The following is a 114,371-nucleotide window of genomic DNA, read 5'->3' on the forward strand; positions in this document are numbered from 1 at the left end:
TCAGGCAGGCTTTTGGAGCGCTCGTCGCTGAAGAAGGTCAGCATGCGAAGCTGGTCGGCCTGAACTTGCGAGTAGGCTTCTGCATCGGAGACCACTGCACCATCCACATGGCCACCAATAACGGCAGTAATCGAGTCACCCGAACCAGAGTAAGGAATGAGCGTGGGGTCGGTGTCGGTAACATTGCCGGCCGAAAGTGCAATCAGCTCGCCAATGGAGGTGTAGCCCAGCGCAAGACGGTCGGGATCCTCCTGGGCGATAGAGACCCAATCCTCAAGGGTTTCGATGTCGCTGCTAGCGCTGACGGCAATGCCCACAGGCTCGGCGGAAAGCAGGCAGATCGGCATGAAGTCATCAATGCTGGCTGGAAAGCCATTGATGATGTGAGGGTTGCCGACCAGCGAACTGTTGATCATGGCAATGGTGTAACCATCAGGACGAGCCGATGAAGCGGCATGAAAACCCACCGCGCCGCTTCCGCCTGTGCGGTTGACCGGCAGAACATCTACGCCTGAGTACTCGGCCAGGGATTGAGAGAAAGCGCGACCCACCAAGTCATTGCCGCCCCCCTGACCAAACGGAATGACCAGTTCGATCGAGCGTTCCGGGTAATCGGCAAAAGCCGTCACAGGAACGAGTAGCGAAGTGGCGAGAAGTGCTCCAAGTGATTTACGTACCGTCATGTGACTCTCCGATTTTTTATTGTGCAGTGCATTGTGATTAAGGGCGTGATGCAGAAGGTCGCAAGCAATAAATATTTTCTATCGCGCTAGCGCTCCAATGCATACAAAATGATTGAATTGATCAAATCATGCATTTGCACTTTTGTCGTATATACTAAAGTAATCTTTATTAAATTATTATTATTTACAGCATGTTAGATTATAATTAATTGTTTCAGTCAATTGATATTAGGCGATCTGCTTGCGATATTTTCTCGAATCAATCATTTTTGTGATCGATTCAATCGAAAATGAATTCAAGGACATCAGGCTCATGACGCTATTCAAAGGGATTATTCCCGCCTTAATTACCCCCATGAACGACCGTCAGGCGGTAGATGAAGCCGCGCTGCGCACGTTGGTGGATACCTTAATCGAGAAGGGCGTTCATGGGCTGTTCGCGCTGGGCACCAACGGTGAGTTTTTCGCGCTCAACGAAGATGAAAAGTTGAAAGTCGCGCACATCGTCGTTGACCAGGCGCGGGGACGAGTGCCGGTCATCGTGGGTACCGGTGCCTTTACCACGCAGGGCGTGATCGATATGAATGCCAGGATGGAGCAGGTCGGCGTGGATGCCTGCTCGATTATCACCCCTTACTTCAACGCAGTGTCCCAGCACGAGCTTGTAGTTCACTACTCGGCAATTGCCGAGCAGACGAAGTTGCCCTTTATGCTATACAACATTCCGGCTAAAACCGGCGGCACGATCAGCGTTGATACCGTTGAGACGCTTTCGCACCTACCAATGGTGCAGGGCATCAAAGACAGCGGCGGCGATTTTGACCGGTTAACGCAACTAATCGGCCTGAAGCGCGACGACTTTGCCGTGTTTACCGGTACCGATTCGCTCATTCTATGGGGCCTTTTAGCCGGTGCCGATGGCGCGGTAGCGGCAACCACTAACGCCGTGCCCGATGTCGTGATGACCATCTATAACGCCTTCCAGGCGGGCGATATGGAAACAGCGCGTGAAGCCCAGGAAAAACTGCGCGTACTGCGTACCGCCTTTGGCATGGCCACCATGCCGGTTGTCTTGAAAGCGGCGGCCGAGTTGATGGGCATGCCCGCCGGTCCTACCCGCGCACCCGCACTCCCCCTAAGCGAGCAGCAGCGCCAGCAGCTTGATGAACTGATGCAGGTTTATCGCTGATGGCTGGGGAGCCGTCAATGCCTTTGGCAGGCACCACACAGCTTGTCATGCTAGCCGATGACCTTTCGGGTGCGGCGGACTGTGCAGTGAGCTACGCCAAGAGCGGATTGACCACCGCCATTGAGCTTACCCTGCAGAACAAGGCTGATGCGCAGGTAGTGGTCTTTGATACCGACTCCCGCCATCTGGCGGCCGACCAGGCCGCAACCCTGAATGTGCAAGCTTGGCGAGCGGTACGCAGCACGGATCTTAGGCTGTATAAAAAAATCGACTCGACGCTACGTGGCAACTGGGCAGAAGAAGTCGCGGCGCTCATTCCCGAGGCGGGAATGGCGGTAGTGGCACCGGCAATGCCTGCCATGAAGCGCTTTACTCGCAATGCCAGGCAGTACATCGATCAAGCCCCCGTTGAAGAAACCGAGGTATGGGGCAATGAAGGCCGTTCTGGCAAGGCGTCTTTAAGCGACATGTTGCACGAGGCAGGCGTTGACGCTGAGCACTTGCCGCTTGCCACGCTTCGCCAGTCATCCCCGGACGCGCTTGAGCAGTGGTTTTCAACGCATCAGCAGAATCACGTGGGGGCGGTGGTCATCGATGCCGAGAGTGATAGCGATCTTGACCGTATTGCTCAGGCAACGCAGCGCCTTGGCGGCATTTTCTGGGTGGGGGCGGCAGGGCTATCCAAGGCGCTTTGCCCCTATGTTCATGAACATCTAAAGACGCCTCATGAAAAGCGAGAGGCGGTTTTGCCGCTTTCCTTCACGGTAAAGGGCCCGGTTTTGATGGTGGTGGCCAGTATGTCACCTATTTCACATCGCCAGATTGATCAGTTGCTGAAGCAAAGTGGTGATGCGCTTGCGCATGTTCAGGTGGATATCACCACGCTAATGACCTCTTACACAGTACCTTCGACGCTGAAAAGGGCGCTGAATGCGCTTGAGGCGGGGCAAGACGTACTCGTGACCCTTGCTCAGCAAGCGCCGGACCCTTCCATTGACGGCTATAGGCTGTCGCAGCGTCTGGCCAGCCATCTGGGCGGCCATGTAGAACGGCTCGGTGCCCTAGTCGCCACAGGGGGGGAAACGGCCAAGGCGCTACTTAGTGCGGCTGGTATTGATCATCTGCGTCTGCTGGATGAGCTTGAGCCGGGAGTCGTGCTCTCAATAAATAATCAAGACATGCCGGTGGTCACCAAGGCAGGTGCCTTTGGTAATGAAGCCACGCTTTTTAAGGTCTGGCGTACCTTGGCCGATAAGCGCGAAGCCTGTTTATCTCACCGCTGAGCTTTTCCAACGACTTACTTCGGAGTAACAACACCAATGAGCTACCTTCCAGTCGTCGGTATTACCATGGGGGATGCCGCAGGTATCGGCCCTGAAGTCATCATGAAGGCGCTTGCCCATGACAGCGTACACGACACCTGTCGCCCGCTGGTGATTGGCGATGCAGGGCGCTTGAAAAAAGCCGGGCAGATTGTTGGCAGTCAGTTGACCCTGAACGTGATCGATGATGTCGACCAGGCGACGTTTATGCCGGGCACGGTGGACTGCATCGATCTTGGGTTGATTCCTGAAGACCTGCCGTATGGTCAGGTATCGCCGGTTGCGGGCGATGCGGCTTATCAGTTCATCGCACGTACCGTTGAGTTGACGCACAGTGGCGCGCTTGACGCCATCTGTACGGCGCCGCTTAACAAGGAGGCGTTGCACGCCGGTGGGCATATCTTTCCGGGGCATACGGAGATGCTGGCCCACCTGACCGGTATCGAAGAAGTCTCGATGATGCTGGTGGCGCCTAACCTTCGTGTGATTCATGTGACGACGCATATCGGGCTTCTGGATGCCATTAATCGCATCGAGCCGGGGCTGGTTAAACGTACCATCGAGCGGGCTCACGAAACGCTGGTGCGCTCAGGAATTGATCATCCGCGCATCGGTGTGTGCGGCATTAACCCCCACGCCGGTGAGAACGGCCTGTTCGGCTATGGTGAGGAAGAAGAGAAGATCGTTCCCGCGATCGAAGAACTCACCTCAAGGGGGTGGGACGTTCAAGGGCCGCTTCCCGCCGATACGCTGTTCTTCCGTGCTGGTCGGGGGGATTTCGACGTGGTGGTCGCCATGTACCACGACCAGGGGCACGGCCCGGTGAAAGTGATGGGGCTCGAAGCAGGCGTCAACGTGACCGTTGGGCTGCCAGTTATTCGTACCTCGGTGGACCACGGCACCGCGTTTGATATCGCCGGTAAAGGCATCGCTGATGAACGCAGCCTACTTGAGGCACTCAAGCAGGCCGTTGACCTTGCCAACCGCCGTGAAAAATCCGCTGCATCCCGTACCGCCAAGGAGAACATCTAATGAAACGTATCGGTTTTATCGGTTTGGGTCTGATGGGCGCCAATATTGCCCGTAACATCATGCAGGGCGGCTACCCGATGTCCGTCTTCGACCCGCGTCAGGAGAGCCTCGCGCCGCTTCTGGAACAGGGCGCACAGGCAATGGACTCACCCATGGCGCTGGCGCAGTGCTGTGATATCGTGTTTATCTGCGTACCCGGAGCGCCACAGGTCGAGGCGATTGTGGAGGGCGAACAAGGGCTGGCCCACGGCGCTCATGAAGGGCTAGCCATCATCGACTGCTCGACTTCCGACCCGACCCTGACGCGGCGCTTGAACGAAACGCTAGCCGCCAAGGGCACCGTCTTTATGGACGCCGCGCTGGGCGGTACCCCGACCCAGGCCGAATCCGGCGAGCTTCAGGCGATTGTGGGTGCCGATGAAGCCACCCTTGAAGCCGTACGGCCGGTGCTTGAGTGCTGGGCGGGCAAGATTTTGCACGTGGGGCCCGCCGGCGCTGGCCATACCATGAAATTGCTCAACCAGTTTTTGGCGATGGGCTACGGCGCGATCTACTCTGAAGCGCTGACCATTGGCGCCAAAGCGGGTGTGACACCGGAAGTATTCGACAGCGTCATTCGTGGCAGCCGTATGGACAGCGGGTTTTACCAGACGTTTTTCCAGTACGTGCTGGAACGCGATCGCAACGCCCACCGCTTTACGCTGGCCAACGCCGGCAAGGATATCCGCTACGTCGCTAACCTGGCGGATGATCTGAACGTGCAGGCGGGGGTCGCTCACGCTATTAAAGAACTCTACGCAAGCGCGCTTGACGAAGGCGCTGGTGAAAGCTTTGTCCCCGAGCTTTCTGATATCGTTGCTAAGCGTCATGGCGTCTCTTTTTCATCCTGATAACGGGTATTTGATACCGCTTTAAGGAGCCTCAATGAAAGTCGCCAAGCGACGCAGTGCCATGCTGGAGGCGGTTCACAATGGCATTACCGATGTGGAAACGCTTTGTGAGCGTTTTAAAATCTCTGAGGCGACCGTTCGGCGAGACTTGTCGTCGCTCGCCGACGAGGGGTACATCGTGCGCACCTATGGCGGTGCCGCCGCGGTAGTGGGCAAGCGTGAGCCGGAACTCTCGCTGGTTCAGCGCCAGCATGAACGGGGCGATATCAAGGTTCATCTGGCACGCGCTGCGCTTGAGCATATCGAGGATGGCGATACGCTGCTGCTCGACGGCGGGTCTACCACCACCGCACTTGCCAAGCTTCTAGGCCAGCGCCGCAGGCTTCATGTCTTTACCAACAACCTGGCTGCGCTACCCGCGCTGGCGGCTATCAGGGATTGTAAAGTGACGTTTCTAGGCGGGGATTTGCGCGCCGCCAGTATGACGACCTACGGCGTGACGGCCCAGGCAGCGCTTGAACGCTTGTCAGTGAATAAGCTATTCATGAGCGCTGACGGCGTGGTGGCGGACTTGGGGCTTTGCGAAGCAAGCGCGGAGCAGGCGTACCTGAAGGAGATGATGATCCGCCGCGCACTGCACGTGGTCGTGTTGGCTGACTCCAGTAAGCTTGGCAATGCACGTCAGCAGCACTGGACTCCCATGCTGAGCCACTGGACGCTGATTACCGATGATCAGGCCGGCGACGACCGGCTCGAAGCGTTCAAGCGTCGTCGCGCGGTCACCCTCGAAGTCGTTAGAACCTAGCCTACGGATAAACGCAGGAAGCATATTCATGCATATATTAGTGACAGGGTGCAGTTCAGGTATCGGTTTTGCGATATGTCAGCATCTGCTTGATCAAGGGCATAAGGTAACCGGCCTTTCGCGCCGCTCACCGCCGATTGAAAGTAAGGGTTTTCGCTGGGTAAGCGCCGATCTAAGCGCGCTGGCCTCTACTGGTCTTGAACTCGATTCAAGTGATTTTGATGCGTTCGTTCATGCGGCGGGCATCATGCACACGGGCAATATTCAGGCGTATGAACAGGAACTTGCCCAGCAAATGTGGCGGCTTCACGTCGATGCGCCGGCGCTGTTGGTCAAAAAGTTGCTGGCCGAGCAAGCCCCTTTGAAGCGGATTGTGCTGATCGGCAGCCGGACTCAACAAGGCGCGCTTGGCAAGAGTGCCTACGCCGCTTCAAAAGCAGCGCAACAGGGATTGATACGTTCCTGGGCCTTGGAACTTATGGCCAGCCACACCACGGTTAACCTGATCGCCCCTGGCGCTACGCGTACTCCCATGCTCGAAGACCCCAGTCGGCAGGGTGTTGCCCCCAAGCTGCCGCCCATGGGCCGTTTTATCGAGCCAGATGAAATCGCCGCTAGCGTCTCGTTTCTGCTGAGCGAGCAGGCGCGCTCCATTACCGGGCAAACGCTGACAGTTTGTGCTGGCGCCTCGCTTTAAAATCCTCAAAGCGGCGTCTTGCTCGCCTCGCCCGGTATCTCACGCACCAGGCGGGGCATCAAGAAACCGGGGAGATGCTCGCGAAGCTTGCTTACAAGCGCGCGCGCCTCGTCATCTGGCACATCGAAGTGCGCCGCGCCCTGGACCGGGTCGAGCACATGCAAGTAGTAGGGCAGTATGCCAGCTTCGAACAGGCGCTCGGAGAGGGCGGCAAGCGTATTTACTTCATCGTTGACCCCTCGCAGCAGTACGCTCTGGTTTAAAAGCGTGACACCTGCTGCTTTCAGGCGTGCACAGGCATCAACTACTGCCTGGTCAATCTCATTGGCGTGGTTGATATGCAGCACCATCACTTTTTGCAGGCGGGTGTTGCCAAGCCATTCAAGCAGCGCGCTATCCACCCTATCCGGAATCACCACGGGCAGGCGGGTGTGGATGCGCAGGCGTTTCAAGTGCGGTATGTGCTCCAGCTCGTTCACCAGCCAGGCAAGCTGGCGGTCGCTGGCCGCCAGCGGGTCGCCCCCTGAGAGAATCGCCTCATGAATGCTTACGTCACCGCGCAGGTAGTCAAGCGCCTCCTGCCACTGGGCGCGGGAGGGCGAGTTCTCGCTGTAGGGGAAGTGGCGGCGAAAGCAGTAGCGGCAGTTCACCGCGCAGGTGGGGCTGGCGATCAACAGCACCCGGCCTGCGTACTTGTGAATCAGGCCGCGAGCAGGGCGGTGGTCGGCCTCTTCCAAGGGGTCGGTCACGTAGCCTGCGGGTGCAAGCGTTTCATCGCCCAGCGGCAGCACCTGACGCAGCAGCGGGTCGTGGGGTGCGCTATAGGCAATTCTGTTCAAATAAGCGTCGGGCACGCGTACCTCAAACAATTTATGCCCGGTTTGCGCGCCTTTTAGCCATGTCTCATCAAGCCCCAAGCGCTGGCAAAGTACCTTGGGGTCGCGGATGGCATGGGAAAGCTGGTGTTGCCACGAAGGGGACTGCGTTTCACTTGCGCGCTCGTGATTATCCGAGGCAACGATCATAATGTTCTCCTGCAAAAAAGCCCTCCTTCGGGTTATCATGCGCCCACTTATTGAACGATGCGATGTGAACGGCGCGATATGAGTAGTGCTGCGCACGCAAAGCGCAGTATGCCTTCACGCATCGGTTACAGTAATCGATAACTGAAATAGATCATTGAGAGGCAACATGGCTAACTATTCTACCAATGAATTCAAAGGCGGTCTGAAAGTAATGCTCGACGGCGATCCTTGCTCGATCGTTGAGAACGAATTGGTCAAGCCGGGCAAGGGCCAAGCGTTCAACCGCGTCAAGTTGCGTAACCTGATGACCGGCCGCGTGGGCGAGCGTACCTTCAAATCCGGCGATTCGCTGGAAGGCGCCGACGTCATGGATCTGGAAATGGAGTACCTCTACACCGACGGTGATATGTGGCACTTCATGAAGACCGACGGCTCCTTCGAGCAGTATGCGGTAGAGAAAAAAGCCCTGGGCGATACGGAAAAATGGCTCAAGGAGCAGGTGCCCTATACCATTACACTGTGGAACGACAAGGCCATCTCCGTCACGCCGCCGAACTTTATCGAACTTGAAGTGGTTGAAACAGACCCGGGTCTAAAAGGCGATACCGCCCAGGGCGGTTCCAAGCCGGCAACGCTTTCTTCCGGTGCCGTGGTACGTGTGCCGCTGTTCATCAACCAAGGCGAAGTGTTGAAGATCGATACCCGTTCAGGCGAGTACGTTTCCCGCGCCTAAGCCACACCGTTAAATAAGTGCGTAGCCTTACGGTATTGGTTACGCACTTATCGGTACGTGTACTACCTTATTGCCACGCATTTGCGTGGCTTTTATTTTGTCTAAGGAGCGGTGATGGCCATTGATTGGCGGCCCAGTGCGGAAATCGCAACGCTGCGTGAGCGTGCTCGCTTGCTTGCCTGCGTGCGGGCGTTTTTTGCCGCGCGCGATGTTCTGGAGGTGGAAACGCCGGTACTGGGACAGGGTGGCAGTACCGATGTGCATCTGGTGTCGCTTGCCACACAGGCCCGTACCGACAAAGGGCAGCGGCGGCTATGGCTGCAAACCTCGCCTGAATTTCATATGAAGCGCCTGCTGGCAGCTGGCAGTGGGCCCATCTTTCAGCTTGCCCGCAGCTTTCGCGATGGTGAGATAGGCTCGCGGCATAATATTGAGTTCACCATGCTTGAGTGGTATCGCCCGGGTTTTACGCTTGCCGAGCTGATTGAAGAGGCGACTACGCTGGTGGCCGCCCTCATGCCGTCTTTTGCAAAGCCGGTAGTGAATTACCGCTATCGTGAGCTGTTTCATACCCGCCTGGCGATAGACCCCTTTACCATATCGCTTGAAAAGCTGCGCGGGTTGGCGGCGGAACGCGGTCAGATGCTCGCCGGCGCGCTTGCCAAGGAGAGCCGCGAAACCTGCCTGGATCTATTGATGAGCATGGTGATTGAACCCACGCTTGGCCGCGGCGAGCTGAGCGTGGTGATGGATTACCCGGCAAGCCAGGCGGCATTGGCGCGTCGGCATCAGGACGCCGATGGCGAATGGGTGGCGTCACGCTTCGAACTTTATCTGGAGGGTATTGAGCTGGCCAACGGCTACCACGAGCTGACCGATGCCAGCGAGCAGCGCGCACGCTTCAAGGAAGATAACACCGAGCGCCGCCGTCTAGGCCTGCCCGAAGTGGATATAGACGAGCGCTTGCTGGCCGCCCTTGAACATGGCATGCCGGAAGGCGCGGGCGTGGCGTTGGGCATCGACCGCCTTATTCAGCTGGCGTTAGGCAAGCCACGCCTTAAAGACGTGCTCGCCTTTGCCACACCTAATTGCTAGGGCTGAACGACGTCAAGGTTGAGTGAAAAATCGCCTAGGGTTTGGCCCATGCTGACCATTGTTTCCGGAGGGTAGTCTTCAAACGTGACCGGGTTGGCGAAGCACATTACCACGGTAGAACCGAGCTTGAACAAGCCCATTTCCTCACCGCGCTCAAGGGTGATCGGCTCATCGAAGCGCGTACGTTGAGGAACGCCTGCAAGCGGCGTGACCTGGCCCGACCAGACCGTTTCGATAGCGGCAACTACCATGGCACCTACCAACACCATGGCAAACGATCCATGGGGGCTATCGAAAATGCACACCAGACGCTCGTTGCGGGCGAATAGGTTGGGGACGTAGCTGGCCGTGGCCTTGTTCACCGAGAAGATTCGTCCGGGTACATAGATCATTTCGCGTAGCGTGCCGGTCATGGGCATATGCACGCGGTGGTAGTCTCGTGGCGAAAGGTAGACAGTCGCGAAGCTGCCGTTCATGAATTCGTCTGCCAGGGCAGCGTCCCCACCCAGCAGCGCCTGCGCCGAATAAAGATGTCCCTTGGCCTGTACCAGCTGGCCTTTTTCCAGGCGGCCATGACGTGACAGCGAACCGTCTGTCGGGCTGAGGATGCCTTCGCCCAAAGGGCGCGCATCGGCTTTTAACACTCGGGTGAAAAACGCATTGAAATTGGCATAGGCCGTTGGGTCGGACTCCAGGGCCTGGCTCATGTCAACGTTGAAGCGCTTGATGAACGTCTTGATAAGCGCATTTTTCAGCCACGGCACCTCGCTGCGCGCAAAATAGCCGGTCAGACGCGAGATAGCATGATGGGGTAGCGGGTACTGAATTAATGAAAAAACTTTTTGAGGTAGCGTCACGTTAATTACTTTTCACAGTAGTAAACCCTGGAAAGGGATGGTTACTTTTCAATCGGCGTATCGTCGCGGTTGCCCCATTCGCCCCACGAGCCCGCATAACCGCGGATATTGAACCCGAGCGCTTTACCCACCAGCCAGGTAAAGCTGCTGCGGTGATGGCTCTGGCAATGGGTGGCCACTTCCATGTCCGGCGTCAGGCCCATGGCCTCAAGTTCGGTGATCAACTCGGCGTAGTCTCGAATACGCAGTGCACGGTTGCGGTCCATGGCGTTCAGCCAATCCATGTTCACCGCACCCGGAATATGACCAAGATGTTTGTTGTTGCCTTTCTCGCCATTGTACTCACCCGGTGAGCGGGCATCCCAGACCGCAAACTGCCTGTCATCCAGCTTCTGCTTGATTTCATCGCAGGTGATCAGCGCCTGGGGATTGAGAATCTCGGCGTGGTACTCGCTTGGCGTGGGTAGGGTCTGCTCGGTGCTCTCATCTAGGCCGTCATCGCGCCAGGCATGAATGCCGCCGTTCAGGTAGGAGTAGCGGGTGTGACCGATCAGTTCCAGCGTCCATAAAAGCCGTGCCGCCCAGCCGCCGCCTTCATCATCATAGGCTACCACATGGGTGTCGCGGGTCAGGCCGAGTGCGCTGAACAGCCGAGATAGAAACTCGACATCGGGAACATCGTTGGGCACCGGGCCTTCGCCGCGCATAAGGTAGCGAAAATCCAGATAGACCGCACCCGGCACGTGGCCCTGACGGTAGCTGTCCGGGTTCACCGGCACATCAATAATCAGAAGCTGAGGGTCGTCCAAGTGGCGCTTGAGCTGCTCGGGTTCAACGATCAAGGGCAGCAGGTTCGATTCCGATGATGGGTGCGCGGTATTCATGGGCAGCTCCTTTAAAAGTCAGGCATCTAGACTATCGAGAATCCGTCGATAGCTGGCAAAACGTTCTGGGTGAATCTTGCCTGTCTCTACCGCTTCAAGTAAAGCACAGCCCGGCTCTTCCCTGTGGCGGCAGTCACGAAAGCGGCAGTGGCCAAGAAAGGGACGAAACTCGATAAAACCGTCGGTCACGTCCTGCTCGGACAAGTGGATCAGGCCAAACTCGCGGATGCCGGGGGAGTCAATCAGTTCGCCGTCGGTGACTTCATCACGGTTCATGGTGTAGAGGCGGGCGGTGGTCGTGGTATGCGTGCCCTTGCGCGAGTCCTCGGAAAGCGCACCGATGCGTAGTGACTCATCGGGCAGCAGCAGGTCGATCAGGGAGGATTTACCCACGCCGCTTTGCCCCACGAATACCGACGTGCGGCCTTCAAGTTGCTGGCGCAGGGGTTCGAGACCCTCTTCATTGGCCGTGGTGGTACGCACCACCGGGTAGCCCAGCGCACGGTAACGCTCCAACAGCTTGCCAAGCTCCCCGCCATCTTCCGGCAGCAGGTCGATTTTGTTAAGCACCAATACCGGTGCAATACCGGTGGCTTCGGCTGCGACCAAATAGCGGTCAATCAGGTTGGGGTGTGGCGCTGGCTCAACGGCAAAGACAATCAAAATCTGGTCGATATTGGCAGCGACCGGTTTAAGTTGACCGCGCGCATCGGGGCGCTTGAGGACGCTGTCACGCTCTTCGCGAGCTACTACAACACCCGAGCCCTCCTGGCCGGCCCGCCAGATGACCCGGTCGCCGGTGACCATCCCCTCCAGATTGGCACGCAGGTGACAACGCACCGGGGTGCCCTCGGCATTGCGCACTTCAAGCGTGCGCCCGAAATGGGCCATCACCCGGCCTGGTTGTTCGGCACCGTATTCGCCGGCGGCAAGTTTTTCAGCGTCACGCACGTCACGCTTTTCAGCGCGGCTTGCACGCTCTGCCTGGACCTTGTCGACTCGCCATTGCTGTTGGCGACTTAATTTACGTTTGCTCATGGCCACCCAATGCTCGGTACAATGGGGGTAGTGTACCTGTTAACTGACGCCGGGTAACTCGACCCGTTGGCTATCCTGGAGAAAAACATGAGCAATAGTAGCGAACCACGCAGCGATCTGCTGGTATGGATTGACCTGGAAATGACCGGTCTGGATCCTGAAAAAGAGCGCATTATCGAAGTGGCAACGCTCGTTACCGATGCGGATTTAAACGTGGTGGCCGAAGGCCCGGTGATCGCCGTCAAGCAGCCCGATAGCCTGTTGGCGCAAATGGATGAATGGAATCAGAAAACGCATGGCGAGTCTGGGCTGATCGCGCGGGTGAAGGCAAGCCAGGCGGATACCTCGAAAGCCGAGCAGCAGACGCTGGATTTCCTGAGCCAGTACGTCGTGGCAGGCTCGTCGCCCATGTGCGGTAACAGTATTCATCAGGACCGCCGTTTTCTGGAGCGTGAAATGCCCGCGCTGTGGAGCTTCTTTCACTACCGCAATCTGGATGTCTCAAGCGTCAAGGAGCTTGCCAAGCGCTGGAATCCGGGTGCCTTGGCTGGGTTCAGCAAGCGCAACGTGCATCTGGCGATGGAGGATATCAAAGAGTCGATTGCCGAACTGGCTCACTACCGCAGCACGTTCCTGCGCGTGGCGGGTGAGCAGGACGAAGAAGAGTAGGGTACCGCTGAGTCTCAGGAGACGGCAGTGGCAATGCGCGCGCCGCGCTTGAGCCGCTGCTCCTCCAGCGCCCAGGCCACGTGCTCGCGCACAAGCTGGCTTGGGTAGGCGCGGCGTGCCCAAAGCGCGGCTTCCACCGCCTCGCTCCAAGGGGCGTTGCCGAGGCCAACAGCAAGGTTTCGAAGCCAGCGCTCGTAGCCAATGCGCCGAATCGGGCTGCCAGCCGTCTTGTCCAGAAATTCCTCTTCGCTCCAGGCAAACAGGCTGATCAGCGAGGCGCGATCCAGGTCGTGACGGGGGGCGAAATCCTGCTCGCGGCTGATGCGGGTAAAGCGCGTGAACGGGCACACCAGCTGGCAGTCATCGCAGCCGTAAACCCGATTGCCCATGGCACGGCGAAATTCCACCGGAATGGCGCCGTGCAGTTCAATGGTCAGATAAGAAATGCATCGGCGCGAGTCAACCACCTTGTCATCCACGATGGCGCCTGTCGGGCACGCCGTGCGGCAGGCGCTACAACTGCCGCAGTGCTCCTGCTCAAAGGGTGGGTCGATGGGCAGGGGCAGGTCGGTATAAAGCTCGCCCAGAAAGAACAGCGACCCCGCTTTGGGGTTGAGTAGCATGGCATTTTTGCCAAACCAGCCTAGACCCGATTTTTGTGCCAGGGCACGCTCCATTACCGGGGCCGAATCCACGAAGGCGCGGTAGCCAAAGATACCTACTTCTTGCTCTATCTTCTTGGCAAGCTGGGCAAGCCGCTTGCGCATCAGTTTGTGATAGTCGCGGCCTAGCGCATAGCGTGAAACATAAGCGTGGTTCGGCTGACCCAGTATCTTGGTAGTTTCCACCTCTGGCGGGAGGTAATCCATGCGCACGCTAATTACCCGCTGCGTGCCGGGTTCAAGCTCGGCCGGGCGGGTGCGCTTGGTACCATGTTTGGCCATAAAGCCCATTTCACCGTGGTACTCTTTGGAAAGCCAAGTGTCGAGATGCTGTTCGTGGGTATCCAGCTGCGTATCGGTAATGCCCACCTGCTGAAAGCCAAGCTCCCGGCCCCAGGTCTTTACCAGGTCGGCCAGGCAGGCGAGCTCTTCATAGGTCATGGCTTGGCTTGAGGGTGCAGAAGTCGTGGAGCTGGGCATCATCAGTCTACGGTAAAGCGGTTGGCACGCTATGCTAACGCATTGTCCGCCACCACAACATGCGAAAGGAGAAATCGTGTTCACTTTAAGTGCTTCCACACTACGCCCGCTATTCAAAGCCGAGCAGGTTCGTGAACTTGACCGCCGCACCATTGCTGGGGGAATTGAAGGGTTTGCCCTCATGCAGCGGGCCGCTTCCAGCGCCTGGCACAGCTTTCGGGCACGCTGGCCTCAGGCGCGAAGCGTAACGGTGGTGTGTGGTGGCGGTAACAACGGTGGGGATGGGCACGTGCTGGCCGCACTGGCTATCCAGTCTGGGCTCAAGGTGCAGCGTATTTCGCTTAAACCTCTCGCGACTCTCAAGGGCGACGCTGCCCGAGCGGCCGAACTTGCCACTTCCGCCGGAGTAGGTTGCGAAGAGTGGCACGCTGAGTGTGTGTTTACCGGCGACGTGATTGTTGATGCCATGTTGGGAACGGGGCTGCGCGATGAAGTCACCGGACCAGCACGGCAGGCAGTTAGCGCAATCAACGCCGCCAAGCGCCCCGTGCTGGCGATCGATATTCCCTCGGGCCTGTCGGCCGATACCGGCGCGGTGCTGGGTGAGGCGGTGCAGGCTGATGGGACGGTAACGTTTATTGGCGACAAGATTGGCCTGCATACGGGCGATGCGCCTGACTATACCGGAGAGATCGATTTCCGACCGCTGGGTGTCAAGGCGCAGGCTTTTTTTGATATCCCGCCCTTCGCCTGGCGCCTTGATGAAACTTGGCTAACTGAAGCTTTTCCGCCACGTTCGCGCACCAGTCATAAGGGTGATATGGGCCACGTGCTGGTATTGGGCGGGGCACCGGGCTTCGGCGGCGCAGCACTTCTGGCTTCTCAGGCCGCCGCACGGTTGGGCGCGGGGAAAGTGAGTCTGGCGACGGCCCCTGCGCATATCACGGCAAGCTTGGTGCGTTGCCCCGAAGTCATGGCGCATGGCGTGCGTGGCGGGGCGGATCTTGATGAGTTGCCTCAAAAAGTGGATGTGCTAGTAGTTGGCCCTGGAACGGGGCAGGCGGCCTGGGGGCAGGCAGTACTTCAGCATGCTCTGGCATCCACCGCGCCACTTGTTGTGGATGCCGATGCGCTTAACTTGCTTGCCAGTCATTGGCCAAATGAGCGGCGCGATAACTGGATATTGACCCCACACCCCGGCGAGGCTGCCCGCTTGTTAGGCTGCTCAACCGCTGAGGTGCAAAAAGATCGTCCAGCGGCTGCCCGTTCCTTGCAGCAGGCTCGGGGAGGCGTGGTAATTTTAAAGGGCTCAGGCAGTTTAATTGCCGGGCCCGGCGGGCTTGCAGTATGTCCCTATGGCAACCCCGGCATGGCCAGCGGCGGCATGGGCGACGCACTCAGCGGTATGCTGGGCGCACTTGTCGCCGAGCGCGGCGAGGTCGAGCAGAGCGCCTGGCTGGGTACGTTGGTACACGCGCTTGCCGCTGATCGGGCTTCAAAGGGTGCAGGAGAACGTGGCTTGCTGGCAAGTGATCTGGCATCCTATGCGCGAGAATTGATCAACCCGTAAAGGCAGCCCGCATGCAGGTGCAATTGGATAATGAAGAGGCGCAGGTCGCCTTTGGTGAAGCGCTGGGACGCGCATTGCAGGGGCGTGGGCGCATTTATCTGGAAGGTGATTTAGGCGCCGGCAAGACGACCTTGACGCGCGGTATCTTGAGGGCCTATGGGCACAAGGGCGCAGTGAAAAGCCCGACTTATACGCTGGTAGAGCCCTATGAGCTGGGTGATCAGCGCATCTATCATCTGGATTTATACCGCCTGGCTGACCCTGAAGAGCTTGAGTTCATCGGTGGGCGCGACGTGCTGTCAGACGATGCCGTGTGCATTATTGAGTGGCCAAGCCGAGGTGAAGGGTGGCTGCCTACCCCCGATCTACGCCTCTCGCTTGCGGTCGCCGAGGTAGGTCGTCAGTTGACGCTAAGCCCGCACAGCGAGCGTGGCGAATGCATCCTTTATGGGCTGTCATCCGCAATGCCTTTTACGCAGTCACAAGACGGTGCCCTTCATGGCAACAAGTAGCAAAATGACCAACTTGATGCGTTTGTTGGCGCCAGGGCTGATCGTACTGATGGCAGGCGTATCGCCTTCTCACGCCGCGAACGTTGAAAGCATGCGCCTGTGGGCGGCACCCGATCACGCACGCTTGGTATTTGATCTTTCCGGGGCTACCCATGCCAACGTTTTTTCGCTTGCGAACCCAGACCGGCTGGTCATCGACCTGGACGAAAGCCATCTGGATACCGATGCCTCAACATTGCCGTTGGAAGGTAGTGCCATTGAGGCTGTGCGTACCGGCGTACGCGACGGTGGCGGGCTACGCGTGGTGCTTGAGCTAAACCGTGTGGTTGAACCACGCCATTTCGTGCTGCCACCCAACGATCAGTATGGTCATCGCCTGGTGGTCGACCTGGAGTATCCAGGCGAAAGCGCGGTTGAAAACCCCATCGACCCCATTGAGGCGATGATTCGCGACCAGGAAATGATGGCTCAGCGCAGTAATACCCAGGCTCAGGTTCAGGCCCAGGTGCCGGGCAGTGAGGCTTCGCCTGCGGTGCCTGCTCCAGCGTCTGTTGAGGTTCAGCCCGCCCAGCCTCATCCGCAGCGCGATATTATTATTGCCATTGATCCAGGGCACGGCGGCGAGGACCCGGGTGCGATTGGTCCCGGTGGTACGCGAGAGAAAGATGTGGTGCTGGATATTGCCCGCAAGTTGGCCGCGGATGTCAACGGCACTCCGGGCTTCAAGGCCGTGCTGATTCGAGATGGTGATTACTATATCGGGCTGCGGCAGCGCACCCAGCTAGCCCGCGAGCAAAAAGCCGACTTTTTTGTCTCCGTGCATGCCGATGCCTTCACCAGTCCACGCCCTGAGGGAAGCTCGGTGTACGCACTTTCCCAGCGAGGGGCAACGTCTGAAACCGCTCAATGGCTGGCCGATAGCGAAAACCGAGCCGACCTGATTGGCGGTGTTGACGGTAACCTGTCGCTGCGCGACAAGGATCAGGTGCTGCGTGGTGTGCTGCTTGATCTGACCATGACCGCCACGCTGAACGACTCGCTGTCGATTGGCGGGCAGGTGCTTGAGCAGTTAGGGCGGATAAACCGGCTGCATAAGTCGCGTGTGGAGCAGGCGGGTTTCATGGTGCTCAAGTCGCCGGATATTCCCTCACTGCTGGTCGAGGTCGGGTTTATTTCCAACCCAGGCGAAGAGCGTCGACTGCGTGATCCTGTCCATCAGCAAGGGCTTGCCAATGCCATCTTTAGCGGGCTGCGTGCGCACTTTGAGCGTAACCCGCCGCCGGCCAGTCTGCTTGCGTGGCAGCGTGACCATCAGCGCCGGCCCACCGGTAACGAATATCGCATTCAGTCAGGTGACACGCTCTCCTCGATTGCGGTACGCCACGGGGTACCGGTGGGTCAGTTACGTCAGGTGAATGATTTGAACGGTGACGTTATTCGCGTTGGTCAGGTCTTACGTATTCCCAATTCTTGAGGTGTCAGGTGTCCGAGTCGAGTTCTTTGCCACCGCGTATTCATGTTCTTGACCCTCGGCTGGCGAACCAGATAGCCGCGGGGGAGGTGGTCGAACGTCCGTCGTCGGTCACCAAGGAGCTAATTGAGAACGCCATCGATGCAGGCAGTCAGCGTATTGAAGTGGAAATCGAGCAAGGCGGCGCCCGGTTGATCAAAATCCGTGATGACGGTATCGGCATTGGTGAACAGGATTTGCCGCTGGCACTGGCGCGTCATGCCACCAGCAAGATCGGCAGCCTGGAAGACTTGGAAGGCGTCAGCTCGCTAGGGTTTCGCGGTGAAGCACTGGCCTCCATCAGTTCGGTGTCGCGGCTTGAATTGGTTTCCAACGCGGAAGAAGACCCGCGTGGCGGTTGGCGTGTGGTGGCTGAAGGGCGAGGTATGGAGGCAAGAGTAACGCCTGCCCCGCACCCGCGCGGTACCAGTGTCTCGGTTCGCGATCTGTTTTTTAATACACCTGCAAGGCGCAAGTTTCTGCGCACCGAAAAAACTGAGTTTGCCCATGTGGAGGAGGCGTTCCGGCGTCAGGCGCTGTCACGCTATGACATCACCTGGGTGCTTCGCCACAATCAGAAGGTGGTACATCAACTGCCTTCGGGACTCACGGCCACTGCTCAGGAGCGGCGTATTGCCTCGCTACTAGGTAAAAACTTTATCGAGCATGCGCGCTATATCGAACGTGAAGCGGGTGGGCTGCGCCTGAGTGGCTGGGTGGGTTTGCCCACCCATTCACGCTCACAGGCGGATCAGCAGTACTTTTTTGTCAATGGCCGCGTGGTACGCGACCGGCTTGTGGCTCATGCGGTTCGCCAGGCTTACCGGGACGTGCTGTACAACGGCCGACACCCGGTGTTTGTACTTTATCTGACGCTTGACCCCGACGTGGTTGATGTCAACGTGCATCCCACCAAGCACGAAGTGCGCTTTCGTGATGGCCGCATGGTTCACGATTTCCTCTACTCAAGCCTGCATCACTGTCTGGCATCATCCAGTCCTTCTGAGGACAGTGAAGAAGCCGCTGGCGCCACAGAGCAGCCGGTGGCTGACCCGGCTTTAACCGAGATGAAGAGTGGCGCGCCGCTGCAGGCCAGCCAACCTGAGCCAGCACAATGGCAGCAGCAGGGAATGGCGCTTGCCCCGCCGCAAACGCCTGCTCGCCATCTAGGGGCTGAGAAAGTGCGCCGTTTTATGCAGGGCTACCAGGCGCTGCATCCCGATCACGAAGAGACGCTATTGACTCCCCAGGCGCCGGGTGCATGGGCAAATGAGGCCAAGCCTGCCAATGAAGTGCGTGAAGTGCCGCTTGCCATGCCTGAAGGCGACCCTACCAGCGCACCACCCCTAGGATTTGCGCTGGGTCAACTGCACGGGATCTACATTCTGGCGCAAAATGCCCAGGGGCTGGTGCTTGTCGATATGCACGCTGCTCACGAGCGGATCGTGTATGAACGCATGAAAAACCAGCTGGCGGATGCCGAAGCTATTGATACGCAGCCGCTGCTGGTGCCTGTCTCATTGGCGGCCAGTCGGGCAGAGGTCGCCACGGCGGAGAGTGAGCAGGAGGCCATTTCCAAGCTAGGCATTGAGTTGGATGTGGCCGGCCCGGAAACCTTGCTGGTGCGCCAGTTGCCAGCGCTGCTTGCCCACGCCGACCCCGAAGCGCTGGTGCGTGAGATGCTTGAAGAGCTAGCCCGCTTTGGGCGCACTCATCAAGTAGAGACGCGTATTCATGAGCTACTTTCGACCATGGCCTGTCATGGCAGCGTGCGCGCCAATCGTCGTCTGACCATTGCCGAGATGAATGCACTTTTGCGTGACATGGAGCGTACAGAGCGTAGCGACCAGTGCAATCACGGGCGGCCGACCTGGACTCAAATGAGCCTGAAAGCTCTGGATAAATTGTTCTTGCGCGGTCAGTAGTTTTTACCCCTTTTGTTATAACGTTTGGCGGAGTTTGCCCATCTATGGCTGATACGCGCCCCTGGGCGATTTTTTTAATGGGGCCTACCGCGGCCGGAAAGACCGATACGGCGATAGCGCTTCACGAGCAGCTGGGCCATGAACTGATCAGTGTGGATTCGGCCATGGTCTACCGAGAGATGAATATCGGTAGCGCCAAACCCAGCGCCGAAGAGCTTGCCCGTGCCCCTCACCGGTTAATTGATCTGCGTGACCCTTCAGAGCCCTATTCTGCGGCCGACTTTCGTACAGACGCGCTGGCCGAGATGCGGCAAATTAGCGCAGCCGGCAAAGTGCCCCTGTTAGTGGGCGGAACCATGCTGTATTACAAATGCCTGGTGGAAGGGGTGGCGAACATGCCCGCCGCTGACCCGGCGATTCGCGAGCAGCTGGCTTTAAAACGCGAGACGGAGGGCCTTGAAGCCCTGCACAGAACGTTAGCGAAGGTTGATCCTGTCTCGGCGAGGCGCATTCATCCCAACGACCCGCAACGTTTGATGCGCGCGCTTGAGGTCTATTACGCCAGCGGAAAGTCAATGAGTGCGCTATGGGACGAGCAGCAGCCGGAAACCTTTCCCTGGCGGGTGTTGTCGATAGCTTTGTCGCCCGCCGATCGAAGCGTTTTACACGCCCGAATCGAAAAACGTTTCACCGCCATGCTGTCAGAAGGCTTGATAGATGAAGTGGCCGCCCTCAGAAAGCGTAATGATCTTCATCTGGATCTTCCATCAATGAAAAGTGTCGGCTATCGGCAAGTATGGGAATATCTTGATGGCAAGTACGATTACCCTACTCTAAAAGAGCGTGGTGTAATTGCTACTCGCCAGCTCGCCAAGCGTCAGCTAACGTGGTTAAGAAGTTGGTCTAATCTTAACTGGATCGATTCACAGCAGGCGGGTGTGGTGGATAAGACGCTGAAATTCGTGCGTGAAAGCGGTGCTTAGCGTAAGATAGTGATTTCGTAAGTATGTGTTTTCGAGTGGCCGAAAGGCTCTTTTGACAACACAGGCCTTTCGGGCAAACAGATTGCGGCGTAGCACCAGTAGGGCACGCCATAAATAACCAACCCCAACGACAGTTTTAGGGAGAGCAACATGTCCAAAGGGCAGTCCCTTCAAGACCCGTACTTGAATATTTTGCGCAAAGAGCGCATTCCGGTCTCAATCTTTTTGGTCAACGGCATCAAGCTGCAAGGCCAGATTGAATCCTTTGACCAGTTTGTCATCCTGCTGCGTAACACCGTTAGTCAGATGGTTTATAAACATGCTATTTCCACGGTGGTGCCGTCACGCAACGTGCGTTTACCGGCACAAGATCCAGCCGCACCTGATGCGGATATGTAACACCGCTGGATGAGCAATAGAATCCTCGAGGTATTGATTGTTTTTTGAGCGCCCAGATGCCGGTGAAACGGCAGTACTTGTTCACGTAGATTTCCACGACGAACAGGCACGTGAAGACCCGGGTGAGTTTTTAGAGCTCGTGCGCTCTGCTGGTGCAGATCCCGCGACGCTACTCACTGCCAGTCGACAGCGCCCTGATTCCCGAACCTTTATTGGTTCAGGGAAACTGGAAGAGCTGCGAGCCATGCTCGCAGCTCATCAGGCCGAGCTGGTGATCTTCAATCATAGTTTAAGTCCTTCCCAGCAGCGCAACCTTGAGAAAGAGCTCAAGTGTCGTGTTCTCGACCGTACCGGTTTGATTCTCGATATTTTTGCGCAACGGGCACGAACCCATGAAGGTAAGCTGCAGGTTGAGCTTGCCCAGTTAGAATATATGTCCACGCGCCTTGTGCGCGGGTGGACGCACCTTGAACGCCAGAAAGGCGGGATTGGCCTGCGCGGTCCCGGTGAAACCCAGCTGGAAACCGATCGCCGCCTGTTGAGAGGGCGTATCAAGTCCATCAATAAGCGCCTGGATAAAGTGCGCAGCCAGCGCGAGCAGAACCGCCGCGCCCGTGCCCGTGCCGAGATCCATAGTGTATCGCTGGTGGGTTATACCAACGCCGGTAAATCAACGCTGTTTAATGCGTTAACCAATGCCGAGGTATATGCGGCTGACCAGCTGTTTGCCACGCTGGATCCCACCCTGAGACGACTTGAGATAGAAGACGTAGGCCCGGTAGTGATGGCAGATACGGTGGGCTTTATTCGTCATTTGCCCCACAAACTTGTTGAGGCGTTTCAGGCCACCCTGCAAGAGGCCGCCGAAGCCACGTTGCTTGTGCATGTCATTGATGCTGCTGACCCGGATCGCGAGTTGAATGTTGATCAGGTTGAGTATGTGCTAAAAGAGATTGGTGCGGACAATGTGCCGGTACTCAAGGTCATGAACAAGATTGACAAGCTTGATAGCGCGCCGCGTATTGAGCGTGATGGTCATGGCGTGCCAGAAGTTGTTTGGCTGTCAGCCCAACAGGGTCAAGGGTTGGATCTGCTTCACGAAGCTCTAACCGAGCGGCTGGCCGGCGATGTTATTGGTTTTTCGCTGACACTCACGCCTGAACAGGGCAAGCTGCGGGCAGGGTTACACGCGCTTAACGCCGTGCGTGAAGAAGCTTTTGATGAACAGGGGCATTCGGTGCTGGATGTGCGGCTTCCAAGGCGCGACTTTAACCAGCTTATGGCCCAGCTTGGCGAGCGCGCCAATACCTATTTGCCTGAAGCGCTACGTGAATCGGAAGAGTGGTAAATTGATTAGCTGCCCAGTCGTGTAGTATCCGATTTTGTAAAAATGGTCATAACACGTTGATATAGCAATAATTTCAAAAAAGCGCATGGGTCTTGCCCCGGCAAGCCCAGCGCAGGTGAGCACTTTAGTGGAGAAGACGTATGGCCTGGAATGAGCCTGGTGGTGGCAACCAGCACGACCCATGGAGTGGTGGTGGCCGACGGGGTGGCAACGACGGTGGAAACCGTGGTGGCAATGATGGTGGCAACCGTGGAGGGAACAACGGTGGTAATAACCAAGGGCCTCCTGATCTTGATGAGGCGCTAAAAAAGTTTCAAGACAAGCTCAACGGCATGCTGGGCGGTGGCAGTAAAAAAGGTAATGGCGGTAAGAAGGGAGGCGGTAGCGGTAAGCCTCGCAACTCATTCGCTCTACCAGGCCTTTTGGTGGTTATTGCACTCGCCATTTGGGCCGCGTCAGGCTTCTATCTTGTCGATCAGTCAGAACGTGGCGTCGTGCTGCGATTTGGCGAGTATCAAGGCATCGTTAATCCAGGCCTGCAATGGAATCCACCGCTGATTGATGATGTGCGTATGGTCAATGTGACCCGCGTGCGCTCAGTATCTCAGACCCAGTCGATGCTGACTCGCGACGAAAATATTGTTGAAGTGGAAATTTCTGCACAGTATCAGGTCGCTAATCCGCGTGATTTCGTGCTCAACGTACGCGATCCGGCGCTTTCAATCGAAAACGCGCTCGACTCCGCTCTGCGCCACGTTGTAGGCGGTACGGATATGATCGATATCCTGACTTCTGGTCGTGAAATCCTGGGTAGCTCGGTCGCCAGCCGTTTACAGACGTATCTCGACGCCTATGGTGCAGGTATCAATCTGCAGACCATTAACATTGAGTCTACCTCAGCGCCGGCACCGGTAATCGATGCGTTTGACGACGTTATTCGTGCCCGTGAAGACCGTCAGCGCACGATCAACGAAGGTATGGCTTACGCCAATGCGATCATTCCCGCTGCGCAAGGTCAGGCTCAGCGTGTGGTCGAGCAGGGGCAGGGTTACCGTGAATCCGTCGTGGCTGAGGCGCAAGGTCAGGCGAACCGCTTTAATGCCTTGTTGACTGAATACCGCAACGCGCCGGAAGTTATGCGGGAGCGCATGTATCTGGATACCGTCGAAGAAGTGTTTGGCAATACGCCTAAGGTGCTTCTGGATGTAAGCGAAAGTGCACCTCTGATGTATCTGCCGCTTGATCAGATGCGCGGCAGCAACGAGCGCAGCAGCTCTGCAGGCGGCAACAGCAACAACAGCAGTAGTGCCGTTGGGGAAGAGCTTGACCCACGCGTTATTGAGAACCTACGCAGTGGGCAAGGCATCAGCAATTCATCCTCAGGCAATAGTTCCATCCGCAGGGAGGGCCGGTAAATGATTAACAATCGATCCCTGCTTATCGTAGGTACGCTTGCTGCCGTTGCGTGGCTTGCCAGCAACACGCTATACGTTGTCGATGAAACCGAGCGTGCGGTCAAACTGCGCTTTGGTGAGGTGGTTGAAGAGAATATTCGGCCGGGCCTGCATGCCAAGGTGCCAATCGCACAAACGGTGCGTAAGTTTGATACGCGTCTTTTGACGTTGGACACTGACACCAGCCGCTATCTGACACTTGAGCAGAAAGCCGTGATCGTTGACTCCTACGTAAAATGGCAGGTGGTTAACCCCACGCGCTACTACGAAGCAACGGCGGGCGATGAAATGATGGCGATTCGCCTCATTCAGCCGCGTGTCGACGAGAGTCTGCGTAACGAGTTTGGCCGCTTGAACCTTCAGGAAATCATCGCCGAGCGCCGTGATGACCTGATGATTGGTCCAACGGAAGAGCTTGATAGCTTGATGCGCAATGAACTGGGTGTCGCCATACGCGATATTCGCATTAAGCGTATTGACCTGCCTGAAGACGTGTCGGCAGCGGTATTTGAGCGGATGCGTTCAGAGCGTGAGCGTGAAGCCCGCGAATGGCGCGCGCAGGGTCAGGAAGAGGCCGAGCGTATTCGCGCCAATGCGGACCGTCGCCGTCAGGTGCTTATCGCGCAGGCCAATGAGCGCGCAGAAACGTTGCGGGGTGAAGGTGACGCTGAAGCAGCCGGAATCTTCTCTGAAGCGTATGGTCAGGATCAGGAGTTTTTCGCCTTCTGGCGTAGCCTGAATGCTTACCGCAACAGTTTCTCCGGTGACGGCAATCTGCTCGTGCTGGAACCTGATAGCGATTTCTTCCGCTATCTACGCAGCGCCTCTCCCAGTAATGGAGAAGGTGGCGGCCAGAGCGGCACAGGCAACTCTGAAGAGTAAGGCCACGTAGGGATGAACTTGTCAGCATTGCGTAACGCTTGGCGGGGTTCATCCCTTCGATAAACGTGGTAGACTTAATTGAACCGGGCGTTCGCCCGGTTTTTTTGTGGCCCTTATTTAAGGTTAATGCGCGATTGGCGTATAAACCGAGTTTGGGCCTTCATCGTCTTGCAGGATTGTTCACATGACCATCGCTGACCGCTGGCTGCTGCCCGACGGCATGGATGAGGTGCTACCGCCTCAGGCAAGCCGCATGGAAGAGCTGCGCCGTGCGCTGCTCGATCTTTATCATTGCTGGGGCTATGACCAAGTAATGCCGCCGCCGGTAGAGTTTTTAGACTCTTTGCTTACCGGTACGGGTACCGACCTTGATCTGCAAACCTTTAAGCTTACTGATCAGTTAACGGGCCGTATGATGGGTGCCTCGGCGGATGTAACGCCGCAGGTGGCACGTATGGATGCCCATTCGCTCAAGCGTCAAGGGCCGGTACGGTTGTGCTATTGCACCAACGTACTGCGCGCTAAAGCCGATCAGCATCAGGGCGGTCGTAGTCCAGTTCAGGTGGGCGTTGAGCTGTTTGGTCATGCGGGATTAGAGGCCGATAGTGAAATCATTCACTTGGCGCTGGCCAGTTTAAAGGCAGCGGGTGCTCACGAAATACATCTGGCCCTTGGCCATATTGGTATTTATCGTAGTTTGGTGGAAGCCGCTGCGCTGAATGACCAACAAGAGAGCGCGCTATTTGAAGCACTGGCATTAAAGTCGCCTGGCCAATTGGCACAACAAGTAGAGGCGAGCGTGAGCGACCCGGTCTTGGCCGATATGTTCATGACGCTGGGCGAGCTTCACGGTGATGCGGGAATACTGGGTCAAGCGCGCGAACGCTTTGCCGGGGCGCCCGTGTCAGTCATCGCCGCCCTTGATCAATTAGACGCTCTTTATCAGGGCATATTAGCCCGCTTTGATGTATCGCTTTATTTTGACCTGGCGGAGCTGCGCGGGTATCAATACCACACGGGTATGATGTTTGCCGCCTATGTACCTGGTTACGGTCATGCCCTAGCCAAAGGCGGCCGCTATGATGATACGGGCCGCGCCTTTGGTCGTGCGCGCCCGGCCACTGGCTTTTCGATGGATCTCAAGCAGCTGGCATCATTAGCGCTGGCATCGAAAGCCCGCGGCGCCATCTGGGCGCCCGCGCAAGAAGATGAATCTCTCAACGCTGCCATTGTTGCACTGCGAGAGCAGGGAGAACGCGTGATTCAAGCGCTGCCTGGGCAGCGTACTGGGCCGGCGGAGCACGACTGTGACCGCCGTCTTGAGTTTATCGATGGCTGTTGGCAGACAACGGCCCTGACACAAGAGACGAGTGCATAATGGGTAAGAATGTCGTAGTCCTAGGTACCCAATGGGGTGATGAAGGCAAAGGCAAAATCGTCGACCTGCTCACCGAGTCAGCGGCGGCGGTAGTGCGTTTCCAGGGGGGGCACAATGCGGGCCACACCCTGGTGATTGACGGTGAAAAGACCGTTCTTCATCTCATTCCCTCGGGCGTGCTGCGTCCAGGCAAAACCTGCGTTATCGGCAACGGGGTAGTACTTTCGCCCGAGGCGCTGATCAAAGAGATTCGCGAGCTTGAAGACAAAGGCGTGCCGGTGCGTGAGCGCCTGCGCCTGTCGCCAGCCTGTCCGCTGATTCTGCCGTACCACGTCCGCCTTGATCAGGCGCGTGAAAAGGCCCGTGGTATTGCCAAGATTGGTACTACCGGTCGTGGTATCGGGCCAGCCTACGAAGACAAAGTAGCCCGTCGTGGCCTGCGCTTGGGCGATATGCTCCATCGTGAGCGCTTTGCCTCCAAGCTGGGCGAAGTATTGGACTACCATAACTTCGTGCTGGTCAACTACCACGGCGAGCCAGCGGTCGACTTCCAGGAAGTACTGGATAGCGCGATGCAGATGGCCGACGAGCTACGCCCCATGGTGTGCGATACGGTCAGCATGGTGCATGATCTACGCAAGGCCGGTGAGAATATCTTGTTTGAGGGCGCCCAAGGCTCGCTGCTGGATATCGACCACGGTACCTATCCTTATGTCACCAGCTCCAATACCACGGCAGGCGGTACGGCCACCGGGTCGGGCGTAGGTCCGCTTTATCTGGACTACGTGCTGGGTATTACCAAGGCGTATACCACCCGCGTGGGTTCCGGCCCGTTCCCTACCGAGCTATTTGATGACCATGGCCGCCACCTGGCAGAGCGGGGCCATGAGTTTGGTGCGACTACCGGCCGTCCGCGCCGCTGTGGTTGGTTTGACGCCGTCGCGCTGCGCCATGCCGTGCAGATCAACTCGGTATCGGGTATCTGCCTGACCAAGCTTGATGTACTTGATGGCCTGGAGAATATTCGGGTCTGCGTAGGCTATCGCAGTAAAGATGGCGACGTGCTGGATAATCCGGTTGATTCTGAAGGCTATGAAGCCGTAGAGCCGCTTTATCACGACCTGCCGGGCTGGAAAGAATCGACGCTGGGTGCCAAGAAGGTAGAAGACCTGCCGACAAACGCGCGTTCTTACATCAGCTTCCTGGAAGAGCAGGTAGGCACCAGTATTGATATTATTTCGACAGGTCCTGACCGCGTTGAAACCATCGTACTTCGTAACCCGTTTGACGGCGAATAATCCATTCGTGATGTAAGGCTGGGGCATAACCGTCCCGGTAATATAAAAGGGGCGCCCAGGCGCCCCTTTTACGTACTTAGTCTTTAACAGATTAGTCTTTAACAAATTAGCGTTTAAGAGATTAGCGTTTAAAAATCGATACCCCGTCGTGCTTGTAAGCCGTTATTGAACGCATGACGCACTTCCTGCATTTCCGTTACGGTATCGGCCATGGCGACAAGTTCGCGGTGTGCATTGCGCCCAGTAATGATGACCGTCTGCTCGCGCGGTCGGTTCTCGAGGGCTGCCTTGACGGTGGCAATATCCAGGTAGCCAAATTTTAGCATGTAGGTGAGTTCATCCAGCACGACTAGGTAGGTGTCAGGGTCGGCCAGCATGCGTTCGGCGTCTTTCCATACGGCCTGACAGGCCCGTGTATCAGCATCACGATTTTGTGTTTCCCAAGTAAACCCGGTTGCCATGATGACCACTTCAAGATGCGGGTCGTCTTCCAGACGGTTTCGCTCACCGCACTCCCAAAGGCCTTTGATAAACTGCACCACGCCCACTTTATAGCCGTAGCCCAGTGATCGAGTAACGGTGCCCCATGCGGCTGTCGTTTTGCCCTTGCCATTGCCAGTGTTGATCAGCAGCAGGCCGCGCTGCTCGGTCGCGCTGGCTACCTTTTCATCTACGTGGGCTTTCAGTTTTTCCATTGATGCCTTATGGCGCGTGTTGCGATCAGTCATGGTCACTCCTTTACCACATCGTTCGATTGAAACTCGCATAGCGTACGGTATGTCGTGTTCAATGCGTACAACGATGAATAAAATTTGCATGGTTTACGGCTTGTCGCTAATACGTAAGGAAATTTTTATTGCTAATCGGCAACAGAATTGGCCGGTAGGGGTGTTGCTGCTCTAAAATGATGAGTCATGTCTTGCTAGGATAAATGTCATGCCCTCATTTGATATCGTGTCGGAATTCGATCAGCACGAAGCCACGAACGCTGTCGACCAGGCCAACCGTGAAGTGCAGTCGCGCTTTGATTTTAAAGGCGTTGATGCAAGCTTTGCCCTCGAAGGTGAAAAAGTGCAGCTGGAAGCTGAAGTTGATTTCCAGCTTAAGCAGATGCTGGATGTACTGCGCAGTCGACTCATCGCCCGAGGCATTGATGCGCGTTGCATGGATATCAAAGATCCTGAGCTTTCGGGCGTAAAAGCACGCCAGGATGTCATTTTAAAGCAGGGTCTTGATCAGGCAGAAGCCAAGGATGTGGTTAAGCGCATCAAAGCCAGTAAGCTTAAGGTGCAGGCCCAGATTCAAGGTGAAAAAGTTCGGGTTACCGGTAAAAAACGCGACGATTTACAAAGCGTAATGGCGTTGCTGCGCGGCGAAGAAGGGCCTGAATTACCGCTGCAGTTCGATAACTTCCGAGACTGAACCTCAGCGCAATAAGGGCAGTGCACGCTACTGCCCTGATATCGCCGATTATCAAGCAATCGTTTACCAATGGAGCTACGCACTATGTCTGATCCGCAGCCGGTTTATTTAAGCGACTACCAGCCGCCCGCCTATCGTGTTACCCATACCGAGCTGACGTTTGATCTTGACCCTGCCGCCACCCGTGTAAAAGCGCGATTATTGATTGAGCGCAATGACCAGATAAGCGATGAAGCACCGTTGGTACTTGATGGCGAGCAGCTGAAACTGATCTCTCTGGCCATTGATGGAAACGCCCTGACGGAAGCTGACTATCAGCTCGACGATAACGGTTTGAGAATCCACACCGTACCGGCCAGCTTCAGCCTGGAAAGCGAGGTGGAGATTGCTCCCAGTACCAATACGGCGTTGGAAGGCCTCTACCAGTCAAGCGGTATGTACTGTACCCAGTGCGAGGCCGAGGGGTTTCGGCGTATTACCTTCTATCCGGATCGCCCGGATGTCATGGCTACCTTTACTGTCACGGTCATTGGCGATTTACAGAAAGAACCCATCCTGTTGGCCAACGGCAACCCGGTTGCTAGCGGGCAGTTGGAGGGGGGCCGACACTTCGTCAAGTGGGAAGACCCGCATCCCAAGCCCTGTTATCTGTTCGCCCTGGTAGCGGGCAATCTCCATAAAGTGGAAGATCACTTCACGACCATGAGTGGGCGCGATGTCACGCTCCAGATTTGGGTTGAAGAGGAAAACCTGGATAAAACAGAGCATGCCATGGCGTCGCTCAAGCGCTCCATGGTGTGGGATGAGCAAACGTACGGACGTGAGTACGATCTGGACCTCTTCATGATTGTGGCCGTTAACGACTTCAACATGGGTGCCATGGAGAACAAGGGGCTGAATATTTTCAACTCCGCTGCTGTGTTGACTCACCCGCAGACTGCCACCGACGCCGCTTTCCAGAATGTCGAAGGCATTGTGGCTCATGAATATTTTCACAACTGGTCGGGCAACCGTGTTACCTGCCGTGACTGGTTTCAGCTATCCCTGAAAGAAGGCTTTACGGTTTTTCGTGATCAGTGCTTTTCAGCAGATACCAACTCGGCACCCGTCAAGCGGATCCAGGATGTCTCCTTTTTCCGTACGGCACAGTTTGCCGAAGATGCAGGCCCCACGGCGCACCCCATCCGCCCGGACCATTTCATAGAGATTACCAACTTCTATACCTTGACGATCTATGAAAAGGGGGCCGAAGTGGTGCGTATGCTGTGCAATCTGGTCGGGTGGGAAAATTTCCGGCGCGGCTCAGATGCCTACTTCGAGCGCTTTGATGGCCAAGCGGTCACGATCGAAGACTTTGTAGAGTGCATGGCTCAAGCATCAGGGGAAGACCTTAGTCAGTTTATGCGCTGGTACTCTCAAGCCGGTACGCCCGAAATTGATGCCTATGGCGAGTATGACTATGTTCATAGCGAGTATCGTCTCACACTACGTCAGCGCACCCCGGCAACACCTGGGCAGCCGGAAAAGCTGCCACTGCATATTCCTATACGCATGGGTCTGGTAGGCACCAAATCGGGCCAAGATTTAACGCTGACCCTGGCCGGTGAAAAGTTGGGCAAAGACGCCGTTATTCACCTGCGCGATGACGAGCATACCTTTGTATTCACTAATGTGGCCGAAGCCCCCGTACCTTCGCTACTGCGCGATTTCTCTGCGCCGGTAAAGTTGAACTTTCCCTATTCCCGCGAGGAATTGGCGTTTTTGCTGACTCACGATAGCGACGGGTTCAACCGTTGGGATGCGGGGCAGCGGTTGGCAATGTTGGCATTGGATGACCTGATCGCAGCGCATCGTAATGGCGTTGAAAAAGTCATGGATAGCCGCGTTACGGAAGCATTTAGGGCCCTTTTGACGGGGTCGACCGCCAATAAAGCCGTCTTGTCAGAAATGCTGACTCTGCCTTCTGAAGCTTACATTGCCGAGCAGCAGCCCATTGTCGATGTGGACGCCATTCACGCGGCGCGTGAATTTGTGCGTCAATCGCTGGCCCTGGTGCTTCGCGCCGAATTCATGGCTATCTTTGAAGCAAACCGTACCGATGAGCCTTATGCGCCAACGCCCGAGCAAATAGCCCAGCGCAGCCTTAAAAATATAGCGCTAAGCTATTTGATGTCGATAGAGGATGAAAAAGCCGTCGCGCTTTGCGAAGAGCAGGTAGCCGCCGATCACAACATGACCGATGTGCGTCATGCGCTGACGCTGCTGGTGCATAGCGATCGTGACGATCTGTCTGCCCCTGCATTGAAAGCGTTTGGCGAGAAGTGGGCGCATGACCCGCTGGTAATGGATCAGTGGTTTACCATCCAGGTAACACGTCCCCAGCCTGACGTGCTCGAACGGGTACAGTTTTTGATGCAACAGCCGGCGTTTTCAATCAAGAACCCCAATAAAGTGCGTGCTTTGATAGGGGCTTTTGCGCAGAATCGAGTCAACTTCCATCGCCTGGACGGAAAGGGCTATGCGCTACTGGCCGATGTGGTCATCGAGCTAAACCGCCTGAACCCGGAAATTGCCGCACGCTTGGTCACCCCGCTAACCCGCTGGCAACGGTTTGATGAAAACCGGCAGTCGTTGATGCGTGCTCAGTTGGAGCGCATTAAGAAAGAGCCGCTATCTTCTAATGTATATGAGGTAGTCGAAAAAGCGCTGGCGTAAGCAACACCAGCCATTCAACCATGAAAGGGATACCTTGGTGACAGACGCACAGCAGCGGTTTTTACTTATTATAAATGGTAAATCTGCCGGGAACCCGGCATTGCGCGAAGCCGTTGAAGAGCAGCGAAAGGCAGGGATGCTGATTACCGTGCGCTCAACATGGGAGGGGGGCGATGCCGCTCTCTTTGCCGAAGAGGCGGCTGATGCGGGTATTACGCATGTGGTTGCCTGCGGTGGGGACGGTACGGTCAATGAAGTGGTAAACGGGCTAATGCGCGTTGCCCATGACAGGCGCCCTGCGCTGGGCATCGTTCCACTGGGTAGCGCCAATGACTTTGCGACCTCGGCCGGACTACCACTAGAGCCAGGCCCTGCGCTGGCTGCGACAATGACATTAACGTCTTACCCGATTGATGTGGTGCGCGTCACGGCCGAGGAAAGCGATAAAAGCTCGACTCAGTACTACGTCAACATGACTACCGGCGGGTTTGGTGCTGAAATTACATCATCAACCCCCAAAACACTTAAACGCATGCTAGGAGGAGGCGCCTACTCTGTCATGGGTGCGCTGAAAGCTTGGGGGCATCGCAGTTATCGCGGCACATTGCACTGGGGAGATCAGGAACAAAACGTATCTCTGCTCCTGCTGGCGCTAGGTAATGGGCGGCAGTCCGGCGGCGGCCAAGTGCTTGCGCCCCGTGCCAAACTTGATGATGGCCGTTTGGATGTACTGCTGGTCAAGGATTTCAGTTCCGTGAAAGAGTTGCCCACGCTGATGAACGAGCTGCAAAGCTTTCCGTCTGATGGAGAGTACGTACGCTATTTTACGACAAGTCAGTTCACCGTCACGACCCAACGCGATGATCCTGCCTGGCCATTAACACTGGATGGCGAAGCGTGTCAGTATGATCGTTTTTGTGCTGAAGTAGTGCCATTGGCACTGCGCGTATTATTACCAGAAGGCTGTACGCTGCTATCGACCAATGATCGGCATTAGTTATGCGAAGTCTTTGAAGAGAGTTGCTTAAGGAGAAGGAACTAATGGTTAATCGTTTATGGATGCCTGCTATTGCCACACTGGCACTGTTACTTAGTGCCTGTGGCGACTCTCAGGAAGAGGCTAACCTGACGCCTGATGAGCCCTCGTCGATAGCCGAGGATGAGGTAGTGCAAGAGCAAGAGGCGCCAGAAGCTGCTGAAAATGCAGCCCAAATGCCAAGCCCTGATGAAATTGAAGACGACGTTGAGGCGCGTCAGGCTGCTGAAGAGCTTGAGCGTGCTGAAGCCCTACGTGGCAACACGGAAAACGAAGTAGCCGCTCCCGAAACGTCAGTAGGTGAAGAAGTTGAAGCTGATGAATCAACCCTGGCGGCCGACCCGGATGACATATTGGAAGAAGGCAGCGCCATGCCGGGTGAAGCGACACGCTCAGATGTAGACCAGATGATTGAGGAGACTGAGCAGCGCTTTCAGGAAGCGCAGCGGCGCCTAGAAGAGCAGTTCCAGGAGGTCGAGCAGCAAGACGCTGGCCAGGAGCCTTTTGACGAGGAAACGTTCTCCACAGATTGGGAAGCGCAGAGCAGTCTGCCTGAGAGTTCACGCCTTGACGATAACCTGGAAGCAACCGATGTTGATGCGCTGATCGAGGATACTGAGCGCCGTTTTGAAGAAGCGCAACAGCGCCTGGAAGAGCAGTTTGAAGAAATCGAGCGAGAGCATAATAGTAGCCGCAGCCGTGGGGCTATTCTAAGTGAAGACGCAGACGAAAATATAGAAACCGGTGAACCAACTGAAGCTGATGAAACGGTGACTAATCAATAAAAAAACGAATAAGCGCGCAATAAAAAGGCCCGCCAAAGCGGGCCTTGCTACATTCGACAAGGCTTAGGCAGGGCGAATGTTGGAAGCCTGAAGGCCCTTTTTACCCTGAGTCACTTCAAAGCTGACTTTTTGACCATCTTGCAGGGTCTTGAAGCCTTCAGCTTGAATTTCGGAGAAGTGGGCAAACAGATCGTCTCCGCCATCATCAGGAGAGATGAAGCCGAAGCCTTTCGTGTCGTTGAACCACTTAACAGTACCAGTTGCCATTATGCGTTTCCTTAACATGCTTATAATGTTCAAGCGAACAACCATTATGCTTGCCCGCTAAAACACTTTAGATGTAAAAAAATGGATCGTCCAGTGATGATCTAAAGTTTATTCCTCCCTTTTTGAGTGCCCTTTTATGACGCTAATGAGCTTGCTGGATTCGCAGTTTGTGGCCTTTTTGATTGCGATTACGCTGTTATCAATCACGCCTGGCGTGGATACGCTACTGGTCATTCGCAATACCGCTCGGGGAGGCGTTCGCGATGGTGTCATCACCAGTATTGCCATCTGCTGTGGCCTGTTTGTGCACGCCACTATCTCGGCGCTGGGAATTTCACTGATCCTGCTTCAGTCTGTCTGGGCCTTTCATCTTCTGAAACTTGCGGGGGCGGGGTATCTGGTATGGCTGGGTATCACGAGCTTGCTTGCCGCGCGGCGTGGCCAGCCGCTGCCCGTTAAAAGCATGACGGGTGCTGCGAGCGCTGTTCCACTCTGGCAACCGGTTAAAGAGGGATTACTTTCCAATGTGCTCAATCCCAAGACCATTGTGTTCTATATGGCGTTTTTACCCCAGTTCATCGCCCCCGGCGACCCGGCACTTCTGAAGTCGCTCTGGCTTGCGGGCGTGCATTTCGTGATCGCCAACATCTGGCAAATTGGCGTGGTGCTGATGATTGGTAGTGCTGGCAAGTGGCTGGCCAGCCCACGCTTTGCACAAGTATTGAATGCGGCTACGGGTACGGTGCTGGTGGCGTTGGGTATTCGCCTGGCCATGGAACAGCGCCCGGTATAACCGGGCGCAAGCAAGGGGCAGAGATACGTGTGTTAACGACGGGCTAAAAGGGCACGGTCATAGCGTACCTGCTGCTCGTTTTCGCTGAGTAACGAGACACCCTCGCTATTGCCGCCGTTGGCAAGGCTTTCGAAGATAACCCGGTAGCTAAGCACCGCTTGAACATAGTCCCGCGTTTCCCGAAAGGGAATGCTTTCCACAAACAGGTCGAATGACTCCATCCCGTTGCCTAACCACTGATCAACGCGCCCCGGCCCTGCGTTATACGCAGCCGCTGCAGCCAAGCGATTGCCCTGGTAGCGGTTCAACTTGTCGCGCAGATAGGTGCTGCCAAGGCGGATATTGAGCTCAGGATCCAGAATGCCGTATGGGCCGGGGTCAGCGATACCCAACTGGCGGCTGACCAGACTTGCGGTCCCAGGCATTAGCTGCATCAAGCCACGCGCTCCTGCGGGTGAAAGAGCTACCGGGTTGTAGGCGCTTTCACGGCGCGTAATTGCCATCAAGAGATAAGGATCTACACCGGTTTGACGGCCCCAGTGCATGAAACTGTCCCGGTACGCCTGCGGGAACCGCCAGTCAAGGGCGTCCCACATACTGCCTGCAATGGTGGTCTGTACCAGGCGTGCATGCCACTGTTGGTGATCGGCATAATCGGCAAGCGCGCGGGCCTGCTGAGGTGAGCCATTCTGTACGGCATACAGCCATTCGCTATTGGCAAGGCCATCTTCACCAATGCGTAGCAAGGCTTCTGTACGCTGAACGGCGGGAAGTTGAGCCGTGCGTGTACGGGAGGCTTCGTCGAAATGGTTGCGCTCAAGATTAAGCTGGTAGGGTTGGCCTATTTTTTCAGCGGCCGCAAAACCAAAGAAACTGCGGTCGGTTGCGGCCTGGCGATAGCGGGCCGCGGCGGCTTCCTGGTTGCCCAGCTGTTCATTGGCGCGGGCCAGCCAGTACTGCCAGCGGCTGTTGCCCTGCTGGTCGGCCGGCATTTCTGCGATCCAGTGCATTACATCCTGCCAGCGGCGCTCGGCCAGCGCACGGCGCACACGAAGTTCCAGTACGCGCTCGCTTTCAAGAGAGGGAAGAACATTATCCACCCAGTTGATTGCACCCGGTACGTCACGTACCAGCGCATAGAACGCCAGTTCCTCTTCAATAACCTGCCGGTCGCTGGGCATCAGGTTCAGACTAGATGCCATGGATTGCCAGGCGGCAAGCGCCGCTGGCGTATCTTCGTGAGTAAAGCGCTGCATGGCGGCCTGGTAGAAACTTGCCGTTGCCGCGCACTCAGGGCCAAGACAGGCGGGTGCGGAGAGAATTTCCCGCGTCTGGTTACCCACCCGGTCCGCGGTCTCGATGGCCGTTTGCCACTGCCCGCTTAGCTGCCCGCTCAGATAGTCTGACAAACGGGTTTCGCCGGCCTGCCAGGCAAGCATCTTGCGCTCCCAGATGGCCGTTGCATCAATGGTGCCATTGGCGCGCAGACGGTTAAAGAGCGGGTCGCAGGCGTCGGGTTGTGAGCTGCCCTGAAGCCATAGCTCAAGCCCGGCTTCCGCAGCCGTCTGGGGCTGTGAATCCATCAGGGCGGCGTAGTAGTAGCACTGCCGAGTGGTCCCTTCTGGTTCACCATCGGCCACTGCGAGTAAATCGCTATAGCGCCCGGCATTGCCATACTTGGCAATGGCTTGGCCGCGTAGCCATTCCGACAGGGGCGAGTCGCTATGCTGGTCAATAAAGTTTTGTACCTGACCAGGCGATAGGTGAGGCAATTGATTGCGCAGCCGATGGTATTCGACGTAACCACTCAGGATATGGCCTTCGATGGCACGCTCGTCCACGCGGTGCCACTGCTGTTGACGGGCCGCTTCCAGCGCATCGCGCATGGCGCTATCGGAAGCGGCCCACGATGCGGTGGGCAAGCCCACCAGAAGCGCTGCACATAGGGCACGAAAAGGGGATCGAAATGACGATGCCTGCATAACACTCTCTCTTGATTGCTAGCGGGTTGACAGCCGCTATAGTGAACTAAGTAGTCAAATAATGTTCAGACAATCGTGACACTTGGAGGATTCAATTACGATTGGAGGATTCAATTACGATGGCTCGATTATCCGCTTGGTGGTTATTTCGTCGACTTAAATCCCGCGTGTGGGCGATTAAACGCATTGGGCGGGCGCTGACGCAGTTTGTACCTATGACGCGCGATGTCATCAGCGGCCGTTTTCGCCCCGTGCCATGGTCCGCTTTTGGTATGATGGCACTGGCGCTCGCTTATTTTGTCATGCCGTTTGACTTAATCCCGGATTTTCTCCTGCTTATTGGCCTTGTTGATGACGTCATTATTGTTGGTTGGCTTTTAAATCGTATTGACCAGCGCTTGGCGGATTACCGTGCCTGGAAGCAAGGCGATATCGATATTGCCTCTTCTGCGCATTCAGCTTCTTGAAATCTCTTCGCTTATCCCCATATTCAGTTCACACAATTTTTCGCTCCTGCTCATAAGGCAGGAGCATTAAGCACAACGTGATTGATGAGGGCTAGGCGTATGACGACTGCGACCCACGAAGAAACTTTAGGCTTTCAAACAGAAGTTAAGCAGCTTCTTAATCTGATGATCCACTCCCTGTATTCGAACCGGGAGATTTTCTTGCGCGAGCTGATTTCCAACGCTGCTGACGCCTGTGACAAATTGCGTTATGCAGCGCTGGATAACGATGCCCTGTACGAAGGTGACAGCGAACTGCGCGTTGAAATTGAACACGACAAAGAAGCCAATACCATTACCTTGCGCGACAACGGTATTGGTATGAACCGTGAAGACGTCATCGCTAACCTGGGTACTATTGCGCGCTCGGGAACAGCGGAATTTCTCAAGCAGATGTCCGGCGAGCAGCAGAAGGATGCCAAGCTCATCGGTCAGTTCGGTGTGGGCTTTTACTCGGGTTTTATTGTCGCTGACGAAGTTGCCGTGCGTACCCGTAAAGCGGGCACGCAAGCATCTGAAGGCGTAGAGTGGCGCTCCAAGGGGGAGGGCGAATTTACCGTTGCCGATATTGAGCGTGAGATTCATGGCACCGAAATTACTCTTTACCTAAAAGAAGATGCCAAGGAATTTGCCGACGATTACCGTCTGCAAAGCCTGGTGCGCAAGTATTCTGATCATATCGAAGTACCCGTGCGCATGCCCAAGACGGAAACTGCCAAGGATGATGAAGGTAACGACATCGAAGGCAGTGAAGTAACCACCTGGGAAACCGTTAACGAAGCCACTACGCTCTGGGCACGTCCTAAAAGCGAGGTTTCTGACGACGAGTACAAGGCTTTCTACAAGCACGTTGCCCACGACTTCAGCGACCCGCTGGCCTGGAGCCATAACAAGGTAGAAGGCAAGCTTGAATACACCAGCCTGCTGTATGTACCGGGTCGTGCGCCGTTTGACATGTATGAGCGCGACGGCGCCCGCGGCGTTAAACTCTACGTGCAGCGCGTGTTCATCATGGACGATGCTGAGCAATTCCTGCCGCTTTACCTGCGCTTTATCAAGGGCGTGCTGGATACCCGTGATCTGTCGCTCAACGTTTCCCGCGAGCTTTTACAGCAGGACCCGCAGGTCGATAAGATCAAGGGGGCGCTGACCAAACGTGCGTTGGACATGCTGAAGAAGCTTTCCAAAGACAGCGAACAGTACCAGACATTCTGGAACACCTTTGGCAGCGTGTTGAAAGAAGGGCCAGGTGAAGACTTCGCAAACCGCGAAAAAGTGGCCGGGCTGCTGCGCTTTGCGTCTACCCATACCGACACGGCCACGCAAGACCAGTCGCTTGCTGATTATGTCGAGCGCATGAAGGAAGGTCAGAAGAAGATCTACTACGTGGTCGCCGACAGCTTCAACGCGGCCAAGAATAGCCCGCACCTGGAGATCTTCCGCAAGAAAGGCATCGAAGTGTTGCTGCTGTCTGACCGTATTGATGAGTGGCTGATGAGCCACCTCACCGAGTTTGACGGCAAGTCGTTTGCGGATGTGGCAAAAGGCGAGCTGGACCTTGGTGACGTGGAAGATGAGGCCGAGAAAAAGGCCCAGGAAGAAACCGCCAAGGCCAAGGAAGATCTGGTCAAGCGCGTGAAAGAGGCGCTCAATGACGGCGTACAGGAAGTCAAGGTTACCCATCGCTTGACCGATTCCCCGGCCTGTGTCGTGTTACCTGAACACGAAATGGGTTACCAGATGCGCCGCATCATGGAAGCCGCCGGGCAGAAGATGCCTGAGGTGAAGCCGATTCTTGAGCTTAACCCGGAGCACCCCCTGGTTGCGCGTTTGGAAGGCGCCGAAGGCGAGCTGTTTACCCATCTTGCGCATATTCTGCTTGACCAGGCGATTATCGCTGAAGGGGGCCATCTGGATGATCCGGCCGCCTATGTGAAGCGCTTAAATAGTGTGCTGACGGCGTAAGCGCAGTCGCTTGACTTATAACGGCCCGTTTGGATTCCCAGACGGGCCGTTTGTTTTGATAAAGTAGCCAGACTTTCTTGCAAGACTCTTAGGACATCCCTATGGCTGAGCAGCAAATCAAGGTCGCGGTGCTGGGCGGCGGCAGTTTTGGCACTGCCCTGGCAAGCATCGCGGCGGATAACGGTGCCCACGTGCGTCAATGGATGCGTGATGAAACGCTGGTCGCTCAAATCAATCAAGAGCATCGCAATGGTCGCTATCTGCCTCACTATGCGATGAATCCCGTCGTCCATGCTTCAACGGATCTGCAGTCGGTATTGGACGATGCTGAGCTAGTGCTGATCGCAATACCTTCCAAGGCCTTTCGCAGTGTAGTGCAGGCGGCCAAGCCCTGGCTAAAGCCCAGCCAGATTCTGGTAAGCACCACCAAGGGAATTGAGCAGGACAGCTTTTTTTTGATGAGCCAGGTGCTGGAGCAGGAAACCGGATTTATCCATATTGGAGTAATTGCAGGTCCTAACTTGGCCTCTGAAATAGCGGATAAACAGCTGACAGCAACCGTCATTGCCAGCGCCGATGCGCTCACTCGTACGCGTGTCCAGCAGGCGTTAGGTTGTCGCTATTTTCGTGTTTACGCCAGTAACGACCGCCATGGGGTGGAGCTTGGCGGCGCGCTAAAAAATATTTACGCCATCGCGGCCGGCATGGCTGCTGCCTTGGGCATGGGCGAAAATACCCGCAGCATGCTGATGACCCGAGCGCTGGCGGAAATGAGCCGCTTTGCGGTGGCCCAAGGCGCTAACCCCATGACATTTTTGGGGTTGGCAGGCGTGGGCGATTTGATCGTGACCTGCTCATCCAGTCTTTCACGCAATTACCGCGTAGGGCACGCCATGGGTGAAGGGCGCAGCCTGGAGGAGGCCGTTTCCGCGTTGGGTCAAGTGGCGGAAGGGGTTAATACGGTCAAGCTGGTGTGTGCCAAGGCTCAGGAAATGGGGGTTTATATGCCCCTGGCCGAAGGGCTTTATCGCGTGCTGTTTGATGGCGTACCGGCGCAGGACATGGCGCGTACGCTGATGATGGGTGAGCAAAGCAGCGATGTGGAATTTATTCTGCCCCGTGAAGCAGTGCAACAAGCACACCTGGAAAATAGAGGTTGGCATGAATAACCTTTTGATCATGCGCCACGGTGAAGCTGCTCCTGGGTTCCCGGACAGCCAGCGCCTGTTGACCCCACGCGGTGAGCGCGAGGCGGCTACCATGGCGCGCTGGCTGGCTGCGCGCATGGGAAAAGATGATGCCCGCCCCATCCTTTGTGCAAGCCCCTATGCCCGCGCTCAACAAACCGCTGAGCTGATCGGCAAGGCGTTAGGTTGCCCGCTGGAAACGCTTGAGTTTATTACTCCTGAGGACGACCCGGCCGCGGTAGCCGAGTGGCTGTTAACTCAGCCGGAAGGCGCGCCCATCATGCTGGTTAGTCATATGCCGTTAGTGGGTAACCTGACAGGGTTGCTGGTGGAGGGCAGGTCGGAACAGGGGATAGGATTTGCCACCGCCGCCATTGCCGAGCTGGAAGCGGAGGTATGGGCGGCAGGCTGCGCGCGGTTGAAGCGCTTTACCCAGCCCAGTCAACTGACCTAGCTTTACCCAGACGATCAATGAAAACGGCGGCTAAAGAGCCGCCGTTTTTTTATACAAGCTAGTAACCTGCGTTTAGAGCAGCGCATCCAACTTGGCTTTCAGTACGCCGTTAACCTGTTGCGGGTTAGCGGTTCCCCGTGAGGCTTTCATGACCTGGCCCACAAAGTAGCCAATCATTTTGCCGCGCTTGTCCGGCTCTGCATCGCGGTACTGAGCCACCTGAGCCGGGCTTTCGGCAATGACCTGATCAATCATTGCTTCGATAGCGCCGGTATCAGTTACCTGCTTGAGGCCTTTGGTTTCAATGATCTCGTCGGCATTTTCGCCCTGGCCGTTCCACAGCGCCTGGAAAACCTGCTTTGCCGCCTTGCCGTTGATGGTGTCATCCATCACACGGCTTAACAGCTCACCCAGCTGGCGCGCCGAGATGGGGCTGTTGGTGATGCTCAAATTCTCGCGGTTAAGTGCGCCAGAAAGCTCACCCTGTACCCAGTTGGCAGCCTGTTTGGCATCACCACACACGTGATGCACTTCCTCGAAGAACTCGGCCATCTCGCGACTTGCTGACAGCACGCTGGCATCATAAGCGGAAAGACCCAGCTCACTCTGGAAGCGCTCACGCTTGTCAGCAGGGAGCTCAGGCAGCTGACTGCGCAGGTGGTCAAGATACGCCTCATCAAGCACCACAGGCAGCAGATCCGGGCAGGGGAAGTAGCGGTAGTCGTTGGCTTCTTCCTTGGTGCGCATGCTGCGGGTTTCATCGCGCTCCGGGTCAAACAGGCGCGTCTCCTGAACCACGGTGCCGCCGTCTTCAATCAGTTCGATCTGACGCTCGACTTCAAAGGCAATGGCGCGCTCGACAAAGCGGAACGAGTTGACGTTCTTGATCTCAGCCCGTGTGCCAAACGCTTCCTGCCCTTTGGGGCGCACTGAGACGTTGACATCGCAGCGCATGGAGCCTTCTGCCATGTTGCCATCGGAAATACCCAGATAGGTCACGATGGCGTGGATCGCCTTGAGGTAAGCCACCGCTTCCTTGGCGCTGCGCATATCCGGCTCGGAGACGATTTCCAGAAGCGGCGTACCCGCACGGTTCAAATCGATGCCGGTCATGCCCAAAAAATCTTCGTGCAATGACTTGCCAGCGTCCTCTTCCAGGTGGGCGTGGTGTATGCGGATACGCTTGGTAGTATCGTCATCCAGCGTAATTTCCACCTCGCCTGGGCCCACGATGGGGTGATACATCTGGCTGGTTTGATAGCCTTTGGGCAGGTCGGCATAGAAGTAGTTCTTACGGTCAAATACCGATACTTCAGCAATATCGGAATGGACCGCCAAGCCAAACTGCACGGCCATGGCCACAGCCTGCTCGTTAAGTACAGGCAGTGTTCCAGGAAGGCCTAAATCAACGGCGCACGCCTGAGTATTAGGTTCGGCACCAAATGCGGTAGATGCGCCGGAAAATATCTTGGAGCGGGTCGCGAGCTGAACGTGGACTTCAAGCCCAATTACGGTTTCCCATTGCATTAGGCGTTCTCCTCGGCGATAGCGGGAAGTTGAAGGTGCCAGTCCGTTGCTTGCTGGTACTGATGTGCCACATTGAGAAGCTGCGCTTCGGCAAAGTGAGTACCCAGAATCTGCAGCCCGATCGGGCGGCCGCCTGCAAAGCCAGCCGGTACGCTGATGCCGGGGATACCCGCCAAGTTGACGGCGATGGTATAGATATCCTGCAGGTACATGGATACGGGGTCTTTTTTGGCACCCAGATCAAAGGCGGGCGTAGGCGCTGCCGGGCCCATCAGTACATCAACCTCTTCAAAAGCGTCGAGGAAGTCCTGACGGATCAGGCGGCGTACTTTTTGGGCCTTGGTGTAGTAGGCGTCAAAAAAGCCTTCTGATAGCGTGTGCGTGCCAATCAGAATACGCCGTTTGACCTCTTCACCGAAACCTTCTGCGCGGCTGCGCTTGTAAAGATCCATCAGATCGATCGGTTCCTTACAGCGATGACCAAAGCGCACGCCGTCAAACCGCGATAGATTGGAGGAAGCCTCGGCCGGCGCAATGACGTAGTAGGCCGGAATCGCATAGTGGGTGTGCGGCAGGCTCACTTCACGCACGGTTGCGCCCAGGGACTCATACATTTTCACCGCATCGCGCACGGCTTTTTCCACTTCGGGCGCTAACCCGTCGCCAAAATACTCTTTTGGCAGACCGATTTTCAAACCCGAGAGAGGCGCATTCAGGGTTTCGGTGTAATCCGGTACGCCACGGGCAACGCTTGTAGAGTCGCGCACATCGTGTCCGGCAATCACATTCATGAGATGCGCGCAGTCTTCGGCACTACGCGCCATGGGGCCTGCTTGGTCAAGGCTTGAAGCGTAGGCAATCATGCCATAACGCGAAACGCGTCCGTATGTGGGCTTCAAGCCGGTAATACCACAAAACGCGGCCGGCTGGCGGATTGAGCCGCCCGTGTCGGTACCCATGGCAGCAGGGACCAGGCCAGCGGCCACTGCCGCAGCGCTGCCGCCGGAGCTGCCACCCGGTACCGCTTTCAGATCCCAAGGGTTTTTAACCGGACCAAAATGGCTGTTTTCATTGGAGGAGCCCATGGCGAACTCATCCATATTGGTTTTACCCAGGCTGATGGTGCCTGCCGCACTCAGCTTTTCCACTACCGTGGCATTGTAAGGAGCGATGAAGTTGTCCAGCATTTTGGAACCGCAGCTGGTTTTTACATCACGCGTACAGAAAATATCTTTCAGGGCGAGTGGGATACCGGTAAGTATGCCCGTATCTCCTCCGCCCGCGCGCGCTTTATCGGCGGCTTCTGCCTGATCAAGTGCCTGTTCACCGGTCACGGTAATGAAACTATTGAGCTTGCCGTCGGTTTTCTCGATTTTTTGCAAATAGTGCGCAGTCAGCTCACGGCTGGAAAACTCGCCACTTTTTAGCGAGGCTGCGAGTTGCGTTAAAGTTTTATCATGCATAACCCAAATGCTCCGATTGGGAACGAAAGAAAAATATAAAAACAGCGGCTTGAAAACCCTGGATTTTTTTATTCAACCCGTTATTCAACAACACGGGGAACCAGGTACAAGCCGTTTTCCACAGCCGGAGCACAACGTTGAAATGTATCACGCTGGTTGGTTTCTGTTACTTCGTCTGCACGCAGGCGTTGGGTCGCATCCAGGGGGTGAGCGAGTGGTGAAACGCCTTCTGTATCAATGCTTTGAAGCTGGTCGACCATGTCCAGAATGCGGCTTAGATCGTCTACAAAGCCAGTGGCTTGGTCATCGCTGACGGCGAGTCGGGCCAGGTGTGCTGCCCGGCGCACATGAGATTCTTCAAGCGCCATGATCGAAATTTCCTCGCTAAAACGTGATGGAACATATTCCGCATTGTGCGGTATACAGTCAGTCATCGAAAAAAACGTCTTATGTATCAGACGTGGAAAATAGCCGCAAAAGGTACCACATTTTGGCCTCCACGGGCAGTATTCAGAGCGACTCGTGCTTGCTGCCAGGGGGTTGCGGTGATACCGTTTGCATCCGCACAGGGTTCCCGGTCTGCACTAGGTAACAACATCCATGTTCAAACGTTTGAGGGGGCTGTTTTCCAGCGATCTGTCGATCGATCTGGGTACGGCCAACACACTGATTTATGTACGCGGTCGTGGCATCGTGCTCGATGAACCGTCCGTAGTCGCCATCCGTCAATCTGGCAATATGCGTAGCGTGGCATCGGTAGGTGCTGACGCCAAGCGCATGCTGGGGCGCACGCCTGGCAATATTACTGCCATCCGGCCGATGAAGGACGGCGTGATCGCCGACTTTACCGTCACCGAGCAGATGCTTCAGCACTTTATCCGCAAGGTGCATCAGAGTACGTTCTTGACGCCGAGTCCGCGCGTTCTGGTATGTGTACCCTGTATGTCCACCCAGGTAGAGCGTCGCGCCATTCGTGAATCTGCCGAAGGCGCTGGCGCTCGTGAAGTATTTCTGATTGAAGAGCCCATGGCAGCAGCCATTGGCGCAGGACTGCCGGTTGAGGAAGCACAGGGTTCAATGGTGGTCGATATCGGTGGTGGTACCACTGAAATTGCCATTATTTCGCTCAACGGTGTGGTTTATTCAGAATCGATCCGCGTAGGCGGTGACCGTTTTGATGAGGCGATCACCGCGTACGTGCGACGTCACTACGGCAGCTTGATTGGCGAGGCGACAGCCGAGCGAATCAAGGAAGAGATCGGCTGCGCCTACCCAGGCGGCGAGCTGCGCGAGATCGACGTGCGCGGACGTAATCTGGCCGAGGGGATTCCGCGTAGCTTTACGTTGAATTCACACGAGATTTTGGAAGCGCTGCAGGAAACGCTGGGATCTATTGTTGCTGCCGTTAAAAGCGCACTTGAACAGTCCCCCCCAGAGCTTGCTTCCGATATCGCTGAGCGCGGTTTGGTGCTGACAGGTGGCGGCGCGCTGTTACGCGACCTGGACAAGCTGATTGCCGAAGAAACGGGCTTGCCGGTTATTGTGGCTGAAGACCCTCTTACCTGCGTGGCACGAGGCGGTGGCAAAGCGCTTGAAATGATCGATCAGCACACTTTTGAGCTGCTCTCAAGCGACTAATTTGTAGCGGTTTATCGCGGGGGATTGCCTATTAAACCGCTATTTTCACACGGGTCACTGCCGGGCTACCGGCTGTTTTTCTGCGTGCTGGCGGCAAGCGCCTTGATGTTTGTCGATCACCGGTTTACACGCATGGAAGACGTGCGCGCCCAAATGACGATGGTTGTTGCGCCTATTCAGTGGGTCGTTAGCGTGCCTAGCGATCTGTTAAATTGGGGCGCGCTCGCGCTGTCTGACCAGCAGGCGCTGGTTGACGAAAACCGTCGGCTGCGTGAGCAGATCCTGACGCTGTCCCATCGTGGGCAGCGGATGGCCAACTTGACGGCTGAAAACAGCGAGTTGCGCGAGCTGTTAAAAGCCGGCGAGCGTCGCGATATTCCCTACATTACCGCTGAACTGCTGTCTCTGGATAACGATCCCTTCAGTCATCAAATGGTGGTTGACCGTGGGCATCGTAACGGGGCGTACGTGGGGCAGCCGGTCATTGATGCATCGGGCCTTGTGGGGCAGGTAACCGCCGTTTCAGCCTACTCAAGCCGAGTACTGCTGCTGGCCGATGCCAGCCATGCACTGCCTGTTCAGGTCAATCGCAATGGTCTGCGCTTTATTGTTCAGGGAGCGGGGCGTTATGGCAGTGTTAACGTCCTGCACGTGCCTGACACGGCAGATATCAGGGAAGGCGATCTGCTAACCACATCTGGTCTTGCCGGGCGGTTCCCGCCGGGTTATCCCGTGGCTAGAGTTACCGAGGTCTATCATGACCCCGGCCAGCCGTTTGCGCGGGTAACGGCCGAACCTACTGCTCAGCTCCAGCGTGCCCGTCATTTCCTGCTGCTATTTCCGCCGCCGCGTGAAGAAGTCGAAGACTCCATCTGGGATGAGTCCATGGCCATTTCAGCAAAAGCGATACACGCCGCCCAGCGGCTCGCCCCGGTCGAGCCACCTGACGCCGAGGAGGATCGCTGATGGCCCGTGTTCCCGTAATACCGCTGGTAGTGGTGTGGTTTAGCCTGGTTTTGGCGCTCTGTCTACAGGTAATGCCTCTTGCTGAGGGGTGGCAGGTATTTCGTCCGGAATGGATCGGCCTGATGCTGATTTACTGGTGCATGCGTGCGCCTGATCGCGTGGGCGTCTTTCACGGGTTCGTGCTCGGGGTGCTGTTGGACTTGATTGAGGGCACATCGCTTGGTCAGCATGCGCTGATTTTGTCGCTGTTGGCTTTCCTGTGCGCTCTGGTCTATCCGCGCTTTCGCGCCTACTCGCTGGTTCAGCAATCGGTGCTCGTACTAGTGCTGCTTGGCCTGGTGCAGCTGGTCGAGCAGTGGCTGCGCACGTTAACCGGTGAGTTTTCGATACATCTCTCCTTTTTGATACCGTCGTTAATCAGTGCTTTTTTATGGCCGTGGCTGGCGACAATGTTTAAAGCGCTGGAAAGACGCTTGCTTGGGTCTTGATGATGGAAAGCGGCTCCTCTTGCGTGCTTTGCCTGGCATCAGCATCGCCCCGGCGGCGAGATTTACTGGCCTCTATCGGTGTTAGAGTCAGTATCCTGCCAAGTCATGTCGATGAAACGCCGTCGCCGGGCGAGTCGGCCAGCGCTTATGTAAAGCGTCTGGCGGTTGCCAAGGCAACCGCCGCCATGTCCAAAACGTCGTTACCCACACTAGGGTCTGATACCGCGGTCGTGGTAGATGGCGCTATATTAGGTAAGCCCGCTGATGCGCAAGAAGCGGCAACCATGTTGAGACGTCTTTCCGGCAGGTCGCATCAGGTAATGACCGCAGTTGCCGTGACCGGGCCACAAGGCGTGCTATGCAGCATTGTGACAACTGATGTCATAATGCGTGAGATCACCGCACAGGAAATCGCCGATTATTGGCTGACTGGCGAGCCTGCGGATAAGGCGGGCGGGTACGCCATTCAGGGACTGGCCGCCATTTTTGTAGAAGAGATCAAGGGAAGCCACTCTGCTGTGGTTGGCCTGCCGCTTTATGAAACGGCGCAGTTATTGCAACAACAGGGGGTGCCTATCTGGATGGGGCATTATTACTCGCACACCTAGTCGACGTCTCACTGCCTGCATGAGCGGCGTGGAATACGTGAACCAAGAAGGAATTTTGCATGAGCGGTGAAGTCCTCATCAATTTGACGCCAATGGAAACCCGCGTTGCGCTCGTCGAAAATGGCGTTTTACAAGAGGCGCTTATTGAGCGTTCTAGGCGACGTGGAATTGTAGGCAATATCTACAAAGGCAGAGTGGTTCGCGTGTTGCCTGGTATGCAGGCTGCCTTTGTTGATATTGGCCTTGAACGCGCTGCGTTCATACACGCCCACGAGGTCATGCCTTCGGGTACGCCAAGTGATGAGCAGCAAGCCATTGGACAGTTGCTTCACGAGGGACAGTCGTTGGTTGTTCAGGTCACCAAAGACCCCATCGGCACTAAAGGGGCGCGTCTTACCACCCATCTTTCGATTCCTTCACGCTACCTGGTATATATGCCGGACTCGCCGCATCACGGTGTGTCCCAGCGTATTGAAGATGAGGGGGAGCGCGAGCGCCTGAAAGCACTGCTGGACAGTAGTATTGCCGGTCAGACTCTCGAGGTCAGCGGTGGGTTTATTGTACGTACGGCGGCAGAGGGCGTTGGCGATGAAGAGCTTGCTGGCGATATGCACTTTTTGCTGCGTATATGGCGTAAGGTGGCTGAGCGGAAGATAACCGCAGCGCCACCCAGCGTCATTTATGACGATCTGCCGCTTTTCATGCGTACCCTGCGAGATGTCATGCGCGATGATATCGAAAAAGTGCGCATTGATTCCCGCGAAAACTTCATCAAGCTGGTCGAGTTTGCCGAAGAGTTCATGCCCTACGCGGTAGATAGAATCGAGTATTACCCTGGCGAGCGGCCCATCTTTGATCTTTACAGTGTTGAAGATGAAATCCAGAAGGCACTTGGACGCAAAGTCCAGCTCAAATCGGGCGGGTATCTTGTGATTGATCCCACCGAAGCGATGACCACCATTGATGTTAATACCGGTGGCTATGTCGGACACCGCAATCTTGAAGAGACGATTTTCAAGACCAATCTGGAGGCGGCCACCGCCATTGCCCGTCAGCTACGGTTACGCAACCTTGGCGGCATTATCATTATCGATTTTATCGATATGATTGAAGTGGAGCATCAGCGCCAGGTGCTGCGTGTGCTTGAAAAAGCGTTGGAGCGCGACCACGCCAAAACCAAATGTACCGGCGTTACCGAGCTTGGCCTAGTGCAGCTTACCCGCAAGCGAACCCGTGAGAGCCTTGAGCAAACGCTTTGTGAAGCGTGCTCGACTTGCGGCGGGCGTGGAACGCTTAAAACGCCTGAAACCGTCTGCTATGAGATTTTTCGCGAGATTCTGCGTGAAGAACGCGCCTACAGCCCGGAAACCTATATGGTACTGGCTTCCCAACCGGTGGTTGACCGGCTTCTTGACGAAGAGTCAGCTGCGGTGGCTGACCTGGAAACGTTTATCAATAAAACCATTCGTTTTCAGGTAGAGCAGCACTACTCGCAAGAGCAGTACGATATTGTGTTGATGTAACCTTATGATCTTGCGCTCGCTGATACGTTGGGGCTTGCTGTTTCTGGCCTTTATTCTGGGTTTCATCGCAGTGGCTACTCTGCTTTTAAGGCTTGCGTGTAGCCAGGTAGATGCGTTCACGCCGCGAATTGAAACCTGGTTGGAAGGACATGTGGGCGTGCCGGTACAGATTGAAAATCTTTCGTTATCCATGGCACGCAGCGAGCTTATCCTTACGCTTGAGGGCTTTGCCGCTGAAACGCCGGACGATCAGCGACTATTTTCACTGGAGCGAGCCGAGCTTCGCCTGGATGTAGTGGCCTCCTTAAAGAACTTCCTGCCTATTTTCAGCGATATCAGATTGCACCAAACCGAATTTCACCTTTACCAGGGGCAGGAAGGTAACTGGCATTGGCCTGATCCTGCCCGTTTGCCGCTTTATATAGCCCCTGAACCTGATGTCGACCTGGCAAGCATTGACGCCTGGACAGAGTGGCTACTGCGCCAACGTATCTGGATCGATGATACCCGAGTTGTGCTGCACGGCCCGCAGGATAACGTAACCCTTTATGCCAAAACACTGTTGCTGACCGGGAATGAGCAGGGCACCTACTTACAGGGTGCGGTAAATGTGCTTGAGGCTCGCCCTGAGCAGGAAGAGACGGTGTTGCCAGCGGCCCAGCTGCTAGTAGAGATGCAGCCTGGACGCCGTGGTTTGGAAGATTTTTTGGCCACTTTGAAGCTCGAAGTGCAGTTTGATCAGTTGCTTAAACTGGCTGACATATTTCGTCCGGAACACGTTCCTTTTCTGGAGCAAGCCGGCGGCAATGCCCGGCTATGGGGACGCTGGTATGAGGGCAAGCTTCAGGAGTCGCGGCTGGCTATTGACGTTCCTCAATTAGTGCTGCGCCAAGATGTTCAGTATGCGGTGCTACGCAATATCAAAGCGCATGGAGAATGGGAGCGTGATGGTGAGGGTGGCGAAGCCTGGCTAAGTGGTGATGCGCAAAGCGTCGAATGGGCAGAGCCCGAAGGTACGGTGGAGGGCCCCGCTTTGCCGCATCATTGGTATCTTTCCCATCAGCCTGGGTGGTGGGAAGTGCGCACCAGTGCGTTTGAACTGGCCTCGCTCACGGCCTGGCGTGACTATGTCTTTCTTCCCGAATCGGTTACTCGCGTACTGCAGACGCTTGCCCCTCGTGGGCAGGTGCGGGGGTTACATCTTGGTCAGCGTGAAGGCCGCTGGGGAGTAGATGCTGCCTTAACCAATGTCGAGGTGTCGCCCTGGCAGCAAGCGCCGGGTGGCGGGCCACTGGATGCCTGGGTGCAGGCGAGGGATTTTCGCGGTCGGGTAACGTTCAACAGTGCAGGCGACAGCACACTCTATTTTCCTGATCTGTTCACAGCACCCATGCAGCTCCAGCACGCAGAAGGCGTAGTGGAGTGGGTCTACGATGGCCCCAGAACGATGATAAGCGGTCGCCAGCTCAATGTGGATTGGGATGGCGCTCAGGTAAGCGGCGGCTTTGGGTTGGTTGCAAGCAACCATACGGGGCATTTTGGACTGGATATCGACTTTGCCAACGTGGATGCGCTGGAGCGACCCTTGGCGCAGTGGCTGCCTCTGAAGGCGTTTGATGACGAGCTACGCACCTGGCTACTTGATGACATTGGCGGTCAAGTCCCCAACGGATCCTTAAAGCTCAGTATGCCACTTGGTGATGGTGTTACGGCAGACGATATATCGGCAACGCTTGCGCTGGCCATTACCCAGGGACATCTGCCCATTGCTCCAGGTTGGCCACGGCTTGAAGAGGTAGAGGGGCGCTTGAAGTGGCAAAATCAGGTGCTTGAGGCACAGATTGATCATGCGCAAAGCCATGGGGTGACGGCCTCCCAGGGTGAGTTGATCATGCAGGATGAAACACTGAATGTGGCAGGCGACCTGCATAGCGATGGGAATTCGTTAATTGCATTTCTGCAGGCGATGCCCGATATCGATATGAGTCTTCTTGATGATTTGCAGGCGGAAGGTCAGGTGGAGGGTGCTCTCAACCTGTCACTGCCCCTGAAGGCGCCTGAGGCGCTGCAGCTGGAAATCAACGCGGCCCCTGATTTCACACGCATAGTTTACACGCCGCTGGACATTGCCTTGCAAGCCGTGAAGGGACAACTGACCTGGCAGCAGTACGCTGACAGCATGGCGCTGATTGGCGAGGTCGACGGGCGGTTATTGGGTGGCGAGGTCAGCGCAAAAATGCATACCCAGCGTGAAGGAATTGCTCTAAAGGGTCAGACTCAGATTACTTCTTTGTTTTCACTGGCGGGCATACCGGCTGATCAAGGTAGCCAGGTGCTGGATGGGGAGCTGCAGTGGCAGGGGCGCGCTACGCTTGAGCCCACGCCTTCCTTATCTCTGGAGAGCCGCTGGTTGGGTGTGACGAGTCACCTTCCCGAACCATTTGCCAAGGCGGCTGGGCAGCCATGGCCCTGGACGCTCAACGCCAATTTTGAAAACGGTCGTGTGGAAAGTCGCCTGTCAGATATTGCTCACTTGCGCCTGCTCAATCGCCCCCAGGCGTTGGCTGTCAACCTGCGTTTGGCAGGGGCTGAGGTAAGCCCGCCTGAATGGCCTTCACAGCCAGGATTTAAGATTGAAGCAAGCGTGCCGCGTATTGATCCAATGGCGTGGCAACAGACCCTTGCTCCGCTATTTGCCGGTGAAACAGGCATACAAGAAGGCACAGTGAGTGATCATCCGCCGCTGGATATCACGCTGAATACCGATTGCCTTGTCTATCAGCAGACGTGTGTTGGTGCACTGGGGCTTAATGGCAGCGTTTATAAGGGAGCAGCTAGCGCTACCGTGCAGGGCGATCTAGTAACCGGGCGTTTCCAGTATCAGCCGGAATCCCGCTACCCGCTGGATATTGCCATTGAGCAGTTGGCGGTGGATCAATTATTGGCGCTATCCAGCGCTGGCAATGATCCAGACGCCGCCTCACCTGATTCATGGCTGCATGAAGTAGACACGAATCAGGCGCCGCCAGCGGCAATTCCCGACTGGCTTACCAGAGTGCCTGATGGGCGCCTGCGACTGGCGGAAATAGGCGTGGGCGCGCGCCGTTTTGGTCCACTATCCGCCTATTGGCGCACGGATGGGCAGCGTTTTTCGCTGACGCCGGTCGGACTTACCTTGGGTCAGCTCTCTGCGCGTGGTGAACTCTATTGGGAAGGCGATGCCTCACATAGTCGTACCCGCGCCAATATCTCGGTTCAAGGTGGCGATGTGGGTACTGCGCTTGAACGCCTGGACCAGCCGGTCGCATTACGCAGTCGGCAGACCGATGCGTCTGCCAAATTGAACTGGGCAGGTGCGCCTTGGCAGTTTGATTTGAGCCAGGCTGAGGGTGAGATTGACGTTGATGTCCGCGATGGGCGTTTTGTTACGCTGGAGTCGGCGCCGGTACGTCTGGTAGGGTTACTGAATTTCGACAATATTTTACGCCGCCTGCGCCTGGATTTTTCCGACATGACAGGCCAGGGAACTGCCTATGACAGGGTCTACGGTTCGGCGGATGTCGCTAATGGCCAGCTTACTCTGCGGGGCCCATTGCAAATTGAAGCGCCTGCCGCCAACGTGACCTTAACGGGCAGTGTCGACCTGCTTCGTCAAGAGTTGGATCAGCGCCTTGGTGTCGTGCTGCCTGTCACGCAAAACCTGCCCATTGCAGCCGTGGCGGTAGGCGCACCTATCGTAGGCGGCGCACTGTTTATCGCCGATCAGCTATTTGGTAATGCGCTGGATCGTGCAACGACTATCCATTATCGCGTGCGAGGTCCCTGGACGTCGCCGCAGGTTACCTTAGAAGGCCCCCAATGACCGCACATAAAAGCGATATAGAGTCCGCTGTTTCCATCCTGCTCACGCCGGGTGGCCTGGATCTTGATGGTCTGGATAAAGGCCTTGATTACGCCATGGGTGTCGGCGTGGATTACGCCGACCTCTATTTCCAGCGGACGTGGCAGGAAGGCTGGGTACTGGAAGATGGCGAAGTAAAAGAGGCCAGCTACAACATTGATGGTGGTGTCGGCGTACGCGCCCTTGCCGGTGAAAAAACCGGCTTTGCCTACTCCAACCAGATTAGTGCCGATGCATTGATGGATACTGGCCGAACGGCTTCGGGGATCGTGCGTAGCGGTAAACGTCTGCTGAGCCAAGCGGTTCAGCCCGTCGCAGCAGCGTCATTTTATGCCGGTATAGATCCTCTAGCAGGCCTGAGTGCTGAAGAGAAGGTCGCCATGTTGAAAGATGCCGACCGAGCGGCCCGCGCCGCCGACCCAAGCGTTACACAAGTCAGTGCATCGCTTTCTGGCACCTATGAAGTTGTCCTGGTGCGAGCAAGCGATGGTACGCTGGCGGCAGATATTCGTCCGCTAGTGCGCTTTAACGTCAGCGTTATCGCAGTCAAAAACGGCCGGCGTGAGCGCGGCGGTGCCGGTGGGGGTGGACGCTATTCCATGGCCAGGCTGCGCGATGAAGGGGTGGCCGAGCGTTACGCCAAAGAAGCTGTGCGTCAGGCACTGGTGAATCTTGAGGCCGTTGAGGCGCCTGCCGGGAAAATGCCGATCGTGCTTGCCTCGGGCTGGCCGGGCATTCTGCTTCACGAAGCGGTTGGTCACGGGCTTGAAGGTGACTTTAATCGTAAAGGCAGCTCGGCATTTGCCGGACGAATGGGGCAGCGAGTGGCGGCCAAAGGGGTTACCGTGGTGGATGATGCCACGATTGCCGATGGGCGCGGTTCGCTCAGCATCGATGATGAAGGTACGCCTGGCCAGAATACGGCGCTGATTGAAGACGGTATTCTCACCGGCTACATGCAGGATAAGTTGAATGCGCGGCTAATGAATATGGCACCAACCGGTAATGCGCGCCGTGAATCTTTTGCTCACCTGCCCATGCCACGCATGACCAATACGGTAATGCTGGCAGGCCAGGATGAGCCGGAAGATATTATTAAAAGCGTTAAACGTGGGATTTACGCGGTCAGCTTTGGTGGTGGCCAAGTGGATATCACCTCGGGCAAGTTCGTGTTCTCCGCCAGTGAAGCGTATCTGATTGAAGATGGGCGTATTACAGCGCCTGTAAAAGGCGCCACGCTGATCGGTAACGGCCCCGAGGCAATGGGGCGCGTTTCCATGATTGGCCATGATATGGCGCTGGATACCGGCGTGGGCGTATGCGGTAAAGAGGGTCAGGGCGTGCCGGTAGGCGTTGGCCAGCCCACGCTAAAATTAGATGAGCTGACCGTGGGCGGTACGCAGTCCTGAATATTTTCAGTTCTGAAATATTAAAGTGCCAGCGTTTCGCGTAAGTGCTTGAACAGCTTGCGCGAGCTGGTGGGCGGCTTGCCTTGGTCGCGTTCGCGCTGAGCATTGCGTATTAGCTGGCGCAGTGCTTGGCGGTCGGCATCGGGGTATTCCGCCATAAAAAGATCAACGGCAGGATCGCCGTCTTCCACGAGCCGGTCCCGCCATTTTTCAAGCCGGTGAAAGGCGTGATCGCGCTGCTCTTTTTCCTGCTCGATGGCGTCAAAAACGCCTTGTATGGCAACCAGGTCCTCCTTGCGGATCAGCTTGCCGACATACTGCATATGACGGCGACGGCCTTCATGGGAGCGGATGCGAGACGTTTCTTCAATGGCACGCAGCATATCGTCGGAGAGAGGAAAGCGGGCGCGCTCGGCAGGCCGCATGGCGATTAACGTTTCGCCAAGAGCCTGAAGGGCATGCATTTCGCGTTTGAGCTGCGATTTGCTGGGCCGCTCTTCGGGTTCCTGGGTATCAAAGGGCTCGGGGCGTTGTTTCGGCATAATAGGACTCACTGACTAAATTGGGCCCACTAACAAAGTAGGGCTCACTGACAAGATTCGTTGGCAGCATTATATCAGGCTGCGACCATAACATTGATTCGCTTAAGTGATTCAGGCGAAAAAGGAGGCCATATGGCACAGGCATTTGATGCATCCTCGCAGCAGGCTCTATTGACGAAGCGTGCAGAAGAGGCACTGGCCCTGGCCAAACGGCTGGGTGCAGATGCTGCCGAAGTGGGTGCGAGTGTCGACCAAGGCATAGGTATCAGCGTGCGCTTGGGAGAGGTGGAAACCGTTGAGCTTTCCCGCGACCAGGGAATAGCGGTTACTCTTTATGTGGGTAAACGCAAGGGTAGTGCGTCTTCCAGCGATGCAAGCTCCGCCTCTATCCAGGCGGCGGTCGAGAAGGCATTGGCGATTGCTCGCTACACCGGTGAAGACCCGGCGGCGGGCCTGGCAGATGCCGACCAGATGGCAACCGAGCTGCCTGATCTCAAGGTACATTACCCCTGGGCGCTAACCACTGACCAAGCTATTGAGCTAGCGCTTGCCTGTGAGCAGGCGGGCCGCGATGTTGAGGGTATTAGCCAGTCAGAAGGGGCATCGCTTTCAAGCGGTGAAGGTGTGCGGGTGTACGCCAATAGCCATGGTTTTCTGGGTACCCAGAAGGGCAGTAGCCATTCGCTCTCCTGCATGTTGATTGCTCAGGACGCAAACGGCATGCAGCGCGACTATGACTACACTTCCTCGCGCAACCCTGAAGCGCTACGTGATCCGGCGGACGTTGGTCGCGAAGCGGCTGAGCGCACATTGCGACGACTTGGCGCCCAGCGTCCACCTACGGGTACGTTTCCAATTCTGTTTGACCCTTCGCTATCCAGCGGATTGGTTGGCCATCTACTAAGCGCTTTAGCGGGCGGCGCCTTGTACCGACAATCCTCTTTTTTGTGTGACCGTTTGGGCACGCCGCTATTTCCTGAGTGGTTTAGCCTTGAAGAGCGGCCTATGGAAGTGGGGGCTACGGCAAGTACGCCATTTGATGGTGAGGGTGTTCAAACCCGTAATAACCGCTTTATTGATCAGGGAAGTATCGCAAGCTACATGCTCTCTTCCTACAGCGCCCGTCGCCTGGGGATGCAGACCACCGGTAATGCGGGCGGCGCGCGCAATGTGCGCCTTGACGCTCCATTGAAGACGCGCGAAGCGTTGCTCAAAGAGATGGGTCGAGGTATCTGGGTAACCGAGCTGATGGGCCAGGGGGTCAACGGCGTCACCGGTGATTACTCACGTGGCGCGGCCGGTTTCTGGGTGGAGAACGGCGAAATCCAGTACCCGATCGAGGAATTTACCATTGCCGGAAACCTGGAGCGCATGTTCTCAGGCCTGGTAGGTATTGGTAGCGATATCGATACGCGGGGCAGTATTCATACGGGCAGTTGGCTGATTGATGCGATGACGGTGGCCGGTAGCTGAACCAGCATGCACCGTTTAATAAGACAAAAGCCCGCAGTCATATCGCGGGCTTTTAGTAGGCGGACTTTGGCCCCGTAGGCTGAGCGCTCAGCGTTTCGGGCGGTAGTTCTCGTCCAGCCCCAGCCGTTCGAGAAGGCGGGTGAATAGAAAGGCCTCGTCGCCCTTGAGCGAGCGGCTCAGGCATTCTAGATACTCGCGGCGTGGGTAGCGCCACCAGCGCGGTGCCTTGTAAGCATCAAGGTCGATAGCAAACATGCGGCCCTCGCGAACTAGAAAGTTGCCGGTGTGCAGGCCGCGGCAGTGAATGCCATCGCGGTCGAAGGCGACCAGGGCGTCCAGATACTGCTCCTGAAGGTCTGGTGAGCCGAGGATTACCTGCCTGAGTGGCACGCCGTGTATATTCTCGGTAACCAGTCGATAGGGGCGGGCTTCAGTGATAGTCGGCGTCGCGATGCCGAGAGCTCCCAGGCGAGAAGCGACGAGCGCGAAGTTGAGCCCGGGATAGGGGCGGATGCGTAACAAGTAGCGGAGCCGGTCAAAGGCCTTTGGCTTAAAGGTCTTGATGAAGTGGTCGCGTTCGGAATCAAAGTAGACTCGGGAGTACTTGCCGGTCTGGATTAGCTGCATGGCTTTGCTCGGTAGATGGGGGATGACACCGCAGAAAGTCGATGGTCAGGCTTCTTCATCGAAGCGTGCCTTGAATAGAGCCTCCAGCGCATCCAGTGCTGCTTCGGCGTCATCGCCGACGGCTTCGACGGTCAGCGTTGTGCTGCATGGGGCGGCCAGCATGAGAAGTGACATAATGTTGGCGGCGTCGGCCTTCTGGGCCTGTTTGTAGATATATACCCGGGACTCGAACCGCTGCGCACAGGTGACCAGTTTGGTCGCGGCGCGGGCGTGCAGGCCGCGCTGATTGGTAAGGGTTAAAGTTCTTTCTGGCACCCTGATTCCTTTTATCCGAGTGGTGTCATGCAAAGTAAGCGATCAGGATACGCCGGGCTTCTGCTCGATGAGTGTCGCGATATCTACGGGCTCTGTTTGAGAGCCGCCCAGCGTGTACTGCAGCCCCAGTTCGCGGTGGCGCAAGTGCACGTCGCCTATTTGAGGTGCCAGCGCCTGCGCCAACTGCTCAGCCACGTACACAGAGCGATGCTGCCCACCCGTACAGCCAATTGCGACCGTCATATAGCTACGCTGACTGTTTCGATAAGCAGGCAACCAGCGTTCAAGCAGCATCTGAATATCGCGGGTCATATCTTCGACAATGGGATAGCCACGCAGAAAGTCGATGATCGTAGCGTCGCGCCCCGTATATTGACGTAATGTGGGGTCCCAGTAAGGGTTGGGCAGACAGCGCACATCAAATACTAGGTCGGCATCCATGGGTACGCCCCGCTTGTAGCCAAATGACTCGAAGGTAAGCGTGAGCTGATCTTTGCGCTGGTGGGCGACCTGATCGGTAATACGGCGGCGCAGGTCATGTACCGAGAGGCGGGAAGTGTCTATCAGCAGATCGGCTAGATCACGTATTTCGTTGAGGGTTTCTTCTTCTTTGCTGATCGCCTCTTCAAGCGTCATATGGCTATCACGCGTTAAAGGGTGGCGGCGTCGCGTGGCCGAGTAGCGCTCGAGCAGAATACGCGCATCGGTGGTCAGGTAGATAATCTGACAGTCGATTGGGCGCTGGCGCAGCTCTTCCAAGAGTGAAGGCAACCGTTCAAGCGCTGCAGGCAGGTTGCGCGCATCAATACTGACTGCCAGATGCGTACGACCACCTTCTTCACGAAGCTCATCTATCAACGAGCCCAGCAGCATGGCAGGAAGGTTGTCGATGGCGTAATAACCGATATCTTCCAACGCTTGGAGGGCAATAGACTTGCCAGACCCTGAGCGGCCGCTAATGATCACCAGTTGCATAGTGGTTCTCTTTGCATGAGGGTAAAGCGAGAAGATACGTAAGCTGCGAAGGATTAATGCGCAGCCTGTTCACGGATCTTGCTGGAAAGCAGATCAAGCAGTTCACGCTGGCTGCTAGTTTTTCGAAGCGCTTGGCGCGTGCTTGCATCATTCATGATGGTGGCAACCTGGCCAAGTAACGACAGGTGGGTATCATCGGCCTCTTCAGGCACGAGCAGTACAAAGACCAGATCCACCGGGTCGCCATCGATAGCGTCAAAATCGACGGGTTCTGACAGCTTGAGAAAGCCAGCAATAGGTGTTGCGCAATGCGGGCTTCGCGCATGGGGAATGGCAACGCCATTGCCAATCCCCGTGCTGCCAAGACGTTCTCTACCAATCAGACGGCTGAAAACTTCCTGGCTATCCAGGCTGGGTGTGTTTTGAGCGATAAAGGTGCTGAAGAACTCCAGCACCCGTTTTTTGCTGCCCCCGGGCACATCGTAAAGCACGCGCTCCGGGGGGAGAATGGTTTCCAGCGTCATCGAATTAACGCACGCCTGCGCCTTGGGCGCGGGCTTGTGCTTTTTCCTTATGCTTAACGAGTTGACGATCGATTTTGTCTGCTAATGCGTCAATGGCAGCATACATGTCGACATCTTCCGCATCAGCATGTAAGTCGGCACCTGCCGCATGAAGGGTGCACGCCGCTTGCTGGCGCTCCTTCTCAATGGATAAGGTTACTTGTACCGTAGTGATGTTGTCGTAATGACGTTCGACGCGTTCAAGCTTTTCATTAACATAGTCACGCAAGGCGTCAGTCAGTTCTACATGATGACCAGTGATGTTTACTTGCATTGACGTGCTCCTTATCCATCGGACTGTATTTCGATTGTAACCCTTTTTGCGCTATTGCAAAGCCCTTGAGACGAGTTTTGCCTTTTCAGCCTGAAAAGCGGTTGTAACAGACTACTTTAAACAACTATCTCAAGCGGCGTCGTTCACTCGAGGACGGAATGCCTAACGACTCGCGATATTTGGCAACGGTACGTCGAGCCACCGTAATGCCGCCTTCCTCCAGTAGGGTCACCAAGCGGCTGTCAGACAGTGGCTTGCCGGGCGGTTCGTCCTGAATCAGCTTTTTAAGTCGGGCGCGAATAGCCGTACTTGAATGGCTGTCGCCACCATCCTGACCACTGATCTGACTGGAGAAAAAGTATTTGAGTTCGAAAACGCCGCGAGGCGTGTGAATATATTTTTGTGTTGTCACCCGCGAAATGGTGGACTCATGCATTTCCACGGCTTCGGCAATATCAGCAAGAATCAGTGGTTTCATGGCCTCTTCACCTTGCTCTAGAAAACCGATCTGGCGCGTAACGATCTCGCGACCCACGCGTAGCAGTGTGTCGTTGCGGCTGGAGAGACTTTTGATCAACCAGCGCGCTTCTTGCAGGTGCTCTTTGAGAAACTGATTATCCTGGCTCTTGTCTGCCCGTTTAATCAGGCTGGCATAGTCGGGCTGAATGCGCAAACGGGGCAGGGCTTCGGGGTTAAGCTCAAGATGCCAGCCTTCGTTATCGTGACGCACCACCAGGTCCGGCGTGATGTAGCTATCATCGGTAACCCCGTAAGCACTGCCGGGGCGCGGGTCAAGACTACGGATCAGGCTGACCACATCCTCCAGCTGCTCGTCATCAAGCCCCAGGCGACGCTTTAACAACCGCAGGTCGTTTTTGCCCAGCGCTTCCAGAAACTGACGCACCAGACGGCGTGCAGGCACCAGCAGAGGCGTGTCGTCGGGTAAGGTAGCCAACTGAAGCATCAGGCATTCGCGCAGGTCACGGGCGAAAACGCCAGTAGGTTCAAATTGCTGCAGGCGCAGCAGAATGGTCTCCATCTCGCGCTGGTTGAGTCCTTCAAGGCCCTGAGCGCGCAGCCCGTCCCGGATGTCATTGAGCGGCTGCATTAAATAGCCGTTGGCATCTAGCGCATCAATCAAGCTTTCGGCGACCAGCTGTTCGCGAGCATTGAAATCGGTCATGGCCAGCTGCCAAAGCAGATGCCCGTGCAGGCTTTGTCCGGCAGCTTGACGTTCAAAGTCCGGGCCATCGCTGCTCCCGGCTGAGCTGGCCATGTCTTGATAAGTATCAGACCAGTCGCTATCCACCGAGAGCTCGTTTGGGATGCTTTCTGACCATTCTGCTTCCTGAGGCTCAACGGTGGCTTGCTCGCCGAATTCATCTTCCTGTTCCAGCATTGGGTTGGCATCCAACGCCTGCTGAATTTCCTGGCGCAGGTCCAATGTGGATAGCTGTAACAGGGCAATTGCCTGCTGCAGCTGAGGTGTCATGGTCAGCTGCGTACCGATACGCAATTGGAGAGAAGCTTTCATGACCATCTGAGAACCACTCGTTAATCGGAAAGCTCCACACTAGTGCGAGTCATGTCCATGTGCAAGTGCAATAAGCATGCCACTGGGAATAATTTTGCTGCAGGTCACTGTTTAAAGACGAAAATCAGCGCCCAAATAGACCTCTCTTACTTTTTTGTTGTTAAGGATGGTTTCGGGACTTCCGCCAGCAATTATATGACCATCGCCCACGATGTAGGCAATGTCGCAGATATCCAGCGTTTCCCGTACGTTATGGTCGGTAATCAGTACGCCAATATGACGTTTTTTAAGGGCACGGATAATGCTTTTAATTTCGCCTACCGAAATAGGGTCTACCCCTGCAAACGGCTCATCAAGCAGGATAAAGGCAGGCTCTGTTGCCAGCGAGCGGGCAATTTCTACTCGGCGTCGCTCGCCCCCAGAAAGGCTCATGCCCAGGTTGTCGCGGATATGGGTGATATGGAAATCTTCTAAAAGGCTTTCCAGGCGCTGCTCACGCCCAGCGCTATCCAGCTCCTTTCGTGTCTCCAGTATCGCCATGATGTTATCCGCAACCGACAGCTTGCGAAAAATGGACGCTTCCTGAGGTAGATAGCCAATGCCCGCCATGGCACGTTCATGCATGGGGGCGCGGGTGAGGTCTAGCTCATCGATACTTACCGTGCCGGCGTCTGATTTAACGAGGCCCACAATCATGTAAAATGAGGTGGTTTTACCTGCACCATTCGGGCCCAGCAGGCCAACCACGCTCCCTTGAGCAATTTCCAGGCTGATATCCTGAACCACCCGGCGACGCTTGTAACTTTTAGCCAGGTGATTAGCGTAAAGCGTTTTGATTGGCGCTGATTCCGCAGTAGCCATCGGCTGCTCCTATTGCGCTGGCTGAAGTGTCATACGAATGCGTTGCGGCTCACTGCCGCTAACGTCCGAACGCGCCTGCACGACCCCGCGGTCGATAAAGTACTCAAGGCGCCCGCCGTTGAACTGGTCCCTGCCTTGGGTAAGCTCAGCCTGGTCGATAAGCTCAACACGGCGTTCTGCTACGTGATAAATCACTCGGCGCCCCCAGCCTTCCATGGGCGTTTCCTCATTTTCCAGTTGATTGCGCAAGTAAGCGCGTTCTCCCGTCGCCGTTACCAGAGAGAGTTCGCCAGCTTCATTACGCTGAATTTCAACGCGCTCGCCGCGCAGTTGCATATTACCCTGGCGGATATCGACATTGCCGGAGTAAACCGCTGTGCCGGCGCGCTGATCAAGGTCCAGCCGGTCGGCCTCAACTTCAACCGGTGCCTGGCTGTTCTGGGCCGCTGCCGATAGCGGCACCGCGAGGGCGAAAAGCGCGGTACGAACAAGAGCTTTCATAGCGACTCCTAAGGGGTTTGTGTCGCGGGCGGATGGTGGCCGCGTACATTATCGGTTAACCGGACCTGGCTATCGTCAAGCCAGACATCCATACGTGTTGCACTCATTTGCTGAGGCGGCTGCTGGAGCAGGGCGGGCGCCTCGCTCCAGGCGTGGCGCGCCAAGCCATCATAGTGCAGCTCTTCAGTATCCAACTGCCAGCCTTCAGTCGGGGCAAGCAGTCTGGCCTCACCTAAAAGGGTGAGTGCCTGAGTATCTGTATTCAGCGTGCCCTGATTGGCGTTGGCAAGCCATTCGCGATTATCGCTGTCATACAGGGTGGCTTCAGGCTGGGTCGCTTCAGCCGCCGCGCGTTGGGGTATATATATCAACAAAGGCGAAGCCAATGACTGTTCAACCCGGCCGGATTCGCCAAATAGAGTGATTTTCGCATTCTCCAGCACGTGGCCGGGCTCTTCTGCCTGAGCGTCCGGGTCGATCGGTCGTTCATTAGGGCTGCGCGGGTCAAGCCACACTAGCAATACCCCTAAAGCAATGACCAGGCCTGCCAGCCAAACGCGCTTTCTGGCCCACTTAAACATTACGAACGACCGTGTAAATAAGTATCAAGTACCGAACCCCAGTGACCTTGAGCTTCCAGCAACGTATCGCAGATCTCGCGTACCGCGCCATGCCCACCCAGGCGGTCGGTAATCCAGTCCGCGTGAGTAAGCATGTAATCTGGTGCGTTCGGTACCGTAATACCCACACCTGCTCGTTTGATCGGGGCAAGGTCAGGCAAATCGTCGCCGCAGTAGGCCACCTGGCTCAAGTCCAGATTCAGATGTTGACAAAGCGTTTTTAAGGTGGCGAGCTTATCTTCGCAGCCTTGGTAGACATGAGGGATGCCGAGCGATGCTGCACGCTGACTTACCATCGGCGAATCGCGGCCGGTAATTAACGCTACATGAATACCCACCCGTTTGAGTAGTTTCAAGCCATGGCCGTCTTGGGTATGAAATGCCTTGATCTCGATGCCATCAGCCTGGAAGTAGAGGCGCCCATCGGTGAGAACGCCATCTACATCCAGGGCAAGCAGGCGAACGTGGCGAATCCGGTCAAGTAAGGCAGTAGGGAGGGCCATCAAAGACTCCTTGTCAGTCAACATGTCGGTCAATATTGGGTTAGCGTAGTTAAATAACGCCGCTGGCGAGTAGATCATGCATATGCAGCGCCCCAATAGGGCGCTGGTCTTCATCGACGACCGCCAGCGCGGTGATGCGACTATCTTCCATTATGCGCACGGCTTCAGCAGCCAGAATGTCAGGCCCGATGCGCTTGCCAGGACGCGTCATTACCTCATCTACCGTTACTTCGCGCAGGTCGTGGAACTGATCGAGTGTACGGCGTAAATCGCCATCGGTGTAAACCCCGGCCAGACGTCCTTCATTATCTATCACGCAGGTGAAACCGAGCCCTTGGCGAGTAATTTCAAGTAGCGCATCACGCAGCGGGCTGCCCAAGGCTACCTGGGGAAGGCGTGAACCGCCGTGCATTAAATCTCTGACACGTAGTAACAGGCGTTTGCCCAGGCTGCCCCCAGGGTGGGATAAGGCGAAATCATCGGCAGTAAAGCCGCGGGATTCAAGCAGGGCGACGGCAAGGGCATCCCCCAAAGCGAGTGCCGCTGTGGTAGAGCTAGTAGGCGCCAAGTCAAGCGGACAGGCTTCGCGTTCAACGCCGCTATCCAAATGTGCATCGGCATGTTTGGCAAGCGTTGAGCCAGGCTTGCCTGTCATGCTGATCAGGGGCGTGCCCAGGCGCTTTAACAAGGGTAGTAACGCTGTAACTTCAGAGGTTTCACCCGAATTGGAAAGCGCCAGTACCACGTCAGTACGGGTAATCATGCCAAGATCGCCGTGGCTCGCCTCACCCGGGTGAACAAAAAAGGCAGGGGTGCCGGTGCTGGCAAGCGTGGCCGCAAGCTTCCCTGCAATATGCCCTGACTTGCCCATCCCGGTTACCACCACGCGGCCTTGGCAGGCCAGCATTAGCTCGCAGGCACGGTCAAAGTTCTCATCAAGCTTGCCTTGAAGACCGCCAATGGCCGCTTGTTCAATTTGCAGCGTGCGTAAAGCGCTTTCACGCAGTCGGCTAAGAGTGGAAGAGGGCTGGTGCATGAAAATCTCATTTTGGTAATAACATGATGCGATTAACGGACAAGAATACCATTTTGTGCGCGCCTATAAGCATAGCGCTTTAAAGGGTTTTTATGCCGCATTGGAACGCCTCCTCGTCTGTAAGTGCCATTAGAGTTAAGATACGATGTTCGATAATTGTTCGAAAACACTGTTTTTAAACTGTAGAATAGGCTTGAAGAATCACAGGCCCGCTCGAATCAAGCGACGATGGGAGTCGACCAACCCATGACAGATGTCCCCTTTATTGAGATTGAAGATGTGCACTTCTCACGTGGGAGTCACGAGATCTTTCGCGGCATTAACATGATTATCCCGCAGGGCAAGGTGACGGCGATCATGGGGCCTAGCGGTACCGGTAAAACAACGCTTCTGAAGTTAATCGGCGGGCAGTTAACCCCTGATCAGGGGCGCATTCTGGTAGATGGGCAGAACGTTCATCGTCTGTCGCGAAAGGCGTTATTTACGTTACGCAAGCGTATGGGAATGCTGTTTCAAAGCGGAGCGCTGTTTTCTGACCTGAATGTATTTGAAAACGTGGCATTTCCGCTGCGGGTACATACCAATTTGCCCGACGCAATGATCCGTGATCTAGTGCTGCTCAAACTTGAGGCGGTCGGCCTACGCGGCGCGCGCCATCTATCGCCTGCTGAGCTCTCTGGGGGGATGGCAAGGCGTGTGGCGCTTGCCCGGGCTATTGCATTAGACCCGGAACTTATTCTTTACGATGAGCCCTTTGTCGGACAGGACCCCATTTCCATGGGCGTGTTGGTGCAACTGATCAAGCGGCTTAATGAAGCGCTGGCGCTAACCTCCGTGGTGGTTTCTCATGATATCAAGGAGACCTTGAGCATTGCCGACTATCTTTATCTACTTGCCGATGGTCAGGTGGTGGCCGAGGGGACGCCACACACCTTGAATGCCAACCAGGACCCGCGTGTGAGCCAGTTTGTGCATGGAGAGCCCGATGGCCCGGTGCCGTTCCACTATCCCGCTGAGACGCTTTATAGCGATATTCTTGGCCAAGCTACCGCGACAAGGGCAGGGTAATGCAGTCAAGATTTGAACAAGGCGTTGACCGTATCGTCCGATTAGGGCGTAAAGGGTGTGACGTGATGGAAGCGTTGGGCCGTGCCGGACTGTTTCTTGGCCAGTCAGCTGTGGGCATACCCTCCCGGGAGGGGTGGTATCTATGGCTTCGCCAGATGCATTTTGTCGGTGTCTTATCGCTTGCCATTGTGATTGTATCGGGCCTTTTTATTGGCATGGTGCTGGCGCTTCAGGGCTACACCATCTTGGTCGATTTTGGTGCCGAGCAGGCATTGGGACAAATGGTGGCGCTCTCGCTGTTGCGTGAGTTGGCGCCAGTGGTGGCTGCTTTGCTATTTGCCGGGCGGGCAGGGTCAGCGCTGACGGCTGAAATTGGCCTGATGAAAGCGACCGAGCAGCTGACCAGTATGGAAATGATCGGCGTTGATCCTCTGCGCCGGGTTATTGCGCCAAGGCTTTGGGCCGGGTTTGTGGCCCTGCCGATTTTAACCGTGGGCTTTGGCGTGGTCGGCATCTGGGGCGGTTACCTGGTCGGTGTGCAGTGGCTGGGCGTTTTTGAAGGGTCCTACTGGAGCAATATGCAGGCCAGTGTTTCCTTTGTCAGCGATGTGGGTAACGGCATGATCAAGAGTTTGGTCTTTGCGATCGTTGTGACCTGGATTGCGGTTTTCCAAGGCTATGATCTGGTGCCTACATCGGAAGGCATTTCGCGTGCTACCACGCGCACTGTGGTGTATTCGTCGCTTGCGGTACTGGGGCTTGATTTTGTACTGACTGCCGTGATGTTCGGCGGTCTTTGATGGGTGGAGTGATTTCATGAAGCGCAGTAAAACCATGGAGTTTGGTGTAGGTCTGTTCATGCTGGCGGGTATTGTAGGGCTGGTGTTTCTGGGCCTGCGTGTGAGCGGCCTAAGCCTTGCGGCTCCTTCTGAAACGTTTCACCTGGATGCCAATTTTGCCAATATTGGCGGTCTCAAGCCACGCGCCCGCGTGACCATGGCAGGTGTAACAGTTGGGCGTGTAGAGTCCATTGACCTCGACACCGAATGGTATGACGCCAAAGTCACTCTGCGTCTGGATAGTGACCTGGAAGGCCAGCTTTCCCGGGATACCACAGCGGCAATATTAACTGCCGGTTTGTTGGGAGAACAGTATATTGGGTTAAGTGTGGGTGGTGACCCGGATGTGCTGGAGGATGGCGATACCATCCGCGATACCCAGTCAGCGCTGGTGCTTGAAGAACTTATTCAGCAATTTGTATCCAATATGGCAAGTAACTAAACGTTCTTTACGAGGTGAATATGATGCGTAAGACTACCGTTCCTCTACTTCGCTGGCTGGTTGCTTTGGTGGTGCTGGCATTGGCTTTACCGCTGCAGGCACAAGCGCAATCTCAGACGCCTGAAGCGATGGTCCGAGAAAATGTTGATGCCCTGATGGGTGAAATCGAGGGCAAAAAGGATTACTACGCCAACAATATGGGTGAACTTGAAGCCCTGGTTGACGATAGCCTCGAGGATGTAGCGGACTTTCGCTATATCGGCGCAAGCGTGATGGGAAACTACTTTCGTAACGCCTCCCCAGAGCAGCGCAGCCGGTTTGCCGATGTCTTTCGTCAGACTCTGATTGATACCTATACACGTGGACTGGTGACGTTTGACTATAGGGATCTGCGTGTACTGGATACGCAGCGTAGCCAGCGTTATGAAGATCAAGCCAGTGTTGATATGGAAGTTGTCGCCACTAACGGTCAGGTTTACCCGGTGAGCTATAGCCTGCGCCTTTCCAACAATGAATGGCGGGTTGTCAACGTGATTGTTAACGGCATCAACCTGGGGCTTACCTTCCGCAATCAGTTTGACCAGGCCATGCGCGAAAACAACCGCGACTATGATGCTGTGATTCGTGGCTGGGCGCCTGAAATCGGTGTTGAAGAGCTAGAGCAGGGGGGCGATGCGTGACACGCCTATTGTCACAATCCCTGGTCGATCTTGAGGCCGAGCAGAGCACATTGCGTGTTGTCGGAGATGTTGGGATGGCAGTAGCGGCTGAACTGGCCGCTGCTGGCAAGAAATGGCTTGAAGCCACGGACGAAAAGAGTGTCACCTTTGATTTCAGCGGTGTTCAAAAGGCCAGCAGTGCCGTCATCAGCGTACTATTTGAATGGCTGCGTACCTGTCAGGCCCAGGGTATTGCTGTAAGCGCCGTCATGCTTTCCGCGCCGCTCGAACGCTTGGCGTCCCTTTCTGAACTTGATGCATTGATCCATTCGCCAGCCCTAACTCTTTAGGGTTGGCACCCTTGGCATCGCCAAGCGTGTCGCTTTTCTTTATTATGTTGCCTCATTGTTTTTATTTGCCCAACTATTCACCACTACTTCGAAGGAGTTTCCTGTCTCATGCAACCCAATGAGGTAAAAGCACTGCTTGAATCCCGTATCGATGGATGTGAGTTTCATATTCAGGGAGAAGGTTGTAACTTTCAGGTGATTGCGGTTGGTGAAGCCTTTGAAGGTCTCTCTCCGGTTAAGCGCCAGCAATTGGTCTACTCCGCGTTGAGTGATGAAATTGCCTCAGGCGCGCTACACGCTATCAGCATTAAAACCTTTACCCCGGTGCAGTGGTCCTCCGCGCCGGAAAACGCCCAGTAACGGCGGCCCAATGGATAAGTTAATCATTACCGGCAATGGGTCGGTCGACGGTGAAGTGTGGGTGAGCGGCGCCAAGAATGCGGCACTGCCTATTTTGTGTGCCAGCCTCTTGGCCGATGGTCCGGTCGTCATCGGTAATCTGCCACACCTGCAGGATATCACCACCACGCTTGAGCTATTGGGCCGCATGGGCGTGGAGCCGGTGATGGGCGAAAAGCTCAGCATTCAGCTGGATGGTTCGCAGGTAACCCGCTGTCACGCGCCTTATGAGCTGGTCAAGAAAATGCGCGCCTCTATTCTGGTTCTGGGGCCGCTGCTTGCTCACTTTGGTGAGGCCGATGTGTCGCTGCCGGGCGGGTGCGCCATCGGTTCTCGGCCGGTTGATCTGCATATTCGCGGCCTGGAAGCCATGGGCGCTGATATCCGGGTTGAGAGCGGCTATATTCGTGCCCGTGTGGATGGTCGCCTGAAGGGCGCGACGATCTTCTTCGATACAGTGACGGTAACGGGTACTGAGAACTTGTTGATGGCCGCAACCCTGGCTGACGGCAAAACCATTCTTGAGAACGCGGCGCGCGAACCTGAAATCGTTGATCTGGCCGAGTGCTTGATCAAGATGGGCGCCAATATTCGAGGCCATGGCACCGACACCATCGTGATTGAAGGCGTCGAGAAGCTTCACGGCTGCCATCACGATGTCATGCCGGATCGTATCGAGACCGGGACGTTTCTGGTGGCGGCGGCAATGACCGGTGGCCGGGTGAAGGTCAAGCGTACCCGAGCTGACATTCTGGAAGCAGTGCTTGCCAAGCTTGAAGAGGCAGGTGCCGAAATTACCAGCGGTGATGACTGGATTGCCTTGGATATGCACGGTAAAAGACCCAAGGCCGTCAATATTCGCACCGCGCCCTATCCGGCTTTCCCAACCGATATGCAGGCCCAGTTTGTAGCTATGAACGCGGTAGCAGAAGGGCATTCGCGGGTAGTGGAAACCATCTTTGAGAACCGCTTCATGCATGTGCAGGAGCTCAACCGCATGGGCGCCAACATCGCCCTGGAAGGCAACACGGCTTTAATCAACGGTGTGGAAAAGCTTTCCGGTGCACCAGTGATGGCCACTGACCTTCGCGCCTCGGCATCGCTGGTGATTGCAGCGATGATGGCGGAAGGCGAAACGCTGGTTGATCGTATTTACCATATCGATCGCGGCTACGAGTGTATTGAAGAGAAACTGCAGTTGCTGGGTGCGCGTATTCGCCGAATTCCCGGCTAAGCCATGCTATTAACCATTGGCCACTACAATGAGTAAGCAACTAATTTTAGCCCTTTCCAAAGGGCGTATTCTGGACGAAACGCTACCGCTGCTCGCTGATGCCGGTATTACACCAGCAGAAGATCTGGGTAAAAGTCGCAAGCTGCTGTTTGATACCAATTTGGCAGACGTCAAGTTGGTGGTCATTCGGGCAACCGACGTGCCCACCTATGTGCAATTGGGCGCGGCGGATCTGGGGATAGCTGGTAAAGATGTACTCTTGGAGCATGGCGCCGAGGGACTCTACGAGCCGCTCGACCTGGATATCGCCCGTTGCAAGCTGATGACAGCTGGGGTAACGGGTGAGCGGCCTGCCCATGCTCGCCGGCGTGTGGCAACCAAGTTTGTCAATATTGCCAGACGCTACTATGCCGAGCAGGGGATTCAGGCCGAGGTGATCAAGCTTTATGGAGCCATGGAGCTTGCGCCCTTGATGAATCTGGCCGATGAAATTGTCGATATTGTTGATACTGGCAACACGCTGCGTGCCAATGGCATGGAGCCGCGTGAGTTGATTGCCCATATCAGCACGCGTCTGGTGGTCAATAAAGCGGCCATGACTATGAAGCACGAACGTATCAAGCCGCTTCTGGCACGTTTGGAAAGCGCGGTCAAAAAGCGCCAAGCACTGCTTACGAAATGACGCGGGAGTTTTTATGAGCACTATGTCTTCAGCCACGATTTATCGTCTTTCGACGCGCGATGACACCTTCGAGCAGCGCCTGAATGCGCTCCTGGACTGGGAGGGTGTGTCAGATAGCGCCGTTCAGACACGTGTTGATGAGATTCTGGCCGACGTCAAGCAGCGTGGTGATGCCGCCGTTATCGAAGCGACTAATCGCTTTGATCGCCTGTCGGTTGAGAATATGCAGGCGCTGCGCTTGACGCCTGACCAGCTGGAGCAGGCCTTCAATAATCTGCCAGCCGAGCAGCGTGAGGCATTAGCCCGCGCGGCTGAGCGGATCAGGGTTTATCACGAACGCCAAAAACCGACCTCCTGGCAGTACGAGGAGGCTGACGGAACGGTGCTGGGTCAGCAGGTAACGGCGCTTGATCGAGCAGGTATTTACGTGCCGGGCGGCAAGGCCGCTTATCCTTCATCGGTGTTGATGAATGCGATTCCTGCTCACGTGGCGGGCGTACGTGAAATTGTCATGGTAGTACCCACCCCTGATGGCGTGGTCAACGAGTTGGTACTGGCCGCAGCGCATCTGGCAGGCGTCGATCACGTCTTCACCATCGGCGGCGCTCAGGCGATTGCCGCCATGGCTTACGGCACGGAAACGGTGCCGCGCGTCGACAAGATCGTAGGCCCTGGCAATATCTATGTTGCAACCGCCAAGCGGGCCGTGTTTGGTCAGGTAGGTATCGACATGATTGCGGGCCCTTCAGAAATTCTGGTGGTTTCTGACGGGCAGACCGACCCTGACTGGCTGGCAATGGACCTGTTTTCTCAAGCGGAACATGACGAGGATGCTCAGGCCATTCTGGTAAGCTGGGATAGCGCTCACTTGGATGCGGTGGCCGAGGCGATTGAGCGTTTGCTACCCACGCTTGAGCGTGAAGACATTGTGCGGGAATCGCTTGGCCGGCGAGGCGCACTGGTGCTCTGTCAGGATAAAGCAGAGGCAGTTACTCTGATTAACCGAATCGCACCCGAGCACCTTGAGCTTTCTGTTGATGCGCCTGACACATGGTTGAATGATGTTCGTCATGCAGGCGCGATCTTTATGGGGCGCTACACCGCAGAAGCGCTAGGGGATTACTGCGCAGGCCCCAATCATGTTCTGCCAACCTCGGGTACGGCGCGATTCTCATCACCGCTTGGCGTCTATGATTTTCAAAAGCGCTCCTCGATCATTAACTGCTCACGCGAGGGCGCCTCCACGTTAGGTAAAGTCGCATCGGTATTGGCCCGGGGTGAGTCGCTGACCGCCCATGCGCGATCAGCTGAGTATCGTATCCAAGACTGACCCCCTCAGGCGAGCGTTACGAGCCGTTCGGACGTTCGCCTGCTGGTGCATTGTTGATAACCGGGCGTTCGCCTACATCCAGCGTTATATCCATACGTTCTCCGCTACGTACGATGGTCAGCGGTAGGGAAGTCCCGGGCGGTATTGAGGCAATATTGCTCATTGTGGCCCGGGCATCCAGAACCGCTTGGCCGTCGATGGACAGCAGAATATCACCCGGCTCCAGGCCAGCTCTGTCGGCCGGGCCGTCGCTTACCACGCCCGCAACAATCACTCCCTGTGGGGTGCGCAGCCCAAACGAGGCAGCAAGCTCCCGCGACAGCGCCTGGGCTTCTATACCCAGCCAGCCACGAATTACCCGTCCCTGCGTCACCAGCTCATCCAGAATGCTGTGCGCCAGATTGGTCGGAATGGCAAAGCCAATACCCTGAGAACCACCCGATCGGGAGAAGATAGCAGTGTTGATGCCTACCAGTGCGCCATCAGGATTGACCAGTGCGCCGCCTGAGTTACCTGGGTTGATGGCTGCGTCGGTCTGAATAAAATCTTCATAGGCGTTCAATCCCAAATGGCTGCGCCCGGTGGCGCTGATAATGCCCATGGTGACGGTTTGACCTACACCAAACGGATTGCCGATCGCCAGTGCCACATCGCCCACAGCCACGTCGGCAGAATCGGTCATTTCGATCACCGGCAGATCATCAAGGCTGATACGCAGCACCGCTAGATCACTTTCCGGGTCAGTGCCCACTACTTCAGCAAGGGTTTCGCGGCCATCGCGTAGTGCCACCTGGATTTCATCTGCACCATTGATGACGTGATGGTTGGTCAGTACATAGCCATCGTGGCTGACGATAACGCCCGAGCCCAGGCTCGATAGCATGCGCTGATGGGTCGTGGCGTCGTCGCCATTGAAAAACTGTTGGAAAAAGGGGTCTGACATCAATGGGTGCTGGTCGCGCTCGACAATGCGCGATGAGTAGATATTGACGACGGCAGGTGCTGCCTGATTGACCGCATTGGAATAGCTGGCTGGCCCCTGATGGCGCGAAAGTGGAGCGGCCTGGCGAATCTCGGGTGCGGGGCGATTGCTGGCTGGCTCGCTAACATTCACTAGTGGTGAAGCGGGCGCTTGTGACGGCGCGGACGGCTCGCTGTTAAACGGATTGGGCAGTGTATCGGGGAACGCAAATAGTAGCAGGGCAGCCAGGAGTACCCCAGTCAAGATAGGCCATAAATAAGGCAGCACATAGCGGTGCATGCAAAAAGTCCTCAACGGGTAGCGGTCTTGTCAAACGATAGGTTCGCGATATCACGAAGCGCGTTTTACTATGGCATCATGGTAACACTTTCTGGTGTTCATCCTCACGATAGTCAGCGAATCATTAAAGGAGCCTTTGTGACCCATCGCGACCAAATAGTAGCCGCTTGTGATCATCAGCTGCGGGCGTCAACTTTTAAGGATTTCACCATTAACGGTTTGCAGGTTGCCGGGCGCGAGCAGGTCAAGCGGGTGATGAGTGGTGTCACTGCCTGTCAGGCGCTACTGGATGAGGCCGTCGCCTGGCAGGCCGATATGGTATTGGTTCATCACGGTTATTTTTGGAAAAATGAGCCGATCGCCATTACCGGCATGAAGCATCGGCGCATCAAAACGTTGATGGATCACGATATCAACCTGGTGGCTTACCATCTGCCTCTAGATGCTCACATTGAAATGGGTAACAACGCAGAGCTTGCCAAGCGTCTGGGGTGGAAAGTGGAAGGTTGTCTGGATGGGGAGTTGGGTGAAGGGTTGCTCTGGTCGGGACGTCTCCCGCAACCGCAGCGCATTCACACGCTGGCGGTGCAAATAGCCGGTACGTTACAGCGTACGCCGATGGTTATTGAAGCCGAAAATGACAGTGATATTGAACGGATCGCGTGGTGTACGGGCGGCGCGCAGGACATGATTGCCGCCGCTTCCGAGGCGGGCGCGCAGGCGTTTGTATCCGGCGAAATTTCCGAGCGTACCACCCATCTGGCACGCGAATTGGGCATTCACTATATTGCCGCTGGACACCATGCCACCGAGCGCTATGGCGTGCAGGCGCTAGGCGAGTGGCTGGCCGATGAGTACGCTATCGAGCATCGCTTTGTCGATATTGATAACCCCGCCTGACCCTAGGGCGGCGGGGATAAGGAACCGCTGGTGCGCGCCTTAAATTGCACGCTTAGTAGCGGGGCGGCTGTGGGGTAGCGTCGCTTTCCTTCAAGCCAAAGTTTTCTGAAAGTGTGCCGTTCTTGCCGTCAGCATAGTCACGAGGAGTAGCCAGGCTGTTCTCCGAGTCCAACACGGTTGTCTTGGTGGTTTCTGGCTGCGCAGGTGGCTGACGCTCCTTGAGGGCGGCAGGCGTATTGCTGCCCAGGTGCCACTGCTGTGCATCTTCCACAATTTTCTGCTCAAGCTGATCGGCTTGAGCACGAATGCTGTTCACGTGCTCAAAAACGCCGGTCAGATGGCTTCCCATGCTCTTTTTGAGCTCAGCAATTTGATGTTCTCGTTCCAGCAACGTTTGGCGTAAAGAGGCGTTGTGACGCTCCCCTTTGCTAAACAGACGATAGCATCCCAAACCGATGATGAAGCCGATAATGATGCCAATGATGGCAAAGGTATAAGGCGAGCTTGCTTCCACAGTTTTCTCCCTGACACTTGGTGCGCCCCGTCACTCGTGAGTGAGCGGTTTGCGAACGAATCAAACCTCATTATAGGCGTCGATTAGTTGGTTAGGTCAATCCAACCATGCGCTTAGACGTTGTGCAGCGTATAATCCCTGCTTTTTGAAGGCGGCAGGTCGGATCTATAATGCCGTCGTGATACGCATGGGAGCGAGTAAATGCCAGCTACTTCTGCAGACCAAAAGGCGAGTCAGTCATCTCGGCCAACGCCCATGGAGCGCTATCGTGCTGACTTGATGCGCGAAGATTTTCAGCATGATGCGGCTCAGGAGTTGGCGGTCGGGCATTTACAGCGCCTTTATGATGATCTAATGGCCGCGCCCACCACCGTTCCTAAGGCCATGCTCGCCCATGGTGGATTGAAAGCCAAGATGAAGGGCTTGTTCGGTAAATCCTCGTCTTCAAGGGAGCCCGCATTGCCTCAGGTGCAGGGCGTTTATTTTTGGGGCGGAGTAGGGCGCGGTAAAACCTATCTGGTAGACAATTTTTATGAAGCGCTACCTTTTCCTGAAAAGATGCGCACCCATTTTCACCGTTTCATGCAGCGGGTTCACAACGAGCTGACCCACTATAAAGGTGAAAAAAATCCGCTGACATTGATTGCAGGCAAGTTTGCTTCTGAAGCGCGGGTTATCTGTTTTGATGAGTTTTTTGTCAAAGATATTACCGATGCCATGATTCTGGGCAATTTGCTTGAGGCGCTGTTTGAGCGGGGCGTGGTGCTGGTGGCGACGTCCAATATCGTACCGGATGATCTGTATAAGGATGGCTTGCAGCGGGCGCGTTTTCTTCCGGCCATTGATCTGGTCAAGCGTCACTGCAAAATCGTCAACGTCGACTCTGGCGTCGATTACCGGTTGCGAGCGCTTGAGCGGGCGGAGATTTTTCACTCCCCCCTTGATGAGGCGGCCGAACAGGAGCTTGCGCGCAGCTTTCGCGAAATCGCTGGGCAAGAGGGGGAGGCCAACGCCCCGCTGGAAATCAATCACCGCGTGCTGAAAACGCGCAGACTGCATGAGAACGTCGCCTGGTTTGAATTTCTGGAGCTTTGTGACGGGCCGCGTAGCCAGAATGACTATATTGAGCTGGCCCGGAGCTTCAATACCGTGCTGGTGTCGAATGTTAAACGGATGGAAGCCAGGCATGACGATCAGGCGCGTCGCTTCATCAATATGGTCGATGAGTTTTACGATCGCGGTGTGAAGCTTCTGATGTCAGCCGAGGTGCCGGTAGAAGAGCTTTACAGCGAAGGCAAGCTTACCTTTGAATTTCAGCGCACGCTGTCGCGCCTTCAAGAAATGCAGTCACGGGAATATTTGGCACTGCCCCATAAGCCCTGAACGGACTTATTGGCCTGGGGTAAGAAAAAGCCACGATTAGGGCTTAACTTGTCCGGCGGCTTACTGTAGAATGCCGCCTCGCTACATGTTGCTGGGCCAAACCCGGCAACCAAAAAAAATAGGGACGGTGCTTCACCGCTTGACGGTGTTAGTCGCCCAACACACTTAATCTGGTGATTTCATCCATGAAGACGTTCAGTGCTAAGCCGCAGTCCGTCCAGCGCGACTGGTATGTTGTCGACGCTACGGACAAAACGCTCGGTCGTCTGGCAACCGAGATTGCTCGCCGCCTGCGTGGCAAGCATAAGCCCGAATTTACTCCTCACGTTGATACCGGCGACTACATCGTTGTCATCAATGCTGAGAAAGTCCAAGTGACTGGCAACAAGGCGAAGGCTAAAACCTACTACCGCCACACCGGTTACCCGGGCGGCCTGCGCTCCATGACATTCGACAAGATGCTTGATCATGCGCCTGAGCGCATCATCGAGTCTGCCGTAAAAGGCATGCTGCCGAAGGGCCCGCTGGGTCGCGCCATGTATACCAAGTTAAAAGTGTACGCCGGTGCCGAGCATCCGCATGCTGCTCAACAGCCGCTTGAACTGAACATCTGAGGAAATCTTCGCCATGACACAGCAGTATTACGGTACCGGGCGCCGCAAGACTTCCACCGCTCGCGTGTTTATGAAGCCGGGCTCTGGCAAAATTACTGTCAACGACAAAGACCTCGACCTGTATTTTGGTCGTGTGACTGGTCGTATGGTGGTTCGTCAGCCGCTTGAACTGACTGAAACGCTGAGCCAGTTCGACATTTTTGTTACTGTCGCTGGTGGCGGCGGTTCTTCTCAGGCTGGCGCTATTCGTCACGGTATTACCCGCGCCCTGATGAACTACAACGAAGACCTGCGTCCTACGCTGCGTGCCGCTGGCTACGTAACGCGTGATGCGCGTCAAGTTGAGCGTAAGAAAGTCGGCTTGCGCAAAGCACGTCGTCGCCCGCAGTTCTCCAAGCGTTAATTTTTCAACGCTGTGCGGCAAAACGCCCAGGCCACCGGCCTGGGCGTTTTTTATTGTACTATTCAAAGTACTATTTAAAGTATTTTAAATAGAACGATGAAAATCGCTATTCAGTGCGCTTTTCAGAGGTTGGCTTGATGCAGCTCATCGGCATCGGCATAGCTGAGTGCTATCTTGATGCGGCGTTTTCGTGGATAAGAGAGATCTTGCATGGCAGATCACGGCATTAACAAAGCCCGACGCCGCTTCCTTGTAGGGGCTACTTCCGTTGTAGGAGCGGTAGGCGTGGTGGGCGTCGCCGTGCCTTTTGTAGCGGCATGGAAGCCGAGCGCCCGAGCGCGAGCGGCAGGCGCCCCTGTTCTGATCGATATCTCCAAGCTACGCCCTGGACAGCGTATAACCGTCGAGTGGCGAGGCAGGCCTGTATGGATTATCCGTCGTACGCCGGAAATGATAGCGCGCACTCGGGCGCTTTCGCCGGATATTTTGGCAGATCCCGATTCCCGTCAGCAGCAGCAGCCAGCCTACGTCAGCGGCGAGCTTCGCTCACTCAAGCCCGAGATCGGCGTTCTGGTAGGTCTGTGTACCCATTTTGGCTGTTCGCCCCTGTACAGGCCCGAGCCTGATGCGGCAGAACCAGGTAGTGACGAATGGTCTGGCGGATTTTACTGCCCATGTCATGGTTCGCGCTTTGATTTGGCCGGGCGTGTGTATACCAACATGCCGGCGCCAACCAATCTTGAAGTGCCGCCGTACCGTTTTTTGGGTGATGCAATTATCGAGTTAGGCGAAGACGGGGAGCTTAGCTGATGACTGCACCGAAGCGGGAAGAAGGGCAGAGCTGGCTGGGCGCACGCTTCCCGGTAAGCAGGCTGTGGCGTGAACATCTGGCCAATTACTATGTACCTAAAAATCTTAATATCTGGTACGTGTTTGGCTCGCTTGCCCTGCTGGTGTTGGTCATTCAGGTAGTGACTGGTATTTGGTTGACCATGAGCTATAGCCCCACGGCTGATGGAGCGTTCGCATCAATTGAGTATATTATGCGCGACGTTGAGTGGGGATGGTTGATTCGTTACCTGCATACCACGGGAGCGTCTGCTCTATTTATCGTGATGTATCTGCATATGTTCAGAGGGCTTTTGTACGGCTCTTATAAAGCTCCGCGTGAGCTTGTATGGATACTGGGCATGACCCTGTACCTGATATTAATGGCAGAAGCCTTTATGGGCTATTTGTTGCCATGGGGGCAAATGTCTTATTGGGGCGCGCAGGTTATTACGTCACTATTTTCAGCTATTCCGTGGGTTGGGCCGGATCTTGCTCAGTGGGTACGTGGCGACTATCTGGTATCGGGCGTTACCTTAAACCGTTTTTTTGCGCTGCATGTCATCGCGTTGCCGTTGGTTATTCTGACGCTTGTAGTGCTGCATATTATGGCGCTACACGAAGTAGGCTCCAATAATCCTGATGGAATCGAAATTCGCCAGCATAAAGATGATACGGGCAAGCCGCTGGATGGTATTCCCTTTCACCCGTATTATACCGTTAAAGATCTACTCGGCGTGGCGATCTTTCTATTTGTCTTTTGTGGCGTGGTATTTTATTTTCCCGAAGGAGGCGGTCTGTTTATCGAGCAGCCGAACTTCGAGTCCGCCGATCCGCTGAGTACACCTGACCATATTGCGCCGGTTTGGTACTTTACGCCTTTCTACGCTATTTTGCGGGCGGCCAACTTCTCTGTATTGGGGCTGGATGCGCGGTTACTTGGCGTGATTTTGATGGCCGGAGCAATTGCCATACTGTTTGTTCTGCCTTGGCTTGACCGCAGCCCGGTGCGTTCCATGCGCTACAAGGGCTGGATGTCAAAAATAATGCTTGGGCTTTTTGCGATAAGTTTTGTCGGGTTGGGCGTTCTGGGTGTGCTGCCTTCAACGCCAGAGCGGACGTACATGGCGCAAGGATTGACGGTTATCTATTTTGCCTATTTTTTGCTTATGCCTTTTTATACCCGGTGGGAAGCAACCCGTCCCGTTCCAAAGAGAGTGGGCCGCTGATGAGCAAATGGTTGTTGGCGCTTGGTTTACTGATAATGTCCTGGATGGCGCATGGCGAGAGCGGTATGCCGGTGTCGCGTTCGATATCACCAGATATAAATGATCAGGCATCGCTTCAGCGCGGCATGAAGCTATATGTCAATTACTGCCTGGGGTGTCATACGCTTACCTATCAGCGATTTTCGCGGGCGGCCGATGACCTGAATATTCCTCGGGCGTTGATGGAAGACAGTCTTATCTTCTCACCGGAGCTTGCCTTTAATGACCCCATGCATAATGCGCTGGAAGTCGAAGTGGCCCGGCAGTGGTGGGGAAGCGCGCCGTCTGATTTGACGCTGACAGCTAAGCTGCGCGGTGTTGATTGGGTTTATGCTTATCTGCTGGGGTTTTATGAAGATCCCGGCCGGCCGCTAGGGGTCAATAATACGGTTTATGAATCGGTAGCCATGCCCAACGTGCTAGAGCCGCTCCAGGGGGTGCAGACACTGGGCTGCCCTGAAGGGGTTTCAAGGGTGTTGAGCACACCAGAAAAGTGTCGCGAGCTTATACTTGTTCGACCCGGTTCGCTGGAGCCCGCCGAATTTGAGCGGGCGGTTTACGATATCACCAATTTTTTAGCCTATGTTAGTGAACCCTCCCGATTGAAAGCGCAGGGTGTTGCGCCCAAGGTGATGATTTTTTTGTTTGTTTTTGGGGTGCTTGCGTATTTGCTTAAGCGCGAATATTGGAAGGATATACGCAGGCCAGGTGTTAATGAATGATGAAAGCCACAGCGCAAACTTTATGCCTGCTGTTTTCATGCCAAGCGGTAACCCACACAGGCTGCCTTACCATAAGGGAGCTATGGCGTGTTATTATCCATAATTGTTTTGATGCGAGGATGCTTTCATGGGTGTTGTGGCCAAGCGGTCGTCGATGATTTTTTACTCAGGTAGTGATGATCATTTCAGTCATCGTGTGCGCATTGTTCTGGCTGAGAAGGGGGTCGCTGTTGATATCGTTGATGTAAACGAAGAACAGCCACCTGAAGATTTGGCAGACCTCAACCCGTATAACAGCGTACCGACGCTGTTGGATCGTGATCTGGTGCTTTATGAGTCCAAGGTCATGATGGAGTATCTGGATGAGCGCTTCCCGCATCCGCCGTTGTTGCCTGTTTACCCGGTAGCCCGGGCGCAAAGCCGCCTGTGGATGCACCGTATTGAGCGTGAATGGTGCCCTATGGTGGATCTGATTCGTAGCGGTGGGAAAAAAGAAGCCGACAAGGCGCGTAAAGAATTGCGTGAAAGCCTTATTGGTATCTCGCCGATCTTTGAAGATATGCCTTTCTTCATGAGTGAAGAGTTTACCTTGGTGGACTGCTGCCTGGCTCCGATCTTATGGCGTCTGCCGGATCTTAATATCGAGCTGCCTGAAAAGCAGGTCAAGCCGCTTTTAAGCTACATGTCGCGGGTGTTTGAGCGCGAAGCATTCAAGGCGTCCTTGAATGAGCGTGAAAAAGAGATGCGTGTGTAATTTATCTGGCCCCTTGGCCTTGTAAAGGCGGGGGCCTAACTTGTCAGGAGGAGGGAGTCTTATGAAATCGAGTCGCCCCTATCTCGCCCGAGCACTCTATGAGTGGTTGCTGGATAACGAATTAACACCCTACCTGGTAGTGGATGCAACGCTGCCCGGGGTGGAAGTGCCGCGCCAGTTTGTGCAAAACGGTCAGATCGTATTGAACGTGGCACCAACGGCAGTGCGTGATCTGTTCATGGAGAACCAGGCCATTGGTTTTAACGCACGGTTTGGCGGCCAGCCCATGCAGGTTATGGTGCCCACACCTGCGTTGATTGCCATCTATGCCCGCGAAAATGGGGTGGGTATGGTGTTTGGTCACGAGCCTGAATTAGGCGGCGAAGCCGGTGACGACGAATTGGCGCTTGAAGAAGTGTCCGACACTCCCTCAAAACCCGAGCTTTCCGTTACCGAGCCGGTACCTGAAGATGAGCTTGAAAAAGCACCTGAAGCGTCTTCCAAAGCCAAGAAAAAGCCCACGCTGCGCGTCGTCAAATAGCTACGCATAAACGGCTATTGCAGTTAAAAAAACCTCGCCTGGCATCCAGGCGAGGTTTTTTGATGCATCAAGCATAGAGGCTAGTCGATATATTCAAACACTTTCACGATGCGTTGAATGCCGCCCACGGAGGAGGCCGCGTTAACAATGCGGTCGGCTTCTTCATGGGTCACCATACCCATCAGGTACACACTGGCATTCTCAGTGGTTACCTTGAGTTTGGATGAGTCAATACGATCATTGGTGGCTAATGTGCTCACCACGTTGGTGGTTAGCCATGTGTCGGTCAGGCGCTGGCTGGCCGGCAGACGGGCGGCAATGGTTAACTCATTGTGCACTTGATTGACGCCACGCAAATTGCGGACGACATCGCCTGCCTTGGTACGCAGTTCCTCGCTGGGTACTTGGCCTACTAGCAGCAGCGAGCCGTTGTAGCTGTGAGCGCGAATGCGGGCATCGCCAAGGCGTGCATCTGCGCGATCTAGGGCGCGTTCAGCCTCGCGCTCAATTGTTGCGTCCACGGCTTCCACGTCGTTGCTGCGTTGGCCATAATTGGCCGGATTGGACGCAGTGTTTGTGGCGCAGCCGCTGATCAAGACAGCGGTAAAAAGCGTTGCCGCCATTAGCTTGCGAGAAGAAAAACGCAGGGTCATGATAAATGACTCCTTATCCTATAAAATAATAAAGAAACCGGTGAGCGCGTGATTAAGCGGCGCCGCCGAACAGCTGTTCATCAATAAGATCGCACAGGCAGTGAATAACCAGTAGATGGACTTCCTGAATTCTTGCTGTAGATGTTGCGGGCACGCGAATCTCACAATCATCCTGGCCCAGTAGAGAGGCCATATTGCCACCATCGCGCCCAGTTAGGGCCACCACCGTCATTTCGCGATCATGAGCGGCCTGAATCGCCTGCACAATGTTGGCTGAGTTACCGCTTGTCGAGATCGCAAGCAGTATATCGCCGGGCTGGCCCAAAGCGCGGATTTGCTTTGAAAATACTTCATTATAGCTGTAATCGTTGGCAATTGACGTCAGCGTTGAGGTGTCCGTGGTGAGGGCCAGAGCCGGCAGGCTGGGACGTTCACGCTCGAACCGGTTAAGCAGTTCTGAAGAGAAGTGCTGGCTGTCGCCTGCACTGCCGCCGTTGCCACAGGCAAGAATTTTACCTTCGCTGACCAGACACTGAACCATCATCTGGCTGGCAACCTCGATAAACGGGGGTAGCACTTCGCTGGCATAGGTTTTGGTATCGATGCTGGCGTTGAAGTGATCAAGAATACGCGATTGAAAGTCCATCAGGGCTTCCTAGTTAAAATAGAATCAATAGGCGTCAAAAGCCGCTTTCTCCCATTGGAAATCAAGATCTGGCGGTGTGCCTGTAATGGCAAGAATATCAAAGCGGCAGGGAGATGTAAGGCCGTGTTTGCCAATATATAGCGTTGCTGCCCGTACTAGGCGCTGCCGTTTGGTTGGCGTAACGGTTTCCAGCGGATGGCCATAACGGGTAGTCACCCGGTGTTTGACTTCAATAAACACCAATGTCTCCCTGTCACGCATCACCAGATCCAGCTCACCGCCTTTCACATGGTGATTCTGGGCGACCAGTGACAAGCCTTTTTGTTGCAGCCATTGAGCGGCAAGCTGCTCAATGGCTGCACCGCGCTTGCGCGCTGTTTGGGCGTTATTCGCCACTGGCGGTTTGGCCGGGGATCAAAATGGGCGCCGGCGTACCGTTTTGGAATTTCGCCCAAGGCAATTCGCGGTAGATGCGTCCATCGCCCGTCAGGTAGAGCGTACCGGTGCTGCCTCTCATGCCGTTGAGTGAGGCAATATCCGACAGGTGCGTTGCAATCTCATAGGCATCGACGCCCATTGCCATCAGGCGAAACATTGAGGCATCAGACTCTTCGCGCAGACGTTGGTAGGTTGGGTAGAACGGCAATGCCTCTTCACCGCCTACCGCCGCATCAGGAATCTGCCAGGGGATATCAGCAAACACGACATCATTGAGGTCCTGGTCCCGGCGCGTTTGCAGACGGCCTTCATACAGGTGAGAAGTGGCGTAAATAGGCAAGTTGGGCGCGTAGTAGTAATCCATGGTGGGCGGCACCTGACGTGCATAATCGGGAAGCGCCAGCAGGAAAAGCGCATCAATATTGCCCAGTTGAGCCCGTTCGCCGCTGACATTCAAGGCCGTCTGTACTGCATTGGAAACTGAGCTTTCCGGGTTGTAGCGTACGGCGTTGGTGATCTCGCCACCCTGGCCGTTGAACTCGTTCCAGAAGGCTTCACCGACACGGCGTCCCCAATCGTTATCAGGTACCATCATCGACATCCGACGCTGGCCGTCCTGATAGGCGCGACGCGCTGCCTGCCGAGCTTCATCCTCGGCAGACAGACCGTACTGGAACAAACGCGCTGCGCGATTCTGTTCTCCGCTGCCATAGTTAAGCGCCAAGGTAGGAAGCGGTACGCTATCACGCTGCTCAAGCTGACTTACCTGGTCTTTTTCCAGCGGTCCAATGATCAATTGGGCGTTCATCTGCTCAGCGCGCTGATAAAGCTCATCCATAGAGTATTGTGACGCGTTCAGAAAGCTGAGCTCAACGTTATCATCGCTAATTTCATGATGCCGGCGCATGGCCGTGGCGAGCGTGTTGGCGACACTACTCAGAGGGCCGGATTCGGGCAAGGCGACCACGATGTGGCGAATTGCCTGGCCTTCGAGCCCGGGAAGAGCCAGATCCCGGGTATCGACGTCATCCAGAGCGTTACGCGCCCAGCGCTGGCGCTCAGCCAAGGTTTCTTGCTGATCACTCTGCATGGGCAGGTCGTCGTTGAGTACTTGGGTAGCGCGCAGCACGGCGCGAGGATCATCCATGGCTCGAGCAAGTTCCGAGAAAAGCAGGGCCCAGCGAACGCGATCCGCTTCCGACAACCTGGCTTCATCGATCGCACTAGCCGCATCGAAGGCATTTTCTCGCTGGCCTTGTTGCGCCAGTATGCTGGCGGCTTCCAGGCGGGTTTTGGCGGCTTGTTCGGGAGCCTGCTGCTCGGCCTGGCTAAGCAGACGACCCGCGTCCCGATCATCCGTGCGGTCGACTACGCTGGGTGACTGCATCGCACAGCCGGTCATGAGAAGTGCTATGAGGCCAGTGGCGAATACGCCACGCAGAGAGTGTTTCATGTATCCTTCCTTAGTTTTCATTCGCGCTGTCGCCGCTTGTCAGCATTGAGTTGGCATAGCACAAGCATAGCGCACCGTCAGAGCAAGCCATTAACAAATCGGGAGTCACGATGACACACCACAATCCGGGCACATTGTACGTGGTTGCCACCCCAATTGGGAATTTGGACGATCTAACGCCGCGTGCAGCCCGGGTATTGGCAGAAGTATCGCGCATTGCAGCAGAAGATACGCGCCATAGTGCCCGCCTGTTAACGCATCTGGGGGTCAATACGCCGATGTTGTCGCTTCATGAGCATAATGAAGCACGCCGCGTGGATACCTTAGATAGCTATCTCGCCGCAGGGGAAAATATTGCGCTTATCAGTGATGCCGGTACGCCACTAATTAGCGACCCCGGATTTGTGCTGGTGCGTGAGCTGCGCGCTCGGGGGCGGCATATTGTACCTATCCCAGGGCCTTGTGCTTTGATTACAGCCCTTTCGGGTGCGGGATTGCCCACGGACCGATTTGTTTTTGGCGGTTTTTTGCCAGCCAAGCCCGGGGCAAGGCGCCAAGCGCTGGAAGATTGGAGCGCTCGAGAAGAGACGCTGGTGTTTTACGAATCCCCACATCGCATCATGCACACGCTCGAAGCTCTGAAGGAAGCTCTACCTGAGCGCGCAGTCGTACTGGCTCGGGAGCTTACCAAAACCTTTGAAACATTTTTGCAGGGCACGCCTGAAGCGCTTCTCTCTCAGTTGACAGAAGACCCCAATCAGGCACGGGGCGAGTTTGTGGTCATGGTGGCAGGTGCACCGCCGGTTGTTCAGAGCGAGCATCAGGATATAAGTGCTGATGAGCTTATGAAAACGCTGTTGGAGGAAGGCGTCGGCGTCAAGCAGGGCGCGGCGATAGTGGCCCGAATGCTGGGTGGGCGCAAGCAGGAGTGGTACGCAAGATTGCAAGCAATTAAAACCGGGCATTGAGGCAAAGCAAGGGCGCTGGTATGCTTGCCGCCGGAGTTGGCCAGACAGTCGCCGCCAGCCCATCTTTTGGATGGGCCGGGGGAGGAAAGTCCGGGCTCCATAGGGCAGAGTGCCAGGTAACGCCTGGGCGGTGTAAGCCGACGGAAAGTGCAGCAGAGAGTAGACCGCCTAAGCCCTTTGAAATAAACCTCAAAGGGCCGGTAAGGGTGAAAGGGTGCGGTAAGAGCGCACCGCGCGCCTGGCAACAGTGCGTGGCATGGTAAACCCCACTCGGAGCAAGACCAAATAGGGACCCAATGGCGTGGCCCGCGCTGGGTCCGGGTAGGTTGCTTGAGCGCTTTGGTGACAAAGCGCCTAGAGGAATGACTGTCCACGACAGAACCCGGCTTATCGGCCGACTCCCCATTTCCATAAAGGGGCCCGCAGTAGCGTGCCCCTCTAATTTTTGTGTGAGAGTAACATGCCTTCTCCTGACGCTGACCAGGTCGTTTCCCCGTTTCGCCATACCAGCGTATTACTGGAAGGGGCTGTCGATACCCTTGTGCATGACTCTAACGGTATCTATCTGGATGGTACCTTTGGTCGGGGCGGTCATTCGCGACTGATTCTTTCGCGTTTGGGCGAGCAGGGCCGACTGATGGCCATGGACCGCGACCCTCAGGCGATTGCGGCAGCGGCAGAAATTACCGATTCACGCTTTCAAATTACCCAGCGTGAATTTGCTCACTTGGCAGACTATGCCCGTGAGCAGGGCGTGTATGGCAAGTTGTCAGGCGTATTGCTGGATGTAGGGGTTTCCTCGCCACAGCTGGACGACCCGGAGCGCGGGTTTAGCTTTATGCGCAATGGCCCGTTGGATATGCGCATGGACCCAACGCAGGGCGAAAGCGCGGCTGAGTTTCTAGCCCATGCAAAAGAGGCCGATATCGCCCACGTCTTTAAAACCTACGGTGAAGAACGTTACGCCAAACGTCTGGCTCGTGCCGTCGTTGAGCGGCGTGTTGAAACACCTTTTACCCATACAGTTGATTTAGCCGAAGTGCTCAAAACGGCACATCCCGCCTGGGAAAAGGGCAGGCACCCGGCGACCAAGGCATTTCAAGGGTTACGTATTTATCTTAATGGCGAACTTGATCAATTAGATGCTGCCTTAGACGCAGCGCTTGAAGCGTTGGCGCCTGGTGGTCATCTGGTGATTATCAGTTTCCATTCGTTGGAAGACCGGCGTGTAAAACGCTTTATACGTCATCATGTCCGCGGCGACACTCACCTGCCGCGCGGTGTACCTATTCGTGATGACCAGCTAAATCGTCGCCTTGAAGCCCTAGGCAAAGGTGTGCGCCCAAGTGATGAAGAGGTGGCTGGCAACCCACGTGCGCGGAGCGCCGTCATGCGAGCTGCCCGTAAACGAGTATAACCATGAGCATGGATCGGATTGAGCGTTGGGCTTCAACGTTACGCACCGAATGGCCCTTTAAATTACGTTTGCGGGCTTGGCCGATTGCGATTGGCCTGCTGTTTATTGCCTGCATTATAAGCGGGTTGGCAACGGTCGCTGTCACCCATATGACTCGCGTACAGTATGCCCAGCTTCAACAGCTTGAGCAGGAAAAAAATCAGCTGCAAACCGAATGGGGGCAGCTGTTGCTGGAAGAGGGCGCATGGTCGACGCCTGCCCGCATCGAGCAGATTGCTACGGAACGCCTGGATATGCGTATTCCTGATGTTCATGACGTTGAGGTAATTCGGCCATGAGAAGCGAGCGTCGGGGAGGGATGTCCCGTCAGTTACCTCTTGCCCCACCGTTGGGACGAGGCCGGTTTCTCTTTATCCTGATTTTGATCGGTTTAGCATCGGTAGCGCTGATTGGGCGTATTACGCTGCTGCAAGTCATCGATCGTCCCTTTTTGCAAAGCCAGGGTGATGCGCGAACGTTACGCCATGAAGCGATTCCCGCACACCGTGGCATGATCACCGATCGAAATGGTGAGCCTCTTGCTATCTCAACGCCTGTGGTGACGCTATGGGCAAACCCTCAAGAACTGCCTGCTGATGGCATTCAGCGTTTTATGCTGGCCCAGGCGCTAGGTATGACGCTTGATGATTTCGAATCCCGGCTTGAGCGTTACAGTAGCCGTGAGTTTATGTATCTACGCCGTCAAATGACGCCTGAGGCCGCCCAGCGTATTCTTGATTTACGCACGCCCGGCGTATACCCCCAACGTGAGTACAAGCGCTACTATCCTGCCGGGGAAGTGGCCGCGCAGCTATTGGGCGTAACAAACGTCGACGATGTGGGACAAGAGGGGCTTGAATTATCCTATCAGCCATATTTGGCAGGCCACCCCGGCCAGCGGCGCGTTATCAAGGATCGGCGTGGGCGTCTGGTCCGTGAGCTGGGTGTGATACGCGATGCCCAGCCCGGTGGCGATCTGGTGCTCTCCATTGATCAGCGCATTCAATATATGGCTTACCGTGAGCTTCGTGCGGCAGTGGCGAAGAACGAGGCAGATGGTGGCGTGCTGGTAATGATGGATGCGCGTACCGGAGAAGTGCTCGCTATGGCCAACCTTCCTTCCTATAACCCCAATAATCGTACGGGGCTTGATCCACGCGGGCTGCGTAACCAAGCCCTTGTTGATGTATTTGAGCCAGGCTCGGTGATGAAACCGCTCGCCATGGCGGCAATCCTGGAAAGCGGGATTGTGGGGCGTGACGCGATCGTGGACACCTCGCCTGGTTGGATGCGGCTTGATCAGTTCACCATTCGCGATTTCCGTAACTATGGCGAGCTTGATCTGGCCGGTATTCTGGAACACTCCTCAAACGTGGGTATGTCACGTCTGGCGCTACGCTTGAGTGATACAGCAATTTGGGAAAAATATAATCAGCTAGGCTTTGGGCAGGCGCCTGGAACCGGCTTCCCTGGCGAGGCAACGGCCAGCCTGCCGTCACCCGTTCGCTGGTCACGCAGTGAGCGTGCAACGCTTTCCTACGGTTATGGCCTGTCGGTGACCGCGGTGCAGCTGGCAAGTGCCTATACGGCGCTTGCCAACGACGGCGTGCGTTTGTCGCCTTCTCTGCTGCGCCTTCCTAGCCCGCCTCAGGGGGTGCCGGCGATAGAGCCCTCAGTTGCCAATGACCTGCTACGCATCCTGGAAACATCGGTTGCCGCCTATACCGGTGGACGCAGAGCCCGTGTTGAAGGTTATCGTGTCGGCGGTAAAACGGGCACGGTGCGTAAGATAGGTCAACAAGGCTACACCACGGATGCCTACCGCAGCGTTTTTGCGGGCATCGCGCCTATTTCTGACCCGCGCATTGTGACAGTAGTAATGATCGATCACCCCAAAGCGGGTGAATTTTATGGTGGCGCTGTTGCTGCGCCGGTTTTTTCCAGCGTAACGGGAAATGCGTTACGCCTGCTGGACGTGCCGCCGGACCTTGAGGTCGACGAATAGTATGACTGAGGAGATGGCATGACGTTGACGCCCAACCAACTGTGGGGTGCGCTGGGTAAAGTGTGGCCGAATGTGCCCTTTACTGCGTTGCCTGAGTTACCCGAGACGATGCGCCTGATTACCGATTCGCGCTTGGTGAACACTGGCGATGTGTTTGTTGCCGTGCCGGGTAGCCAGTGCGATGGCAGTGACTTTATTGATGCAGCGTTAGAGCAGGGTGCATTGCTAGTGCTGGCGCATGCCCGGCAAAGCGAGGCCGTCTGGGAAAGGCGGGTAGTATATCTACCTCACCTGGCCATGCGCCTGGGTGAGCTGGGCAAACATCTTTTTAACGTACCTAATGATCTTGAGATCATAGGGGTGACGGGTACCAACGGGAAAAGCTCGGTAACCCACTATATTGCAGCGCTTAGTGAAACGCTGGGTACGCCAGCGGGACTCGTGGGCACCCTCGGTGTCGGTCGTCCTGGTCAGCTTGTGGATACCGGCTTGACCACGCCAGGGCCACTTGCCCTGCAGGCAGCCCTTGGGGAGCTTGCTCAGCAGGGCGTCCGCCGAGTGGCCCTTGAGGCGTCCTCCCATGCCCTGGATCAGCACCGCCTGGATGCCGCCAATATCACTGTGGGAGTCTTTACCAATCTTACGCGTGATCACCTGGATTATCACGGCAGTATGGCCGCCTATGCGGCAGCAAAAGCCAAGCTTTTTCGGCGCAGCGAGCTTGAACTTGCGGTAGTCAATGCTGACGACCCTTTGGCGCGATTAATGTTGGCAGGCTGTGACTCACGCGTACGTGTATTGGCCACCGGTCAGGATGAAGCGGTTACCTTTCGCGTGCTGGACGTTCAGTCGAGCGAAGCGGGCCAGCAGGCGCTGATTGCCACGCCTGAAGGTGAACGCGCTCTGGCACTAGGTCTGGTAGGTCGCTTTAACCTGGACAACGTGTTGTTGGCCATGGCGGCGCTTTATGGGTTGGGGCAGCCGATTGACTCTCTGTTTGAGGCAGCCTCCAAGCTTGACCCCGTGCCGGGGCGTATGGCGTTGTACCATGCGAAAGCCGCGCCTAGTGTGGTGATTGATTATGCGCATACGCCCGATGCGCTCAGTAATGCGCTGGAAGCGCTGCGCGCCCATGTGAGCGAATCGGGAAGACTTTGGTGCGTTTTCGGCTGCGGGGGGGATCGTGATACGGGTAAACGTCCCGAAATGGCTAAAGTAGTCGAACTGTGGGCAGATATTGTAGTCGTCACTGATGATAATCCGCGCAGTGAACCCGCTGAGCAGATTCGCCAGCAGATAATATCAGGGCTTTCGTCAGCCATAGCGCCACTTGATATCGGCGACCGCCGCCTTGCTATTGACCATGTGATTCAGCAGGCGAGTGAAGGCGATGTGGTGCTCATAGCGGGCAAGGGGCACGAGGCCTATCAAGAGATCAACGGTGTTCGCCACGCCTATAACGATGAAGATGAAGTTCTCAAGGCCCTGGCCGTACGAGGTAGTGCACCATGACCTGGACGCTTGCTGACGCCGCTCAGGCGCTGGGCATGGTGGAACCGTCGGGCAGTTCAGCGCTTACCTTGACCTCGGTTGTGACCGATACTCGGCATATTATCCCTGGCTGCCTGTTTGTGGCGCTTAAAGGCCCGCGGTTTAACGGCCATGATTTTGTCGAGCAGGCGCGTGAAAAGGGCGCTGCCGCGGCGCTGGTCGAAACGCCAGTTGAAAGTACGCTTCCTCAGTTGCAATGCTCCGATACTCGGCTTGGATTGGGGCTACTGGCGGGTGCGTGGCGTAAGCGATATCGGTTGCCGCTGGTCGCTGTCACCGGGAATAGCGGTAAAACCACCGTCAAGGAAATGACGGCGGCCCTTTTGGCACCATTAGGTAGCGTGCTGGCTACCCAGGGCAACCTTAATAACGATATTGGCGTGCCGTTAACGCTTTTGCGCTTAACGCCCGAACATCAGGCGGGCGTTATTGAGGTCGGTGCCAACCACTTGGGTGAAATTGCCTGGTCCGGCCGCTTAACGGTGCCTGATGTAGCGATTATTACCAACGTTACAGGCGCACATGTAGGCGAGTTTGGCGGCATGGGGTACATTGCTCAGGCCAAGAGCGAGCTGCTCAATGGCTTGAGCGATCAGGGCATCGCAGTACTCAATCGCGATGACCCTTACTATTCGCTTTGGGCCGCCTGCGCCGCGCCGCGCCGTGTGATCAGTTTTGGATTTGAGAGCTCGGCAGATGTCCACGCGTCGGCACTTTCCTGCGACCCTCAGGGGCGGTATGCTTTCACGCTTGTTGAAAATGGTCGGGCGCTAGACCGTGTACAGCTTGCCATGCTGGGTAAACATAACGTGAGTAACGCTTTAGCAGCAGCGGCGGCAGCGCTTGCTGTGGGTGTTAGCCCTGACGACGTGATCAGCGGATTGCAAACCCTGGCTGCATTAAAGGGCCGGTTAAGCGTTGTGCCGGGTATCAATGGCGCAACGCTGCTGGACGATACGTATAATGCCAACCCCGGGGCAGTCAAGGCAGCACTTGAAACGTTGATGCGTTTCCCCGCACCGCGCTGGTGCGCGTTGGGTGCCATGGGGGAGCTTGGAAACGAATCTGGCACACTGCATGCTGGGGTGGGGCGCTATGCGGCCGAGCTTGGCATTGACAGGTTACTGACGCTTGGGGATGCGGCGCAGCCTGCCTGTGACGCCTCTGGTTGCGGGCAGCATTTTGACAACCACGAGACGCTAACGCGTCATATCATTAATTCTTTGCCGCCCGGCGCCACGTTATTGGTGAAAGGGTCGCGCAGCGCGGGTATGGAGCAAGTCATTGCTGCACTGCGCTCAGATGAAATAAGGTAAACGCCGTTCATGTTACTTTACTTGGCGAATTTTCTAGCCCAGTACCAAACGGGCTTTCAGGTTTTCAATTATCTCACCCTGCGCGTCATTCTGGCGGCACTTACCTCTTTGATGCTTTGCCTATGGCTGGGGCCGTGGGTTATTCGTCGCCTGGTTGAGGGGCAGATAGGTCAGGCTGTGCGCGATGATGGGCCCCAGTCACACCTTTCAAAAGCAGGTACCCCCACCATGGGGGGTGTCATGATTTTACTGGCGATTGCTATCAGTACCTTTATATGGGGTGATTTATCCAATCACTACGTCTGGATAGTGCTGGCCGTGACCCTTGGGTTTGGTGCCATTGGTTGGGTTGATGACTACCGGAAAGTCGTTGAGAAGAACCCGCGCGGCTTGCCTGCTCGCTGGAAGTATTTCTGGCAGTCGGTCGTGGGGCTAGGTGCTGCGCTAGTGCTATATTTCACTGCCGCCACGCCTGCTGAAACCAGCCTGCTGGTACCGCTTTTCAAAGATATTGCGCTACCGTTAGGCGTGTTTTATATCGTGCTTACCTACTTTGTGATTGTAGGTAGCTCCAACGCCGTGAACCTGACCGATGGGCTGGACGGCCTGGCCATTATGCCCACCGTGCTCGTGGCCATGGGGCTTTCGGTGTTTGCTTACGCAAGCGGTAACGCCGTATTTGCCAACTACCTGCATATTCCCTTCATTAATGGCACCGGTGAGCTGGCGATTTTCTGCGCCACCATTGCAGGCGCCGGGCTTGGCTTTCTCTGGTTTAACACCTATCCCGCCCAGGTGTTCATGGGTGATGTAGGTGCGCTTGCTTTAGGGGCTGCGCTTGGCGTTGTCGCGGTAATCGTGCGCCAGGAAATTGTTCTGTTCATCATGGGCGGTATCTTTGTACTGGAAACCGTATCAGTTATTTTGCAGGTGGGCTCTTATAAGCTGACGGGGCGGCGTATTTTCCGTATGGCACCGCTGCACCATCATTATGAATTGAAGGGCTGGCCCGAGCCACGCGTGATCGTGCGCTTCTGGATCATCACGGTTGTGCTGGTGTTACTAGGCCTGGCGACACTTAAGGTTCGTTAATCGGCGCGGTGACGGTGGTCGTTGCAGCCGTGGGCGTATAGCGTAAAGGAGCCAGACATGGTGCGAGTACCAAGTGGAATGACAGTTGTTGTCGGCCTGGGGCTTTCCGGGCGGGCAATATGTCGTCATCTGGCACGCACTGGAAAGCCTTTTATCGTGGCAGATACCCGGCGTGAGCCGCCTGGCCTTGAAACGCTCTACGCAGATTATCCCGGTGTCGAAGTGTATTGCGGCCCGCTTGATGAGCTGGATTTTACTGATGCTTATGAAGTGGTATTAAGCCCGGGAGTAGATCCTGGCTCGCCAGGGCTTAAAGGTCTGGCAGAAAGGATTAACCCGCAGACCAATGAACCCGTGCTGATAGGCGAAACTGCCCTGTTTACGCGTATCAATCAAGTGCCTGTTGCTGCCATTACTGGCTCGAATGCCAAGTCTACGGTTACTACGTTACTGGGTGAAATGGCGAAGGCCTCTGGACTACGTGTTGCAGTAGGCGGCAACTTGGGTACGCCAGCGCTGGATTTGCTGGCGGATGAGCCTGAGGCCGAGCTGTATATTCTGGAGCTTTCCAGTTTTCAGCTGGAAACCACGCCGGCACTGGGTGCTAAAGCAGCAGCGTTTTTAAATCTCAGCGAAGATCATCTGGACCGGCATGGCGATATGCAGGCCTATCGAATGGCCAAGCAGCGTATTTTTACTCAGGCGCAGTATGCCATTGTCAATCAGGACGAGCCGCTTACCTGGCCTGTTCATGCAGGGCCTGAAGTCATCCCTTTTTCCTCAAACCCGTCAACTGAGGATGGCTGGGGGCTTGTCTGGAAGGGGGGCGAACTTATATTGATGCATGGGCAAACTGCCTGGGTATCGGCCAGTGAGTTATCGATCGCGGGTCAGCATAATTATATGAATGCCCTGGCCGCCCTGGCCATGGGGCAGGCGCTGGGGTTTGACGCTTCTGCCATGGTAAAAGCACTTAAAGCTTTCACCGGCTTGGCTCACCGTAGTGAAACTATCGCGCATATCAACGGTGTTACCTGGGTAAACGACTCAAAAGGAACCAACGTTGGCGCAACCTTGGCAGCAATCAATGGCCTGGGTGCAACTCTCAAAGGCCGCCTGGTCTGGTTGGGGGGCGGGGTAGGCAAGGGAGCCGATTTTTCACCTCTTGCCATGCCGCTAGCCAACTGCGCGCGTGAGGCGCTGGTATTTGGAGAAGATCGCGAACGGATCTCCCAAGCTCTTACGTCTCACGTGACGGTGCGACAGGTAAACGATCTGACCCAGGCAATGGAAGCCGCATTTGCCATAGCAAAACCCGGTGACTGTGTATTGCTGTCACCTGCCTGCGCGAGCTTTGATCAGTTTTCCGACTATCAGGCCCGCGGCGAAGCTTTTCGCTGTTGGGTAGAAAATAAGGCAGCGGAGATGCCGCAATGAGTCGTTTACAACGTATGCACCAGGCAGTCACTACGCGGAATTTGCCCTGTGACATCTGGTTGATTGTCGCGGCTGTCTCGCTTGCCGGAATAGGCTGGGTGATGGTCAGTTCGGCTTCCATTGGTCTGTTGGATAACAGCTTTTACTACTTTCGCCAGCACGGCATTTTCCTGCTGCTTGCCGTCTTGGCCTGCGTGTTCATGATGAGTGTGCCGTTGGAAGTATGGCGGCAAAATGCGGCGCTGATTCTTCTAATAAGTATCGTGCTGCTTGTTGTGGTGTTGCTGTTTGGCCAGGAAATCAACGGCAGTAAACGCTGGATAGCGCTACCCGGACCTTTGCCTAATATCCAGGTGTCCGAGCTTGGCAAGGTAGGGCTTATTTTTTACATGGCGATGTTCATGTCGCGCTTTGCTTACGATTTGCGTCTTCGTGCCTTTACCTTGTGGCGGCCTATTGCGGTTCTGGCACTGCCTGCCGGACTGCTGTTTCTGGCGCCGGACTTTGGTGGCATGGTGGTATATACCACCTGCGTGATCGGTATGCTGATGATGAGCGGTGCATCGCTTGTATTGCTTATCGGCAGCGGCGGGGTATTGACCTTTGGCGCTGTCATGATGGTGGTGCTGGAACCTTACCGGCTGGCGCGCTGGACAAGCTTTCTAGACCCATGGGCAGACCAGTTTGCGACCGGCTATCAGCTTACTCAAGCGTTGATTGCTTTTGGCCGTGGCCACGTGACAGGCACCGGGCTGGGTAATAGTGTTCAAAAGCTGCATTATCTGCCTGAAGCACACACCGATTTCATCTTCGCCGTGATTGCCGAAGAGTTGGGCATGCTCGGGGCTATTGCTGTTATCTTGCTGTTTACGCTTTTGATTGGCCGAGCAATGTGGATTGGGCGAAAAGCCGAGGTTGCCGGTCATCTTTTTGGGGCTTATGTCAGTTACGGCGTAGGCTTTGTTATTGCTTCCCAGGCATTTATTAACATGGCGGTAAGCTCTGGACTACTGCCTACCAAAGGACTTACCTTGCCGTTGATCAGTTATGGCGGTTCAAGCCTGCTGGTCATCGGTATGATGATTGGCCTGCTGCTGCGCGTAGACGCAGAAACAAGACATCGACCGCGTCGTGTTCCTACCCCTTACAAGTCGCGTCGCGAACCGCGTTTATCGTAAATTTTTCAAGGAGTCGTTTGTGACGACGAACGCACCTCAACGCGTTTTAATCATGGCGGGGGGAACGGGTGGGCATGTAATTCCCGCGCTTTCCCTGGCGCGGGCGCTAAAGAGGCAAAATGTTGCCGTTGAGTGGCTGGGTAGCCCCCGAGGAATTGAAAATCGCCTGGTACCTGACGCTGGTATCAAGCTCCACACCATTGCAGTTAGTGGTCTACGTGGAAACGGCATAGCAGGCTGGCTTAAAGCGCCGGTGAACTTGAGCCAAGCGGTTTTACAGGCGCGGCGTGTCATTAATACCTTTAAACCACAGCTGGTGGTGGGACTGGGAGGCTTTGCAAGTGGCCCGGGCGGCCTTGCCGCGTGGCTTTCGCGTATTCCACTGGTTGTGCATGAGCAAAATGCCGTGGCTGGGTTAACCAATCGCGTCTTGTCGCGGCTAGCCACACAAAGTTATGCCGCTTTTGCTGGAGCCTTGGGCGCGCGTGCCGAAGTGATTGGTAATCCAGTCCGTGCAGAGATTGCTGCTATCGGCCAGGCGCCGCGTAGCATTGAAGCCTTCACGGGCCGCTCTTTACGCCTCTTAGTGGTAGGGGGCTCACTAGGGGCGGTTGCATTGAATGAACGCCTACCACCGGCCGTTGCGGCCTTGCCGCTTGAAAAACGCCCTGAAATACGCCATCAGGCGGGTAAATCACGCGATATCAAGACGTTTGAAGGGTATGCCCAGCACGGAGTTTCTGCAGAGGTCACCCCGTTTATTGACGATATGGCAGCCGCCTATGAGTGGGCCGATCTTGTGGTATGCCGGGCGGGTGCGCTAACGGTGGCAGAGCTTGCCGCAGCGGCAAAGCCTTCACTACTGGTGCCCTTTCCCTTTGCCGTTGACGATCACCAGCGGGTTAACGCCGATGTGCTGGTCAAGGCTGGGGCTGCGCTATGTGTCGTTCAGTCGGCATTGACGCCTGAGCGCTTGACCCACTATCTCAGTGATTTACTCGAGCCTGCAACGCTTGCACTAATGGCGTCCCGGGCTCGTCAAGCTGCCCACCTGGACGCCACTGAACGATTAGCCGAAGGATGCCTGGCGATACTCAATAAAGGAGAAGTAGTGTGATTGACTCAGTAACCCAGTCATTGCCCCAGCGTACCAGCCCGAGCGGCCCGGGTATGCGGCGTATCCAGCGTATACATTTCGTTGGAATCGGCGGCGCGGGTATGTGTGGTATTGCCGAAGTGCTGGCAAACCAAGGTTACAGCGTCAGCGGAAGCGACATGAAGACTTCGTCCGTCGTTGAGCGGTTGCGCCAGTGCGGTATTCGTGTGGATATCGGCCATGCCGAAGCGCACGTGGAAGGAGCTGATGTCGTCGTTGTTTCAAGTGCAGTGGATAATACCAATCCCGAGATTCGCTGGGCCCATGAACACCGAGTGCCGGTGGTACGGCGTGCTGAGATGCTCGCGGAGCTGATGCGCTTTCGTCATGGTATCGCCGTTGCCGGTACACATGGCAAAACCACGACCACTAGCCTGACAGCGACGCTTCTGGCCGAAGGCGGGCTGGACCCTACCTTTGTGATTGGTGGCCGCCTGACCAGTGCCGGGGCCAATGCGCGTCTGGGGGAAGGTGACTATTTGGTGGCCGAGGCCGATGAATCTGATGCCTCGTTTCTCCATCTGCAGCCAATGATGTCAATTGTCACCAATATCGACGCCGATCACATGGCGACCTATGGTGGTGATTTTGAGCGCCTGAAAAGTACTTTCATCGAATTCTTACACAACCTGCCGTTTTACGGCCTGGCCGTTTTGTGTATTGATGATCCTCACGTGCGCGGCTTGTGTGAACAGATTAAACGTCAGTTCGTTACCTATGGTTTTGATACCGATGCGGATTACCGCATTGTGGATTTTACCCAGCAGGGCGGTGAAGTGTCATTTACGGCGCTACGCCCTGGGCGTGCCGCACCGCTTAACGTGCGCCTGGCCATGCCGGGTCGCCATAACGCGCTTAATGCCATGGCCGCTATTGTAGTGGCAACCGATGCCGGCGTTAGCGATGAGGCAATCCTGCGTGGGTTGTCTGGGTTTGCCGGAGTCGGTCGGCGCTTTCAGGTGCATGGTCATTTCCCCGCGCCCAAGGCATCCGGAAAGGTCATGCTGGTGGATGATTACGGCCATCATCCGCGTGAAGTGGATATGGTAATCAAGGCGGTGCGCGCAGGTTGGCCTGAGCGCCGTCTGGTCATGCTTTACCAACCCCATCGTTATAGCCGAACCCGCGATCTTTACGAAGATTTTGTCCGTGTTCTGTCGCAGGTCGATACACTGGTGTTATTGGATGTATATAGCGCAGGCGAAGCGTTGATTCCTGGCGCAGATGGCCGAGCGCTTGCCGGCTCGATTCGCCAGCGCGGGGAAGTGGACCCGCTATTTATCGAGCATAAGCGGGAACTGCCCGCACTGTTGGCTAACGTATTGCGGCCAGACGATATTTTGATTACTCAAGGCGCTGGCGATGTGGGCGGTATTTCGCTCTCCCTGGCACAGGCCGAACTGGTATTAAGTGAGGTAGAGCTGTGAGTGCCGATTACGCCCCAACGGATAGTTCGCGAGTCGTTGTGGTTTATGGCGGTTCTTCTGCTGAGCGGGAAGTTTCGCTGAAAAGTGGCAGTGCGGTTTTAGAGGCTTTAAAGCGCCAGAATATCAATGCGCAGGGTTATGACCTACGCGATAAGGGGCTGGTTGGGCTTGAGGCCCTGGCGCCGTCGGTTGTCTTTATCGCTCTGCACGGTCGCGGCGGTGAAGATGGCACGCTCCAGGGCGCGCTTGAACTTTTGAATATTCCCTATACCGGCAGCGGCGTTCTGGCCTCAGCACTAGGAATGGATAAGCAGCGCACCAAGCAGGTGTGGCAGGCAGCAGGGCTACCCACACCGGAAAGCATCATGCTCAACGATGACGCAGATTGGGATGGTGTCGTGGCAACGCTTGGTCTGCCCATGATGGTGAAGCCGGTGCATGAAGGCTCCACTCTCGGCATCAGCATTGTCAAAACCCGTGAGGCGCTGGAAGCCGCCTATCGCGAAGCTGCCCAGTTTGATGCCCGGGTAATGGCAGAGCGGTTTGTGGTTGGCGATGAGTACACGGTGGCCTTGCTTGATGGCCGGGTGCTGCCGGCTATTCGTGTGGAGGTACCTGGCGGGTTTTACGATTATGAAGCCAAGTATGTCTCCAATACGACCCAGTACCACTTGCCTTGCGGGCTTTCAGAAGCGGATGAAGCCGAGCTTGCCAAGCTCTGCCGTGAGGCTTTTGTCGCTATCGGTTGTGAGGGCTGGGGGCGTGTTGACGTCATGCGCGATGCAAAGGGTCATTTCTGGCTGATCGAAGTCAATACGGTACCGGGCATGACCGACCATAGTCTCGTGCCTCAGGCGGCTGCCCATGCGGGTATTACGTTTGACGCGTTAGTAGTGCAGATCCTCCAGACGGCTGGCAAGCAGGGCGTGTCATGAAGAGGCCTTATGAAAAGGCGTAATGCTTGGTTCGGCATCATACTCCTGGCACTTTTATTGGGTGCTGGAGGTCGTGCGCTTTGGCTTTGGCTGGATCGTCCTATAGAGCGTGTGTCGATTCGCGGCGAATGGGAGTACGTCAGTGCCGACTACCTGCGCACCCAGCTTGCACCATTAGTGCAGGGTGCTACCTGGTTGTCCGCTGATTTAGGTGAGCTACGTGATCGGGCCATGCAAATAGGCTGGCTGTATGAAGTGCGTATTTCCCGAGAGTGGCCCAACGCCTTGGTATTTGAGCTTGTTGAGCAAGAGCCGGTGGCACGCTGGAACGATGAGTATCTGCTTAACCCCCAAGGCGAACCGTTTACTTTCGCTCCTATTGAAGTGCCTACAGAATTGCCGGATCTGGCAGGGCCAAACGGTAGCAGTGAAGAAGTACTGGCCTATTACTATCGCTTGACGCCGCATTTTAACAATTTGGCGTTGAATCTTTCGCAGCTTCGCTTAGAGCCCCGCGGCGCCTGGCGTTTGCAGCTTGATAATGGAACCTGGGTCATGCTTGGCAGGCGCGATCACGAAGTTCGTTTAGCACGTCTTTCGGCTTCCTGGCTGCGCGAGCTTGCCCGCTTCGGTGAGCATATTCGGTATATAGATTTACGCTACCCCAACGGCGTATCAGTGGCTTGGCATGGCGAGAGCGAATTTGAAACTCCAGAGGAGTAAGTTTCAGCTTACTTCATAAGCTTTAGTTCGGTTAAGCCGTCGCCAACGCGGAAAAACGCGTTAATAGGGTTTAAATTACGTTCCAAGCCCATTATTGTGGGCTTGGACTAGTCGTATTATGGTCATTGTTTCTATACTATGGGCAATTGATGATTTCTCTTGGGTTTACGCCTAATGGTCAGCGTTTAACGATAGCTCGTAGTTAACGCTTATTAACCGCTAAGTTGTACCCAAAGTGTGGGCGAGTTTACGTTTAAATACCCTCTGTTTATTTTATTATTTAAGAAGATTACAAGGAGAATTCCCGACTCATGGCAGGCTCACCCAATGCATCTAATATGGTGGTCGGGCTGGACATTGGAACGTCCAAGGTCGTCGCAATCGTCGGGCAACCCACTGATGATGGTGGCATTGAAATTGCTGGTATTGGCTCCCATCCCTCGCGTGGTATGAAACGCGGCGTGGTTATTAATATTGAGTCAACGGTTCAATCTATTCAACGCGCCGTTGAAGAAGCCGAGCTTATGGCGGGCTGCGATATTCACTCCGTGTATGTTGGGGTTGCCGGTAGCCATATCAGTTCAATGAACTCTGACGGTGTGGTCGCCATTAAAGAACGCGAAGTTACTCCTTCCGATATCGATCGCGTCATCGATTCCGCCAGGGCCCGGGCCATTTCTGAAGGTCAGCGTGTACTGCATGTATTGCCCCAGGAATTCTCGATTGATACCCAGGGAGGCATTCGTGAGCCGCTGGGTATGTCGGGTGTGCGTCTGGAAGCGCAGGTCCACTTGGTGACCGCTGCGCTTAACGCCGTTCAGAATATCGAAAAATGTGTCCGTCGCTGTGGGCTGGATGTCGATGCGATTATTCTGGAGCAGTTGGCTTCCAGCATGGCGGTTTTGACCGAAGATGAACGCGAGCTGGGTGTATGCATGGTGGATATCGGCGGTGGTACCACCGATATGGCCATTTTTACTGAGGGTGCGATTCGTCATACGGCGGTTATTCCTATCGCTGGCGATCAGGTAACCAATGACATCGCCATGGCGCTGCGCACACCTACTCAGCATGCTGAAGAGATAAAAGTTAAATATGCTTGCGCGTTAACTCAATTGGCCGCAAGTGATGAGATGATCAAGGTTCCTAGTGTGGGCGACCGCCCGGCGCGTGACTTGTCGCGTCAGGCGCTTGCTGAGGTAGTCGAGCCACGCTACGAAGAACTCTTTACATTGATAAGAGACGAATTACGCCGTAGTGGTTATGAAGACATGGTGGCCGCTGGAGTGGTACTTACTGGCGGCACTTCACGTATGGAGGGTGTCAGCGAATTGGCAGAGGAGATTTTCCATATGCCCGTTCGTATTGCCTGTCCGCAAAACGTTAGAGGTTTGGCGGACGTAGTGCGTAACCCCATCTATGCGACAGGTGTCGGCTTATTGCATTATGCGTTGCAAGAAGTGCGTCATGGGCAAGGTCTAGAAAGCCACGGGGGAGTCGTTGCTGCTCATAAAGGCCGCAACGAACTTGCCCGGCGTGATATCAAGGAAGGCCATACGGCGCTGGCAAGAATCAAAGGCTGGTTCAAAGGAAATTTCTGACAGGGCCGCAAATGCGGTTCAGGAGACGGGGCTTATGTTCGAATTGGTAGATAACGCACCCTCGAGTAGTGCGGTCATAAAAGTAGTCGGTGTTGGTGGTGGTGGCGGCAATGCCGTCAACCACATGGTCGAGAGCAACATCGAAGGCGTTGAATTCATTTGCGCCAACACCGATGCCCAGGCGCTTAAACGCGTGTCTGCAAAAACTGTTTTACAACTTGGTAGTGAAATTACCAAAGGGCTGGGGGCGGGTGCCAACCCTGAAGTAGGACGTCAGGCTGCCATGGAAGACCGTGACCGGATTGCCGAGCTGCTTGAAGGCGCCGACATGGTCTTTATTACCGCAGGTATGGGCGGTGGTACCGGAACAGGCGGCGCGCCCGTGGTTGCCCAGGTAGCCAAAGAGTTGGGTATTCTGACGGTGGCCGTTGTCACGCGGCCTTTCCCGTTCGAAGGTCCCAAGCGTATGCGCGCTGCTGAAGAGGGCATGAAAGAGCTCTCCCAGCACGTGGACTCACTGATTACCATTCCCAACGAGAAACTGCTTTCCGTACTGGGTAAAAATGCCACGCTGTTAACCGCGTTCAGTGCTGCCAACGATGTATTGCTTGGCGCTGTGCAAGGTATTGCCGAGCTGATAACCAGCCCCGGTATTATCAACGTCGACTTTGCAGACGTTCGCACTGTCATGTCTGAAATGGGCATGGCAATGATGGGAACCGGCGGCGCTACTGGCGAGAACCGCGCCCGCGAAGCGGCCGAGAAAGCTATCCGCAGTCCACTGTTGGAAGATATCGACCTGCACGGTGCCCGCGGCATCCTGGTAAATATTACAGCAGGTCCGGATCTGTCGATTGGCGAGTTCAACGATGTGGGCGCCACGGTTCAAGAGTTTGCTTCTCAGGAAGCGACTATTGTGGTGGGAACTTCCATTGATATGGAAATGTCCGATGAGCTGCGTGTTACTGTTGTTGCCGCTGGTTTAGACGGCAGCACTAGTAAGGCCAAAGTGGCTACTCGTGAGCCGGCACGCCGTTCTGCTGCTGAATCTTCAGACTATCGCAAGCTACAGCAGCCTACGGTAATGCGTCAGCAGGCAACTGCCCGTGCTGAAGCTCCTGAGCATGCGCCCAAACCGCGTCCTGAGAAAAGTCGTGGGGCTGATGCCGATGACTATCTGGACATTCCTGCATTCTTGCGCCGCCAGGCGGATTGATAGCTCGAACGGTTTCACGCTATCAGCAAACGAGTGTTTTATTGGTTAAAACGCTCGTTTGCTGTTAAAGTGAACACTGTTTGATAACTTTCTTTCCCCTCACGGTACTTCCGTTATTAGAGTTCGACTACTATCCATGATCAGACAACGCACCCTACAAAACGTCATCCGCGCCACTGGAGTGGGTCTGCACTCTGGAAAAAAAGTCCATTTGGCTTTGCGTCCGGCGCCGGCAAACACCGGGATTGTGTTTGTTAGAACCGATCTGGATCCTGTGGTTCACGTTCCCGCTCGTGCCGAGCTGGTAGAAGATACTAAACTTTGTACGGCTCTCTCTTTTGAAGGCGTTAAGGTGGCAACTGTTGAGCATTTGATGTCTGCCTTTGCGGGCTTGGGTATCGATAATGCTTACGTTGACCTTAGTGCGCCTGAAGTGCCGATCATGGACGGCAGTGCCAGTCCGTTTGTATTTCTGATTCAGTCGGCGGGCATTCTTGAGCAAGATGCACCGAAAAAGTTTATTCGCATCAAGCGACGTGTATCCGTCAGCGATGGCGATAAAGAAGCTGTTTTTCTGCCCCATCAAGGCTTTAAGGTTTCATTTACCATTGATTTCGATCACCCGGTATTTGAACAGCAGAAGCAGACGGCGCTTATCGATTTCTCTACTACCTCCTTCGTCAAGGAAGTCTCTCGGGCGCGAACCTTCGGGTTCATGAAAGATCTGGAGTTTTTGCGCTCTAATAATCTGGCCCTGGGGGGAAGTCTTGATAACGCGGTAGTGGTTGATGATTATCGTATCGTCAACGAAGGTGGCCTGCGTTACGAAGATGAGTTCGTCAAACATAAGGTGCTGGATGCCATCGGTGACCTGTATCAGTTGGGTCACAGCCTTATTGGCGAGTTCCATGGTGTCAAATCAGGCCATGCACTGAATAACCAGCTATGTCGTGAGTTAATGGCTCAGCCGGATGCATTTGAGATCGTGACGTTCGAAGGCGAAAAGGCGGTTGCACCTATTTCCTATGCAGCGCCTGCCATGGCTTGATTGGTACTCATATAGACGTATATGCCTATGTGACATATAAAAAGCACCGCCTGGGCGGTGCTTTTTGCATTTCAAGTGGGTACACATTTTGAAAAGTACGGGCAAAAGCGTTTAGACAGCTGACTTGCCGTATGTACTGGCGAATTCAAGACTGGGCTGGATAATGAAGTGTATAGGCTTATTGAGTAGGGGCGTGCGAAGCTAAGCGCTCCAAAGCTTTACGAAGCGCTGGGTTATGGGTGTCGCTTGCACAGTCGGCCAGGGTTTTACCCGCAGTGGCTGACAAGTTTCGTGTATTGCGTAGCGGGGCTTCCACCGGGCGAACGGGACGAACTTTGAAGGTAAAGCCATTTACCGCTTCAAAGCCTAGCAGCTGGTGCAATAGGTTTAGCAGTCGGCTCTGCTCAAAGCGAAGCCATGTCAACCAGCTCGCCTGGCTGCTGATCAGCGTTAAGCGGCCATCTTTAAAGCCGCCAACGAAAATATGGCCGCGCATTTCTTCAGGTAAATGAGCCCTTATATGGCACTGGGCCTGGTCAATCAAGCGGGATTGGCGCATTAGCTGGCCAATATCGCCAGACTTGTTGAGCAGTCGGGCGATGGGCTGTGCGTGAGAACGCTTAACCTTTATACTCATACGCTTGATTCCTAAGATAACCCTTTTAATTTATTAATCAGTAACCATATAAGCATGACGCTGCGTTACTGAATGCAGAGCCTAACACGCTCAGGAGCCAACCCACAGTATGTCATCAACGCTTAATGCTTTTACAGCCATGCCACGACGTCAACGTCGTCATGGTCTAGCGCGTTGGTGGCTCGCCGGGTTACTGGTAAGCTGCTTGCTTCCCAGTAGTTTAGTATCTTCCGATGTCTTTCGCGGTGCTGAACGTAGCATTAGCGTATGTTTGTGGGTGCCTACCATCTTGCGTGCCCAATCACGCTGGACCGCCAAAAGGCGTCGCGCATTAAAGCGCTGGGTGCGGCGTGTTAAACGCATGGACGTGCTGCGCCATTTTCTGCCGGATTATCTGCTTATTAAGCGTCAGGTGGCAGCGCAAGATGTATTGACCCAACGTGGCCCGCCAAACGCTCTCACGGTTTACTAATACACCCTTCTATTTGCCTTATACGGAACAGGGCGAAACCCATTGGGTCGCTCATGATGATGTGGAAATTTCATGATTAATAATTTATTACGCAAAGTTGTTGGCTCCAAGAACGACCGTGAAGTAAAACGCATGCAGAAAAACGTGCATAGCATAAACGTGCTCGAGGCTGAGCTTGAAGGGCTGTCAGACGGTGAGCTCCAGGGTAAAACGGCTGAGCTGCGCCAGCGTTTGAATGATGGTGACGCGCTGGATAATCTGTTACCCGCTGCCTTTGCCATTGTGCGTGAGGCCAGCAAGCGGGTAATGGGCATGCGCCATTTTGATGTGCAAATGGTCGGGGGGATGACGCTGCACCGGGGCCGCATTGCCGAGATGAAAACGGGTGAAGGTAAAACCCTGGTAGCAACACTTGCGGTTTATCTGAATGCGTTACCTGCAAAAGGCGTTCACGTGGTCACGGTGAATGACTACCTCGCCCGGCGTGATGCCGAGTGGATGCGCCCGCTGTATGAATTTCTGGGGCTTTCTGTCGGGGTTATCTTTGCCGGTCAGACGGGCGAGGAAAAGCGCTACGCCTATAAGTGCGATATTACCTACGGCACCAATAACGAATTCGGGTTTGACTACCTACGTGACAATATGGCGTTCTCGCTGGAAGACAAAGTGCAGCGTGGCCTGCACTACGCTATTGTCGACGAGGTGGACTCCATCCTGATTGATGAGGCACGTACGCCGCTCATTATCTCCGGCGCGGTGGATGAAAACACCAATCTTTATAATGTCGTTAATAAACTCGCCCAGCAGCTTGAAAAGGGTGAAGTATCCGAAGACGACGATGTGCCCGCCACTGGCGATTTCTTGCTGGATGAAAAGCAAAAGCAGGTTGAGCTGACCGAACAGGGGCACAACAGGGTTGAGGAATTGATGCAGGCAGAGGGCCTTCTTAAAGAAGGCGAGTCGCTTTATGCCGCTCAAAACCTCAACCTGCTGCAGCACATGCATTCTGCACTGCGTGCTCGTCACCTGTATCAAATTGACGTCGATTACATCGTGTCGGAAGGCCAGGTGGTTATTGTCGACGAGCATACCGGCCGGACAATGCCAGGACGCCGCTGGTCAGAAGGTCTCCATCAGGCAGTTGAGGCCAAGGAAGGCGTGCCCGTTCAGAGGGAAAGTCAGACGCTGGCATCGACTACCTTCCAAAACTACTTCCGGCTGTATGAAAAGCTCTCCGGCATGACCGGTACCGCTGACACCGAGGCCTTTGAGTTTCGTCAGATCTATGGCCTTGACGTTATCGTCATTCCGACCAATCGCGGGCTGGCGCGTAAAGACCTCAATGATCTGGTCTACCTGAGCGCGGAAGAAAAATATGAAGCGATCATCAAGGATGTCAGAACAGAGACTGAGGCTGGCCGCCCGGTACTGGTAGGTACGGCCTCTATCGAAACATCTGAGTATCTGGCACGCCTGATGCGTGATGCGGGCCTGAAGTTCAACGTGCTCAATGCCAAGCAGCACCAGAGCGAAGCGGAAATTATCGCCCAAGCAGGTCGTCCGGGTGCCATCACCATTGCCACCAATATGGCAGGACGGGGTACCGATATCATGCTGGGCGGTAACTGGGAGGCGGAAGCCGCCAAGCTCTCTAATCCTACCCAGGCGCAGATTGATGCTTTGAAAGCCGAGTGGCAGAAACGTCACAATGACGTTCTTGAAGCCGGCGGCCTGCACGTGATTGGCTCTGAACGTCACGAATCTCGGCGTATCGATAACCAGCTGCGCGGTCGTTCCGGGCGTCAGGGGGATCCCGGGTCCACGCGTTTCTTCCTGTCGCTGGAAGATAGCCTGATGCGCCTGTTTGGTTCAGATCGCGTCAAGCGGTTGATGCAGGCGCTGGGACTTGAGCGTGGTGAGGCCATTGAGCACAAGATGGTATCCAACGCGGTTGAGCGTGCACAAAAAAAGGTCGAGGGACGCAACTTCGATATTCGCAAGCAGCTGCTTGAGTATGACGATGTTGCCAACGATCAGCGTCGGGTGATTTACGAGCAGCGCAACGAAGTGCTGGCATCTGACGATATTGCCGAGGCGATTGTCGGTATCCGTGAAGAAGTGATGGAAGACACCATCAGCGACTTCGTACCGCCCCAAAGTCTGGCCGAACAGTGGGATCTGTCCGGACTTGAAGCGCATCTTAAAACGGAATTCAATCTCGACGCGCCGGTTACTCAGTGGGCGGCGGAAGATGAGCGATTCAGCGAAGAGAAGCTGCGTGAACGTCTGCAGACCATGCACCGCGAGGCCTATGCGGCCAAGGTGGATGCTGCAGGTGCTGCGCTGATTCGCCGCTTTGAAAAGCAGGTTATGCTGCAGGTGCTTGATACCCGTTGGAAAGAGCATCTCCAATCGATGGATCATCTGCGCCGGGGTATTCACCTGCGCGGCTATGCCCAAAAGAATCCTAAGCAGGAATACAAGCGCGAATCCTTTGAGTTGTTCCAGAACTTGCTGACCAACATCAAGGCTGACGTAACGCGTATTCTTAGCCATGTGCAGGTGCGCCAGCCTGAAGAAGTCGATGCGCTGGAGCAAAAGCGCCGCGAAGAGCTTGCCCGGGAAAAAGCCGCTGCGGCTAGTCGTCATGACGATGTGCCAGCCGGTGAGAACACATCAGATGCTGAAGGGGCCGTTGCAGGGGAGGGTGAAGACGCGCGTCCCGTGCGCCGTGGAGGTCCTAAAGTTGGTCGCAACGATCCGTGTTCATGTGGCTCTGGCAAGAAGTATAAGCAGTGTTGCGGTAAATTAAGCTAATCAGGCATGTAGCCTTTAGGTAGAGGAGACGATCATGGCGGTGGGACATAGTCCGTTTCCGGCGATGCCCCCCCTGGCGGGGGTGCGTCTAGGAAGTGCAATGGCGGGTATCAAAAAGCCGGGTCGTCGTGACATGGTGGTGATTGAGCTGCCCGCATCGGCAACCGTATCCGGCGTATTTACGCTTAATGCGTTTTGCGCCGCGCCGGTGTCGGTAGCCAAGACGCATATTGAGCGTTGCCGTGCAGAGGGCAAGGCGCCCTGTTATTGGCTGATTAATACCGGCAATGCCAATGCGGGAACTGGCGAGCGTGGGCTTGAAGACGCCTACGCCAGCTGTAAGGCGCTGGCCGAACAGGCCGGCGTTGCCGAGCATCAGGTGTTACCTTTCTCGACAGGGGTAATTGGCGAGCCGCTGCCCATGGAGCGTCTGCTGGCAGGTTTGACGCCGGCGCTTGATTCCAAAGGGGAGCAGAGCGAGGCTTGGCGCCATGCGGGTGAAGGAATTCTTACGACGGATACCCGTGCCAAAGGCGCAACGGTTACCGTACAGTTGAGTGGCGGGTCAGTCACCATCAACGGGATTACCAAAGGTTCCGGCATGATCAAGCCGAACATGGCCACTATGTTGGGCTTTGTGGTTAGCGATGCGACCATTGAGCAGTCACTGCTGGATCAATTGCTGCGCGAAACGGCTAATGGCTCGTTCAACTGTATAACAGTGGACAGTGATACATCGACCAACGATGCGTGCATGCTGGCGGCCACGGGGGCAGGCGCGGCGGTTGAAAGTGAAGCTGATATAGCGGCTTTTCGTGAAGCGCTGCAGCAGGTTATGACAACGCTTGCCCAGGCGATTATTCGCGATGGTGAAGGCGCGACCAAGTTTGTCACATTGCAGGTTGAAGCTGCCCAAACCCGGCAGGAGGCGCTGGATGTTGCGTTTACCGTGGCGCATTCGCCGTTGGTTAAAACGGCGCTTTACGCCTCGGATGCCAACTGGGGGCGTATTCTGGCCGCCGTTGGACGGGCGCCCGTGGATGATTTTGACGTCGGTCGCGTGGTCATTGATCTGGGAGATGTGCGCCTGGTTGAGGCTGGCGGACGTGCAAGCAGCTACACTGAAGCGTTAGGCAGTGCGGTTATGGCACAAGAAGAGATCACCATTCGAATTAGTTTAGGGCGGGGGCAGGAGAGCGCCACCGTATGGACCTCTGATCTTTCTCATGATTATGTAAGCATTAACGCAGATTATCGAAGCTAGCTGATAAGTTGCAGTTTATCAGTGGTGATCAAAAGGCTCACGCAGCGAGTTGGCACCGGCAGTGATCCGTCGGTGCACACACAGTGGAAAAAGACGTAATGAATGTAATGGTAAAACGACGGGTTCACGTGGCGGCAGCTGCCATGATAAGCGCCGATCAGAAAAAAGTACTGATCGCACGTCGCCCCTCGAATGTTGATCAGGGTGGTCTGTGGGAATTTCCCGGTGGCAAGCTGGCACCTTATGAAACAGGCCTGGAAGGCTTGAAGCGCGAGCTGCACGAAGAGCTCGGCGTTGAGATTATTCGTGCTCAGCCTCTGATCCGTGTGCATCATGAATATCCGGACAAGCATATTCTACTGGATGTCTGGCAGGTGCATGAGTTTGCGGGTGAGCCGTTTGGCCGCGAAGGCCAGGCTGTACGCTGGGTGCCCATGGAGGAGCTGGTCAATTATCCTTTCCCGGCCGCCAATCTGCCTATCCTACGGGCGGTGATGCTGCCGACCGAATATCTGATTACCATGGAAGAGGCTGACGAAGCGCGGTTTGATGCCTTTTTAGAGCGGGCGTTACAGGAAGACAATATTCGTCTGGTACAGCTGCGCGCCAAAGAGCTGGATGAAGCAAGCTACGTGGCGCGTGCCGAGCGTGCGTTGAAGCTGTGCCGCCAGTACGGCGCCAGCCTGCTGCTTAACGGTGAACCCAAGCTGCTTGAACAGGTAGATGCCGATGGCATTCATCTGACCAGCGAGCGATTGATGCAGCTTGATCGGCGTCCGATTGCCGAAAGCAAGTGGCTATCTGCCTCCACCCACGATCAGGCTCAGCTCTCCCAGGCAGCTGTCTTGGGCTGTGATTTCGTGACGCTTTCACCGCTGCGCACCACGCCTTCACACCCGGAAGTGGCGCCCATGGGCTGGCATGATTTTCAGCAGTTGGTCGAACGTGCTGGCATGCCGGTATTTGCGCTCGGCGGCATGACGCGCTTTGATGCCAACCACGCCCGTGCCGTGGGTGCTCAGGGAATTGCCTCGATTCGCGATTTCTGGAAGTAGGCTCAAAACTGGCATCAAAAAAACGCCTGCAGGGTAAGCTCAAAATGAGCCTCCTGCAGGCGTTTTTGTTAGTCGCAACCCATTACGGTCGCCGGTCTGGGCGTTTAGTCTCGAAAGCGCCGTGTAAGGTCGCCGTAGGCATCAACGCGACGGTCACGTAAATAGGGCCAGATTCGCCGGGTATTTTCGCTGCGTGCCATGTCGATGGTCACTACCAACTGCTCGGCTTCCTCACCGCCATGGGCCAGCAATTCACCCTGAGGACCGCAGATAAAGCTTCCTCCCCAGAATTGAATGCCATCGCCAACGCCTGAATGATCCGCTTCAAAGCCAATCCGGTTGGCAACAATGACCGGCAGGCCATTGGCAACGCCATGCGAGCGCTGAATCAATGTCCAGGCCTCTTTTTGACGGGCTTTCTCTGCCTCATCGTCATTAGGATCCCAGCCAATGGCGGTGGGGTAAAGCAGCAAGTCCGCGCCTGCCAGCGCCATTAGGCGGGCGGCTTCCGGGTACCACTGATCCCAGCAGACCAGCACACCCAGCCTACCAAGCGATGTATCAATAGGGGTAAAGCCCTCGTGACGAGCCGCGTCGTGATCGCCTGGAGTAAAGTAGAATTTCTCATAAAAAGCAGGGTCGTCCGGGATATGCATCTTGCGATACTGGCCCACACGGCCTTTGTCCCGATCATACACCACGGCGGTGTTGTGATAGAGCCCGGGCGCCCGGCGTTCAAATAGCGAACCTACCAGCACGATATCCAGCTCGCGGGCCAAAGCTTCCAAGCGTTTGCCGGTAGGCCCATCTAGCGGTTCGGCCAAATCAAACAGTGCCGGGTCTTCAAACTGGCAAAAGTAGTGGGTGGCATGCAGCTCTTGAAGCATGACCAGCTGCGCGCCACGCTTAACCGCATCCCGAATGCCCGCTTCACTGGCGGCAAGGCTTTGGGCCTTGTCGGGCCAGGCTTGCTGTTGCACAACGCCAACCGTCAGGTTATTAGCCAACGTAGTCGTCATCGTTGCTCCTTACTGATTTAGGGGAGGCCGCCGTAAGCGTGCCCTTGGGCAGTTGCATAGTGAGGCAGTGCAGGCTGCCGTGCTGGCGAATAACGCTTGAACACTCAATGGGGATCAGCGTGTGGTCCGGAAAGGCCTCAGCCAAAGCGTTTAGCGCCGTAATATCCGCCGGGTCACCATAGGTGGGTACCAGCACCGCCTGATTGATAATCAGAAAATTGGCGTAGGTGGCTGGCAGCCGATGGCCATCTTCAGGGTCAAAACATGCCTTGGGCCACGGCAGGGCAATCAGCCGGTAGGCTTCGCCGTTGCGCTGACGAAACGCTTTGAGTTCCTGCTCCATTGCAGACAGTGCTGGGTAATGTGGGTCTGTCGGGTCGTCGCAGCGGATATAGGCAATGGTTGTTGGATCGCAAAAGCGCGCCAGGGTATCAATGTGGCTATCGGTATCATCTCCTTCCAAATGACCGTTGGCTAACCACAACACACGATCAACCCCAAAATCTTTAACGAGCAGCGCCTCGACATCCTGGCGCGAAAGATGCGGGTTGCGGTTAGGGTTGAGCAGGCAAGCCTCGGTGGTCAGCAGGGTGCCTTCGCCATCGGTTTCAATAGCACCGCCTTCCAGCACCATATCGCGGGAGGCAATCGGGCATGCCCAGACACCCGCATCGGCTAATGCCTGAGTAAGCCGGTTATCGCGCTCGGCTGGGAATTTACCGCCCCAGCCGGTAAAGGTGTAATCCAGAAGTAGCAGCTGGCCTTCGTCATCAATAACCGTGATAGGACCGTGGTCGCGCGCCCAGGTGTCGTCAGTGGGTACGACCATAAGCTTGAGCTGCTGCGCCGGTACGCCATAAGCTCCAAACGTTGCCTTAACCCGGGCACAGGTTGGCGCATCGGGCACGCTGATCACCACCTGCTGGTAGTTGACGGTTGCCAGTACGATGCGCTCGAGCACACTCTCGATACGGGGCAGAAGCGATTCCCAGTCGCCGTCAGGGCGTGGCCAGGTCAGTTGAAGGCCATCCTGAGGATGCCATTCCGGAAGCAGACGATACGTCGTGTCAGCCAACGTCAAACCTCTCTTGGTAATAAAAAGGAGCCAGCTTGCGCTTACCGAACAAACCGCGCAAATGGGCGCAATGTAGGGGGTCACCGGATAACTTGCAAGCTTTAAGGAATTCAGCTTGTATCGCACTGCGCTAATGGCCGTTTTGCATGCAGTGTTGCTAAAAAAACCGTACCATGAGCGGCTTATTACTAAGGAATGACGCCATGCTTGATCGTTTGCCTTTCTTGGTGGGGCTGCGCTACGTGCGCGCCAAACGCCGAAATCACTTTATCTCATTTATCTCATTAACATCGATGCTCGGATTGATGCTGGGGGTAGCAGTACTCATCCTGGTGTTATCCGTGATGAACGGTTTCGATCACGAGCTGCGTACCCGTATCCTAGGGATGGTGCCGCACACCAAGATTGAATCCACCGAAGGGCTGGTTGAGTGGGAAGCTTTGGCAGACCGCCTGACTCAGCGTGAGCGGGTGGTTGGCGCAGCGCCTTACGTCGAACAGCAGGGCATGTTCTCGGCAGGCGGGCGCAATCAGGGCGCCATGGTCAACGGTATCGATCCGGACTGGGAAGACCAGGTGTCGATTATTGGCCGGCATATGCGCCAGGGAAGCCTAAATGACTTGGTGCCAGGTGAGTGGAATGTCGTGCTGGGCTCTATGCTGGCCCGCCAGCTGGGAGTTGGGGTGGGCGACTACGTTACTCTGCTGGTACCCGAAGCATCGATTACGCCTGCCGGTGTCTTTCCGCGTCTGAAGCGCTTTACTGTCAGCGGTATTTTTAGCGTTGGCGCTGACCTTGATGCCAACCTTGCCTACGCCAATATTTCAGATATGCAAACCCTGGCGCGCCTGGGTGACGCGGTAGGCGGGCTACGCTTGGAGCTTGATGACTTGTTTATTGCCGGTAGCGAAACCCAGGACATCGTCAACGAGCTGGGCCCGGGCTATCGGGGAACCGATTGGACGTTCTCCCATGGCAATCTTTTCCAGGCCATCCAGATGGAAAAACGCATGATTGCCCTGCTTTTGACGGTGATCATTGCCGTGGCGGCATTCAATATTGTCTCTACGCTGGTAATGGTGGTCACCGACAAGCGGGCTGATATTGCCATTTTGCGTACCATTGGCGCGACACCGCGCTCCATCATGGGCATCTTTATCGTGCAGGGGCTTGCCATTGGCTTGATCGGTATAGCGATTGGCGTCGCTGTGGGTATTTTGCTGGCGCTGACGGTGTCTGATTTGATCAGTTGGTTTGAAGCCACCTTTGGTATCCAGTTCCTGGATGCTGGCGTTTACTTTATCAGTGATTTGCCATCCCAACTGCAGTGGGATGACGTGCGGGATATCGTGTTGGCGGCGTTCGGCCTGACCTTCCTGTCGACGCTATACCCTGCCTGGCGCGCCGCTCGCGTTCAACCGGCGGATGTTCTGCGCTATGAATAAGGATGCTTCTATGTCTATAAAAACGTCGTCTACAAGTACGTCATCTACCAACATGTCGCCTGAATATGCTGCGCCAATGAATACATCTCCCGGTACAGCGTCCGAGCCGGCCATCATGCTGGATTGTCAGGGTCTGACGCGGATTTATAGCGAAGGGCCGCAAGATCTAACCGTACTCGATAAACTTGATCTTTGTGTGCGTGCAGGCGAGCGGGTTGCCATTGTAGGCAGCTCGGGTTCAGGTAAAACCACGCTGCTCAATTTGCTGGGTGGATTGGACCGGCCAAGCGATGGCCGGGTGGTGATCGCGGGTGAGCCGCTTTCCACACTTAATGAAGCGGCGCTGGGCAAATTTCGCAACCGCTATATCGGCTTTGTTTATCAGTTTCACCATCTGCTGGCAGAATTCACGGCGGTGGAGAACGCTGCACTTCCGTTGATCATTCGCGGTCAGTCAAAGAAAACGGCCGAGAAGCGTGCCATGCAGATCTTGGAGCGGGTAGGGATGAAGGCGCGGGCGGACCATAAGCCTGGAGAACTTTCCGGTGGCGAGCGTCAACGGGTTGCCATTGCCCGGGCGCTGGTAACCGATCCAAGCTTGGTTCTGATGGATGAACCGACGGGCAATCTGGATCAAACCACGGCGGCAACCATTCTGGCCTTGATGGATGAACTAGCCAAAGAAAGCGCCTGTGCCTTCGTTATCGTTACCCATGATGTAGGGCTTGCAGCACACCAGGATAGAGTGCTGAAGCTCGATGCCGGCAAGCTCATCGAGCAACCCCGCACGCCTTAATCGTCGAATTCAGATTCGATACGTGCCCGACGCCGCTGCCTATTCAGGCGGCGGCGTTTCCAATTGTAGGAAACATGCCAGCGCCAAATCAGGCGAATGCCGACATTGGCGACTAGCGCAAGCACGATGGCGGTCACCAGCGACCCCACCACGAGCGGCGGAAGCATGTCGTGCATTTGCTCGGCTATCCAGCGTGTTGAAATGCGTGAAGGTGCTTCGCGTGCCGGTGCGCCAAGAATAAACGTGCCCAGCCGATAGTTGGCGTAAAAAATAAGCGGCATGGTAAGAGGGTTGGTAATCCAGACAAGGCCCACCGACAGCGCCAGATTGCATCGGCTTAGCCGAGCACCCACCGCCGCGACCACCATTTGAAAAGGGATCGGCAGCATGGCGCAAAACAAGCCGACGCTAAAGGCATTGGCAACGCTTCGACGAGTTAAAAGCCACAACCCGGGATCAGCTATCAGCGGCGCTATGAAGCGTAAGGACCGCTGCCGCTTTAACGTATCGGGTTTAGGCATGTAGCGCTGCAGGAAACGGCGCGGCATGTCAGGTACTCTTGACGACTAGTGCACCCTATTATCCATATAGCGTAGCGCTTCGGCTATGCCGAGTACGTGAAGTTCTTATGCCAAGGAGGATCGTATGTCGTTAGGCGTTGCGATACCGGCGGCGCTGGCGACGCTGTTAGGCGCTATTGCTGCTGGATTAAGCGGTAGTACGGGGACGCTAAACCCACTTATCGGCGCGGGCCTGCTAAGTATATTGTTAGTCATGATATGGCGGCCAAGGGCATTACCCTGGCTGGTTTTGGGTGGCTGGGTGTTTATAGGCATTCATCAGGAGTGGGCCAGCCGTCTGCCAGCAGGGCTTAACGGTGAGGATGTGATGGTTGAGGCCTCGCTTCTCAGCGTAACCCCTTTAGGTGGTTCACAGCGGCTTATGCTGGCCATTGATCGCTGTGAAGCACCCGTTGGGTATCCTAATTGCCATTTGCTCAGGAAAGTGCGCGTTACTGCTTACGGCGATGCTGACTATCAGCCTGGCGAACAGTGGCAGATGTTGGTGCGCCTGCGTCCTCCTAGTGGGTTTGCCAATCCCCATAGCTTCGACTTTGAACAATGGCTATGGCGGGAGGGTATTCACGCGACGGGTTATGTACGCCAGGAACCCGCGCCGGAAAGGATTGCTGCCGCTGGCTTCTCAGTGCGCCGGTTAGCGCTTGAGGTGTTGGATAGTGCGCCGCTTGAGGCGCGTACTCAACGCTGGTTAGCAGCTCTGACCCTGGGCGAGGGAGATAGATTAACCCAGGATGACTGGACGCTGCTCAATGCCACGGGCACCACGCATCTGGTGGTCATTTCCGGGCTTCACGTGGGCCTGGTCGCCGGTTTTGGGTTGCTGCTGGCAAGAACCGTCGCGCGGTTTGTGTCGCCGCTTAACTGGCGAATGCGGGTATGGCCATGGTGGGTGGCTGCCGCCACGGCCGTTGGGTATGCGCTGTTGGCCGGTTTAGCGCCAC

The 114,371-nt window shown here is 55.7% G+C and carries 112 protein-coding genes and 1 other RNA gene (2 of these 113 cut by a window edge); 79 read left to right on the forward strand and 34 right to left on the reverse strand.

Annotated elements, in window-relative coordinates; translation table 11 throughout:
- Positions 1-683 carry the 5' portion of a Bug family tripartite tricarboxylate transporter substrate binding protein gene (locus ELY25_RS00965; protein WP_126949435.1) on the reverse strand. Its footprint begins 259 nt before the window's first position, so 683 of the gene's 942 nt are visible here — the first part of the coding sequence; its start codon is at positions 681-683; the stop codon falls past the left edge of the window.
- A gap of 313 nt (positions 684-996) precedes the next feature.
- On the opposite strand from ELY25_RS00965, the gene dapA reads away from it, so the two are divergent.
- The 6 genes from dapA to ELY25_RS00995 are packed head-to-tail and all read left to right on the forward strand — an operon-like array spanning position 997 to position 6,618.
- Positions 997-1,872 (forward strand): 4-hydroxy-tetrahydrodipicolinate synthase, encoded by an 876-nt coding sequence (gene dapA / locus ELY25_RS00970; RefSeq protein ID WP_126949436.1) that lies wholly within the window; start codon positions 997-999, stop codon positions 1,870-1,872.
- Between the two features lie 17 nt (positions 1,873-1,889).
- A complete protein-coding gene (locus tag ELY25_RS00975) occupies positions 1,890-3,155 on the forward strand; it encodes a four-carbon acid sugar kinase family protein (RefSeq protein WP_185859149.1) in 1,266 nt (421 codons plus the stop codon).
- A 36-nt stretch (positions 3,156-3,191) separates the two neighbouring features.
- Positions 3,192-4,226, forward strand: a complete 1,035-nt coding sequence (gene pdxA / locus ELY25_RS00980) for a 4-hydroxythreonine-4-phosphate dehydrogenase PdxA (RefSeq protein ID WP_126949438.1) — start codon at positions 3,192-3,194, stop codon at positions 4,224-4,226.
- The gene (locus tag ELY25_RS00985; protein ID WP_126949439.1) at positions 4,226-5,116 is read left to right on the forward strand and encodes an NAD(P)-dependent oxidoreductase; all 891 of its coding nucleotides are present in this window, start codon (positions 4,226-4,228) and stop codon (positions 5,114-5,116) included. The genes pdxA and ELY25_RS00985 overlap by 1 nt, the downstream gene beginning before the upstream one ends.
- A 34-nt stretch (positions 5,117-5,150) precedes the next feature.
- Positions 5,151-5,921, forward strand: coding sequence for a DeoR/GlpR family DNA-binding transcription regulator (locus tag ELY25_RS00990; protein ID WP_126949440.1), 771 nt, complete (start codon positions 5,151-5,153; stop codon positions 5,919-5,921).
- A 28-nt stretch (positions 5,922-5,949) separates the two neighbouring features.
- Entirely contained in the window at positions 5,950-6,618 is a 669-nt protein-coding gene (locus tag ELY25_RS00995; protein ID WP_126949441.1) for an SDR family NAD(P)-dependent oxidoreductase, read from the forward strand.
- A gap of 5 nt (positions 6,619-6,623) precedes the next feature.
- On the opposite strand, the gene epmB is transcribed toward ELY25_RS00995, so the two are convergent.
- Positions 6,624-7,643: an EF-P beta-lysylation protein EpmB gene (epmB, locus tag ELY25_RS01000; RefSeq protein WP_236995611.1), complete on the reverse strand. Its 1,020-nt coding sequence runs from the start codon at positions 7,641-7,643 to the stop codon at positions 6,624-6,626.
- 166 nt (positions 7,644-7,809) lie between these two features.
- Here epmB and efp point away from each other — a divergent pair, with 166 nt between their 5' ends.
- Both efp and epmA read left to right on the forward strand, forming a co-directional pair.
- Positions 7,810-8,376, forward strand: coding sequence for an elongation factor P (gene efp / locus ELY25_RS01005; protein ID WP_106373189.1), 567 nt, complete (start codon positions 7,810-7,812; stop codon positions 8,374-8,376).
- Positions 8,377-8,490: 114 nt separating this feature from the next.
- Complete coding sequence (gene epmA, locus ELY25_RS01010; protein ID WP_126949443.1) at positions 8,491-9,471, forward strand: EF-P lysine aminoacylase EpmA; 981 nt, start codon at positions 8,491-8,493, stop codon at positions 9,469-9,471.
- Here the strand turns inward: epmA and asd are convergent.
- Genes asd through rsgA form a run of 3 tightly spaced genes read right to left on the reverse strand, consistent with a single transcriptional unit; the run spans position 9,468 to position 12,250 of the window.
- Entirely contained in the window at positions 9,468-10,328 is an 861-nt protein-coding gene (gene asd, locus ELY25_RS01015) for an archaetidylserine decarboxylase (protein WP_126949444.1), read from the reverse strand. The genes epmA and asd overlap by 4 nt on opposite strands.
- A gap of 41 nt (positions 10,329-10,369) precedes the next feature.
- A complete protein-coding gene (locus ELY25_RS01020) occupies positions 10,370-11,212 on the reverse strand; it encodes a sulfurtransferase (protein WP_126949445.1) in 843 nt (280 codons plus the stop codon).
- Between the two features lie 18 nt (positions 11,213-11,230).
- The gene (rsgA, locus tag ELY25_RS01025) at positions 11,231-12,250 is read right to left on the reverse strand and encodes a small ribosomal subunit biogenesis GTPase RsgA (protein ID WP_126949446.1); all 1,020 of its coding nucleotides are present in this window, start codon (positions 12,248-12,250) and stop codon (positions 11,231-11,233) included.
- Between the two features lie 87 nt (positions 12,251-12,337).
- Here rsgA and orn point away from each other — a divergent pair, with 87 nt between their 5' ends.
- Positions 12,338-12,919 (forward strand): oligoribonuclease, encoded by a 582-nt coding sequence (gene orn / locus ELY25_RS01030; RefSeq protein ID WP_126949447.1) that lies wholly within the window; start codon positions 12,338-12,340, stop codon positions 12,917-12,919.
- 14 nt (positions 12,920-12,933) lie between these two features.
- Here orn and queG read toward each other — a convergent pair whose 3' ends face one another.
- Positions 12,934-14,061, reverse strand: a complete 1,128-nt coding sequence (queG, locus tag ELY25_RS01035) for a tRNA epoxyqueuosine(34) reductase QueG (RefSeq protein ID WP_236995612.1) — start codon at positions 14,059-14,061, stop codon at positions 12,934-12,936.
- 76 nt (positions 14,062-14,137) lie between these two features.
- Here queG and ELY25_RS01040 point away from each other — a divergent pair, with 76 nt between their 5' ends.
- The 11 genes from ELY25_RS01040 (at position 14,138) to ELY25_RS01090 (ending at position 27,320) form a co-directional block, all read left to right on the forward strand.
- Entirely contained in the window at positions 14,138-15,631 is a 1,494-nt protein-coding gene (locus tag ELY25_RS01040; RefSeq protein WP_126949449.1) for an NAD(P)H-hydrate dehydratase, read from the forward strand.
- 11 nt (positions 15,632-15,642) lie between these two features.
- Positions 15,643-16,143, forward strand: a complete 501-nt coding sequence (gene tsaE, locus ELY25_RS01045) for a tRNA (adenosine(37)-N6)-threonylcarbamoyltransferase complex ATPase subunit type 1 TsaE (protein ID WP_126949450.1) — start codon at positions 15,643-15,645, stop codon at positions 16,141-16,143.
- A gap of 16 nt (positions 16,144-16,159) precedes the next feature.
- Positions 16,160-17,617 carry an N-acetylmuramoyl-L-alanine amidase gene (locus tag ELY25_RS01050; RefSeq protein WP_422822363.1) on the forward strand — a complete coding sequence of 486 codons (1,458 nt, stop codon included), beginning with the start codon at positions 16,160-16,162 and terminating at the stop codon, positions 17,615-17,617.
- Between the two features lie 8 nt (positions 17,618-17,625).
- Complete coding sequence (gene mutL / locus ELY25_RS01055) at positions 17,626-19,578, forward strand: DNA mismatch repair endonuclease MutL (protein ID WP_126949452.1); 1,953 nt, start codon at positions 17,626-17,628, stop codon at positions 19,576-19,578.
- Positions 19,579-19,622: 44 nt separating this feature from the next.
- The gene (gene miaA, locus ELY25_RS01060; RefSeq protein WP_126949453.1) at positions 19,623-20,561 is read left to right on the forward strand and encodes a tRNA (adenosine(37)-N6)-dimethylallyltransferase MiaA; all 939 of its coding nucleotides are present in this window, start codon (positions 19,623-19,625) and stop codon (positions 20,559-20,561) included.
- Positions 20,562-20,711: 150 nt separating this feature from the next.
- Positions 20,712-20,960: an RNA chaperone Hfq gene (hfq, locus tag ELY25_RS01065; RefSeq protein WP_126949454.1), complete on the forward strand. Its 249-nt coding sequence runs from the start codon at positions 20,712-20,714 to the stop codon at positions 20,958-20,960.
- A 37-nt stretch (positions 20,961-20,997) separates the two neighbouring features.
- Positions 20,998-22,308 carry a ribosome rescue GTPase HflX gene (hflX, locus tag ELY25_RS01070; RefSeq protein ID WP_126949455.1) on the forward strand — a complete coding sequence of 437 codons (1,311 nt, stop codon included), beginning with the start codon at positions 20,998-21,000 and terminating at the stop codon, positions 22,306-22,308.
- Positions 22,309-22,448: 140 nt separating this feature from the next.
- Positions 22,449-23,723: an FtsH protease activity modulator HflK gene (hflK, locus tag ELY25_RS01075; protein WP_126949456.1), complete on the forward strand. Its 1,275-nt coding sequence runs from the start codon at positions 22,449-22,451 to the stop codon at positions 23,721-23,723.
- Complete coding sequence (gene hflC / locus ELY25_RS01080; protein ID WP_126949457.1) at positions 23,724-24,644, forward strand: protease modulator HflC; 921 nt, start codon at positions 23,724-23,726, stop codon at positions 24,642-24,644. It abuts the gene before it with no gap.
- Between the two features lie 184 nt (positions 24,645-24,828).
- On the forward strand, positions 24,829-26,022 hold the full coding sequence (locus tag ELY25_RS01085) for an ATP phosphoribosyltransferase regulatory subunit (RefSeq protein WP_126949458.1): 1,194 nt from the start codon (positions 24,829-24,831) through the stop codon (positions 26,020-26,022).
- On the forward strand, positions 26,022-27,320 hold the full coding sequence (locus tag ELY25_RS01090; RefSeq protein WP_126949459.1) for an adenylosuccinate synthase: 1,299 nt from the start codon (positions 26,022-26,024) through the stop codon (positions 27,318-27,320). The genes ELY25_RS01085 and ELY25_RS01090 overlap by 1 nt, the downstream gene beginning before the upstream one ends.
- Positions 27,321-27,448: 128 nt before the next feature.
- Here ELY25_RS01090 and cobO read toward each other — a convergent pair whose 3' ends face one another.
- Positions 27,449-28,048: a cob(I)yrinic acid a,c-diamide adenosyltransferase gene (gene cobO / locus ELY25_RS01095; RefSeq protein WP_126949460.1), complete on the reverse strand. Its 600-nt coding sequence runs from the start codon at positions 28,046-28,048 to the stop codon at positions 27,449-27,451.
- Between the two features lie 208 nt (positions 28,049-28,256).
- On the opposite strand from cobO, the gene ELY25_RS01100 reads away from it, so the two are divergent.
- The 4 genes from ELY25_RS01100 to ELY25_RS01115 all read left to right on the forward strand — a co-directional run bounded on the left by ELY25_RS01100 (position 28,257) and on the right by ELY25_RS01115 (position 33,278).
- Positions 28,257-28,742, forward strand: a complete 486-nt coding sequence (locus ELY25_RS01100) for a YajQ family cyclic di-GMP-binding protein (RefSeq protein WP_126949461.1) — start codon at positions 28,257-28,259, stop codon at positions 28,740-28,742.
- A gap of 84 nt (positions 28,743-28,826) precedes the next feature.
- Positions 28,827-31,457, forward strand: a complete 2,631-nt coding sequence (pepN, locus tag ELY25_RS01105) for an aminopeptidase N (protein WP_126949462.1) — start codon at positions 28,827-28,829, stop codon at positions 31,455-31,457.
- Positions 31,458-31,494: 37 nt separating this feature from the next.
- On the forward strand, positions 31,495-32,454 hold the full coding sequence (yegS, locus tag ELY25_RS01110) for a lipid kinase YegS (RefSeq protein ID WP_126949463.1): 960 nt from the start codon (positions 31,495-31,497) through the stop codon (positions 32,452-32,454).
- A gap of 44 nt (positions 32,455-32,498) precedes the next feature.
- Positions 32,499-33,278: a hypothetical protein gene (locus ELY25_RS01115; RefSeq protein WP_126949464.1), complete on the forward strand. Its 780-nt coding sequence runs from the start codon at positions 32,499-32,501 to the stop codon at positions 33,276-33,278.
- Between the two features lie 63 nt (positions 33,279-33,341).
- On the opposite strand, the gene ELY25_RS01120 is transcribed toward ELY25_RS01115, so the two are convergent.
- A complete protein-coding gene (locus ELY25_RS01120; RefSeq protein WP_007114660.1) occupies positions 33,342-33,545 on the reverse strand; it encodes a cold-shock protein in 204 nt (67 codons plus the stop codon).
- Positions 33,546-33,681: 136 nt separating this feature from the next.
- On the opposite strand from ELY25_RS01120, the gene ELY25_RS01125 reads away from it, so the two are divergent.
- On the forward strand, positions 33,682-34,338 hold the full coding sequence (locus ELY25_RS01125; RefSeq protein WP_126949465.1) for a LysE family translocator: 657 nt from the start codon (positions 33,682-33,684) through the stop codon (positions 34,336-34,338).
- A gap of 32 nt (positions 34,339-34,370) precedes the next feature.
- Here ELY25_RS01125 and ELY25_RS01130 read toward each other — a convergent pair whose 3' ends face one another.
- Entirely contained in the window at positions 34,371-36,320 is a 1,950-nt protein-coding gene (locus ELY25_RS01130) for a transglycosylase SLT domain-containing protein (protein ID WP_126949466.1), read from the reverse strand.
- Between the two features lie 119 nt (positions 36,321-36,439).
- Between ELY25_RS01130 and ELY25_RS01135 the strand changes: the two genes are divergently transcribed.
- The 4 genes from ELY25_RS01135 (at position 36,440) to sixA (ending at position 40,432) form a co-directional block, all read left to right on the forward strand.
- A complete protein-coding gene (locus ELY25_RS01135) occupies positions 36,440-36,787 on the forward strand; it encodes a YkvA family protein (protein ID WP_126949467.1) in 348 nt (115 codons plus the stop codon).
- A gap of 99 nt (positions 36,788-36,886) precedes the next feature.
- Positions 36,887-38,791 (forward strand): molecular chaperone HtpG, encoded by a 1,905-nt coding sequence (htpG, locus tag ELY25_RS01140; RefSeq protein ID WP_126949468.1) that lies wholly within the window; start codon positions 36,887-36,889, stop codon positions 38,789-38,791.
- 101 nt (positions 38,792-38,892) lie between these two features.
- Entirely contained in the window at positions 38,893-39,960 is a 1,068-nt protein-coding gene (locus tag ELY25_RS01145; RefSeq protein ID WP_126949469.1) for an NAD(P)H-dependent glycerol-3-phosphate dehydrogenase, read from the forward strand.
- Positions 39,953-40,432 carry a phosphohistidine phosphatase SixA gene (gene sixA / locus ELY25_RS01150; RefSeq protein WP_126949470.1) on the forward strand — a complete coding sequence of 160 codons (480 nt, stop codon included), beginning with the start codon at positions 39,953-39,955 and terminating at the stop codon, positions 40,430-40,432. The genes ELY25_RS01145 and sixA overlap by 8 nt, the downstream gene beginning before the upstream one ends.
- 72 nt (positions 40,433-40,504) lie before the next feature.
- Here sixA and gatB read toward each other — a convergent pair whose 3' ends face one another.
- The 3 genes from gatB to gatC form a co-directional block, all read right to left on the reverse strand.
- Positions 40,505-41,959 carry an Asp-tRNA(Asn)/Glu-tRNA(Gln) amidotransferase subunit GatB gene (gatB, locus tag ELY25_RS01155; RefSeq protein ID WP_126949471.1) on the reverse strand — a complete coding sequence of 485 codons (1,455 nt, stop codon included), beginning with the start codon at positions 41,957-41,959 and terminating at the stop codon, positions 40,505-40,507.
- Entirely contained in the window at positions 41,959-43,422 is a 1,464-nt protein-coding gene (gene gatA / locus ELY25_RS01160; protein WP_126949472.1) for an Asp-tRNA(Asn)/Glu-tRNA(Gln) amidotransferase subunit GatA, read from the reverse strand. Before gatA ends, gatB begins: the two co-directional genes overlap by 1 nt.
- Before the next feature lie 80 nt (positions 43,423-43,502).
- Positions 43,503-43,790: an Asp-tRNA(Asn)/Glu-tRNA(Gln) amidotransferase subunit GatC gene (gene gatC / locus ELY25_RS01165; protein WP_126949473.1), complete on the reverse strand. Its 288-nt coding sequence runs from the start codon at positions 43,788-43,790 to the stop codon at positions 43,503-43,505.
- A 232-nt stretch (positions 43,791-44,022) separates the two neighbouring features.
- Here gatC and ELY25_RS01170 point away from each other — a divergent pair, with 232 nt between their 5' ends.
- From ELY25_RS01170 to tldD, 7 genes are read left to right on the forward strand one after another with little or no spacing between them, the layout of a single operon-like run.
- Entirely contained in the window at positions 44,023-45,060 is a 1,038-nt protein-coding gene (locus ELY25_RS01170) for a rod shape-determining protein (RefSeq protein ID WP_018915723.1), read from the forward strand.
- A gap of 24 nt (positions 45,061-45,084) precedes the next feature.
- Complete coding sequence (mreC, locus tag ELY25_RS01175) at positions 45,085-46,026, forward strand: rod shape-determining protein MreC (protein WP_126949474.1); 942 nt, start codon at positions 45,085-45,087, stop codon at positions 46,024-46,026.
- Positions 46,026-46,514, forward strand: a complete 489-nt coding sequence (gene mreD / locus ELY25_RS01180) for a rod shape-determining protein MreD (protein WP_126949475.1) — start codon at positions 46,026-46,028, stop codon at positions 46,512-46,514. The genes mreC and mreD overlap by 1 nt, the downstream gene beginning before the upstream one ends.
- 2 nt (positions 46,515-46,516) lie before the next feature.
- Positions 46,517-47,122, forward strand: a complete 606-nt coding sequence (locus tag ELY25_RS01185; protein ID WP_126949572.1) for a Maf family protein — start codon at positions 46,517-46,519, stop codon at positions 47,120-47,122.
- 59 nt (positions 47,123-47,181) lie between these two features.
- On the forward strand, positions 47,182-48,645 hold the full coding sequence (gene rng, locus ELY25_RS01190; protein ID WP_126949476.1) for a ribonuclease G: 1,464 nt from the start codon (positions 47,182-47,184) through the stop codon (positions 48,643-48,645).
- 4 nt (positions 48,646-48,649) lie between these two features.
- Positions 48,650-52,507, forward strand: a complete 3,858-nt coding sequence (locus tag ELY25_RS01195; protein ID WP_126949477.1) for a YhdP family phospholipid transporter — start codon at positions 48,650-48,652, stop codon at positions 52,505-52,507.
- Positions 52,504-53,955 (forward strand): metalloprotease TldD, encoded by a 1,452-nt coding sequence (gene tldD, locus ELY25_RS01200; RefSeq protein ID WP_126949478.1) that lies wholly within the window; start codon positions 52,504-52,506, stop codon positions 53,953-53,955. Before ELY25_RS01195 ends, tldD begins: the two co-directional genes overlap by 4 nt.
- A gap of 20 nt (positions 53,956-53,975) precedes the next feature.
- On the opposite strand, the gene yjgA is transcribed toward tldD, so the two are convergent.
- Positions 53,976-54,497, reverse strand: a complete 522-nt coding sequence (gene yjgA / locus ELY25_RS01205; protein WP_126949479.1) for a ribosome biogenesis factor YjgA — start codon at positions 54,495-54,497, stop codon at positions 53,976-53,978.
- Between the two features lie 132 nt (positions 54,498-54,629).
- On the opposite strand from yjgA, the gene pmbA reads away from it, so the two are divergent.
- Positions 54,630-55,970 carry a metalloprotease PmbA gene (gene pmbA, locus ELY25_RS01210; RefSeq protein WP_126949480.1) on the forward strand — a complete coding sequence of 447 codons (1,341 nt, stop codon included), beginning with the start codon at positions 54,630-54,632 and terminating at the stop codon, positions 55,968-55,970.
- A gap of 87 nt (positions 55,971-56,057) precedes the next feature.
- Here the strand turns inward: pmbA and ELY25_RS01215 are convergent, their stop codons facing one another.
- The 11 genes from ELY25_RS01215 to ELY25_RS01265 form a co-directional block, all read right to left on the reverse strand.
- Entirely contained in the window at positions 56,058-56,597 is a 540-nt protein-coding gene (locus ELY25_RS01215; RefSeq protein WP_126949481.1) for a BUD32 family EKC/KEOPS complex subunit, read from the reverse strand.
- A 45-nt stretch (positions 56,598-56,642) separates the two neighbouring features.
- Positions 56,643-56,912 (reverse strand): HPr family phosphocarrier protein, encoded by a 270-nt coding sequence (locus ELY25_RS01220; RefSeq protein ID WP_126949482.1) that lies wholly within the window; start codon positions 56,910-56,912, stop codon positions 56,643-56,645.
- Positions 56,913-56,954: 42 nt separating this feature from the next.
- Entirely contained in the window at positions 56,955-57,887 is a 933-nt protein-coding gene (gene rapZ / locus ELY25_RS01225) for an RNase adapter RapZ (RefSeq protein WP_126949483.1), read from the reverse strand.
- Positions 57,888-57,940: 53 nt separating this feature from the next.
- Positions 57,941-58,411, reverse strand: a complete 471-nt coding sequence (ptsN, locus tag ELY25_RS01230) for a PTS IIA-like nitrogen regulatory protein PtsN (protein ID WP_126949484.1) — start codon at positions 58,409-58,411, stop codon at positions 57,941-57,943.
- A gap of 4 nt (positions 58,412-58,415) precedes the next feature.
- Positions 58,416-58,724: a ribosome hibernation-promoting factor, HPF/YfiA family gene (hpf, locus tag ELY25_RS01235; protein WP_018915735.1), complete on the reverse strand. Its 309-nt coding sequence runs from the start codon at positions 58,722-58,724 to the stop codon at positions 58,416-58,418.
- 124 nt (positions 58,725-58,848) lie between these two features.
- Positions 58,849-60,264 (reverse strand): RNA polymerase factor sigma-54, encoded by a 1,416-nt coding sequence (locus ELY25_RS01240; RefSeq protein WP_126949485.1) that lies wholly within the window; start codon positions 60,262-60,264, stop codon positions 58,849-58,851.
- Positions 60,265-60,369: 105 nt separating this feature from the next.
- On the reverse strand, positions 60,370-61,119 hold the full coding sequence (lptB, locus tag ELY25_RS01245) for an LPS export ABC transporter ATP-binding protein (RefSeq protein ID WP_221885405.1): 750 nt from the start codon (positions 61,117-61,119) through the stop codon (positions 60,370-60,372).
- Positions 61,120-61,128: 9 nt separating this feature from the next.
- A complete protein-coding gene (gene lptA, locus ELY25_RS01250) occupies positions 61,129-61,620 on the reverse strand; it encodes a lipopolysaccharide transport periplasmic protein LptA (RefSeq protein ID WP_126949486.1) in 492 nt (163 codons plus the stop codon).
- 8 nt (positions 61,621-61,628) lie between these two features.
- Positions 61,629-62,201: an LPS export ABC transporter periplasmic protein LptC gene (gene lptC, locus ELY25_RS01255; RefSeq protein WP_126949487.1), complete on the reverse strand. Its 573-nt coding sequence runs from the start codon at positions 62,199-62,201 to the stop codon at positions 61,629-61,631.
- Positions 62,201-62,743 (reverse strand): KdsC family phosphatase, encoded by a 543-nt coding sequence (locus ELY25_RS01260; RefSeq protein ID WP_126949488.1) that lies wholly within the window; start codon positions 62,741-62,743, stop codon positions 62,201-62,203. Before ELY25_RS01260 ends, lptC begins: the two co-directional genes overlap by 1 nt.
- 49 nt (positions 62,744-62,792) lie before the next feature.
- Positions 62,793-63,779, reverse strand: coding sequence for a KpsF/GutQ family sugar-phosphate isomerase (locus tag ELY25_RS01265; protein ID WP_126949489.1), 987 nt, complete (start codon positions 63,777-63,779; stop codon positions 62,793-62,795).
- A 246-nt stretch (positions 63,780-64,025) separates the two neighbouring features.
- On the opposite strand from ELY25_RS01265, the gene ELY25_RS01270 reads away from it, so the two are divergent.
- The 9 genes from ELY25_RS01270 to hisD all read left to right on the forward strand — a co-directional run bounded on the left by ELY25_RS01270 (position 64,026) and on the right by hisD (position 70,782).
- A complete protein-coding gene (locus ELY25_RS01270) occupies positions 64,026-64,847 on the forward strand; it encodes an ABC transporter ATP-binding protein (protein WP_126949490.1) in 822 nt (273 codons plus the stop codon).
- The gene (gene mlaE, locus ELY25_RS01275) at positions 64,847-65,647 is read left to right on the forward strand and encodes a lipid asymmetry maintenance ABC transporter permease subunit MlaE (protein WP_126949491.1); all 801 of its coding nucleotides are present in this window, start codon (positions 64,847-64,849) and stop codon (positions 65,645-65,647) included. The genes ELY25_RS01270 and mlaE overlap by 1 nt, the downstream gene beginning before the upstream one ends.
- Before the next feature lie 16 nt (positions 65,648-65,663).
- Entirely contained in the window at positions 65,664-66,128 is a 465-nt protein-coding gene (gene mlaD, locus ELY25_RS01280) for an outer membrane lipid asymmetry maintenance protein MlaD (RefSeq protein WP_126949492.1), read from the forward strand.
- Positions 66,129-66,151: 23 nt separating this feature from the next.
- On the forward strand, positions 66,152-66,808 hold the full coding sequence (locus tag ELY25_RS01285) for an MlaC/ttg2D family ABC transporter substrate-binding protein (protein WP_126949574.1): 657 nt from the start codon (positions 66,152-66,154) through the stop codon (positions 66,806-66,808).
- A complete protein-coding gene (locus tag ELY25_RS01290) occupies positions 66,805-67,137 on the forward strand; it encodes an STAS domain-containing protein (RefSeq protein WP_126949493.1) in 333 nt (110 codons plus the stop codon). Before ELY25_RS01285 ends, ELY25_RS01290 begins: the two co-directional genes overlap by 4 nt.
- Positions 67,138-67,245: 108 nt before the next feature.
- Positions 67,246-67,497, forward strand: coding sequence for a BolA family protein (locus ELY25_RS01295; RefSeq protein ID WP_126949494.1), 252 nt, complete (start codon positions 67,246-67,248; stop codon positions 67,495-67,497).
- Between the two features lie 10 nt (positions 67,498-67,507).
- Positions 67,508-68,770 carry a UDP-N-acetylglucosamine 1-carboxyvinyltransferase gene (murA, locus tag ELY25_RS01300; protein WP_126949495.1) on the forward strand — a complete coding sequence of 421 codons (1,263 nt, stop codon included), beginning with the start codon at positions 67,508-67,510 and terminating at the stop codon, positions 68,768-68,770.
- A 28-nt stretch (positions 68,771-68,798) separates the two neighbouring features.
- Entirely contained in the window at positions 68,799-69,452 is a 654-nt protein-coding gene (hisG, locus tag ELY25_RS01305; RefSeq protein ID WP_126949496.1) for an ATP phosphoribosyltransferase, read from the forward strand.
- Between the two features lie 13 nt (positions 69,453-69,465).
- Positions 69,466-70,782, forward strand: coding sequence for a histidinol dehydrogenase (gene hisD, locus ELY25_RS01310; protein WP_126949497.1), 1,317 nt, complete (start codon positions 69,466-69,468; stop codon positions 70,780-70,782).
- A 16-nt stretch (positions 70,783-70,798) separates the two neighbouring features.
- Here the strand turns inward: hisD and ELY25_RS01315 are convergent, their stop codons facing one another.
- Positions 70,799-72,043, reverse strand: a complete 1,245-nt coding sequence (locus ELY25_RS01315) for a Do family serine endopeptidase (protein ID WP_126949498.1) — start codon at positions 72,041-72,043, stop codon at positions 70,799-70,801.
- A 138-nt stretch (positions 72,044-72,181) separates the two neighbouring features.
- Here ELY25_RS01315 and ELY25_RS01320 point away from each other — a divergent pair, with 138 nt between their 5' ends.
- A complete protein-coding gene (locus ELY25_RS01320; protein WP_126949499.1) occupies positions 72,182-72,943 on the forward strand; it encodes a Nif3-like dinuclear metal center hexameric protein in 762 nt (253 codons plus the stop codon).
- A gap of 52 nt (positions 72,944-72,995) precedes the next feature.
- Here the strand turns inward: ELY25_RS01320 and ELY25_RS01325 are convergent, their stop codons facing one another.
- Positions 72,996-73,457: a ZapG family protein gene (locus ELY25_RS01325; protein WP_126949500.1), complete on the reverse strand. Its 462-nt coding sequence runs from the start codon at positions 73,455-73,457 to the stop codon at positions 72,996-72,998.
- Between the two features lie 201 nt (positions 73,458-73,658).
- Here ELY25_RS01325 and zapE point away from each other — a divergent pair, with 201 nt between their 5' ends.
- The 8 genes from zapE (at position 73,659) to ELY25_RS01365 (ending at position 79,970) form a co-directional block, all read left to right on the forward strand.
- On the forward strand, positions 73,659-74,840 hold the full coding sequence (gene zapE / locus ELY25_RS01330) for a cell division protein ZapE (RefSeq protein ID WP_126949501.1): 1,182 nt from the start codon (positions 73,659-73,661) through the stop codon (positions 74,838-74,840).
- Between the two features lie 185 nt (positions 74,841-75,025).
- Complete coding sequence (gene rplM / locus ELY25_RS01335; RefSeq protein WP_089702948.1) at positions 75,026-75,454, forward strand: 50S ribosomal protein L13; 429 nt, start codon at positions 75,026-75,028, stop codon at positions 75,452-75,454.
- 13 nt (positions 75,455-75,467) lie between these two features.
- Positions 75,468-75,857, forward strand: a complete 390-nt coding sequence (rpsI, locus tag ELY25_RS01340; protein ID WP_106373124.1) for a 30S ribosomal protein S9 — start codon at positions 75,468-75,470, stop codon at positions 75,855-75,857.
- A 210-nt stretch (positions 75,858-76,067) separates the two neighbouring features.
- Complete coding sequence (petA, locus tag ELY25_RS01345; RefSeq protein WP_126949502.1) at positions 76,068-76,667, forward strand: ubiquinol-cytochrome c reductase iron-sulfur subunit; 600 nt, start codon at positions 76,068-76,070, stop codon at positions 76,665-76,667.
- Positions 76,667-77,914 (forward strand): cytochrome b, encoded by a 1,248-nt coding sequence (locus tag ELY25_RS01350; protein ID WP_126949503.1) that lies wholly within the window; start codon positions 76,667-76,669, stop codon positions 77,912-77,914. The genes petA and ELY25_RS01350 overlap by 1 nt, the downstream gene beginning before the upstream one ends.
- The gene (locus tag ELY25_RS01355) at positions 77,914-78,675 is read left to right on the forward strand and encodes a cytochrome c1 (RefSeq protein WP_126949504.1); all 762 of its coding nucleotides are present in this window, start codon (positions 77,914-77,916) and stop codon (positions 78,673-78,675) included. Before ELY25_RS01350 ends, ELY25_RS01355 begins: the two co-directional genes overlap by 1 nt.
- Before the next feature lie 127 nt (positions 78,676-78,802).
- Positions 78,803-79,429 carry a stringent starvation protein SspA gene (gene sspA / locus ELY25_RS01360; protein ID WP_126949505.1) on the forward strand — a complete coding sequence of 209 codons (627 nt, stop codon included), beginning with the start codon at positions 78,803-78,805 and terminating at the stop codon, positions 79,427-79,429.
- 61 nt (positions 79,430-79,490) lie between these two features.
- Positions 79,491-79,970 carry a ClpXP protease specificity-enhancing factor gene (locus tag ELY25_RS01365; RefSeq protein ID WP_126949506.1) on the forward strand — a complete coding sequence of 160 codons (480 nt, stop codon included), beginning with the start codon at positions 79,491-79,493 and terminating at the stop codon, positions 79,968-79,970.
- Between the two features lie 80 nt (positions 79,971-80,050).
- On the opposite strand, the gene ELY25_RS01370 is transcribed toward ELY25_RS01365, so the two are convergent.
- The 4 genes from ELY25_RS01370 to ELY25_RS01385 are packed head-to-tail and all read right to left on the reverse strand — an operon-like array spanning position 80,051 to position 83,160.
- The gene (locus ELY25_RS01370; RefSeq protein ID WP_126949507.1) at positions 80,051-80,623 is read right to left on the reverse strand and encodes a BON domain-containing protein; all 573 of its coding nucleotides are present in this window, start codon (positions 80,621-80,623) and stop codon (positions 80,051-80,053) included.
- 52 nt (positions 80,624-80,675) lie between these two features.
- Complete coding sequence (locus tag ELY25_RS01375; protein WP_126949508.1) at positions 80,676-81,269, reverse strand: phosphoheptose isomerase; 594 nt, start codon at positions 81,267-81,269, stop codon at positions 80,676-80,678.
- A 24-nt stretch (positions 81,270-81,293) separates the two neighbouring features.
- Complete coding sequence (locus ELY25_RS01380) at positions 81,294-81,665, reverse strand: YraN family protein (RefSeq protein ID WP_126949509.1); 372 nt, start codon at positions 81,663-81,665, stop codon at positions 81,294-81,296.
- On the reverse strand, positions 81,655-83,160 hold the full coding sequence (locus ELY25_RS01385; RefSeq protein ID WP_126949510.1) for a penicillin-binding protein activator: 1,506 nt from the start codon (positions 83,158-83,160) through the stop codon (positions 81,655-81,657). The genes ELY25_RS01380 and ELY25_RS01385 overlap by 11 nt, the downstream gene beginning before the upstream one ends.
- A gap of 110 nt (positions 83,161-83,270) precedes the next feature.
- Between ELY25_RS01385 and rsmI the strand changes: the two genes are divergently transcribed.
- The 17 genes from rsmI to lpxC all read left to right on the forward strand — a co-directional run bounded on the left by rsmI (position 83,271) and on the right by lpxC (position 102,269).
- Positions 83,271-84,128 (forward strand): 16S rRNA (cytidine(1402)-2'-O)-methyltransferase, encoded by an 858-nt coding sequence (gene rsmI, locus ELY25_RS01390; protein WP_126949511.1) that lies wholly within the window; start codon positions 83,271-83,273, stop codon positions 84,126-84,128.
- A 32-nt stretch (positions 84,129-84,160) separates the two neighbouring features.
- Positions 84,161-84,534: RNase P RNA component class A (rnpB, locus tag ELY25_RS01395), an RNA gene on the forward strand.
- A 54-nt stretch (positions 84,535-84,588) separates the two neighbouring features.
- Positions 84,589-85,545: a 16S rRNA (cytosine(1402)-N(4))-methyltransferase RsmH gene (rsmH, locus tag ELY25_RS01400; RefSeq protein ID WP_126949512.1), complete on the forward strand. Its 957-nt coding sequence runs from the start codon at positions 84,589-84,591 to the stop codon at positions 85,543-85,545.
- A 2-nt stretch (positions 85,546-85,547) separates the two neighbouring features.
- On the forward strand, positions 85,548-85,883 hold the full coding sequence (gene ftsL / locus ELY25_RS01405) for a cell division protein FtsL (RefSeq protein WP_126949513.1): 336 nt from the start codon (positions 85,548-85,550) through the stop codon (positions 85,881-85,883).
- Positions 85,884-85,903: 20 nt separating this feature from the next.
- Positions 85,904-87,589 (forward strand): peptidoglycan D,D-transpeptidase FtsI family protein, encoded by a 1,686-nt coding sequence (locus ELY25_RS01410; protein ID WP_236995613.1) that lies wholly within the window; start codon positions 85,904-85,906, stop codon positions 87,587-87,589.
- An 18-nt stretch (positions 87,590-87,607) separates the two neighbouring features.
- Positions 87,608-89,101: a UDP-N-acetylmuramoyl-L-alanyl-D-glutamate--2,6-diaminopimelate ligase gene (locus ELY25_RS01415; protein ID WP_126949515.1), complete on the forward strand. Its 1,494-nt coding sequence runs from the start codon at positions 87,608-87,610 to the stop codon at positions 89,099-89,101.
- Positions 89,098-90,456 (forward strand): UDP-N-acetylmuramoyl-tripeptide--D-alanyl-D-alanine ligase, encoded by a 1,359-nt coding sequence (locus tag ELY25_RS01420; RefSeq protein WP_126949516.1) that lies wholly within the window; start codon positions 89,098-89,100, stop codon positions 90,454-90,456. Before ELY25_RS01415 ends, ELY25_RS01420 begins: the two co-directional genes overlap by 4 nt.
- 9 nt (positions 90,457-90,465) lie before the next feature.
- Positions 90,466-91,548: a phospho-N-acetylmuramoyl-pentapeptide-transferase gene (mraY, locus tag ELY25_RS01425; RefSeq protein ID WP_126949517.1), complete on the forward strand. Its 1,083-nt coding sequence runs from the start codon at positions 90,466-90,468 to the stop codon at positions 91,546-91,548.
- A 57-nt stretch (positions 91,549-91,605) separates the two neighbouring features.
- Positions 91,606-92,985 (forward strand): UDP-N-acetylmuramoyl-L-alanine--D-glutamate ligase, encoded by a 1,380-nt coding sequence (gene murD / locus ELY25_RS01430; protein WP_126949518.1) that lies wholly within the window; start codon positions 91,606-91,608, stop codon positions 92,983-92,985.
- The gene (gene ftsW, locus ELY25_RS01435) at positions 92,982-94,163 is read left to right on the forward strand and encodes a putative lipid II flippase FtsW (RefSeq protein WP_126949519.1); all 1,182 of its coding nucleotides are present in this window, start codon (positions 92,982-92,984) and stop codon (positions 94,161-94,163) included. The genes murD and ftsW overlap by 4 nt, the downstream gene beginning before the upstream one ends.
- A 19-nt stretch (positions 94,164-94,182) precedes the next feature.
- The gene (gene murG, locus ELY25_RS01440) at positions 94,183-95,280 is read left to right on the forward strand and encodes an undecaprenyldiphospho-muramoylpentapeptide beta-N-acetylglucosaminyltransferase (RefSeq protein ID WP_126949520.1); all 1,098 of its coding nucleotides are present in this window, start codon (positions 94,183-94,185) and stop codon (positions 95,278-95,280) included.
- Positions 95,281-95,333: 53 nt separating this feature from the next.
- Positions 95,334-96,746, forward strand: a complete 1,413-nt coding sequence (gene murC, locus ELY25_RS01445; protein WP_126949575.1) for a UDP-N-acetylmuramate--L-alanine ligase — start codon at positions 95,334-95,336, stop codon at positions 96,744-96,746.
- On the forward strand, positions 96,743-97,681 hold the full coding sequence (locus ELY25_RS01450; RefSeq protein WP_126949521.1) for a D-alanine--D-alanine ligase: 939 nt from the start codon (positions 96,743-96,745) through the stop codon (positions 97,679-97,681). The genes murC and ELY25_RS01450 overlap by 4 nt, the downstream gene beginning before the upstream one ends.
- A gap of 9 nt (positions 97,682-97,690) precedes the next feature.
- Positions 97,691-98,404 carry a cell division protein FtsQ/DivIB gene (locus ELY25_RS01455; RefSeq protein WP_126949522.1) on the forward strand — a complete coding sequence of 238 codons (714 nt, stop codon included), beginning with the start codon at positions 97,691-97,693 and terminating at the stop codon, positions 98,402-98,404.
- Positions 98,405-98,715: 311 nt separating this feature from the next.
- On the forward strand, positions 98,716-100,005 hold the full coding sequence (gene ftsA, locus ELY25_RS01460) for a cell division protein FtsA (protein ID WP_126949523.1): 1,290 nt from the start codon (positions 98,716-98,718) through the stop codon (positions 100,003-100,005).
- Positions 100,006-100,039: 34 nt separating this feature from the next.
- Positions 100,040-101,221, forward strand: coding sequence for a cell division protein FtsZ (gene ftsZ, locus ELY25_RS01465; RefSeq protein ID WP_126949524.1), 1,182 nt, complete (start codon positions 100,040-100,042; stop codon positions 101,219-101,221).
- Positions 101,222-101,357: 136 nt separating this feature from the next.
- Positions 101,358-102,269 (forward strand): UDP-3-O-acyl-N-acetylglucosamine deacetylase, encoded by a 912-nt coding sequence (lpxC, locus tag ELY25_RS01470; protein ID WP_126949525.1) that lies wholly within the window; start codon positions 101,358-101,360, stop codon positions 102,267-102,269.
- 178 nt (positions 102,270-102,447) lie between these two features.
- Here the strand turns inward: lpxC and ELY25_RS01475 are convergent, their stop codons facing one another.
- Positions 102,448-102,906: a DUF721 domain-containing protein gene (locus ELY25_RS01475; protein ID WP_126949526.1), complete on the reverse strand. Its 459-nt coding sequence runs from the start codon at positions 102,904-102,906 to the stop codon at positions 102,448-102,450.
- 109 nt (positions 102,907-103,015) lie between these two features.
- Here ELY25_RS01475 and ELY25_RS01480 point away from each other — a divergent pair, with 109 nt between their 5' ends.
- The 4 genes from ELY25_RS01480 to ELY25_RS01495 all read left to right on the forward strand — a co-directional run bounded on the left by ELY25_RS01480 (position 103,016) and on the right by ELY25_RS01495 (position 108,514).
- Entirely contained in the window at positions 103,016-103,378 is a 363-nt protein-coding gene (locus ELY25_RS01480; protein ID WP_126949527.1) for a hypothetical protein, read from the forward strand.
- Between the two features lie 72 nt (positions 103,379-103,450).
- Positions 103,451-106,195: a preprotein translocase subunit SecA gene (secA, locus tag ELY25_RS01485; RefSeq protein ID WP_126949528.1), complete on the forward strand. Its 2,745-nt coding sequence runs from the start codon at positions 103,451-103,453 to the stop codon at positions 106,193-106,195.
- 34 nt (positions 106,196-106,229) lie between these two features.
- Positions 106,230-107,459: a bifunctional glutamate N-acetyltransferase/amino-acid acetyltransferase ArgJ gene (gene argJ / locus ELY25_RS01490; RefSeq protein WP_126949529.1), complete on the forward strand. Its 1,230-nt coding sequence runs from the start codon at positions 106,230-106,232 to the stop codon at positions 107,457-107,459.
- Between the two features lie 98 nt (positions 107,460-107,557).
- Positions 107,558-108,514 carry a Nudix family hydrolase gene (locus tag ELY25_RS01495; protein WP_236995614.1) on the forward strand — a complete coding sequence of 319 codons (957 nt, stop codon included), beginning with the start codon at positions 107,558-107,560 and terminating at the stop codon, positions 108,512-108,514.
- A 104-nt stretch (positions 108,515-108,618) separates the two neighbouring features.
- Here ELY25_RS01495 and ELY25_RS01500 read toward each other — a convergent pair whose 3' ends face one another.
- Positions 108,619-109,533 (reverse strand): carbon-nitrogen hydrolase, encoded by a 915-nt coding sequence (locus tag ELY25_RS01500; RefSeq protein ID WP_422822361.1) that lies wholly within the window; start codon positions 109,531-109,533, stop codon positions 108,619-108,621.
- Complete coding sequence (locus tag ELY25_RS01505; RefSeq protein WP_422822362.1) at positions 109,514-110,608, reverse strand: agmatine deiminase family protein; 1,095 nt, start codon at positions 110,606-110,608, stop codon at positions 109,514-109,516. The genes ELY25_RS01500 and ELY25_RS01505 overlap by 20 nt, the downstream gene beginning before the upstream one ends.
- Positions 110,609-110,811: 203 nt before the next feature.
- On the opposite strand from ELY25_RS01505, the gene ELY25_RS01510 reads away from it, so the two are divergent.
- Positions 110,812-112,053 (forward strand): lipoprotein-releasing ABC transporter permease subunit, encoded by a 1,242-nt coding sequence (locus ELY25_RS01510; protein ID WP_126949531.1) that lies wholly within the window; start codon positions 110,812-110,814, stop codon positions 112,051-112,053.
- 76 nt (positions 112,054-112,129) lie between these two features.
- A complete protein-coding gene (locus ELY25_RS01515; RefSeq protein ID WP_126949578.1) occupies positions 112,130-112,849 on the forward strand; it encodes an ABC transporter ATP-binding protein in 720 nt (239 codons plus the stop codon).
- Here ELY25_RS01515 and ELY25_RS01520 read toward each other — a convergent pair.
- Entirely contained in the window at positions 112,846-113,397 is a 552-nt protein-coding gene (locus tag ELY25_RS01520; RefSeq protein ID WP_126949532.1) for a DUF2062 domain-containing protein, read from the reverse strand. The two genes, ELY25_RS01515 and ELY25_RS01520, sit on opposite strands and share 4 nt — an antisense overlap.
- A gap of 97 nt (positions 113,398-113,494) precedes the next feature.
- Between ELY25_RS01520 and ELY25_RS01525 the strand changes: the two genes are divergently transcribed.
- On the forward strand, positions 113,495-114,371 hold the beginning of the coding sequence (locus ELY25_RS01525; protein WP_126949533.1) for a DNA internalization-related competence protein ComEC/Rec2. 1,391 nt of this gene lie beyond the right edge of the window; 877 of the gene's 2,268 nt are visible here — the first part of the coding sequence; its start codon is at positions 113,495-113,497; its stop codon lies beyond the right edge, outside the window.

It is taken from the genome of Vreelandella populi (assembly GCF_003989825.1).
GTDB lineage: Bacteria > Pseudomonadota > Gammaproteobacteria > Pseudomonadales > Halomonadaceae > Vreelandella > Vreelandella populi.

Coding starts and splice junctions, on each gene's coding strand:
- hisG (WP_126949496.1), top strand. CDS start 68,799: ATGAGTAAGCAACTAATTTTAGCCCTTTCCAAAGGGCGTATTCTGGAC.
- ELY25_RS01510 (WP_126949531.1), top strand. CDS start 110,812: ATGCTTGATCGTTTGCCTTTCTTGGTGGGGCTGCGCTACGTGCGCGCC.
- ELY25_RS01350 (WP_126949503.1), top strand. CDS start 76,667: ATGACTGCACCGAAGCGGGAAGAAGGGCAGAGCTGGCTGGGCGCACGC.
- ELY25_RS01120 (WP_007114660.1), bottom strand. CDS start 33,545: ATGGCAACTGGTACTGTTAAGTGGTTCAACGACACGAAAGGCTTCGGC.
- ELY25_RS01415 (WP_126949515.1), top strand. CDS start 87,608: ATGACGTTGACGCCCAACCAACTGTGGGGTGCGCTGGGTAAAGTGTGG.
- orn (WP_126949447.1), top strand. CDS start 12,338: ATGAGCAATAGTAGCGAACCACGCAGCGATCTGCTGGTATGGATTGAC.
- ELY25_RS01365 (WP_126949506.1), top strand. CDS start 79,491: ATGAAATCGAGTCGCCCCTATCTCGCCCGAGCACTCTATGAGTGGTTG.
- cobO (WP_126949460.1), bottom strand. CDS start 28,048: ATGACTGATCGCAACACGCGCCATAAGGCATCAATGGAAAAACTGAAA.
- gatC (WP_126949473.1), bottom strand. CDS start 43,790: ATGGCGCTTGAAGAATCTCATGTGCGCCGGGCAGCACACCTGGCCCGA.
- ELY25_RS01215 (WP_126949481.1), bottom strand. CDS start 56,597: ATGCAGCTAATCCAGACCGGCAAGTACTCCCGAGTCTACTTTGATTCC.
- ELY25_RS01020 (WP_126949445.1), bottom strand. CDS start 11,212: ATGAATACCGCGCACCCATCATCGGAATCGAACCTGCTGCCCTTGATC.
- ELY25_RS01195 (WP_126949477.1), top strand. CDS start 48,650: ATGATCTTGCGCTCGCTGATACGTTGGGGCTTGCTGTTTCTGGCCTTT.
- ELY25_RS01410 (WP_236995613.1), top strand. CDS start 85,904: ATGTCCCGTCAGTTACCTCTTGCCCCACCGTTGGGACGAGGCCGGTTT.
- ELY25_RS01370 (WP_126949507.1), bottom strand. CDS start 80,623: ATGACCCTGCGTTTTTCTTCTCGCAAGCTAATGGCGGCAACGCTTTTT.
- mlaD (WP_126949492.1), top strand. CDS start 65,664: ATGAAGCGCAGTAAAACCATGGAGTTTGGTGTAGGTCTGTTCATGCTG.
- argJ (WP_126949529.1), top strand. CDS start 106,230: ATGGCGGTGGGACATAGTCCGTTTCCGGCGATGCCCCCCCTGGCGGGG.
- ftsZ (WP_126949524.1), top strand. CDS start 100,040: ATGTTCGAATTGGTAGATAACGCACCCTCGAGTAGTGCGGTCATAAAA.
- efp (WP_106373189.1), top strand. CDS start 7,810: ATGGCTAACTATTCTACCAATGAATTCAAAGGCGGTCTGAAAGTAATG.
- mlaE (WP_126949491.1), top strand. CDS start 64,847: ATGCAGTCAAGATTTGAACAAGGCGTTGACCGTATCGTCCGATTAGGG.
- ELY25_RS01115 (WP_126949464.1), top strand. CDS start 32,499: ATGGTTAATCGTTTATGGATGCCTGCTATTGCCACACTGGCACTGTTA.
- tldD (WP_126949478.1), top strand. CDS start 52,504: ATGACCGCACATAAAAGCGATATAGAGTCCGCTGTTTCCATCCTGCTC.
- ELY25_RS01355 (WP_126949504.1), top strand. CDS start 77,914: ATGAGCAAATGGTTGTTGGCGCTTGGTTTACTGATAATGTCCTGGATG.
- ELY25_RS00975 (WP_185859149.1), top strand. CDS start 1,890: ATGCCTTTGGCAGGCACCACACAGCTTGTCATGCTAGCCGATGACCTT.
- ELY25_RS01265 (WP_126949489.1), bottom strand. CDS start 63,779: ATGCACCAGCCCTCTTCCACTCTTAGCCGACTGCGTGAAAGCGCTTTA.
- rplM (WP_089702948.1), top strand. CDS start 75,026: ATGAAGACGTTCAGTGCTAAGCCGCAGTCCGTCCAGCGCGACTGGTAT.
- ELY25_RS01385 (WP_126949510.1), bottom strand. CDS start 83,160: ATGAAACACTCTCTGCGTGGCGTATTCGCCACTGGCCTCATAGCACTT.
- ELY25_RS01130 (WP_126949466.1), bottom strand. CDS start 36,320: ATGCAGGCATCGTCATTTCGATCCCCTTTTCGTGCCCTATGTGCAGCG.
- ELY25_RS01495 (WP_236995614.1), top strand. CDS start 107,558: ATGAATGTAATGGTAAAACGACGGGTTCACGTGGCGGCAGCTGCCATG.
- hflC (WP_126949457.1), top strand. CDS start 23,724: ATGATTAACAATCGATCCCTGCTTATCGTAGGTACGCTTGCTGCCGTT.
- sixA (WP_126949470.1), top strand. CDS start 39,953: ATGAATAACCTTTTGATCATGCGCCACGGTGAAGCTGCTCCTGGGTTC.
- ELY25_RS01260 (WP_126949488.1), bottom strand. CDS start 62,743: ATGGCCCTCCCTACTGCCTTACTTGACCGGATTCGCCACGTTCGCCTG.
- ELY25_RS01100 (WP_126949461.1), top strand. CDS start 28,257: ATGCCCTCATTTGATATCGTGTCGGAATTCGATCAGCACGAAGCCACG.
- epmA (WP_126949443.1), top strand. CDS start 8,491: ATGGCCATTGATTGGCGGCCCAGTGCGGAAATCGCAACGCTGCGTGAG.
- lptB (WP_221885405.1), bottom strand. CDS start 61,119: ATGGCTACTGCGGAATCAGCGCCAATCAAAACGCTTTACGCTAATCAC.
- pepN (WP_126949462.1), top strand. CDS start 28,827: ATGTCTGATCCGCAGCCGGTTTATTTAAGCGACTACCAGCCGCCCGCC.
- rapZ (WP_126949483.1), bottom strand. CDS start 57,887: ATGCAACTGGTGATCATTAGCGGCCGCTCAGGGTCTGGCAAGTCTATT.
- zapE (WP_126949501.1), top strand. CDS start 73,659: ATGCCAGCTACTTCTGCAGACCAAAAGGCGAGTCAGTCATCTCGGCCA.
- petA (WP_126949502.1), top strand. CDS start 76,068: ATGGCAGATCACGGCATTAACAAAGCCCGACGCCGCTTCCTTGTAGGG.
- ftsA (WP_126949523.1), top strand. CDS start 98,716: ATGGCAGGCTCACCCAATGCATCTAATATGGTGGTCGGGCTGGACATT.
- murC (WP_126949575.1), top strand. CDS start 95,334: ATGCGGCGTATCCAGCGTATACATTTCGTTGGAATCGGCGGCGCGGGT.
- hpf (WP_018915735.1), bottom strand. CDS start 58,724: ATGCAAGTAAACATCACTGGTCATCATGTAGAACTGACTGACGCCTTG.
- rng (WP_126949476.1), top strand. CDS start 47,182: ATGAGCGGTGAAGTCCTCATCAATTTGACGCCAATGGAAACCCGCGTT.
- tsaE (WP_126949450.1), top strand. CDS start 15,643: ATGCAGGTGCAATTGGATAATGAAGAGGCGCAGGTCGCCTTTGGTGAA.
- secA (WP_126949528.1), top strand. CDS start 103,451: ATGATTAATAATTTATTACGCAAAGTTGTTGGCTCCAAGAACGACCGT.
- ftsL (WP_126949513.1), top strand. CDS start 85,548: ATGAGCATGGATCGGATTGAGCGTTGGGCTTCAACGTTACGCACCGAA.
- rsmI (WP_126949511.1), top strand. CDS start 83,271: ATGACACACCACAATCCGGGCACATTGTACGTGGTTGCCACCCCAATT.
- lpxC (WP_126949525.1), top strand. CDS start 101,358: ATGATCAGACAACGCACCCTACAAAACGTCATCCGCGCCACTGGAGTG.
- hfq (WP_126949454.1), top strand. CDS start 20,712: ATGTCCAAAGGGCAGTCCCTTCAAGACCCGTACTTGAATATTTTGCGC.
- ELY25_RS01185 (WP_126949572.1), top strand. CDS start 46,517: ATGGAAAGCGGCTCCTCTTGCGTGCTTTGCCTGGCATCAGCATCGCCC.
- pdxA (WP_126949438.1), top strand. CDS start 3,192: ATGAGCTACCTTCCAGTCGTCGGTATTACCATGGGGGATGCCGCAGGT.
- epmB (WP_236995611.1), bottom strand. CDS start 7,643: ATGATCGTTGCCTCGGATAATCACGAGCGCGCAAGTGAAACGCAGTCC.
- ELY25_RS01145 (WP_126949469.1), top strand. CDS start 38,893: ATGGCTGAGCAGCAAATCAAGGTCGCGGTGCTGGGCGGCGGCAGTTTT.
- rsmH (WP_126949512.1), top strand. CDS start 84,589: ATGCCTTCTCCTGACGCTGACCAGGTCGTTTCCCCGTTTCGCCATACC.
- rpsI (WP_106373124.1), top strand. CDS start 75,468: ATGACACAGCAGTATTACGGTACCGGGCGCCGCAAGACTTCCACCGCT.
- ELY25_RS01285 (WP_126949574.1), top strand. CDS start 66,152: ATGCGTAAGACTACCGTTCCTCTACTTCGCTGGCTGGTTGCTTTGGTG.
- rsgA (WP_126949446.1), bottom strand. CDS start 12,250: ATGAGCAAACGTAAATTAAGTCGCCAACAGCAATGGCGAGTCGACAAG.
- ELY25_RS01295 (WP_126949494.1), top strand. CDS start 67,246: ATGCAACCCAATGAGGTAAAAGCACTGCTTGAATCCCGTATCGATGGA.
- ELY25_RS01270 (WP_126949490.1), top strand. CDS start 64,026: ATGACAGATGTCCCCTTTATTGAGATTGAAGATGTGCACTTCTCACGT.
- ELY25_RS01315 (WP_126949498.1), bottom strand. CDS start 72,043: ATGCACCGCTATGTGCTGCCTTATTTATGGCCTATCTTGACTGGGGTA.
- gatB (WP_126949471.1), bottom strand. CDS start 41,959: ATGCAATGGGAAACCGTAATTGGGCTTGAAGTCCACGTTCAGCTCGCG.
- ELY25_RS00990 (WP_126949440.1), top strand. CDS start 5,151: ATGAAAGTCGCCAAGCGACGCAGTGCCATGCTGGAGGCGGTTCACAAT.
- htpG (WP_126949468.1), top strand. CDS start 36,887: ATGACGACTGCGACCCACGAAGAAACTTTAGGCTTTCAAACAGAAGTT.
- ELY25_RS01375 (WP_126949508.1), bottom strand. CDS start 81,269: ATGGACTTTCAATCGCGTATTCTTGATCACTTCAACGCCAGCATCGAT.
- mraY (WP_126949517.1), top strand. CDS start 90,466: ATGTTACTTTACTTGGCGAATTTTCTAGCCCAGTACCAAACGGGCTTT.
- ELY25_RS01125 (WP_126949465.1), top strand. CDS start 33,682: ATGACGCTAATGAGCTTGCTGGATTCGCAGTTTGTGGCCTTTTTGATT.
- ELY25_RS00985 (WP_126949439.1), top strand. CDS start 4,226: ATGAAACGTATCGGTTTTATCGGTTTGGGTCTGATGGGCGCCAATATT.
- hflK (WP_126949456.1), top strand. CDS start 22,449: ATGGCCTGGAATGAGCCTGGTGGTGGCAACCAGCACGACCCATGGAGT.
- ELY25_RS01500 (WP_422822361.1), bottom strand. CDS start 109,533: ATGACGACTACGTTGGCTAATAACCTGACGGTTGGCGTTGTGCAACAG.
- ptsN (WP_126949484.1), bottom strand. CDS start 58,411: ATGACGCTGGAAACCATTCTCCCCCCGGAGCGCGTGCTTTACGATGTG.
- ELY25_RS01240 (WP_126949485.1), bottom strand. CDS start 60,264: ATGGTCATGAAAGCTTCTCTCCAATTGCGTATCGGTACGCAGCTGACC.
- ELY25_RS01090 (WP_126949459.1), top strand. CDS start 26,022: ATGGGTAAGAATGTCGTAGTCCTAGGTACCCAATGGGGTGATGAAGGC.
- pmbA (WP_126949480.1), top strand. CDS start 54,630: ATGGCACAGGCATTTGATGCATCCTCGCAGCAGGCTCTATTGACGAAG.
- lptC (WP_126949487.1), bottom strand. CDS start 62,201: ATGTTTAAGTGGGCCAGAAAGCGCGTTTGGCTGGCAGGCCTGGTCATT.
- ftsW (WP_126949519.1), top strand. CDS start 92,982: ATGAGTCGTTTACAACGTATGCACCAGGCAGTCACTACGCGGAATTTG.
- murD (WP_126949518.1), top strand. CDS start 91,606: ATGGTGCGAGTACCAAGTGGAATGACAGTTGTTGTCGGCCTGGGGCTT.
- murA (WP_126949495.1), top strand. CDS start 67,508: ATGGATAAGTTAATCATTACCGGCAATGGGTCGGTCGACGGTGAAGTG.
- ELY25_RS01515 (WP_126949578.1), top strand. CDS start 112,130: ATGAATACATCTCCCGGTACAGCGTCCGAGCCGGCCATCATGCTGGAT.
- ELY25_RS01480 (WP_126949527.1), top strand. CDS start 103,016: ATGTCATCAACGCTTAATGCTTTTACAGCCATGCCACGACGTCAACGT.
- miaA (WP_126949453.1), top strand. CDS start 19,623: ATGGCTGATACGCGCCCCTGGGCGATTTTTTTAATGGGGCCTACCGCG.
- ELY25_RS01455 (WP_126949522.1), top strand. CDS start 97,691: ATGAAAAGGCGTAATGCTTGGTTCGGCATCATACTCCTGGCACTTTTA.
- ELY25_RS01475 (WP_126949526.1), bottom strand. CDS start 102,906: ATGAGTATAAAGGTTAAGCGTTCTCACGCACAGCCCATCGCCCGACTG.
- gatA (WP_126949472.1), bottom strand. CDS start 43,422: ATGCATGATAAAACTTTAACGCAACTCGCAGCCTCGCTAAAAAGTGGC.
- hisD (WP_126949497.1), top strand. CDS start 69,466: ATGAGCACTATGTCTTCAGCCACGATTTATCGTCTTTCGACGCGCGAT.
- ELY25_RS00995 (WP_126949441.1), top strand. CDS start 5,950: ATGCATATATTAGTGACAGGGTGCAGTTCAGGTATCGGTTTTGCGATA.
- ELY25_RS01085 (WP_126949458.1), top strand. CDS start 24,829: ATGACCATCGCTGACCGCTGGCTGCTGCCCGACGGCATGGATGAGGTG.
- dapA (WP_126949436.1), top strand. CDS start 997: ATGACGCTATTCAAAGGGATTATTCCCGCCTTAATTACCCCCATGAAC.
- ELY25_RS01520 (WP_126949532.1), bottom strand. CDS start 113,397: ATGCCGCGCCGTTTCCTGCAGCGCTACATGCCTAAACCCGATACGTTA.
- ELY25_RS01420 (WP_126949516.1), top strand. CDS start 89,098: ATGACCTGGACGCTTGCTGACGCCGCTCAGGCGCTGGGCATGGTGGAA.
- queG (WP_236995612.1), bottom strand. CDS start 14,061: ATGCCCAGCTCCACGACTTCTGCACCCTCAAGCCAAGCCATGACCTAT.
- yjgA (WP_126949479.1), bottom strand. CDS start 54,497: ATGCCGAAACAACGCCCCGAGCCCTTTGATACCCAGGAACCCGAAGAG.
- mreD (WP_126949475.1), top strand. CDS start 46,026: ATGGCCCGTGTTCCCGTAATACCGCTGGTAGTGGTGTGGTTTAGCCTG.
- ELY25_RS01170 (WP_018915723.1), top strand. CDS start 44,023: ATGTTCAAACGTTTGAGGGGGCTGTTTTCCAGCGATCTGTCGATCGAT.
- lptA (WP_126949486.1), bottom strand. CDS start 61,620: ATGAAAGCTCTTGTTCGTACCGCGCTTTTCGCCCTCGCGGTGCCGCTA.
- sspA (WP_126949505.1), top strand. CDS start 78,803: ATGGGTGTTGTGGCCAAGCGGTCGTCGATGATTTTTTACTCAGGTAGT.
- ELY25_RS01050 (WP_422822363.1), top strand. CDS start 16,160: ATGCGTTTGTTGGCGCCAGGGCTGATCGTACTGATGGCAGGCGTATCG.
- ELY25_RS01135 (WP_126949467.1), top strand. CDS start 36,440: ATGGCTCGATTATCCGCTTGGTGGTTATTTCGTCGACTTAAATCCCGC.